Raw genomic sequence first — 110598 nt, forward strand, 5'->3', positions numbered from 1 at the left:
GGGTAAACGGGCGCCTGGGGGTACCAGGCCTTGCGCCAGAGGCCCATCGCCCGGATCTCGCCCGCCTGATCGCGCCAGATCGTCTTGCCGAGGGCTCCCACACCGGGGGATCCGATCCCGAAAACGTATTCGCTCATCCGCAGCGCCCCGGTGTGGTGCTGCACCATGCCGTCGATGAAACGCAGGTCGTAGGTGGCGCCGGCCGGACCGACGTCATGGGCGTGGCCGGCGTGGGCCGGGGCGGCCATCCCCGGCATGTCGTGGTGGTGGCCTTCGTGATTCATGCCACCGGGTTGCTGGGCCAGGGCGGGGGCCACCAGGGCAAGGCTGCTGAACAGCCCGATCAAGGTGGTGGAGAAACGGGGCGGGCGCATGGTGGCTGGATGGGATCTGCTCACCGTATGGTCTCCACTCGGCAGGAGAGTCAAGGCCTGTGGGCGCAGCCGCTCCGTGCCGGCAGGTGCTGGGTCTGGGGCGCACGCTCGGTCCCCTGCGCCACCATGCCGGGTGAGGCCAGCAGCAGGCAGCCGTTCTAGGCGGCGCGATGGTTAGGCACGTCTCACCTTGATCGGAGTGACCACGCTCGATGCCCGCCCACAGCTCGGGCGGACCAGGCCATGAGCAGAGCCTCCCTGAAAGCTCTGCCTTGCCGGAAGCAACGCCAATCACTCATGGACGATCGCTGTGCCCATGCCGGTGATGCCCATCGCTGACGTGCGGGTGCTCGTGCTCGATCGGGGCATGCTCATGCTCATGGGCATGCCAGTAGGCCTGCAGGAGATGGCCTGTGCCCTGGTCAGCCGCAGGATGCCCGTGGCTGTGGTGGGGGTCACCTCCGGATGGGTCGTGGCGGTGACGGTGGGCATGGCGGAGCGTCTGGTGCCGATGCCAGTGGGAATGATCTTCCTTGAGCAGCAGGGCCACGCCGAGCACCATGGCGGCGGCGGCCATCGCCATGGCGCCGGTGAACGGCTCGCGCAGCACCAGCAGGGAGAAGAGAAGACCCACGAAGGGGGCCGTGGAAAACACGAGGGCTTCGCGGGCCGCACCCAGGTGACGCAGCGCCAGCAGATCCAGCCAGATCGAGAGCCCGTACCCGAGCGCGCCGATGACCAACAACCCGACAAGAGCCGGCCAGGCCGGCAGGGACCCGCCGGCAACGAGGGCCAGGAGGAGCATGGGGCCGGAAGCCCCGATGGCCTTGAGCAAGGCGATCTGCAGGGGGTCGCGCAGGCTCAGGCGCTGGCTCAGGTTGTTGTCGATCCCCCAGGCCAGGCAGGCTCCGGCGATCAGCAGGGAGCCCTGCAGGGTGGCTCCGTGCAGGGAGCTCTCGGTGAGCAGCACGGCACCGGAGAGGATCAGCCCGGCCGCGATCAACCCCCTACGGCTGAGGTGTTCGCGGCCGACCAGCACCGCGATCAGCAGCGTGAACGCCGCTTCTAGGTTCAGCAGCAGCGAGGCGGAGCCCGCCGAAAGCAGGGTCAGCCCCTGCACCAGGCAGATCGGACCGACCATCCCGCCCAGCACGGTGAGCCCCAGCAGCGGTGGAAGATCTCGGCGCTGAACGGGGGACTCCTGCTGTTGCTGGCGAACCACCCCCCGCACCATCAGCAGCCCGAAGGCCGCACCGCCGTAGAGCAGCCCCGCGATCATCAGCGGCGAACCTTCACGGCTGAAGACGCTGATCAGCGGAGCGCTGAGACCGAAGAACAGGGCGGCCAGCAGACCGGCGATCAATCCACGCCGTTGTGGGTTCTCCCTGGCCTTCATTGAATGGTCGTGGACCATGGCCTCAAGCCTCTCGCACCACATTCGATCCACTTGCACCGTTCTCATCCACGTGTGCTTTCAGCTGCGAAGGCGCGGGAGCTGGATTGGGGCTACCTGCAGATCGGGCGCAATTTGCGCGGGCTGGAGGCGGAACGGGAGCGCCTCTGGTGGGCGACTCAGACGATTGTTGTGCTTGCCCTGCTGGTGGCGGGACTGGCCAGTTGGTGGTTTTCTGGTCTGGCGATGCGGCCCACGAACTGCGCGCACCTCTGGCCAATCTGCTGGCGGTGGTGGACGCTCACAGGACGCAGCCGCCGGATGACGCCGTCGCCAGGGAGTTGATGCTGACAGCGGTCTACGGGCAGGGACAACGGCTGAGCCGCTTGATCAGTGACCTGCTGTTGTTGGCCCGGCTTGATGGTCCCGAGGTGGCAGCGGCAGTGCAGCCGTGCTCCTTGTCACTGATCGCGCGCGATCTGCTGGAGGAAAGCAGCGAAGCGGCGGCGGCGGCAGGGCTTTCGCTGAGGCTGGTGGTTGGTGATGAAGATCTCCACGTTTTGGGGGTGGAATCAGATCTTTATCGGTTCGTGTCCAACCTGCTCCAGAACGCGATTCAATACACGCCCCCAGGCGGTGAAGTGGTGCTGAGCCTGAGGCGTGAGGGAAACCGTGGGTGGTTTCAGGTGCAGGACAGTGGGATCGGCATCACACCGAATGATCAGCACCGCATCTTTGATCGCTTCTTCCACAGTGATCCAGGGCGCTCACGTCGTCATGGCGGCACCGGCTTGGGGCTCTCGATCGTGACTGCGATCGTTCACCGCCATCGCGGCAAGATCTCCGTCGCTTCCAGGCCGGGATGCGGAAGTGTCTTCACCGTGGTTTTTCCGATCGCTGGTTAACGCAATCGCGCCGACCGCCGTGGTGCTGATAGCAACGAACACAGTTCAGCTGGGTTTTCAGCTTCCACCACCACCAGATCGCCCTGGCCTGGGCGGGATCGGTGGGAAGCGGGTGTGAGCAGGGCGGAAGTGGCTTGTGGCCTCGCATCAAATCCGGGGCAATAAACTCACGCGCAGAGATTGCCGGGTTTTTCAATGAACTCCTGGGTGCAGTTCACCCCGAGTTCTTGTCACATTCTGCTGTCTTTGCCGGTGATGAAGCCGCTGAGCAGGCAGCAGATTCCGATCGCCAGGAAAAGCCAGGCAGAGAAGCCCACCAGCACCTGACCGATTGCCACACCGGCCACGATCACCAGCCAGGGGCAGCAGCGTGGCCATGGGCTGAATGGCAACAACGCAGGCCGATCCGTTGCCGAGCTGCTCGTCATCGATGGAACGGTGGGCTCCGCAGGAATCATTGGCCTGGCTGTGCGGGGCCTGGCTCGCATCCAGTCACAAGGCAGCATCAATCTTCTCTCCAACCTAATGGGCAGCAAGGTCAGACAACACAGCCGTTGCATGGATCAACAACGAGTTGCTCCGGTTCCAAGGGGTCTGTCGCCCTTCCCCCCAGACTGAATCCACAGGCTTCCGGGGTGATGAACCAGGCTTCGATCAATCCGGCCCTGCGGCTGATCACCCTCTGGATCGCCTGGCTGCTGGCGATGCTGTTCCACGTGGACCTGGGCCTGATGCCCCTCTTCCACGGCCAGTCGCCGGAGATCCACAGCCATCTGCCGGTGGGGGCACTGCCCTGGCTGTTCGGGGCGATGCTCGGCTACTTCCTGCTGCCGCTGATCGCGATCGTGCTGATCGCCTACGCCGCCACCGCGGCCGCTCCGGCGCTGCGCTGGCGACCCTGGCGAAGGATCCACTTCTGGTTCAGCGTCGTCTACTCGATCACCAATGGTCCCCACCTCCTCGCCGACCTGCTGGTGCCCGACGCCCGCTTCGATCAGATCGTGTTGATGCTGGCCCTCACCGTTTTCGGGCTGCTGATCAACAGGGAGGCCTGGCGCTGGTGGCGCCAGGCCTGCTGACCATCTCTCAGCCGGGCTGGCGCCAGAGGCCGAGCCATTCGTCGTGGCGCGAATCCACCGAACCGGTGGCCGGCTGCCAGATCTCCGCCACCAGGCCCCCTTGGCGCAACTGGGCCTCGACCAGCTCGGGATCGCTGCCCCAGGGCGGGCCGCCGGGACGGCTGTGGCACCAGAACAGAGCCAGCAGCCAGCCACCCGGTGCCAGCAGCCGGCACACCGTGGCGATGTAGTCGTGCCGTTGGCCGGGATCGATGGCGCAGAAACAGGTGTGCTCCACGATCCCCTTGATACTCCCGGCCATGAGACCCGCTGCTTCGAGGGCCTTCCGGTCGAACAGGTCGGCCTGGAGCCACTGCAGGCTGGTTCTGGCCTCGCCATGGAGCCTGCGGGCCTCGCTCAGGGCCACCTCGCTGAGATCCAGGCCGATGGCTTGGAAGCCGAGTGTCTCCAGCAGGGCGGCCTCATGGCCGCGGCCGCAGCCAGGCACGAGCACCCGGCCAGGCGCCTGGGGCGCCTGGGGGTGGCTGCGCAGGAATCGGCTCAGCGGCGGGGCGGGCTGGCCCAGCTCCCAACCGTCGCCGCCTTCCCGGTAGCGCCGGTTCCAGAAGCTCTCAGCAGCGGCAGGCACGGAGGGGCAGAGCGGCTCAGGATGCATCAGGGTGCCAGGTTCGTTGGCAGCGCATGGAGCGCCTGCACCAGCTCGGGTTGCAGTGCCACCAGGGCTGAGGCCGCCTGGTTGGCGATCGGCAGCTCCAGTTGCAGTGGCAGCACGTCGCTGGGCCTGGGGTCGAGGGCGCCGATGTCGAACTGGGCCGAGGAGAGGGGGATCACTGCCTCCCCCTGCTGCACCAGTTCCTCACTGCGGTTCGGCAGCAGCCAGCTACTGCCGAGGCCATCGCTCAGTTGGAGTGGCTTCTGGTGATCCACCTCCTGCCCGGGTGAGCGGGCCGTCAGGCGCAGGCGCCAGCCGGCTGGATAAGCGGGATCAGGCTGCTCGAACAGGTTCAGGCCCCAGAGATGGCCGGAAGAATCCGTGAGCGTCCAACGCTGGGGATCGGCTCCTGCCTGGGCCTGGAGCGGCAGCAGCAGGGCCAGAACCAGCAGAACAGCTGCGAACAGTGGTTTCAGGAGAGGTCGATGCAATCGCCAAGCCTCGGCAAATGAGCGCGCATGAGCCCCTGGAGATGAAGCAATCATAACGTTTTCTGCCGCATAAACGCTTACGCCGCTAATGATGAATCAGGAAAAGTCGATATCCGCCAGCCTGCTCTCCTCTGATCGGTTGCCGATGCAGCCCTTCCCAGCACCGGTATCCCTTCCCCCACCTCAGTCACCATGCCCTTCGCCCTGAACTTCGTCCACCCGCTGCTGATGTGGGTGCTGCTTGGCCTGATGCTCTACTCCGGTTACCTCGGCTTCAAGGCCAGCTTGATCCGCAAGGTGAGCGCCGAGGAACGCAAAGCCATGCTTCCCCGGCAGTTCGGCCAGCGCCACGCCCAGCTCGGTGCGCTGATCCTCGGCCTCACCCTGCTGGGCGCCGCTGGAGGGATGGCTGTCACCTTCCTCAAGAACGGCAAGTTGTTCATCGGCCCCCATCTGTTCGTCGGTCTGGCCGTTGCCGTGCTGGTGATCGCCACAGCCTCGCTGGGGCCTTCCCTGCAGAAGGGCAAGGACTGGGCCAGGAGCCTGCACGTGGCCATCAACGGAGGCGTGCTGCTGCTGTTCGGCTGGCAGGCCATCAGCGGCATCGCCATCGTTCAGAAGTTGTTGAGTTCAGCGGCATCACCCACACCCCTTGGCACCTGATCCGATGAACTCCACCATTCCTCTCCAACGGCTGGTACAGCTGGCTTGCTCCACCCTGCTGCTGGTGCTGGTCGGCGTTGGACTGTTGACGGCCCGCGTTGGTTCTGCCACGGCAGCAGAGGCCTCGCCGCCGATGGTTTCCCTGCCAGGGGGTTCGGCAGCCCTCTCCAAGGCCGTTGTGGCGATGGAGCAGCTCGATCAGCTGCGCATCTCCCTGGCCTCCACCCTCGAAGGCCGCAGCGAGGAGCCCACCATCGAAACGATGAAGGAGGTCTGCAAACCCGTGGGCCTGCGGGCCATCGCGATCGGCAAGGAGAACGGCTGGCAGGTGCGCCAGGTGGCCACCAAGTTCCGCAACCCCGACCACGCCCCCACCAACCTGCAGGAGCGCCAGGTGATCGATCTGTTCAGCCGACACCCTGAGATCAACGGGCTCTGGGAGCCGGCCGTAGCTGAAGAGGGCGTTGGGCTGAACTATTACCGCCGCATCAATGTGGAGGCGAGCTGCCTGGCCTGCCATGGCACCAAGGCGAATCGTCCAGCCTTTGTGAAAGCCAACTACCCCGACGACAAGGCCTTTGACTTCAAGTTGGGTGACCTGCGTGGCATGTATGCCGTTTACATGCCGGAGTTGAGCGCTGCGCTGGCTGTCAATCCCTGAGTGCAGACAGATAGGCATGGCTCAATCTGATTGAAGTTGGCGAATTCCAGCTGTGGTGGCGTGTCGTCTTCGTCGGTCATCATGTCGACGAAACGCTGGTCGAAGCGAATCTGGGCGAGCGGCAGCAGGCGGCGCATCCGCTGGCCCTCGGCGGAGCGCTCATCGATGGCCAGATAGGCCCGCAACTGGGACTCGATGATGGCGTTGCGGCGCTCATTGGCCAACCGAAACATCAACGTGGGCAAGCCGTTGTAGGTGTGGACCGTGGCCTCCTGAGAGAACAGGATCCGTGCTGTGGATCTGGAAAAACGGCTGAAGACCAGACCGGTGACCAATGCGATCACGAACAACCCCAGCAAGGAATCGACGGTGACGAGCAGATTGCTGTAGAGGCTTGCCGGAAACAGCGCCCCGTAGCCGATCGAGCCCAGGGTATGGACGCTGAAGAAGAAGGCCTCCGCAAAGCTGGTGGTGGGTCCTGCTACCCCGGCGATTCCCTGGGGATCCAGAAAATAGAGGCCGGCGAACAGCAGGTTGAGGAGCAGGTGGCCGGAGGCGACCAGGCCGAAGAACACGGGCCAGGGAACGGCCAGCAACAAGCGGTTGGGGTAGCGCCAGTGCCGGATCCAGTTGGCCGGATTCACGGCGGAAACAATGCCGCGGTGCTTCTCAAGCCGCTCCCGCGGTCGCTGGCCCATGGCAGGCATCCCTGGCGACGCCGTCAACAATCTTAACCCCTTTATGCATGTATCCGCATTAAGCTTGTGGTGAACCCAGTTCCCCGCCCATGGCTCCGCTCAAAGGCGGCGGCCACCGCCACCACCAGGTTCTGATCGTGGGCGGTGGCTCCGGTGGGATCACCGTCGCCAGCCAATTGCTGCGGGCCCGGCCCGGCCTGGGTGTGGCGATCCTGGAGCCATCCAGCGTTCACGAGTACCAGTCGGGCTGGATCCTGGCCGGCGCCGGCCTGCTCCCCTACGAACAGACCCAGCGCTCGGAGGCCGCCGTCATTCCGACAGGCGTCATCTGGATCCACGACAGCGCGACCACGTTTGAGCCCCAGAGCAACCGGGTGATCACCGCAGCCGGTGAAGTGCTCAGCTACGACGTGCTTGTGGTGGCCATGGGGCTCCAGCTCAACTGGAGCCATATCAAGGGCTTACCAGAGGCTCTCGGCCATCACGGCATCATCAGCACCTATTCCCGCGCCCACCTCGCCGCCACCTGGGAGACGATCCGCGGCTTCCAGGGGGGAGAACCGCCCTGTTCACCCATCCCGCCACGCCGATCAAGTGCGGCGGCGCCCCCCAGAAGGTGATGTACCTGGCCGACGACATCTTTCAGGCCACCAGCGGCGTGGGGGTGAACACCCACGTGATCTTCTGCACTGCCCTGGCGCAGCTCTATCCGGTCAAGGCTTACAGCGCCACCGTTGAGCGCGTCGTGGCGCGGCGGGGAATTGAAACCCGCCTGCTGCGCAACCTGATCGAGGTGCGCGCTGAGGAGCAGGTGGCCGTGTTCGACGTGCGGGAGGAAGGCCGTGAACCCATCCGGGAAGAGATCGGCTTCAACCTGCTGCATGTGGTGCCACCGATGGCGGCGCCGGATGTGGTGGCCCACAGCCCCCTGGCGATCGAAGGACCGGGCGGCTGGGTGGAGGTGAACAAGGACACCTGTCAGCACAAACGCCACGCCGATGTGTTTGCCCTCGGCGATGTCAGTTCCCTGCCCACGGCGAAGAGCCTGGCCGCCGTCCGCGGTCAGGCGCCGGTGTTGGTGGCCAACCTGCTGGCGCAGCTCGATGGACGCCCGCTGCTGGCCCACTACGACGGCTACACCGCTTGCCCGCTGATCACCAGCTTTCACGATGTGGTGATGGCGGAGTTCGACTACACGCTCCAGCCGGTCAGCTCCTTCCTGGTGGATCCCACCAAGGAGCGCTGGAGCATGTTCCTGGTGGAAACCCGTGTATTCCCGTGGGTGTATTGGCACCGGGTGCTCAAGGGCCGCCCGCACGAAAGCCGCTTCCTTAAGCCGTTCGCACCGCTGGTGCGCGCTCTGGGCCTGGCGCATAGGCAAAGCTGACCAAGCCCGCAAGCGAGCGGTTCAGACCGCCTGCAGTTGCCGCAACTGCTGCTCCAGCCGCTGCTTGAGGCGACGTTGCACCAGGTTGCAGAGGTCATCCACCAACGGGTCGGCGACCGCATAGATCAACCGCACCCCGTCGCGCTCGCAGCTGACCAGGCCCGCCCGCTGCAACTGGCCCAGTTGGCGGCTGATGTGGGACTGGCTGAACCCGGTTGCCTCGATCAGGGAGGCCACATCCATGGCGCCTCCATGCTTGAGCTGGCAGAGCAACTGCAAGCGGGCCGGCTCGCTCAGCAGCCGGAAGAAGGCGCTGAGTTCATCGAGAAGCTGGGGGCTGGGCAGGGTCTGGGGCTGGGTGCGGCGCATGGGAAGGGCTTATGCCGATGCGCGCATTATGCAGGACAAAGCCAGGGGCTGCAGGCTGGACCGTTGCTGCCGGCTCAGACCATCGCCAGGCCCGCCGCGTCGAAGACGCCCTCGAACAGCACCGAGCTGAGATAGCGCTCACCGGAATCCGGCAGAACCACCACGATCGTCTTGCCGGCGTAGGCCTCTTCCGCGGCCAGTCGCAGGGCCGCCACCGTGGCGGCCCCACAGGAGATGCCAGCCAGGATGCCCTCCTCCCGCATCAATCGCCGGGCCATCTGCACCGCTTCCTCGTTGGAAACAGCCTCCACCCGATCGACCATGGCCAGATCGAGATTCTCCGGCACGAAGCCGGCGCCGATGCCCTGGATCTTGTGGGGGCCGGGCTGAACGGGCAGACCCTGCATCGTCTGGCTGATCACCGGGCTGGTCTTGGGCTCCACCGCAACAGACACCAGCGGTTTGCCCAGGGTTGTCTTGATGTAGCGGCTGACGCCGGTGATCGTGCCGCCGGTTCCCACGCCTGCCACCAGCACGTCCACCTTGCCGTCGGTGTCGTTCCAGATCTCCGGTCCGGTGGTGTCGTGGTGGATCTGGGGGTTGGCCGGGTTGGCGAACTGCTGCAACAGCACGTAGCGCTCCGGGTCGGAGGCGGCGATCTCCTTGGCCCTGCCCACGGCGCCGGTCATGCCGAGGCGACCGTCGGTGAGCTCCAGATGGGCGCCATAGGCCGTGAGCAGCTTGCGCCGCTCCAGGCTCATCGTTTCCGGCATCGTCAGCGTGAGACGAATCCCCCGCGAGGCCGCCACGAAGGCCAGGGCAATGCCCGTGTTGCCGCTGGTGGGCTCGATCAATTCCTTGCCCGCCCCGAGCAACCCGTCTTTCTCGGCCTGCCAGATCATCGCTGCGCCGATCCGGCACTTCACCGAATAGGCGGGGTTGCGCCCCTCGATCTTGGCCAGCACGGTGGCCTTGCTGTCACCGACCACCCTGTTCAGCTTGACCAGAGGAGTGCGGCCGATGCTGAGGCTGCTGTCGGCAAAGATCGTGGTCATCGTGACAAGGGATCGGATGGAAGCTGCGTCCCTCTGGTGACGCCCCCACACCTTCGCATCTGAGGGGCAATCTCCAGCACAATGGGCCTGCGTGGGTTGACCAGTGGCCTGAACACTGGCCCGGACACTGGCCCCGACACTGGCCCCGACACTGGCTTGACAAGCCTGTCAAGCAAGCCCAATACCCTCCGCCCTGACCCTGGCCCCTTAGTTTCTGCTCCATCGGCGATTGAGGACTGAACGGCGCAATGGGTTTCTCTGCGCTCCGTTCCGGTGGACCGGTCATGGTTCCCCTGCTGCTTCTCTCGATCGTGGTTCTCTCGATCGGCGTTGAGCGGTTCCGCTTCTGGAGGCGCTGGGGGCTCGGGACCCACCGCCAGGAACGGCAACTGCTCGATGTTCTGCAGAGCACTGAGGTTGGGGTGCCGCGCCGCAGCCGCGAAGCCCTTGAGCTCGGCCAGCTCGATGCCGCCATGGGCCAGGGGGAAGTCGTGCTGGAAGCGGCCACCTTGATCGGTCCGCTGCTGGGCCTGATCGGCACGGTGAGCGGCCTGATGCGGATCCTTGCCGAACTCGGCCCCCAGCTCACCCTGCCGAGCGGCGGCAGCGTCGTCGGATACGGCCAGGTGCTGGTGAGCACCCTGATGGGCCTGGTCGTCGCCCTGATCGCCGCCACGCTGCTCCGGATCAACCAGGGGCTGCGCCAGTCCCAGCGCCGCCGCCTCGAACTGGCCTGCCTGCGGGGGGAACCGGACGCCCCATGACCTTTCGCATCCTGGCGATCACCAGCCTCTCCCTGGTGGTTCTCACCGCCGTGGCGGTTCTGCCCGCGGCGCTCAGCCTGCCGGAGCCCCGGCTGCGTTCCTCAGCCCCCGGAGGCCTCAAACCCGCCTGGTATGTGGTGCGATCGGGAACGGGCCGCTGGTTTCTCAACGGTGCTCCGATCAGCGCCGGCAGCCTGGCGGTTCAGCTCAACGCCGATTCCAGCCCTGGCGGCGTGCGGTTCCTGCCCTCCAACGCCCTCAGCAGCGCCCAGGTCAGCGCTTCGCTGGCCTGGCTGCGCGGCCGCAGCCGTGCGCCGGTGCAGCTGGAGCTCGTTTCGGGCATCCGTCGATGACACCGCCGCTTGCTTCGCAACGGACCGGGACCGATCCGCTTTCCGCCCCCGAGCAGGGCCTCTGGCTGGCCCTGCTCGGCGCCGCTCTCGGTCTGTTCAGCCTGGCCCTTCTGCTCCTGCCCCAGCAGCTCGCCCAGGCTCCAGCCCATCGGGGCCTGGTGGTGCTGCACCTGGCGGCGGATGGCAGCCTGCGCCTCTGGAACCGTCCGCTCAGCCCCCAGCAATTGCCGGGCCTGCTGCAGCAGGCCGGTCGCCTCAACAGCCAGGTCCGGGTGCGGCTGATCCCCTCCCCCGCCACCCCCTGGGCAATGGTGCAGCGATTCATCCCCCTGCTTGAAGTCAGTGCGCTTCCTTTCGAGATTCAACTTCCCGTCCCGGATCCGGCCTCCTGAGCTCTGGCCGGCGGCCGTGCCCTGGATCCAGGCGGCCCGCCTCTCGCCCTGGCTGCTGCCTGTGGCGATCGCCGTCGCTGCCCATGGCCTCTGGCTGGCTGGAAGCAGCGTGGTGGAGCGTCCACGCCGTCCCACGCCAGTCCCGCGCGCCGCTGACAACAGCCCCGAGCTGGTGCGCTACAGCAGCCAGGCCAGCCAGGCCGGCTCCCTGGCGACAGGCCTCGGCACGCTCACCCTGCCGTTCGAGAGCAGCCTGCCGCTTCCACCGCCCGAACTGCTCGGCAGCGCACCCCCCCCGCCGCCAGCAGCTGCTGGGGACCAGGGCCGTGCTCAGCAGCAGCCGACGCTGCGCTCCCGGCCGGTCGCCCTGGCGCCGCGCCAGGCAGGCACGGGGCTCGCCTGGGGGGTGGATCAGAGCCTGCCGCGCGGACTGCCGGGGGATGCCGCCACGGCCCTGGGACTGGCGGGCCAGCTGGATGCTGGCGCTGAGCCCTCCGGAGAGAGCGGCCCCGGAGAAAAGGACGATGCTTCCAGGCTGGCCCGCAAAGCCCTGGCGGCCAGGCACCTCAGGCTCACTACCGCCAGCGATCGTCCCTACCGGATCCTCTGGGACAGCGGTTCGGCTGCGGCCAGCCGTCCGGAGGATCTGGCCAACCTGCCGGAGGGGGTGGAGGTTCGCAGGCTGCCGCTGGCGGCGGCCCGGGCCATGGGGCTGAGCCAGCCCCATGGGATCTCGGTGGCGTCGCCGGCGGGCCTGCTGCTGCTCTGGGTGAAGGGTGATGAGCTCTGGTTGATCCGCCGCTCCCCGCCGGCAGCGGCGGATCCGGCCTGAGGGAGGCCCCGCGATCAGCGGAGCCTTCAGCCCTCGGTGCGGCGGGAAGCCCTCCAATGGCTCAGGGATTGCCAGAGGAGCAGTGCCACCAGGGCGGGAATCAGGGCCATCAGCGTGAAGCGCTCGATCGGGCCATCCAGGCTGGGAAAGGTGTAGGGCAGGATCTGCTCGATCAGATACAGCCCATAGAGGCCGATCAGGATTCCTCCCTCCTGCCGCGAGATCACCCCACCGGTCCAGAAGATCGGCAGGCAGGCCAGGGTGGTGGCCACCATGATCGGCAGGTCGCGGCTGATCATCACCGGATCCACGCTGAGCCCCCGGTCGCCGGAGAGGAAGGCGCATCCCCCCAGGATCACAAGCTGGTTGAGCAGGTTGCTGCCCACCACGTTGCCGATCGCCAGATCTGTTTTGCCGCGCAGGGCGGCCACGATCGATGTGACCAGCTCGGGCATCGAGGTGCCCGCCGCCACGATCGTCAGTCCGATCAGGGTCTGGCTCACCCCCAGGCTCAGGGCGATCGCCGTGGCTCCCTTCACCAGGATCTGGGACCCCCAGACCAGCAGCCCCAGTCCGGCGGCCAGCTTCACGGCTGCCGGCAGGTAGCCCCCTGCGGCGTCGGAGGCATCGATGTTGCCATCACCATCGGCGGTGCCTGTTTCACGGGCGGTGCGGATTTCCCAGATCGTGTTGATCACCAGGGCGCTGAGCAGGGCCAGGCCCGCCTGCCAGGTGACCCTGCCGGTGGAGGCCATGCCCCAAACCGCCATCGACACCGCCAGCAGGATCGGCACATCACGGCGGATCAGCCGGCTGTTCACACTCAGGGGCAGGATCACGGCGCTGATGCCCAGCACCACCAGCACATTGAAGATGTTGCTGCCCACGATGTTGCCCACGGCGATGTCGTCGGCGCCCTGGATCGTGGAGAGCAGGCTCACGAACAGCTCCGGAGCGCTGGTGCCCATCGCCACCACCGTGAGGCCGATCACCAGCTGAGGGATGCCCAGCAGCAGGGCCAGGGCCACCGACCCCTGCACGAACAGCTCGCCGCCGCCGAACAGCAACAGGATCCCAACGATGATTTCGATGACGCTGAGCACGTAGGTCACCCGTTGAGGGCGCAATTATGACCTGAGGACCGTTTCCAGCCCACGTCGCTGCGTATGGTTGCCCCGCAATGGCGAAGGATCCGTGCGTGGGCATCACCAACCGGATCAGTCTTCAGAACGTCCGCGGTGACGTTTTCGGTGGCGTCACCGCCGCGGTGATCGCCCTGCCGATGGCCTTGGCGTTCGGGGTGGCCTCCGGCGCCGGAGCCGCTTCAGGCCTCTGGGGCGCTGTGCTGGTGGGATTTTTCGCCGCCCTGTTCGGCGGCACCCCCACACTGATTTCCGAGCCCACCGGCCCGATGACGGTTGTGATGACCACCGTCATCGCCACGTTCACGGCGGCCCATCCCGAGGAAGGATTGGCCATGGCCTTCACCGTGGTGGTCCTGGCGGGCCTGTTCCAGATGCTCTTCGGGGTGCTGAAGCTGGGGCGTTACATCACGATGATGCCCTACACAGTGATCTCGGGCTTCATGTCCGGCATCGGCATCATTCTGATCATTCTTCAGGTGGGGCCCTTCCTCGGCCAGGCGATTCCTCCCGGTGGCGTGCTCGGCACCCTGCGCAGCATTCCGATGCTGCTGGCTCAGATCCAGCCGGTGGAAACCTTCCTGGCTGTTCTCACGGTGGCGATCATCTGGTTCACCCCGGCCCGCTTCAAGAAGTTGGTGCCGCCTCAGTTGCTCGCTTTGGTGGTGGGCACGGTGATTTCCCTGGTGGCCTTCGGTGAGGCGGACATTCGCCGCATCGGCGTGATCCCCTCCGGTCTGCCGCCGCTGCAGATGCTCACCTTCTACCCCGGTGAGATTCAGCGAATGGTGTTCTACGGAGCGGTGCTGGGCATGCTCGGTTGCATCGATGCCCTGCTCACCTCGATGGTGGCCGACAGCCTCACCCGCACCGAACACAACTCCAACAAGGAGCTGCTCGGTCAGGGCCTCGGCAACGTGATGTCCGGTCTGTTCGGCGGCATCGCCGGGGCCGGCGCAACCATGGGCACCGTGGTGAACATTCAGGCGGGCGGCCGCAGCGCTCTTTCCGGCCTCACCCGCGCCATCGTGCTGATGGTGGTGATCCTGGGCGCCTCAGGCCTGGCCGCCTCGATCCCGATGGCAGTGCTCGCCGGTATCGCCCTCAAGGTGGGCATCGACATCATCGACTGGGGCTTCCTCAAGCGTGCCCATCTGCTCTCGATCAAGGGCGCCGCGATCATGTACGGGGTGATTCTGCTCACCGTGCTGGTGGATCTGATGGTGGCGGTGGGCATCGGCGTGTTCGTCGCCAATTTCCTCACGATCGAGCGGATGAATGCGCTGGAGTCGAAGGGTGTCAAAGCGATCAGCACCGGCGACGGCGAACTTGACCTCACACCAGAAGAGAAGCTGTTGCTCGATCAGGGCGAAGGCAAGGTGCTGCTGTTCCAACTCACCGGCGCGATGATCTTCGGGGTGGCCAAGGCGATCGCCCGCGAGCACAACGCGATCACCGGATGTCAGAGCATCGTCTTCGATCTGGGCTCGGTCTCCCACCTCGGCGTCACCGCCGCGCTGGCGCTGGAAAACGCCGTGGAGGAAGCGGTGGAAAAGGGCCGCAACGTGTACGTGGTTGGGGCGACCGGCAGCACCCGCAAACGGCTTGACAGCCTCAGGATCTTCCGGCTGCTGGATCCCTCCCACACCGAGATCAGCCGCCTGGAGGCTCTGCAGGCAGCGCTCGTGGAGCTCAGGGCCACCGCCGATTGATAACCGGGGCTTGGGGCTGCCATTGGCAACACCTCTTCATCAACCCCCCGGGGAGCAGCGGCCCCTCCCTAATGTTCGCTTTCCTCCCGGAAACACCAGCGCTCTGATGTCCGTCCCCCCGCCTGAGACGGCCTTCTTCGCAACGGCCGTCGTCGAGACAGCCTTCCTGATCCCGCTGTATCCCCTGCTGGGTGCGTTCTTCTCCCTGCTCTGGGTGCCGGGGCTGATTTCCCGCACCGGTCCGCGGCCATCGGGCTACATCAACCTCCTGTTCAACCTGGTGGCGTTCCTGCACAGCCTCGGGGCCTGGATCGCCTTCAACGGCACCCCGCTCACCCGCAGCTTGCCCTGGCTTGATACCGCCGGCCTCTCGATCCGCTTCGACGCCACGATCAACACGCCGGTGCTGATCGCGATGACGATGATCTGCGGCATCCATGTGCTGGCCCAGGTGTATGCGATCGGCTATCTGGAGATGGACTGGGGCTGGCCCCGATTCTTCGGCTGCCTGAGTGTGTTCGAGGCAGGATTGTGCGCCCTGGTGCTCACCGATTCGCTCTTCTTCGCCTATGTGGTGCTGGAGCTGCTCACCCTCGGCACCTATCTGGTGGTGGGCACCTGGTTCAACCAGTCGCTGGTGGTGAAGGGGGCCCGCGATGCCTTCCTCACCAAGCGCGTCGGCGACCTGATTTTGCTGGCCGGGCTGGTGGCCCTGCTGCCGGTGGCCGGCAGCTGGAACATCAACGAGCTCAACGCCTGGGCCGAGCAGGCCACCCCCAGCCCGCCGCTCACCTTGATCCTGCTGGCCCTGATCGCCGGCCCGATGGGCAAGTGCGCCCAGATTCCGCTGCACCTCTGGCTCGATGAGGCGATGGAAGGCCCCTTCCCCTCCACCGTGCTGCGCAACTCGGTGGTGGTGGTGGGCGGCGCCTGGGTGCTGCTGCGGCTGGAGCCGCTGCTGTCGGTGAGCCCCACCGTGCAGGCCGTGCTGGTGATCGTGGGCGGCACCACCGCGCTGGTGGGTGCCCTGATCGCCCTGGCCCAGGTGGACATCAAGCGGTCCATTTCTTTTCTGGTCAGCAGCTGGCTCGGCCTGCTGTTCCTGGCTGTCGGAGCCGGAGCCGGTGAAACGGCCTGGCAGATGGTGCTGGTTTATCCGCTGCCGATGGCCCTGGTGCTGCTGGCCCTGGGCACGGTGGTGTCGAGCAACGTCACCCAGGACCTAACCCAGCTGGGCGGCCTCTGGTCGCGGCGGCCGCTGATGGGCATCGCTTTTCTGGTGGGTTCCGCCGGCCTGGTGGGTCTGCCGCCCCTGGCCGGTTTCGGGGCCCTGCGGGCGATGACAGCCAGCCTGGCCGACAGCCAGGCGCCGCTGCTGCTCACCGCCGTGGTGCTGATCACCAATGGTCTGATCAGTGCAGCTCTGGTGAGGGTGTTCGGGCTGATCTGGGGCGGCAGGCCCTCGGTGTTCACCAAGCGCTCCGCCGAAGTGCTGTGGCTGATGGTGCTGCCGCCGATGGTGGCCACCGGCCTGGTGCTGCACCTGCCGATCCTGATCCACCGCGCCGGCTACGGCGAGGAATGGGGCCCGATGGCGCTGCCGCTGCTTGCCTCCACCCTGCTGGGGATCACAGCCGGTTCACTGCTTTACCTCTTCTCCACCGAGCATCTGCCCAAGCTCTCCGGCCCCCTGGCCGGGTTGCAGGAGTGGCTGGCCGCCGACCTGCACACCGAAGGCCTTTACCGCCGCACCGTGGTGGGCCTGGTGGCCGCGCTGGCTGCCATGAGCAGCTGGATCGACGGAGCCCTCGTGGATGGCTTCAGCAACCGCAGCGGCGATCTGGCCCTGGAGGGGGCGCGCCGGCTCAGCCTCAGCACCACCGGCCGGGTGCAGGCCTACGCCTTCACCGTGCTGGTGGGGGTGGTGTTGATGGGGCTGTGGATCCTCACCCGCCACACGCCTGCCTTCCTCTCCCTCTGAAGCAGACCACCGAGATCTTCCATGCTGCTCACCCTTCTGCTGCTGCCTCTGGCGGCTGTGCTGCTGCTCTGCCTCGCCCCCCTGCCGGGGCCGTGGCCCCGCCGTGTGGCGGTGTTCGCTCCGGCGGTGCAGTTGCTGCTGCTGCTTTGGCTGGCGGGCCATCCGGTGCCGGAGTTCCGCCAGGCCTGGCTGCCCCAGCTCGGCCTGGAGCTCCACCTCGGCCTTGATGGCCTCTCGCTGCCGCTGGCCGGCCTCACCTCCCTGCTCTCCTTCATGGCGGTGTTCGCCACGCCGATCAGCCAGCCGCGGCGTCGCTTCTTCTACGCCATGGTGCTCGCCACCAATGTGGGCCTCATGGGTGCGTTCCTGGCCTGCAATGGCCTGCTGTTCGTGCTGGCCTACGAGGTCACGCTGATCCCCACCACCTTGCTGGTGGCGGTATGGGGCGGCGAGCGGCGCGCCACCGCCGCGATCCGTTATCTGATGTATGGGGCGGTGTCGGGGATGGCGCTGCTGGCCGGCGTGCTGGCCCTGGCCCTGCTCAACCGCAACGGCTTCAGCTTCGCCTACACCGACATGGCCGAGGCGGTGCTGCCCGAGGGCGCCAGCCGCTGGATCCTCGCCCTGCTGCTGCTCGCCTTCGGCCTCAAGATGCCGATCTTCCCGCTGCACGGCTGGCAGCCGCTCACCTACAGCCAGGCCTCCACGCCCGTGGCCATGCAGCTGGCGGGAGTGGTCTCGAAGCTGGGGGCCTACGGCCTGCTGCGTTTCGGCATCGGCATGCTGGGGGACACCTGGGCCGAATGGTCGCCGGTGATCGCCCTGGTGGGCATGGTGAGCGCCTTGTATGGCGCCCTCAATGCCATCGCCCAGACGGACATGCGCCGCCTGGTGGCCTTCAGTGCGCTTGGCCACATGGGCCTGCTGGTGCTGGCCCTGGCGGCTGCCACGCCGTTGAGCCTGCAAGGGGCCGTGGCCCAGATCCTGGCCCAGGGCATGATCGTGGCCCTGTTGTTCTGTCTGGTCGGCAAGATCGAGGCGAAAACGGGCACCACCGAAATCGCTGCCCTCTCTGGCTTGATGAACCCCACCCGGGGCCTGCCCTTCACCCTGGGCTTGCTGCTGCTGGCGCTGATGGCCGCGGCCGGGGTGCCCGGTCAGGCCGGCTTCCTGGCGGAGATGGTGGTGTTCCAGGGCAGCTGGCCGGTGTTCCCGCTGCCCACGCTCGGCTGCATCCTGGCTTCGGGCCTCACCGCCGTGTATGCCGTGCGCCTGTTCAACCGGGTGGGCTTCGGCCGCCTCGACAACAAGACCGCCGACTACGTGAGCACCACCTGGGTGGAGCGGTTGCCGGCCCTGGCCCTCTCCTTCCTGGTGATTCTGGCGGGGCTGTGGCCCCAGATCCTGCTGGGCTGGAGCGAGGACACCACCAGCAGCCTCGCCCTCTCCCGCCCGCCGATCAACACCCTGGCGGTGCTGTCACCAGCCGCGTCCCTGCCTTCCCTGCACCTGCCCACGCTTCTCCTGCCCTCCTCCCTGGCGCTCCGGCCATGACCGTCACCACCCCCACCACGGCCCTTCCCCCTTCCACCCACCCCTTCGCTGAAGTGGTGGAGCGGCTCGAAGCCGGCGGCTCGATGCTGCCGGACACGCCGGAAAACCTGATGCAGATCATCGGCATCTACAAGGCCTATGCCGTGCCGATGGACTTCTACTGGCGCGATCTGCTCTACATCGCCGAGCGGGTGTTTCTTGATCCCCTGCCGGCCTTCAAGTATTTCCCGAGCCAGGAGTATCTGGATCTGCCCAATTCCTATGCGGGCGATGATTCCAAGCTGCGCATCTGGCGCGGGCCGGCCACGGCCCATCCGGAGTTGCTGGAGTTCATGGAGAAGGGCGAAGCCGGCAAGCTGCCGAAGCTGCTCCATCACCTCTGGCACGACCGCATCAACATGGAGTTCGCCGAGGCCTGCATGGATGCCATGTTCTGGCACCAGGGCATGGGCGGCCGCTTCTACGACTACCTGGAGAGCGACGTTTACAAGGCCAACGCCGAGCGGGCGATTCTTGCCTACTTCAAGGGCAATCCGCTGATGCTGGGCCTGCACAAGCTGTTCCCGGAGATGTTCCTGGAGCAGGTGCGCAAGCTGAGCTACTACGCCAATCTCGGCCTGTTCTGGGAGGTGATGGCGCCGGTGTTCTTCGAGATGAGCGACATCTACGACGAAGGCGGCTTCTCCGGTGTGCCGGCCGCGATGGATTTTCTGGTGAACGGCATCTTCGCGGTGGCCGGCCGGCCGATCTACCACCACGTGTACATCGGTGGCGAATGCATCGAGATCATCCCCAAATCGGAGGGTTTCACCTGGTTGTATGAGGCGGCCCTGCCCTATGTGGAGGCGGTGTTCTATCGCACCGCCCCTTTCCGTGGCACCAAGAGCTACAACGCCCAGGCCGGCCAGGTGCCCTCGGAGCAGGCCGATTTTCACTACGGCATCCTCTACGCCGATGTGTTCCCGGTGGGGTCGGCCGGCATTCCGCCCACCCTGCTGATGCAGGACATGCTCCACTTCCTGCCGCCCTATCTGGTGGAGCTCTACCGCACCCACAAACGCGGCGAAGACGACATCCTCGTGCAACTGGGCATCACCTTCCAGCGCTCCATGTACAACGTGACCTCCGCCGTGATCCAGGCGCTGCGCTGCGCCCTGCTGTTCCCGCTTGATGATCCCGATCCGGAGCACCTCAAGGCCAACCGGGCCTTCTTCGAAGCCCAGATGGATCGCTTCCTCCGCCCCGAGGCCCGCCTCCGGGATGTGCAAACCCAGGACTACCGCTAGAGATTCCCAGCCATGGCCAACATCATCGAAACCGCCAAGGGCGCCGGCCTGTTCTCCACCCTGCTCACGGCGGTGGAGGTGGCCGGCCTCACCGCAGCCCTGGAGAGTCCCGGCCCGTTCACGGTGTTCGCGCCGGTGGATGAGGCCTTCGCCGCCCTGCCGCCCGGCACCGTGCAGACCCTGGTGGACAACCCGCCCCAGCTGGCCCGCATTCTCAAGTTCCACGTGCTCTCCGGTGCCTACAGCCGCAGCGACCTGGTGGATCAGCCCAGCTGGGAGAGCCTGGAGGGGGCTCCGATCCCGATCCGCTGCGCCGAGCCCTTCGAAGTGAAGAACGCCTCCGTCGTGGCCGCCGACATCGTCTGCGACAACGGCATCGTGCATGTGATCAACCGGGTGATGCTGCCGGGCTGAGCCAGGGGCTCCTGGCCAGCACAGGGGCCATCACAGCGGCTATCACAGAGGAGAGGCTCCGTGCAGAAGCCAGAGGCCGTGCAGGCCTTCCCAGGCCAGGTAAGCGCTGATCAGCAGGGCGAGCACGCCCACCACCCATTCGGCCCGGTGCACCAGCCAGCCTTCCACCAGCAGCAGCGGCTCTCGGATGCCGCCGCCGGTGGCGATCCAGGCAAGCGGTGGCAGCAGCAGCAGGGAGCTGGCCACAAGCACGAACACGCCGGTGAGCTCCAGGTCGCGGCTCACACCCGGCTGATTCACCAGCAGCAGGCCCGCTTCCTTGAGATAGAACACCAGATTTTCCGGGGTGAGCAGGGCGCTGGTGGCGCCGATCAGCACCAGCATCGGGGTGCGGAAATCGGGCAGCTGATTGAGCAGCTTCAACGCCATCCCCTCCTGGCCCAGTTCGGCGGCGGGGGTGAGCTGGAAGAGGCCGATTCCGAGCAGGGCCACGGCACCCACCAGATCGATCACCACCTGCCCCTGCTCGCCGTGGTTGAGGGCCAGGGAAAAGCGATCGCCCACCAGCATCAGAGTGAGGATGGCCAGGCCGTTGGCCATCGCCCAGCCGCTCACATAGGCGAAGGCCCGGCGCAGTGGTGAGGGGCCCAGCAGCAGCAGCGCCACCACGGCGATGTGCAGCGGGCTGAAGGCGATCCCGAAGCCGAACAGCGACGACTGGCTGAACAGGGCCCCTGGGCTCAGGTGGGCAACGGGGGCGATCAGATCAGGAGAGAGCAAGGCGACGAGCGGGATGGGGATCAAGAAAGGGAGCTGATCGTTGTCGACGTTAAGAAATTCTCTCCGGGCTCAGAGGTAGAAGCCCACGGTGGTGACCACGCGGGTGCCACCGCTGCGCAGGGCCTGGCGCAGCATCACGGTGGACTGGTTGTGCAACAGGTTCTCCCAGCGGTGGCGTGTCACGAACACCGGCAGCACCACCGTGCAGAAGCGGTTGCGATCCTTGCGGTGCTCCGTTTCGAACTGGCGCACATAGGCGGTGACCGGATCCACCAGGGAGCGGTAGGGAGACGGCAGGATCACCAGAGGTACCTGGGGGAGCTGGCGAGACCATTGCTGGCGGAAGGGCTCGGCGCCGTTGTCGCCCAGATCCACGTGCACCGCCACCAGCTCATCGGCGATGGTGCGGGCATAGCGCAGGGCTTCAAAGCTGCCGCGGTGCAGCTGACCCACCAGCACCAGCACCGGAGCGCCGCCATGCTCGGGAGCCGGCGGCAGAGTGAGGGCCGCCTCGCTGCCGAGACGTAAACGACTGGCCACCTGACGGTAATGGGCCTTGATCACCAGGAACAGGCCCACCACCAGGGGCACCGCCACCACCACCAGCCAGGCCCCGAGCATGAACTTGCTGTAGAGCAGCACACCGCAGACCACCGCCGTGACCAGGCAGCCCAGCCCGTTGATCAGGGCCTTGCCCCGCCAGCCCCTCCCGGCGCTCCGCCCTTTCCACCAGTGCATCACCATCCCTGCCTGGGAGAGGGTGAAGCTGGCGAACACCCCCACGGCGTAGAGCGGAATCAGGCGGCTGACACTTCCCTCGAAGATCAGCAGCAACATCGCCGCGAAGCTGCTCAACAGCACGATGCCGTTGGTGAACACCAGCCGGTCGCCGAGGGAGGCGAGCTGGCGGGGCATGAAGCCATCCTGGGCGAGGAAGGCGGCCAGCCGCGGAAAATCGGCATAGGCGGTGTTGGCGGCCAGCAGCAGGATCAGCAGGGTGGCGAGCTGCAGCACCAGGAGCAGCGGCCCATTGCCGAAGATGCGTTCGCCGAGTTGATAGAGCAGGGTCGGGCCGTTGTCCTGCACCACCAGGCCCAGCTGGCTGGCCAGGGCGCTGATGCCGCTGAACATCAGCGCCAGCACGATCACCATCACGGTGAGCACGCGCCGGGCATTGCGCCACTCCAACGGCTTGAACGCCATCACGCTGTCGCTGATCGCCTCGATGCCGGTGAGGGCCGCGCAGCCCGAGCTGAAGGCCCGCATCAGCAGCACCGGCCCGATCACCGTCAGCGCGGCGCCGTGCTGGTCGCCCAGCAGCCGGGTCTGCTCCGCCACGGGCAGGGGAAGCAGCGCTCCCTGGGACCACTGGATCAGGCCGGCTCCCACCAGGGTGAACACCGCCCCCATGAACAGAAAGGTGGGCAGGCTGAGCAGCCGGGCAGTGGAACGCACCCCGCGCAGATTGGCGAGCATCAGCAGGCCGACGGCCGCCAGGCAAAGCGGTTCGCGCAGTGCGTCGAGCTGGGGGAAATAGGAAGTGAGGGCGGCGATGCCCGCCGCCACACTCACCGCCACGGTGAGCACATAGTCGATCGAGAGGGAGGCGCCGGCGCAGAGCCCGGGGATCACTCCGAGGTTGTCGTGGGACACCCGGTAGGAACCGCCCCCATGGGGATAGGCCCTGATCGTCTGCCGGTAGCTGATCGCCACCACCAGCATCAGGGCCACGATCAGCCCCGTGATCGGCAGGGTGTAGTGCAAGGCGGCGGCCCCCGCCATGCCCAGCACCAGCACGATCTCCTGGGTGGCATAGGCCACCGAGGAGAGGGCGTCGGAGCTGAGGATGGCGAGGGCTTCGGCGTTGGTGAGCCGCTCCTCGGTGTGGGCGCTGGTGGGAAGCGGCGCTCCGATCAGCAGACGTCTGAGGGACTGGGGAAAGGATCCGCCTGGATCGTTGCTCAAGGCCTGCTCAGACGCCTGTGGCCAGCAAGCGTAGGCGGGATGCCCGGCAGGACGCTCAGATCGCCAAAGATCCGGATTCGGCTGTGCGGATCCGCACCACATCCTCCACCGGGATCACGAAGATCTTGCCATCGCCGATTTCACCGGTGCGGGAGGGTCCGGTGATGGCTTCGATCACCGACGCCACTTTGTCGTCTTCGACAACCACCTCCACCTTCACTTTGGAGAGAAACTCCACTGTGAACTCGGTGCCGCGGTAAGTTTCAACCTGACCTTTCTGCCGACCAAAGCCACGCACGTCCGTGATGGTCATGCCGATGATGCCGGCATTCACCAGGGACGTCTTGACGTCGTCGATCTTGGATGGCCGGATGATCGCTTCGATTTTTTTCATTGAGAAAGTGAAGAGGAATTGGGTCGGGGAGCCAGGTGATCAGTGAGCGGCGATGGACCACGGACTGAGACAGGGCTGGTTGGGGCCATAGCCAGACGAAAGGTTGAACCCGATCTGGCCAATGGCAAGAAGCTAACAGAGCAAGGCTAGTTTGTCATCGGTTCATAAGCTTCTTCGCCGTGGAGCATGATGTCCATGCCGGTTTCTTCGTCGTCGGCATCGATTCTCAGCCCACAGGTTGCTTTGACAACCAGGAGAATCACCGCTGTGCCGATACCGACAAAGCCGTAGGTGAGAATGGTGGCCTTGAACTGGGCAAAGAACAAACCAACGTTTCCACTTTCTGTCAGGATCTTTGCAGACAATGGGAAATAGTCTGCGGGAACAAGAACTTTGGCGGCAAGAATGCCAGTGAGCAGGGCGCCGATTGTTCCGCCAACGCCATGCACCATGAAGGTGTCGAGGGAATCATCAAACTGGATCTTCGCCTTGATCTGGATGGCAATGAAACAGGCAACGGCCGTCAGGGCGCCGATCAGCAGGGAGTTTCCGATCGTCACAAAACCGGCCGCAGGGGTGATTCCCACCAGGCCAGCCACGGCGCCGGTGGCCGCTCCAACAGCCGTTGGCTTGCCGCCTTTGAACCATTCGATCAGGCACCAGGTGAGCATGGCAGCCGATGCCGATGCGGAGGTGGTGATGAAGCACAACCCAGCTCCCGCCGCGGCGAAGTAGCTGGCGCCATTGAATCCGAACCAGCCGAACCACAGCAAGCCCGCACCGAGAAGAATGAACGGAACGTTGTGGGGCGGACGCGTGGCATTGGGATAGGCGTTCCGTGGCCCCACGATGGCGGCGGCAACCAGGGCGGCCACTCCGGAGGCGATGTGCACCACCGTGCCGCCGGCGAAGTCGATGGCTCCGATCGTGCCGAGTGGGCCGATGAAGCCACCCCCCCAGACCATGTGAGCCATTGGGGAATAGATCAGAAGACTCCAGAGCAGGGTGAACCAGAACCAGGCCTTGAAGCTGATCCGCTCCACCAGGGCTCCACTGATCAGCGCCGGGGTGATGATCGCGAACATGCCCTGGAAGAGCGCAAAGCTCGTGGCGCTGATGGCAAAGCCATCGGAGAGCGGCGCATCACCCAAGGGGCCTCCGAGCCCATTCATCATAAAGAACTCGAGTCCGCCTATGAATGGACTCTTGAAGCCCACGCCGAACGAGAGGCTGTAGCCGATCACCACCCAGAGGACACCGATCAGCCCCATCATGAAAAAGCTCATCATCATCGTGTTGAGCACATTCTTGGCGCGGGTGAATCCCCCGTAGAAGAATGCCAGTCCCGGTGTCATCAGCAACACCAGGGCGGAGCCCATCAACATCAGCAGGGTGTCGGCGCCGTTGGTTGGAACCTTGGTCAGAGCCGCATGGGCCGACCCCGCCATCAGGGGCAGCATTCCGGCTCCTGCTGCCAGTAGAAACACCCCCAGTCGCCGCAACTCAGGTTGCTGAACCCGCGCGAACAGCCTGATTCGGTGGCGATCGAAAGTGGCCAGGGCAGATTCGCCTCGGCCGGAAACCGAAATCTGAGTATTCATGGGGTTGAACCCAGAATGAACTCAAAGCTTCTGCCGCTCCAGGCTTCCTTCCCGTAGCAAGGGCCACCGAAGGGCAGAGAGTGCCATCGATTCGTGACAGGAGGATCCCAGCCCTCTTAGCGCTGGGACCGATCCCGTTCGAGCAGCCTCTCCAGAGTGAGCTTGAGCAGCAAGGACAGGATCGCCACCGCCCCAAGGATCAGGGCAGCGCCGTAGGCCAGTTCTGTGTGGTACTGCTTGTAGGCATCTTCCACGAAGAGAGGCAGGGTCTGGGTTTCGCCGGCGATGTTGCCGCTCACCACGGCCACCGCCCCGAATTCACCGAGTGCACGGGCCGTGGTGAGAATCAGCCCATAGAGGGCAGCCCAGCGCACCGTGGGAAGGGTCACCTTCCAGAAGATCTGCCAGTCGGTGGCACCGAGGGTCTTGGCCGCTTCCTCCTGCTCCCAGCCCTCTTCCTCCAGCAGCGGGATCACCTCCCGCGCCATGAAAGGCATCGACACGATGATCGTGGCCAGCACCATGGATGGCCAGGAGAACAGGATCTTCCAGCCGGTGCTGTTCACCAGCCCTTCCAGCAAGCCGTGGCTTGGGCTGAACAGCAGCACCAGCATCAGGCCCACCACCACAGGTGAGATTGAGAACGGCAGGTCGATGATGCTGAGCAGCAGGGCCTTGCCGCGAAACTGGTGGCGGGCGATCGCCGTGGCGGCCGCCAGGCCAAACATCGCGTTGGCGGGAACGGCGATCAGGGTGATCAGCAGGGTGAGGCGAATCGCACTGCGCAACTCCTCATTCTGAAGATTCTCCAGGAAGGGGGCCAGCCCCTTGGCGAAGGCCTGCAGCACCACATTGAGTGCCGGCAAGAAGATCACGACTCCCACGTAGAGGCAGGCCACCAGGGGAACCAGGGCCGGCAGCAGCCGGCTGGCGAGCGAGCGGCGGGCGGGCTTCCCCGGCGGCGCGATCGGATCGGAGAGCTCGGTCCGTGGGGGTGAAATGGTGGTCATGGAATGGGTTGCGAGGCAAGAGTTGGGGTCAGGCGGTCAGACCCTGGGGACGTCTTCGGCGTAGCGCAGGCCCCACACCTGCAGGAGATTGATCACCAGCAGGCTGACCAGGGAAAACAGCAGCATCACCGTGCCGATCACCGTGGCCGCCTCGATGTCGTACTCCTCGAGTTTCTGGATGATCAGGGTGGGGGCAATCAGATCCCGGAAGGGAACGTTGCTGGAAATCATCACCACCGAGCCGTATTCACCCACGGCCCGGCTGTAGCCCTGGGCCACGCCGGCCAGGATGGCGGGCATCAACTGGGGAAGCACCACCTTGAAAAAGGTTTGGCCGGCCCTGGCTCCAAGGCACCAGGCGGCCTCCTCCTGTTCGGCTTCGAGGGCACGCAGCACGGGCTCCACGGTGCGCACCACGAAGGGCAGTGAAATGAACACCATCGCCACCAGCACCCCCGGCCAGTTGAACGCCACCTTGAGGCCGAACCAGGCGTAGAGGGGGGCGCCGATCCAGCCATTGGTGCTGTACACAGCCGAAAGAGAAAGACCGGCCACGGCGGTGGGCAAGGCGAAGGGAAGATCGATCAGGGCATCGAGCAGCCGCTGGCCCGGGAAGCGGCTGCGCACCAGGGCCCAGGCGATCAGCAGACCGAACACACCGTTCAGGGAGGCGGCCACCAGGGCCAGCCCGAAGCTCACCTGGTAGGTGGCCAGCGCCTCCGGGGTGGTGGCCAGCTCCCAGAAACGAGCCGGCCCCACCCCAGCCGCCCGCAACAGCAAACCACCCAGGGGCAGGAACAGAACCAGCCCCAGATAGAGCCAGGTGAACCGCCAGGGCCAGGAGGGCAGCTCGAGCCGTGGCAGGTGCCAACGCCGGATCACTGATGACGACATGGAACGCAAAAACCAGCTGTCGGCAGAAGGTAACAGGGTCGGCGTCGGGATTCAACGGTTCTCCGCTTGGCAAACGGGAATCAGCATCTAGGATCGCCGAAATGCCATGGGGCCATGGGAATCCGCGTCAGCAACGTCAACAAGCAGTTCGGCGCCTTCAAGGCAATCGACGCCGTGAGTGTGGATGTGGAGAGTGGCTCCCTGGTGGCCCTGCTGGGCCCCTCCGGTTCGGGCAAGAGCACCCTGCTGCGCATGATCGCCGGCCTGGATCAGGCCGACAGCGGCCGCATCTGGATCAACGGCGAGGAGGCCACGGCCCGCTCCCCCCAGGACCGGGAGGTGGGCTTCGTGTTTCAGCACTTCGCCCTGTTCAAGCACCGCACCGTGCGCCAGAACATCTCCTTCGGGCTGGAACTGCGCCGCTGGAAAAAGGAGCCGATCCGCCAGCGGGTCGATGAGCTGCTGCAGCTGGTGCAACTGCAGGGTTTCGGCCATCGCTACCCTTCACAGCTCTCCGGCGGCCAGCGGCAACGGGTGTCCCTGGCCCGGGCCCTGGCGGTTCAGCCCAAGGTGCTGCTGCTCGATGAGCCGTTCAGTGCCCTCGACGCCAAGGTGCGCAAGGAACTGCGGGCCTGGCTGCGCAACCTCCACGACGAGATGCACGTCACCACGGTGATCGTGACCCACGACCAGGAGGAGGCCATGGAGGTGGCCGACACGATCGTGGTGATGAACGAGGGCCGGATCGAGCAGATCGGCACCCCCGCCGAGATCTACGACCATCCGGCCACCCCCTTCGTGATGCGCTTCGTGGGGGAGGTCAACGTGTTGCCGCGCCATGCCCTGCCCCGGGACGCGCGGGAAGGACTGGAGGCGAAGGCGGCCCTGTTTGTGCGCCCCCACGACGTGGAGGTGCACTCCAAGCCACGGCCGGGAAGCCTGCCGGCGCAGCTGCGGCGGCTCACCCACTTGGGCCGGGATCTGCAGGCCGAACTCTTGCTCGACAGTGGCGAGGTGGTGCTGGCCCAGCTGCCCCGCGACCAAATCGAGCACCGCAACCTGAAGGCGGGAGATGAACTTCACATCATCACCCGCCAGGGCAAGATCTTCGAGGCGGATTACGCCATCTGAGGGCCAGGGTGGATCCGGAGCCTTGAAGCCGGGATCAGATAATCCTCCCGGCTCACCTGCTGCAGGACCCCCTCGGCTTTGAAACGGTTGAGCATCTTGGTCACCGTCACCCGGGAGAGTCCACAGAGTTCGCCCAGCGCCTTGTGGGTGAGGTTCATCTCCTTGAGCGAAAAGCGTGAACCACGACTGCTCACCTGGCCGAAACGGGATCCGAGCCAGGCGAGCAAGGCCAGAAGCCGCTCTTGCGCACCCCGAATCCGGTTGATCAGAAAGATCTCCTCAAGAAAGCGAATCTGTTGGCGAAGGAACTGCTCAACCTCAGCGGCGCTGGGCTGGTGCTGCTCCACCACCACGGTGGTGAGGCACTGGAGCTCGAACGGCTGGAGAACAGAGGTGCTGGAGGCCACCAAGTCGCCGGGTCCCCAGATGGCGAGAGTGAATGTTTCGCCCTCGGCGTTCCAGCTGACGGTGCGGACATAACCCTCCTGAAGGCGCCAATTCATGCCCTCTGGCAGGACCTCACTGGGTGTCAGCGCAAGGTGGAGTGGCGGAGTGAACACCGTGGCGGCCATCGACGGGATTGGGAGCGGGAAGCCGGAGCTGAAGGGCACACCATCGGCGCCACCCGGGCTTCTCGCACAGTAGCGCGTTAATCCCATTGGCAAACCGAGGTTTGCCCAACAGCAAAGGTGCATTCAGATGAAATACATCGAATCAGCCTTGAGGCGTTCCTCGCGCTGATCGAGCAGGTCCTGGAGGCTGGTGCTGGCGAGCAGGTCATGGCGAAGGCTCTCCAGCCTGGCGGCGAGGCTGGAGAGCACGCTGAACTCCGGGCTCTGGCGGCCGATCGTTTCCCGCCGGGAGGGCTCGCCTTCCAGGCAGGCGACCACTTCCGAGATAGGGATTTCGGTCGGGGGCCGCAGGAGTTGATAGCCACCACGCGGGCCGCGGATGCTGCGCAGGATGGAGCCCCGCCTCAGGCTGGTGAGCATCTGCTCGAGGTAGCGGTCGGGAATGTTCTGCCTGGCGGCGATCTCGGCCACCTGCAGAACGCCTCCACTGGCGTGAATCGCCGCCAGTTCGATCAGGGCCACGAGGCCGTATTCGGTTTTTGCGCTGAACGCCAAGGGGCTGCTGACGCCATCCGGTCCAGCGGATTGTGGCAGCGGCGATGGATGTGGTCGCGGCTACACCGCCTCCGCAGAACGGTTACTAGGTTCACACGTGTTTCGATCGGGTTACCGTGGTTAATTTCTCGCTTCGTCATCGCCGCCCTGTCGCCACTGGCCTGGCCCTGGCGGCTGTCATCAGCGCTCCCCTCATCGCCCCCAAGGTCCCTGGCTTGCTTTCCGGATTGGCAGAGGGGCCGGCACTTGCCCAGGCCACCCCGAAGCAACAAGAAATCCTGCTGGTGACCTACGCCGTCACCAAAGCTGCCTTCGACAAGGTGATCCCCCAGTTCAGGGCTGACTGGAAGCGGCGAACCGGCCAGGAAGTGGTGATCAAGACCAGCTACGGCGGTTCCGGCTCCCAGACCCGTGCCGTGATTGATGGGCTGCAGGCCGATGTGGTGGCCCTCGCCCTGGCCGCCGACACCCTCAAGCTCCAGGAAACGGGCCTGATCCGGCCAGGCTGGGAAAAGGAGAATCCCAACAACGCGATCTTCACCAATTCCACCGTGGCCTTCTTCGTGCGCAAGGGCAACCCCAAGAAGATCAACGGTTGGACTGATCTCGACAACAAGAATGTGGAGGTTGTCACCGCCAACCCCAAGACCTCTGGCGGAGCCCGCTGGAACTTCCTGGGCCTCTGGGGTTCAGTGACCGAAACAGGTGGCAATGAGGCGAAGGCCCGTTCCTTCATCACCAATGTGTACCGCAATGTGGAAACCCTTCCCAAGGACGCCCGGGAAGCCACCGATGTGTTCGTGAAGCGCAACCAGGGAGATGTGTTGCTGAACTACGAAAACGAAGCAATCCTGGCCAAGAAGACGGGCGCCTGGACGATTCCCTATGTGGTACCCAAGACGAACATCCTGATCGAGGGACCTGTAGCGGTGGTTGACAAGAACGTGGACAGGAAAGGAACCCGCAAGGTGGCGGAAGCCTTCGCTCGGTACCTGTACAGCGACCAGGCCCAGCGGGCATTCGCCGCAGAAGGGTTCCGGCCGGTGACGCCGAAGATCAAGGCGGAGACCCGAAACAGGTTTGCCCCCCTCACCAAGGTGTTCACCGCCAAGGATTTCGGGGGCTGGAACGCCATCAACAAGAAATTTTTTGGCAACAGTGGGCTCTGGGACCAGATCTTCCGCACGAGCCGCTGAGTGGCGCCCGGGGGTATGGCCATGCAGACAACCGATACGATCCAGGCCGGGCTCCGAGCTGGGGTCCCTGCCCGGGTCGAGCGATTGAACAGATGTGCGAACTGCTCGCCCTGAGCGCCAACACCCCAACCGACATGACCTTCTCCTTCCGGGGGCTGGTGCGACGCGGAGGGGTCACTGGGGCGCATGGCGACGGCTGGGGACTGGCCAGCTTCGATCCGGCCGGAGCGGGCGTGACGATCTACCGGGAGCAGGCCCCCGCCGCCTTCTGCCCGCTGGCCGCGAAGGTGGCCAACCTGGATCTCAAGGCCCACTGCTCGATCGCCCACATCCGCAAGGCCACCCAGGGCAGCGTGGCGATCGAGAACTGTCATCCCTTTCATCGCCACTGGCAGGGCCTTGACTGGGTGTTCGCCCACAACGGCGACCTGCACCACGGTGGGATTCCCTCCTCCGAGCGGTTCGCTCCCCGCGGCAGCACCGACAGCGAGCTGGCGTTCTGCTGGATTCTCGATCGGCTCGCCACCGGCGACGTTGATCGCGATGATCTGTCGGCGCTGTTTGCGGCTCTGGTTGGCTGTGCCGACAACCTGGCGCAGCAGGGAATCTTCAACGGCCTGCTCAGCAATGGCCAGTGGCTCTTTGCCTACGGCGGCACCAGGCTTCACGTTCTGACCCGACGGGCCCCCTTCACCACAGCCTCCCTGGCCGACGACGATCTGAGTGTTGATTTCTCGGCGGTCACCACGCCGACTGATCTGGTGACGATCATCTGCACCGAACCCCTCACCAAGGATGAACCCTGGCGCCCGCTGGCGCCCGGTGAGGCCTTGCTGCTGCGTCACGGCGAGATCGTGCTGCACCATCAGCCGGTGCTGCGCTCAGCGTCGACCTGATCCACATCACCACAGCAGGGTTTGTGGGGTGTTCCACTGGCACCCAACCCTTCACGATCCAGGGCTCAAGCTGCGCGAGGGCCATAGCTTCAGCACCGCCTGGGTGCGGTTGGCCACGCCGAGTTTCTGCATGATCTGGTGGCCGTGGACCCGCACCGTTCCCAGGCCGATCCCCAGTTCCAGGGCGATGTCCCGGTTGCTGAGTCCCCGGGCCATCGCTTCGAGCACCTCCCGTTCCCGGGGCGTCAGCAGCGCCAGCGGCTCCGCATCGGCCCGGTCGCTTCCGTTCGTTTCCCCCTGCTCCTTCTCCCCCGCTCCCCGCAGAGCCATGGTTGCTTCCGCGTCCCACCAGGAGGCACCCCGCAGCAGCGACTGGATCGCCAGTTGCAGGTCGCCCGCCGCCACCCCCTTGCGCACATAACCCTGGGCGCCGGCCCGCATCAGGCGCAGACACCAGCTGGAATCGTCCTGGCTGGTGACCACCAGCACGGGGATGCGGGGATGGTCGGCGTGGATGCGCCGGCAGGTTTCCAGCCCCCCCAGCCCCGGCAGGCCCAGATCCAGCAGGATCACATCGAAGCTGCGGTGGCGCAGCAGCTCGAGTGCCTGCTCTCCATCAGCAACAGCGGTCACCGCCTCGATCAGCGCGAAGCCCAGCAGGGTGACCTCCAGACCCAGCCGAAACAGCTCGTCGTCTTCCACCACCAGAGCGTTCATCCGATCAGCCTGGCTCGGTGGCGGGATCTTGGTGACCCGCCGGCAGCAGCACTTCGATTTCTGCGCCACCAGCCGGCCGGTTGCGCAGAACGATCGTGCCGCCATGGGCGTTGACGATCTGGCGACAGAGGTAGAGCCCCAGACCGTTGCCCGGCCGTTCCTCCGACAGCCTGGTGAACCGCTGAAACAGGTTCGGAATCTCCTGCTCCGGCACCCCTGGGCCGCTGTCGGCGATCCGGAGGCAGTGCCCAGCCCCGCGGCTCTCCAGCACGAGCTGGATCTGGCCGCCCCGCAAGCTGTGGTGAATGGCATTGAGCAGGAGGTTTTCCACCAGCCGCCTCAGCTGGGCTGCGTCGCCATGCAGCCGGTGCGGTCGCCATTGGGCGTCCTGGCCGAAGCTGAGCCGCAGGGTGAGCTGCCGCTCCTCCGCCAGTGCCGAAAGCTCCCGGATCACCTCCTCCACCAGGCCGGTGAATTCAAGCCCCACCGGTTGGATGACAAGACCCTCCGCATCGTTGCGGTAGACCTCCAGCAGGGTCTGGATCTGGGCCAAGGCGCGGCTCTGGCCCCGTTCGATCGTGGCCAGAGCCCTGGCCACCAGGGCCCCATCGCTGCGCTGATGGGCTGTGGCGAGGCTGCGGGTGGTGGCGATCGTTCCGAGGATCGGTGTTTTCAGGTCATGGGCGAGGGTGGCCACGAAATCCCGGCGCAGGTCTTCCACCGCCAGCTGTCCCTCCAGGTCGAGCCGTTGCCGTTGCAGGGCCTGGATGCGCAGGCACTGATGGGCGGTGAGCACCAGGGCGCCGCAGACCAGCAGCCGGTTGGTGAGCACAGCCCCATCGAACAGCAGCGGTCCGGGGATCAGCAGATTGGCCAGGGTGAGGCTGCAGGCCACCGCCGTGGCAGCCCAGAGCTTGCGGGGTTGAGCGGTGGTGCCCAGCCGCAGCAGCGGGATCACATACAGGTAGGCGAGCACCACCTCGGTGGGGGTGAGCACCTCCACCACCGCCACGGCGATGGTCATGATCAGCACGGTGCTGCCCGGCTCGGCCAGGGGGCCTATAGCTCGCGGTAGAGGGCCCCTCGCCCGATTCATACCCACCGGCAGATGCGGACGTCCTGGCGCCCGGCGGAAAGTGACTGAGTTCACCACAGCGGACCCTACCGCCCATGACCGACTGGTTTCAGGTCGTCGTCTTTGTGGCCCTCGTTCTCGCCACGGCACCCGTGCTGGGCAATCACCTCTTTCAGGTGTTCGATGGCCAGCCCCAGCCCCTGTTCGATCGCTGGCTGACGCCCTTGGAAAACGGTGTGCTGCGCCTGGTCGGGGAGCGCGGCCGCCCGGCCGAGCAGGCCTGGGACTACCTGAGGCCCCTGTTGCTCAGCAACCTGCTCTTCGGGCTTCTCGCGCTTGGCTTTCTTCTGCTCCAGCCCCCCTGGCTCAATCCCCAGGGGCTGCCGCCGATGCGCTGGGACACGGCCCTGCACACGGCGATCTCCTTTCTCACCAACACCGACCAGCAGCACTACACGCCGGAGCAGAGCCTCAGTGACCTGAGCCAGCTCGGGGCGTTGCAGTTCCTGTTCTTCACCTCGGCGGCCACGGGCCTGGCGGTGGGCTTCGCCTTCATCCGCGGCCTCTGCGGCCGCCCCCTGGGTAACTTCAACTCCGATCTGCTCCGCGCCATCACCCGGGTGCTGATCCCGCTCAGCTTCCTGTTCGCCCTGGTGCTGCTGGTCAACGGTGCGCCGATGACGCTCGCGGGTCCGGTGACGCTCAAGACCCTGGAGGGTGCCGATCAGATCCTGGTGCGCGGCCCGGTGGCCGGCTACGAGGCGATCAAGCAGATCGGCGAGAACGGTGGTGGCTTCTTCGGTGCCAACTCCGCCCACCCCTTCGAGAACCCCAACCCGTTCACCAACCTGCTGGCGATGGTGGCGATGTTCGCCGTCCCTGCCGCCACGATCGACGCCTTCGGGCGCTTCCTGGGCAATCGCCGTCAGGCCACGTTGCTGCTGGTGCTCGTGACGGTGCTCTTTCTGGCGCTGGCGGCGGTGGCGATCAAAGCCGAGCAGGGGGGCAATCCCCTGCTGGCCGCCTGGCTCAGCGGGCCCAACCTCGAGGGCAAGGAGGTGCGATTCGGCGCCGGCATCACCGCCCTGTTCGCCACGATCACCACCGGCTCGATGACCGGCGCGGTCAACGGCGCCATGGATTCACTGCTGCCTCTGGGGGGGCTGGTGCCGCTGTTCAACCTGTTTCTGCAGGTGATCTTCGGCGGCCAGGGCACCGGTGTGGCCTACCTGCTGGTGTTCCTGATCCTCACGGTGTTTCTCACCGGCCTGATGGTGGGGCGCACCCCCGAGCTGTTCGGCCGCAAGGTGGAGAAGGGGGAGATCGTCTGGAGCAGCCTGATCCTGCTGATCCATCCGCTGTTCGTGCTGGTGCCGGCGGCGATCACCCTCGCCTACGCCCCCAGCCTCTCCGGGATCAGCAACCCTGGGTCCCACGGCATCAGCCAGGTGGTCTACGAGTACGCCTCGGCGTCGGCCAACAACGGCAGCGGTTTCGAGGGTCTGGGTGATGGAACGCTCTGGTGGAACCTCAGCACGATCGTCAGCCTGCTGGGGGGTCGCTACCTGCCGATCGCGGCCCTGCTGCTGCTGGCGGCTGGTTTCGCCCGCAAGACCAAGGTGCCGCCCGGCCCCGGCACCCTCGCCACCGACACCGCTCTGTTCACCGTGGTGACCGGGGTGGTGATCCTGATCCTGGGGGCGCTCACGTTTTTCCCGGTGCTGGCCCTCGGGCCGATCGCCGAAGCCTTTTCGCTGACAGGAGCCCGATGACAACCCTGCAACCGCCGATTTTTCCCCGCATGCCGCGGGGCCGCCGCGACCAGCGGCGCTACACCGAGCGTCCCAGCAGCGACGGCCTGCTGGGCCGGGCCGTGGTGCAGTCGTTCGTGAAGCTCGACCCGCGCCTCACCGCGCGCAATCCGGTGATGTTCGTGGTCTGGTGCGGCACGCTCGTGACCCTGGCCGCCACGCTGGAGCCGCGCCTGTTCGAGCTCAGCCCCGAGGCGCCGGGCCGGGGCTTCAATGCCCTGCTCAGCCTGATCCTGCTGGCCACCCTGCTGTTCGCCAACTTCGCCGAAGCGTTGGCGGAAGGCCGCGGCAAGGCCCAGGCCGATGCCCTGCGCCGCACCCAGGCCAGCACCCAGGCCAGGCGGCTGCTGCCCGATGGCAGCGAAGCGCTGGTGGATTCCAGTGCCCTGCGCCGGGGCGATCAGGTGTGCGTCAGCCAGGGGGAAATGATCCCCGCCGACGGGGAGGTGGTCGATGGGGTGGCGGCGGTGGATGAATCGGCGATCACCGGCGAATCGGCCCCTGTGCTCAAGGAAGCGGGTTCCGATGTGGCCAGTTCCGTCACGGGCGGCACGCGGGTGGTGTCCGACATGCTTCTGATCCGCATCACCGCCGACCCTGGCAAGGGCTTCATCGATCGGATGATCGCTCTGGTGGAGGGGGCCGAGCGCAGCAAGACCCCCAACGAGATCGCCCTGACGGTGCTGCTGGCGGTGCTCACCCAGGTGTTCCTGATCGCCGTGGCCACCCTGCCGCCGGTGGCCGCCTACATCGACAGCCCCACGCCGGTGGTGGTGCTGGTGGCCCTGCTGGTGGCGCTGATTCCCACCACGATCGGCGGCCTGCTCAGTGCCATCGGCATCGCCGGCATGGACCGGGTGGCGCAGTTCAACGTGATCGCCACCTCCGGCCGCGCCGTGGAGGCCTGCGGCGATATCACCACCCTGGTGCTCGACAAGACCGGCACGATCACGCTCGGCAACCGCCTGGCCGAGGAGTTCCTGCCGGTGGGCGGCCACAGCGAGCGGGAGCTGGCCACCACCGCCCATGCCGCCAGCTGGTTTGACAACACGCCGGAGGGCAAGTCGATCGTGCGCCTGGCCGAGAAGCTCGATGCCCTCACAGCCCTGCCGATGGACACGGCCACGGGGCTGGATTTCTCAGCGCGCACGCGCATGAGCGGCACCGATCTGGCCGATGGCAACGAACTGCGCAAGGGGGCCGTCGAGGCGATCAAGGGGTTCGTGCGCTCCCGGGGCGGCACGGTGCCCGCCGACCTCGATGCGGCCTACGAGCGGGTGTCACGGCTGGGGGGCACGCCCCTGGCGGTGTGCTGGAACGCCGAGATCCATGGGGTGATCTACCTCAAGGACATCATCAAGCCCGGCATGCGCGAACGCTTCGACCAGCTGCGGCGCATGGGCATCCGCAGCGTGATGCTCACCGGCGACAACGCCATCACCGCCGGGGTGATCGCTCGCGAGGCCGGCGTCGACGACTTCATCGCCGAGGCCACCCCGGAAGACAAGATCGCCGTGATCCAGGCGGAGCAACGGCTCGGGCGGCTGGTGGCGATGACCGGCGATGGCACCAACGACGCCCCCGCCCTGGCCCAGGCGAACGTGGGGGTGGCGATGAACTCCGGCACCCAGGCCGCCAAGGAGGCGGCCAACATGGTGGATCTCGATTCCGATCCCACCAAGCTGATCGACATCGTGACGATCGGCAAGCAGCTGCTGATCACCCGCGGGGCGCTCACCACCTTCTCGATCGCCAACGACGTGGCCAAGTACTTCGCGATCCTGCCGGCCCTGTTCGGCAAGGCGGGCCTGGCGCCGCTGAACCTGATGGACCTGGCCAGCCCCCAGTCGGCGATCCTCTCGGCGATGGTGTTCAACGCCCTGATCATTCCCGCCCTGGTGCCCCTGGCCCTCAAGGGGGTGGCCTTCCGGCCGTCCACGGCCGATCAGCTGCTGCGGCGCAACCTGCTCGTCTACGGGCTGGGGGGTCTGGTGGTGCCGTTCATCGGCATCAAGCTGATTGATCTGGCCGTCTCCGCCCTGCGACTGGTCTGAGCTGCCGCGCCATTCAGGCCGCTCCGCTCAGGCCGATCCGTGCCTTTGTTCTGACTCCCCGCCCGCCCATCACCCGCCCATCACCCGCCCTTCCCCCGACCCATGGCTTCTTCGTCTGGTCTCCTGAGTAAACCGCTGTTCTGGCTGCCCCTGATGCTGGTCCTGGGCACCGTCCTGGCCGCACCCCTGTTCGGCTCCAGTCCCAGCCCTCTGCAGTCCACCGCTCTGGCCCTGCTGCTCAGCGGCACCGTGGTGCTCTCGGGCTACCTGTTCGTTGTGATCTTTCAACCGGAGCGCTTCTGATGTCCGTTCTGCGAGAGGCCTTCAAGGCCCTGCGGCTCACCGCCGTGCTCTGGCTGCTCACCGTGGTGATCTACACCCTGCCGCTGCTGGCGGTGGGCCAGGGCCTGTTCCCCGCCCAGGCCAACGGCAGCCTGCTGCGCAATGCGGGCGGCCAGGTGATCGGATCCAGCCTGATCGGCCAGCCGTTCGCTTCCGATCGCTACGTCTGGAGCCGTCCGAGCGCCGTCGACTACAGCACCGGCAAGACGGCTCCTACCTCCGCCCCCAGCAACCTTGGCCCCACCAACCCCGATCTGGTCAAACGGATCAGGGAAACGGCCGCCACCTACGCCCAAGCGGGCCTCGCCAGGCCCGCCGCTGATCTGCTCTATGCCTCCGGTTCGGGGCTCGACCCCCACATCACCCCGGAAGCCGCACGTCAGCAGATTCCGCGGCTGGCCGCAGCCCGGTCCCTGCCCAGCGCCCAGCTGGAGCAACTGATCCTGCGACACACCCAGGGGCGTGTGCTGGGCTTGATCGGTGAACCGCGGGTGAACGTGCTCACCCTCAACCATGCCCTCGATCAGCAGCGGCCGTGATCCGGCTGCCCAGGGGCCAGGGGCGGCACAAGCTGTTCATCGGCATGGCCCCCGGCGTGGGCAAAACCTTTCGCATGCTGCAGGAGGCCCAGGAGCTCAGGCGGGAGGGGGTTGATGTGGTGGTCGGGGTGCTCGAAACCCACGGCCGCCGCGATACGGCCCGCCAGGCCGAGGGGCTGGAGCTGGTGCCGCGGCGACGGCTCGTTCACCAGGGGGTGTGCCTGGAGGAGATGGACGTGGCGGAGATCCTGGCCCGCCGCCCCCAGCTGGTGCTGGTGGATGAACTGGCCCACACCAACGTGCCGGGCAGCGAGCGTCCCAAGCGCTGGCAGGACGTGGCGGTGCTGCTGGCCGCCGGCCTCGACGTGTACTCCACGGTCAACATCCAGCACCTGGAGAGCCTCAACGACCAGGTGGCCCAGCTCACCGGTGTGGTGGTGCGCGAGCGACTGCCCGATCGGGTGCTGCAGCAGGCCGAGGAGGTGGTGCTGGTGGATGTCACCCCCGAGACCCTGCAGGAGCGCCTGCGGGATGGCAAGGTCTACGCCGCCGCAAAGGTGGACCAGGCCCTGGCCCACTTCTTCCGGCGCTCCCACCTGGTGGCGCTGCGGGAGCTGGCCCTGCGGGAAGTGGCTGACCGGGTGGAGGAGGACGGCCCGCCGGCCAGGGGGCTGCGCGAGCGGGTGATGGTGTGCCTCTCCACCTATCCCGGATCGAACCGGCTGCTGCGCCGCGCCGCCCGCCTGGCTGGCTTCATGGATGCGCCGCTGCTGGTGCTCACCGTGCTGGATCCCGCCCGCTTTCTGAGCAAGGAGCAGGCGGTGCGGCTGGAGGAATCAATCAAGCTCTGTGAGGATTTCGGCGCCGAGTTCCTGCGCATCGACAGTGATGACGCGCTCGGCACGATCGCGCACATCGCCGGCGAACGCGGCATCACCCAGATCGTGCTGGGCCAGACCCTGCGCTCCCGCCCCCAGGCCTTTCTGCGGCGCACACTCTCCGAGAAGCTCCAGCACCGGCTCAAGGGCCAGGCGGTGGATCTGCACCTGATCTCGATCGATGCGGGCCAGGCCTCGCCGGGCCTGCCGGAGGCGCCGGGGCAGGACGTCGATCATCAGAATTAGCCTGTTGCGGCCTGCCATTCCGCGGCACAACAAGCACGCCGGTTGGCGTGATCCGCCTGACCATGACCCTTGCCAGATCGGCGCTCGGGCCGTCACCCCAGCCGCCGCCAGGGCCCACCACCGTTTCCTTCCGCGCGGCCGCCCGCTACTGGCTGGAGCTGGGGCTGATCAGTTTCGGCGGGCCCGCCGGCCAGGTGGCGCTGATGCACAGCGAGGTGGTGGAACGGCGCCGCTGGCTCTCGGAGCGGCGGTTCCTGCATGCGCTCAACTACGCCATGGTGCTGCCGGGGCCGGAAGCGCAGCAGCTGGCCACCTACATCGGCTGGCTGATGCACGGCATCCCCGGCGGCCTGGTGGCGGGAAGCCTGTTCATCCTGCCCTCGTTGCTGCTGCTGATCCTGCTCTCGGCGATCTACGCCAGCTGGGGCCAGCTGCCGCTGCTGGTGTCGGTGTTCTGGGCGCTCAAGCCTGCCGTGACGGCGATCGTGATCCAGGCGGCCTGGCGGCTGGGCCGTCGCACTCTCCATAACAAGGCGCTGCTGCTGCTGGCGCTGCTGGCCTTTGCCGGCCTCACCCTGTTGCGGCTGCCCTTTCCGCTGATCATCGCTGCGGCGGCCCTGGCCGGTTGGCTCGGCGGCCGCTGGCGCCCCCGGTTGTTCTCTCCCCCCGGCGGCGGCGGCCATGGCAGCGGGCCCCTCGATGCCGGCGCCCAGCCGGAGGTGCCGGAGTTGCCCCCCCTCCATGGCGACACCACCCCAACACCAGAGCACGCCCGCTTCGACCGCCGCCGGCTGGCGCTGATCCTGCTGGCCGGACTGCTGGCGCTGGCGCTGCCGCTGGCGGCGCTCAGCAGCTTCGGCGGCTGGGATGGGCTGCTCGCCACCATGGCCCGCTTCTTCAGCCGGGTGGCCCTGCTCAGTTTCGGTGGTGCCTATGCCGTGCTGCCCTACGTGGCCCAGGGGGCGGTGGAGCAGCACCAGTGGCTGGGCGCCACGCAGATGATCGACGGGCTGGCCCTGGGTGAAACCACGCCGGGGCCGCTGATCATGGTGGTGACCTTCGTGGGCTTCATGGGCGGCTGGAACACCGCCAGCGCCAACCCCCTGCCGCTGGCGGTGCTGGCGGCACTCACGGTCACCTGGTTCACCTTCCTGCCATCGTTCCTGTTCATCCTGGCCGGGGGGCCGCTGGTGGAGGCCAGCCGTGGGGACATCCGCCTCAGTGGGCCACTCACGGCGATCACCGCAGCGGTGGTGGGGGTGATCGCCAACCTGGCGGTGTTCTTCGCCGGCCATGTGCTCTGGCCCCAGGGAATGGGCGGGCGCTTCGATCCGCTGGCGCTGGCCCTGATCGTGCTGGCCGCCTGGCTGCTGATCGCCAGGCGCTGGCCGGTGCTGCGCCTGATCGCCGCCGCCGCCCTGGTGGGGCTGCTCACCAGCCCCCTGCAAAGCTGAAAGGCGCCAGCCTGCCCTGGTCGATGGCCTTACCCAGCCGGGAGCTGATCGCTGAAATCCTGCAACGCAGCGGTGAGCACGGGCTGCTGGTGGCGATCGCCATGGCGCTGGCCCTGGCGATCAGCCTGCCGGCTGGCCTCTGGATCCATGGCCATCGGCGCTGGTCGGCGCCGGTGCTGGCCCTGGCGAACACCATTCAGACCATCCCCAGCCTGGCGGTGTTCGGCCTGCTGATCACCGTGCCGCTGCTGGGTGGAATCGGACCGGTGCCCGCCGTGGTGGCCCTGGTGCTCTATGCGCTGCTGCCGCTGCTGCGGGCCACCGTGACCGGCCTGGACGGGGTGCCCCCCGGCCTGCGGGAGGCGGGCCGTGCCCTCGGCCTGACCGACGCCCAGGTGCTGCGCCATGTGGAGCTGCCCCTGGCCCTGCCGGTGATCGTGGCTGGAATCCGGGTGGCCACGGTGATCAGCGTGGGGGTGGCCACGATCGCGGCGGCCATCGGCGGCGGCGGGCTGGGGGTGTTCATCTTCCGCGGCATCGCCACGGTGAACAACGGCCTGATCCTGGCGGGGGCGATTCCGGCCGCCCTGATGGCGTTGCTGGCCGATGCGGCGATCGGTCGCCTGCAGGGGTGGTCACCGCGGCGGCGCCCGCTGCTGCTGGTTGCCGCGCTCGGGGGCCTGCTGATCACGCTTGCCAGCACGGCGGCCCTGCAACTGGGGCCGTTCACCGCCGGAGCGCCCCGCCAGCAGACGATCACGATCGGCTCGAAGAGTTTCACCGAGCAGATCCTGCTGGGGGAACTGCTGGCCCAGCAGATCGAGCGCCACAGCGCCCTGCGGGTGAAGCGGCAGTTCAGCCTGGGCGGCACCGCCATCTGCCAGGAGGCCGTGCGCAGCGGCCGCATCGATGGCTACGTGGAGTACACCGGCACCGCCTGGACGACGATCCTGCGGCAACCCCCCCTGCGCAACGCCCAGGCGGTGTGGGAGCGGGCCCGGCGCCTCTATCGGCAGCGCTTCGATCTCACCATGTTCCCGTCCCTGGGCTTCGAGAACACCTTTGCGATCCTGGTGCGTCAGGACACGGCGAAGCAGTGGCAGCTGCGCACGATTTCCGATGCCGCACCCCACAGCCCCCGGTGGCGGGCGGGCTTCGGCTATGAGTTCCTCAACCGCCCCGACGGCTACGCCGGCCTGGTCCGCGCCTACGGGCTGCGCTTTGCCGCCAGACCCGCCTCGATGGACCTGGGCCTCACCTACCGCGCCCTGGCTGAGGGCCAGGTCGATCTGATCGCCGGCGATTCCACCAACGGCCTGATCAACAGCCTGGGGCTGCAGCCGCTGCGCGACGACCGCCATTACTTCCCCCCCTACCAGGCGGTGCCGGTGTTCAACGGGGAGAGCCTGCGGCGCCATCCCGCGCTGGCCCCGGCGATCGAGCAGCTCAGTGGCCGCCTCGATGCGGCGACCATGCGGCAGCTCAACGCCGCGGTGGATCTGGAGGGGAAACCGGTGGAGCAGGTGGTGCGGGGCTATCTGGAGCAGCTGGAGCGGAGCACCCCTCCAGGGATCTCGACAGGGAGCTCGACAGGGAGCTTGACCCCGAGCGCCGGAGCCGTCGGCTGAGACCGGCTCAGAGAATCTGGGCGAGGAACTGGCGGCTGCGTTCGTGCTGGGGGTTGGTGAAGAAGATCTCCGGCGGCGCCTCCTCCACGATCCTTCCCTCCGACATCAGCACCACCCGGTGGGCCACCTCCCGCGCGAAGCCCATCTCGTGGGTCACCACCACCATGGTCATGCCATCGGCGGCGAGGGCCTTCATCACCTCCAGCACTTCTCCCACCATCTCGGGGTCGAGGGCGCTGGTGGGCTCATCGAACAGCAGGATGCGGGGCTCCATGCAGAGGGAACGGGCGATCGCCACCCGCTGCTGCTGGCCACCGGAGAGCTGGCCGGGATACTTGGCGGCCTGCTCGGCGATGCCGACCCGCTCCAGCAGCGCCATCGCCTGGCGCTCCACCTCGGCGCGGCGCCGCTTGCGGACCAGCACCGGCGCCAGGCAGAGGTTCTGCAGCACGGTGAGGTGTGGGAAGAGGTTGAACTGCTGAAACACCATGCCGGTTTCGCAGCGGATCGCATCGATGTTGCGCAGGTCGTTGGAGAGGGCGATCCCGTCCACGCTGATCGAGCCGGCCTGGAACTCCTCCAGGGCGTTGAAGGTGCGGATGAAGGTGCTTTTACCGGAACCCGATGGCCCCATGATCACCACCACCTCGCCCTTGCTCACGCTCAGGTCCACCCCCCGCAGGGCATGGAAGCCGTTGGGGTACCACTTCTCGACGCCACGGGCTTCGATCATCAGCTGGCTGGCGGTCATGGCTCAGGCGGGGGTGTTGGAGGGATCGAGGCGGCGTTCGAGGGCCCTGCTGCCGAGCCCCAGGGCGGCACAGCAGCACCAGAACAGCACAGCCAGGGTGAGATACACCTCGGCGTTCTTGCCGAGGAACTCGGGATTGGCCATCACGGTGCGGGCCGTGCCGAGCAGTTCGAGCAGGCCGATCAACGACAGCAGGGTGGTGTCCTGCAGCAGGGAGATGAATTGCCCCACGGTGGCGGGCAGGGCGATGCGCAGGGCCTGGGGCAGCACCACATGCTGCAGGGCCTGTGGCACGCTCAGCCCGAGCGAGCGGGCCGCTTCCTGCTGACCACCCGGCACGGAGGCCAGCCCGGCCCGCACCGCCTCGGCCACGTAGGCGCCACAGAAGAAGGTGAGCACCCAGGCCGCCCGCCAGACCCGATCAGGGGCCAGGCCGCCGGGCAGCAGGAAGCCGAGGATGTTCTGGCCGAGGAACAGCAGGGTGATCAGCGGGGCGCCGCGGATGAATTCGATGTACAGAACCGAGCCCCAGCGCAGCAGGGGCAGTTCGCTGCGCCGTCCCAGGGCCATCAGCACGCCGATCGGAAAGCTGGCCAGGATCGCGAAGCTGGCCATCAGCACCGTGAGCAGCAGCCCGCCCCATTCGGAAGGCGGCACCTGGATCAGCCCCAGTCCGCCACTGATCAGCACCATGCCCAGCAGGTAGAGCAGGGGCCAGATCAGCGGCACCCAGCGCAGCAGCCCGGCCGGCAGCCGGCGGCCCCAGCGCCCCGAGGCCCAGCGCAGGATCAGCAGCAGGGCGGTGATCGCCCACCAGCGCAGCTGCAGTGGGAGGGCGAGCCCCAGGGCGGCGGGCCCCCAGGCGGCAAGGAAGGCCAGCACCGCCACGGCGATCCGGTCGTTGCCGGGCCAGAGCACGCCGCTGCGGTCGGCCCGGGGGTTGGCCCGCAGCAGCCCCCAGCTCAGCCCGGTGGCCATCGCCAGCAGGGCCACCAGCAGCCAGATCCGCCATTGCTGCTCCAGGGGATAGCGGCCCAGGGCAAACAGGGTGGTGTTGGCCTGGATCACCACCCACTGGGCCTGGCCGAAGGCCCAGCGCAGCAGGCCGGCCACCGCCGCGCCGATCAGCACCAGCAGGCCGACACTGATCACCCCGTCGGAGCGGCTGGCGAACAGTTCGCGGCGCAGGGAGGCCAGCAGGGAGTCGGCTGCCTTCATCGTTCGCGGATCTGCACGAGCTGGTTGAGACCATTCATCAGCAGGGAGATGACCAGGTCGATCACCAGGTAGGCGCCGAGCAGCAGCAGGAACACTTCAAGGGCGCGGCCCGTCTGGTTGAGGGTGGTCTCAGCCACGGAATAGAGATCGGCGTAGCCCACCGCCACCGCCAGGGCGGAGTTCTTGGCCAGGGAGATGTACTGGCTGTTCAGGCCCGGAATGATCACCGGCAGGGCCTGGGGCAGCACCACCCTCCGCATGCTGGCTCCCCAGTGCAGCCCCAGTGATGTGGCCGCTTCCCACTGGCCTTTGGGCACCGCCGCGATGCCGCCGCGCACCACCTCGGCCACGAAGGCGCCGGTGTAGGTGATCAGGCCGGTGAGCAGGGCGGCGAACTCCACCGAGAAGCGCCAGGGCGCCTGCCACACCCCATTGACCAGCTCGGGCCCCTGCCAGCGCCAGCCTTCGGCGAACCAGGCCAGGTAGAGCCCTGATTTGGCCAGCACCACGCCCGGCAGCTGCAGCGCTTCGGTGCCGTTGCGGAAGGAGAGGAACACCACGAAATACCAGAACAGCAGCTGCAGCAGCAAAGGGATGTTGCGGATCAGCTCCACGTAGACCCTCCCCAGCCGCCGCACCAGGCCGTTGCCGCTGTAGGCGGCCATGCCGACGGCCGTTCCCAGCAGGGTGGCGCCGACCAGGCCGACCAGGATCGCCCGCAGGCTGTTGACCAGGCCCACCAGCAGGGCCCGCCAGTAGGGCATCGCGGCATCGAAGGGGATCAGGCTTTCGGCCACATCGAAGCTGGCCGGCTGCCCCAGCCAGCGCCAGCTGAGCAGCAGGCCAGCTGCGGTGAGATTGCGCACCAGGTTGCCCAGCAGCAGGGCGATCACCACCAGCACCACCAGACCGACGCCGCCCTGGACAAGCCAGGGAACGACGCGCCTGTCGCGCCACCAGGGAATCGCTCGGGGTTCAGGGGTCAAGGCAGGGGCCCGTTCAGCGGAAGGGGGGTGAATAGATCAGGCCGCCCTTGTTCCACTGGCGGTTCTCGGCCCGCTCCAGCCTGAGGGGAGAACCCGTGCCCACATTGCGCTCGAAGACCTCGCCGTAGTTGCCCACGGCGCCGACCACCTTGACGACGAAATCGGCGGGCAGACCGAGTTGCTTGCCGAAGTCGCCCTCCACGCCGAGGAAGCGGCGCAGATCGGCCTGATTGGGGTTGGCCTTGGCTTCGGCCAGCTTGGCGGCCACGTTCGCCTTGGTGATGCCGAGTTCCTCGGCCTGGAAGAGGGCGAAGACAGTCCAGCGGATCGCATCGGACCAGGCCGGATCACCGTTGACGCTGGCCGGGGTGAGCGGCTCCTTGCTCATCACTTCCGGCAGCAGCACATGGGCAGCGGGATCCGGGAAGCTGCTGCGCTTGGCGGCGAGCTGGGAGCGGTCGCTGGTCACGGCCACGCAACGGCCGCCCAGGTAGGCGGCATAGGTCTGGTCGCCGGTCTGGAACTTGAGCGGCGTGTAGGCGATGCCCTGCTCGCGCATGCGATCGGCCAGGTTGAGCTCGGTGGTGGTGCCGCTCTCCACGCAGATCGGCTTGCCGGCCAGATCCTTGAGGGTCCTGATGCCGCTGGCCACCGGCGCCATCAGGCCCTGGCCGTCAAAGAAGGTGGTGGGACCGAAGGAAATGCCGTTGCCGCCGGCCGAATCGCGGCTGAGGGTCATGGTGGTGTTGCGGGCCAGCATGTCCACCTCGCCACTGGCCAGGGCGGCGAAGCGCTCGGAGGAGTTCAGATCGCGGTACTCCACCTTGGCGGGATCGCCGAACAGGGCTGCCGCCACGGCCCGGCAGGTGTCGGCGTCGAGGCCGCTGTAGCTGCCATCGGGGCCGAGGAAGCTGAAGCCCGGCAGCTTGCCGTCCACCCCGCAGACCAGCTTGCCGCGGCTGCGGATCGTGTTCATCTTCTCGCTCTGCACACCACCACCGCCGCTCTCATCGGCGCAGCCACCGATGGCCAGGGCCAGCAGCAGGGGGGAGGAAGCGAGCAGGCGACGCAGACGAACCATGAACGGTGGCCTCAGGTGGGCGCAGTTTGCCAGTTGGAACCGCCCGGCGCCCGTCACAACGCCCACCGTCGCGATCGTCTTGCTTCGTGACGGGCCCTGCCGACCGATCAGCGGGATTCTTAGCCTGGATGATGGAATCGGAGCATCCGTTGAAGAAGCACCACAAGACCACCCTGCGCGCCCTGTTCGCCCATCCCCTCAGCCATGGGGTGAGGGTGTCGCAGGTGGAGGCCCTGCTGCGCAGCCTGGGGGCCGAGGTTCAGGAGCTGGATGGCCGGCGCCTGCGGCTCCGATTCCCCCAGGGAGGCGAAACCTGGATTCACAGTGGCAGCGGCCTCAAGCAGCCCGACCTTGATGGCGACGCGGTTCTCAGGGTCCGTCACTTTCTAGAGGAAGCCGGGGTGTCGCCTGGGCATGAGGAGGCCGAGCCCGATTCCCCCCGAGGTGATCAGAGCCATCGCCTGGTGCTTCATCTCGACCACAGCCGCACGGATGTGTTTCGGCTCGAGGGCGATGAGGTGGAGCATGCGGCCCTGAAACCCCATGGGCTCTGGGGCTCGGGCGAGAATCTCTCCCACCGCCATGATCGCGACATCGCCGGCCAGCGGGCCCCCCTTGACAGTGACTACCTGGCCCGGATCAGCGAGGCGATGACCGGGGCCGATACCGTGCTGCTGCTGGGCCATGGCACCGGCAGCAGTGATCTGCGCCAGGTTCTTCTCCACTACCTCCACAGCCACCGGCCTGATCTGCTCGATCGGATCGTCGGGGTGGTCACCGTTGATGACGGCGGACTCAGCGACGAGGGGCTGCTGGCGATCGCCCGGGAGCACTTCGGCAACCAGCCGCACCGCAGGCCCCTGCGGGTGCCGGGCCAGGAAGCGCTCCAGGGCTGACCCCGATGCCGGCCCGCCCTGACGGTCTGATCCTGCGCAGCCCCGACGACTGGCATGTGCACCTGCGCGACGGTGATCTGCTGCGCAGTGTGGCGGGCGCGACCGCGAGGCTGTTCGCGCGGGCGATCGTGATGCCCAACCTGGATCCACCGATCACCACGGTGGCGGCGGCCGCGGCCTATCGGCAGCGGATCCTCGCGGCCCTGGGCGATCGGGCCGCGGCCAGCTTCACCCCGCTGATGACGGCCTATCTCACCGACCGGATCGAACCGGCTGAACTGGAGCGGGGCTTCGCCGCCGGTGTGTTCACGGCCGCCAAGCTCTACCCGGCCCACGCCACCACCAATTCAGCCGCCGGGGTGAGCGATCTGGAGCGGATCGCGCCGGTGCTTGCCATCATGGAGCGGATCGGCATGCCGTTGCTGATTCACGGCGAGGTGAGTGATCCGGAGGTCGACATCTTCGATCGCGAAGCGGTGTTCCTGGAGCGCCATCTCGTCGGCCTGCTGGCGCGGTTCCCTGGCCTGAAGATGGTGCTGGAGCACATCACCACGGCCGATGCCGTGGCCTTCGTGCAGGGTGCCGGCGCCAATCTGGCCGCCACGATCACCCCCCACCATCTGCAGATCAACCGCAACGCGATGTTCCAGGGGGGGCTGCGGCCTCACGCCTATTGCCTGCCGGTGGCGAAGCGGGAACTGCACCGGCTGGCTCTGCGCTGGGCCGCCACCTCCGGCAACCCGAAGTTCTTCCTCGGCACCGATTCAGCCCCCCACCCGCGCGGCGCCAAGGAGTCGGCCTGCGGCTGCGCCGGGATCTACAACGCCCCCCATGCGCTGGAGAGCTACGCCCAGGTGTTCGACCAGGAGGGGGCCCTGGAGCGTCTGGAGGGCTTTGCCTCGGAGTTCGGCCCCCGCTTCTACGGCCTGCCGCTCAACACCGGCACGGTGGAGCTGGTGCGGCAGCCGCAGCTGGTGCCGCAGACGATCGGCGTCGGCGCTGAGCAGCTTGTGCCCTTCCAGGCGGGTGAAACCCTGGCCTGGCGCCTAGCGGGCCCGGCCTGACGACTGGCCAGCGCCGAGCAGGGAGGCCTGGCTGTCGCTGAGGCGTCCGGCCGCATGGAGCACGGCGATGATCCGGCTGATGCTGAGCACCGGATGGCAGCGGTAGCCCGAGCGGGCCAGGCGCTCGATCGCATCACCGCCGTGGTCGATCAGCACCACCACATCGCGCACCTTCAGGCCCGAGGATTCGAGCTTGGCGATGCCATCGAGCACGCTGCCCCCGGTGATCAGGATGTCGTCCACCACCACAGCTGTTTCCCCTTCGTTGAAATCCCCCTCGATCAGGCGGCGGGCGCCGTGGGCCTTCACCTCCTTGCGGGGGTAGATCAGCGGGGTGTGCAGCTGCAGGGACAGACCGGTGGCGGTGGGCAGGGATCCATAGGGGATGCCGGCGATGCGCTGGAAGATCAACCCCTCCATCTGGCCGGCGTAGGCATGCAGCACCTGGTGGAAGACGTTGGGATTGGAGATGATCTGGCGCAGATCGATGTAGTAGTTGAAGATGGCACCGGAGGCCTGGACGTAATCACCGAAGAGCAGGCAACCCAGATCGAACAGGGCCAGGATCAGCTCGGCGAGGGGATCGGCCGAAGGCAGCGGTTCGGGCGCTGGTAACCAGAGGGCGCACTGATTTTCACTGCGGTCTTCAAGGCGGTGCCGCATCGCCTCGATCTGCAGGCGCAGCTCGAGGGTGCCCTGTTCCATGCCCTCCTCCACCAGCAGGTGCTGGGGCAGGGGGAGAAGCAGACCATCGGCCGAGGCGGTGAGGCCGGCCTGGAGCAGGGTCTCCAGCCGCTCCTCCTCCTCCCAGAGGCTGCGCAGGATCACAAATCGCTGCGGTGCCGCCTGGCGCACCCGGGCCAGCACGACCGGATCGCTGGTGCCCACTTCGAGCAGCAGTTGCTCGGCCGTTCCCCAGAGCTGGCATTCGCGCACGATCTTCAGGTAGAGCGGATCGCTGGCGTCCGGGTGGTGCTGAAACAGGCGCGAGGCGGCGTTGGAGCTGTGGCAGGACACCACCACGGCCCGGTCGGGGTAGAGCAGGAAGGGGGCGACGATGTCCTGGCCGGGCAGGGGCGAGAGGGTGATCGCATCGACACCCAGCTCGGCGAACACGTAGTGGGCCAGGGCCGAGGAGGTGTTCAGATCGCTGTGCTTCGCATCGAGGATCAGCGGGACATCCAGCGGCACCAGCTCCCGCACCTCATGCAGCAGCTCGATGCCGATCGGGCCGAGCGCCTGGTAGAAGCCGAGGCTGGGCTTGTAGGCGCAGACGTTCTCGACAGTTGCCTCGATCACCGCCTTGATCCAGCGGCGGGCCTGGGCGAGGAAGGAGCCGCTGCCCGGGTGATGCCGGCTCCAGGTCTGCAGCATCTCCGGGTTGGGATCCAGCCCCGTGATCAGCAGCGACTGGCGGCTGGCCATCACCTCGGCGAGTTTGACGAAGAAGCTCATGGGGTCCGCTCGCAGGCCAGCGCCAGGGACTGGCGGCTGGGGACCATCATGGAGAGGAGACACGGCCCCCTGCCGACCTTTGAACCGATCCAACCCCATGGGCCGCTGGCTCGGGATGCTCCTGGTTCTGCTGGTTCCCGCCCTGGGTTGCGCCGCCAGCGACGACGTTGCGCCGGTGACCCTGAAGGCCGTTGTGGGGGGATTGGAGCACCCCTGGGGAATGGCCTGGCTGCCGGACGGGGCCCTGCTGATCACCGAGCGGCCGGGCCGGCTGCGGATCGTGCGCGGCGGAGTGCTCGACCCCACCCCGATCGCCGGCCTGCCGCCCGTGCTGGCCATCGGACAGGGCGGGCTGCTGGATGTGGCTCTCGATCCTGATTTCGAGCGCAATCGCTTTCTCTATCTGAGCTATGCCGCCGGCACGATCGAAGCCAACGGCACCCGGGTGGCGCGGGCCCGGTTCGACGGCCGGGCGCTGAGGGATCTTCAGGTGATCGCGGCCGTGCCCCAGAGCAAGGCAGGCGGCCAGCATTTCGGCTCCCGCCTGCTCTGGCTTCCCGATCGGAGTCTGCTGGTGTCGATCGGGGATGGGGGTAACCCACCGGTGCAACTGGATGGACAACTGATTCGCCTGCAGGCCCAGAACCGCTCCAGCGCCCTGGGCAAGGTGCTGCGGATCCGCTCCGACGGGGCGCCGGCCCCCGGCAATCCCTTCCCCTCCGGCCCTGGCGTCGCTCCGAAGGTGTGGAGCTATGGCCACCGCAATGTGCAAGGGCTCGCCCACGACCCCGGCACCGGCCGGGTCTGGGTGAGCGAGCACGGCTCCCTGGGCGGTGACGAACTGAACCTGGTGGAAGCGGGCGGGAACTACGGCTGGCCCCGGGTCACCCACAGCCGGGAGTACGGCGGGGGGCCGATCGCGCCGGCCCAGTCGGCAGCAGGGCTGATCGATCCCCGCCGGGTCTGGACCCCAGCCATCGCGCCCTCCGGGCTGGCGGTCTACAGCGGCGACCGCTACCAGGGCTGGCGGGGGAATCTGTTTGCCGGCGGACTGGTATCGCGGGACCTGCGCCGGATCAGCCTCGATGCCTCAGGAACGGTGCTGGCGGAACAGGTGATCCCTATCGGCGAAAGGGTGCGCGATGTGCGGCAGGGCCCCGATGGCCTGCTCTACATGCTCACGGATTCAGCGGACAACGGGGAACTGATCCGGCTCGATCCGGTTGCCGGGCGATGAGGGCGCTGCCCGCTGAACACCCAGCCTTGTTCACACTGAAGCCATCCGTGGGCGATCTCGGCAGCAAATGCTGAGCTGGGCAAAACGGAGGGGGCGGGATTCGAACCCGCGGAGGCTTTCACCTCGCTGGTTTTCAAGACCAGAGCCATCAACCACTCGACCACCCCTCCAGGGGAGCATCACGGCCGTGCTGCCGGGATGTCAGCCGATTTTCCCATGCCACTGGCCATCGGGTTCAGGCCTCAGGCCACCACCGGCACCTGATACTGGGCGATGCGGGCGAAGCCGGCTGGATCGAGCGAGGCGCCGCCCACCAGCACCCCGTCGATGTCGCTCTGGGCCATCAGCTGGTCGATGTTCTCGGGCTTGACGGAACCGCCGTACTGCACCACCACTTCGGGGTGGCCCACCCAGCGGCGGATCAGGCCGCAGATCCGGTTGGCCTCCTCGGCGCCGCAGGTCTTGCCGGTGCCGATCGCCCAGATCGGCTCGTAGGCCACCACCAGGTGGTGGGGATCGAGATCCTCGAGGCTCTGCTCCACCTGGCGGCGGATCACCCGCTCGGTTTCGCCCGCTTCGTGCTGGGCGTCGGTTTCACCCACACACACGATCGGGATCAGGCCGGCCGCCTGGGCGCTGCGGGCCCGCAGGTTGATCTGCTCATCGCTCTCGCAGTGGAACTTGCGCGGTTCGCTGTGGCCCACGATCGCGTATGTAACGCCGTGCTCCAGCAGCATCGAGGCGGAGATCTCGCCGGTGTAGGCACCGCCGCCGTCCCAGTGCACGTTCTGACTGGAGAGCTTCACCGGGCTGCCGGCCACCGCCAGGCCGAGGGCCTCGATCGAGGTGAACGGCGGGGCCAGCACCACCACCCGGTCATCCGGCAGGTCGGTGATCAGCGGCAGAAACGCGGCGGCATAGGCCCGTGCTTCGGCGCAGGTCATGTGCATCTTCCAGTTGCCGGCGATCACCGCTTTGTGCACAGGAATCCCTACCGATGGAGCGAGAGCCAACTTAGGTCTCGGCAGGAACCGTGAGGGAGTGGCCGCCCAGCTCCACCCGGTCGCCTGCTGAGAGCTGCAGCCCGCGCCGACGCTCCACCGCCCCGTTCACCCGCACCTCCCCCTGCTGCACCCGGAACTTCGCCTCACCACCGGTGGCCACCACGCCCTGCCACTTGAGGAATTGATCGAGGCGCATGGATCGAATCGCCGCCGGAAGCGCCCCAGCAGCGCTGATAAGGTCTGCCGATGCTCGCACCCTCCTCGGCCGGTTTCCGTGGTCTGCTGCCGCTGCTTCAGCCCCACCGCCGCAGACTGTGGGCTGGTGGGGCCTGCATGCTGGTGTTCGTGGCCTGCTGGCCGCTGCTGGCTGCTCTGGCGGGGCAGTTGATTCCGGCGATCGGTGCCGGTGATTTCAGCAAGGTGCTGCGCGCGATCGGCCTGGCCCTGGCCGTGTTCCTGGTGCAGAAGCTCGCCCAGTTCGGCCAGGACACCCTGCTCGCCTCCCCGGCCCTGCAGGTGAGCCAGGCCCTGCGCAGCCAGCTGTTCGCCCGCCTGCAGCGACTGGAGTTCGGCGCCCTCGAGAAGCTTTCCGCCGGCGATCTCACCTATCGCCTCACCGAAGATGCCGACCGCGTCGGCGAGGTGATCTACAAGATGATCCAGGACACCACTCCCAGCCTGCTGCAGCTGGTGGCGGTGTTCGGCTACATGGTGTTCCTTGACTGGAAGCTGTCGATGGCGACCCTGCTGCTGGCGCCGCTTGTGGCGGTGCTGGTGAGCGCCTTCGGCGCCCGGGTGATGGGGGCGGCGGAGCGCAGCCAGAAGCAGGTGAGCGAACTGGCCGGCCTGCTGGGGGAGGCGATCAGTGGCCTGCCGCTGGTGCGCGCCTATGCCGCCGAACCCTGGTTGCAGGAGCGTTTCGAGCAGGAGATCGACCTGCACCGCCGTGCCCGCTACCGCACCCTCCGGCTGCTGGCGCTGCAGCATCCGGTGGTGGGCTTCATCGAAGCGGCGGGCATTCTCTCGGTGCTGCTGATCGGTGCGGCCCGCATCCAGGCCGGCGAGCTCGACAGCCGCGGCTTCAGCAGCTATGTGGCCGCCCTGCTGATGCTGATCGATCCGATCTCCCATCTCACCACCAACTACAACGAGTTCCAGCAGGGCCAGGCCTCCCTGCGTCGCCTCAGGGAGATCGAGGCGGAGGCGATGGAGATCCCCGACCATCCCGATGCCAGCCCGCTCGGGCCGGTGCGTGGTGAGTTGCGCCTCGATGGCGTCTGGTTCGGCTACGACCCCGGCCAGCCGGTGCTCCGCAACCTCGAGCTCACCGCGAAACCGGGTCAGCTGCTGGCGCTGGTGGGTCCCTCGGGCGCCGGCAAGAGCACCCTGTTCTCCCTGCTGCTGCGGTTCAACACCGCCCAGCGCGGCCAGGTGCTGCTCGATGGCAAGGATCTGGCCGGCCTGCGGGCCCGCGATCTGCGCCGGGCAGTGGCCCTGGTGCCCCAGCAGAGCAGTGTGTTCTCCGGCACGGTGGAAGAGGCGATCCGCTTCGGCCGCCCGGCCAGCCTGGAGCAGGTGCGTGAAGCGGCCCAGCTGGCCAATGCGGCCAGCTTCATCGAAGCGTTGCCCGGTGGCTATGCGGCGCGGATCGAGGAACGGGGCAGCAATTTCTCCGGCGGCCAGCTTCAACGGCTGGCCATCGCCCGCGCCGTGCTGGGCAACCCGGCGGTGCTGTTGCTCGATGAGGCCACCAGTGCCCTCGACGCCGAATCCGAGGAGGCGGTGCAACGGGGGCTGAGCCAGGCGATGGCCGGCCGCACGGTGCTGGTGATCGCCCATCGCCTGGCCACGGTGCAGGGGGCGGATCAGATCCTCGTGCTGGAGGCCGGGCGCATCATCGAGAGGGGCAACCACGACCAGCTGATGGCCCGACCCGGTCGCTACCGAGATCTCTGTGACCGCCAGTTGATCCGGGTCGCGGCCTGAGCGGAGGGGAGCTGCCGGCTCGCCCGTAACGTTGGTTGTCCCAGTGGTTCCCTGCCTTGACCGACGCCGCTTCCCTGCCCCCCGTGCTCACCTTCGAGGGCAGGCGCTACGACCTCAATGCCCTCCCCGATGACCTGAAGGAGCTGGTGCGGGGCATGCAGGTGGCCGATGCCCAGCTGCGCTTCCACGAAGACACCCTCAAGGTGCTCGCCGTCGGTCGCCAGTCGATGGCCTTCCAGCTCAATGAGCGGCTCAAGCAGATCGAAGCCCTTCCTGAAGGCGGCTGAATGCCGCTGTGTCGCCTCAGAGCGCGCCGAGCTGCTCGAAGCGGAAGGTCTGGCGGCTCGCTTCCAGGGTTTCGGTGCCGTTGCTGCCGGCTTCCGTTTCGACCACCCGCTCGCTGAGCACCCAGGGGCCCGCCTCGCCGAGGGGAACGAAGGTGTCGGTGAAGGTGCTCAGGCCCCCTCTGGCCGCCCCGGTGGCCGGATCGCTGTAGGCGCTGGTGTAGCTGCGGCTGAGATAGCCGGCGCCGGTGTCGGTGGTGGCTTTGGTGAAGATCGACACCACCGTGCCGTGGATGTGGCGGTGCACCATCGTCACCACGTCGTTCTTGATCCGATACCGATCACCGCTGTTCTTGCCGCCCACGATCACCTCCACCCCCACGGCGTCGGTGTCGCCGGCGGTGAAGGTGTTCTCGCCGTGGGTCTGCTCGAAGCTGCGCCGCACCCGGTGGATGCACACCTCCCAGAGCTGGGAGGCGATCGCCTTGGTGATCTCGGCGTCGTCGATGCCCTCCACCTTGGCCTTGAGGTCGGCCCCCACCGTGAAGCTGCCCTCCACCCGGCGGTCCCCCTGCTCCCAGACGCAGCGGCCCTGGTAGCCGCCGAAGCCTGGCTCCCAGGTGTAGCGGTTTTCGTAGGCGGCGCGGAACAGGTCGCGCAGGTCGCTGCCGGCGGCGACCGGGGCGGTGCTGAGTGGTGCGGTGCTGGTCGGGGCAGTGCTGGTCAAAACGCTTCTGCGGCAATCTGCGCAGCCTACTCAGCCAGCCCCGGGTGGATGTCCTGCAGTGCCGCCACGGTGAGCTCCTGGTTCTGCAGGGTGGCGATCGCCTCCACCGCCGCGCGGGCCCCGGCCAGGGTGGTCACAGTCGGCACGGCGTAGTCGAGGGCGGCGCGGCGCAGGTACTTGTCGTCAAAGGCGGCCTGCCGGCCGATCGGTGTGTTGATGATCAGCTGGATCAGGCCTGTGCGGATCGCATCCTCGATGTTGGGGCGGCCTTCGTGCACCTTGAGGATCGGCTCCACCTCCAGTCCGCCCGCCCGGAGTGCTTCGGCGGTGCCGGTGGTGGCGATCAGGGCAAAGCCCAGCTGATGCAGGCGCCTGGCCACCGGCAGCAGGGAGGGCTTGTCGCGGTCGTGGGTGGAGAGGAACACCGTGCCACCGGTGGGCAGCCCCTCGCCGGCGGCGATCTCCGCCTTGGCATAGGCCATCCCGAAGCTGGCGGCACTGCCCATCACCTCGCCGGTGGAGCGCATCTCCGGACCGAGCAGGGTGTCAGCGCCGGGAAAGCGCTTGAACGGCAGCACCGCTTCCTTGACGTTCTGCAGCGGCGGTTGGGGCTCGGTGGTGAGCCCCAGCTCCGCGAGGCTGCGGCCGGCCATCAGCAGGCTGGCGATCTTGGCGAGCGGCACACCGGTGGCCTTGGCCACGAATGGCACCGTGCGGGAGGCGCGGGGATTGGCCTCGATGATGAACACCCGCTCTCCTTGCTCGGGGTCGCTCTGCACGGCGAACTGCAGGTTGATCAGTCCCGTCACCTCCAGGGCCAGAGCCAGCTCCCGGGTCCACTGCCGGATCGTGGCCAGGGCTTCGGCGCCCAGCGACACCGCTGGCAGGCAGCAGGCCGAATCGCCGGAGTGAATGCCGGCCGGCTCGATGTGCTCCATCAAGCCGCCGATCACCACCCGCCCCTCCCGATCGCAGAGGGCGTCGACATCCACCTCGATGGCGTTTTCGAGGTACTGGTCGATCAGCACCGGGTGGTCGGGCTCCACCTGCACCGCCTCCACCATGTAGCGGTTGAGCTCCTCTTCATCGAACACCACCTCCATCGCCCGGCCGCCGAGCACGTAGCTGGGGCGCACCACCACGGGATAGCCCACCGCCGCCGCAACCGCCCTGGCTTCGGCCTCGGTCCTCGCCAGGCCGTTGCGCGGCTGGCGGATGTCGAGGCGGCGCAGGATCGCCTCGAACTGCTCGCGGTCTTCGGCCGCATCGATCGATTCGGGGGAGGTGCCCCAGAGACGGGTGCCGGTGGCCAGGCCCTCCGGCGTGGCCAGCCAGCGCCGCAGCGGCAGGGCCAGCTTCAACGGCGTCTGGCCGCCGAACTGCACGATCACCCCTTCGGGCCGCTCGGCCTCGATCACATTGAGCACGTCTTCCAGCGTCAGCGGCTCGAAGTAGAGGCGGTCACTGGTGTCGTAGTCGGTGGAAACGGTTTCCGGATTGCTGTTCACCATCACCGTGGCGAACCCTTCCCCCTGCAGGGCGAAGGAGGCGTGGCAGCAGCAGTAGTCGAACTCGATCCCCTGGCCGATCCGGTTCGGCCCGCCGCCGAGGATCATCACCTTGCGCCGGTTTTCCGGCTGCACCTCGTCCTGCGGTGGCAGCGGCGCCAGGCTGCCGTCGGCGCTGATCCGCTCCAGCGGCCGCTCGTAGGTGGAGTAGTGGTAAGGCGTGGTGGAAGCGAATTCAGCCGCGCAGGTGTCGACGGTCTTGAAGATGGCGTTGACGCCGAGGCCCTGCCGGTGGCGCCGCACCGTGAGCTCGTCTGAGCCGCTGGCCCAGGCGATCTGGCGGTCGGAGAAGCCCAGCTGCTTCAGCTCCAGCAGATCCACCGCCGTGAGCGCATCGAGCGACCGTCCGCGCAGCAGGCGGTCTTCGGCCTCGATCAGGCGCCGCAGCTTGGCGATGAACCAGGGATCGATGGCGCTGAGCTGATGGATCTCGGCGTTGCTGCGGCCCGCCACCATCGCGGCGCGCACCGCGAAGATGCGATCCGGCGAAGGGGTGCGCAGCATCCGCTCCAGGTCGCTCGACTCCAGAGGCTGATCGGGGCGATCGCAGCCCCAGCCGGCATGGCCGGTTTCGAGCGAGCGCAGGGCCTTCTGGAACGATTCCTCGAAGCAGCGGCCGATCGCCATCGCCTCCCCCACCGATTTCATCGAGGTGGTGAGCACGGCCGGGCTGCCGCGGAACTTCTCGAAGGCGAAGCGCGGGATCTTGGTGACCACATAATCGATCGTGGGCTCGAAGCAGGCCGGTGTGGCGCCGGTGATGTCGTTGAGGATCTCGTCGAGGGTGTAGCCCACCGCCAGGCGGGCGGCGATCTTGGCGATCGGGAAGCCGGTGGCCTTGCTGGCCAGCGCCGAGGAGCGGCTCACCCGCGGGTTCATCTCGATCACCACCACATCGCCGTTGGCGGGGTTGATCGCGAACTGGATGTTGCTACCGCCGGTCTCCACGCCGATTTCACGGATGATCGCGATCGACTGGTCGCGCAGCCGCTGGTATTCGCGGTCGGTGAGGGTCTGGGCCGGCGCCACGGTGATCGAATCGCCGGTGTGCACCCCCATCGGGTCGAGGTTCTCGATCGAGCACACGATCACCACGTTGTCGGCCAGATCGCGCATCACCTCCAGCTCGAACTCCTTCCAGCCGATCAGCGAGCGCTCGATCAGGATCTGGCAGACGGGGCTGGCCCCCAGGCCGCTCTTGCAGAAGGCGCGGAATTCCTCGGGGTTGTAGGCGATGCCGCCGCCGGAGCCGCCGAGGGTGAAGGCGGGCCGGATGATGCGGGGGTAGCCGCCCACCTCCTCCCCCACCCGCTCGGCCTCCTCCAGGCTCTTGGCGATCCCGGACGGACACACCGCCACGCCGATCCGCGCCATCGCTTCTTTGAACAGGAGGCGGTCTTCCGCCATCTGGATCGCGGCCAGGTTGGCGCCGATCAGTTCAACGCCGTAGCGCTCCAGGGTGCCGTTTTCGGCCAGCGCCACCGCCAGGTTGAGCGCGGTCTGGCCGCCCATGGTGGGCAGCAGCGCATCGGGGCGCTCGATCGCGATCACCCGCGCCACCAGCTCGGGGGTGAGCGGCTCGATGTAGGTGCGATCCGCCATCTCCGGATCGGTCATGATCGAGGCGGGATTCGAGTTGATCAGAATCACCTCGAATCCCTCGGCCCGCAGGGCTTTGCAGGCCTGGGTGCCGGAATAGTCGAATTCGCAGGCCTGGCCGATCACGATCGGTCCGGAGCCCAGCAGCAGGATGCGGCGCAGATCCGTGCGACGGGGCATGGGTTGGATCGATGGCCAAACGGGCTTAGCCTCTCACGTCTGCCGCAGGCGATCGGCCGATCCGGCTGGCCGACCTCGCTAACATGGAAGATCGACAAGACGTTTGATCGGTTTCATGAGCGAACTCCAGCGCCTGAAGGGTCTCCTCCCTCCGGAGATGCAGAGCTGGGTGTTCGTGGAAGCCGCCGCCTCCGCCGACCCTGCCCTGATCACGATCGAGGAGATCGGCCGCGATGAGGTGGAGATCCAGGTGGATCTGGAAACCTGGGATGGCCTGGCCATCGATCACCGCAACCTGCTCTTCTGGCATGAAGTGGGCCGGGTGCAGAACGATGCCGTTCCCCGCGACGGCTGGGAGATGGCCGCCCTGGCGATTGGTCTGGGCGGTGCGATCGGTGAGCTCTGGGTGCAGGACGGCCTGCTGCTGCTGATGGCCATGGGGCTCTCCGGCTTCGCCGGCTACCGGCTCTACCTCAAGAACAATTCCGAGAAGCGTCTGCAGGACGCGATCGCGGCCGATGAACGGGCCATCTCACTGGCCACCCGCTTCGGCTACACCCTCCCCAACGCTTACAAGAGCCTGGGCGGGGCCCTCAAGGAGCTGGTGGAGCAGACCCGCAAGAAGAAAAAGCGCGCCTTCTACGAAGACCGGCTTGAGGCCCTGCGCAAGAGTGCCGAGAAAGCCAGGGCCGAAATGGCCCAGCAGCAGGGCAGCCGTCAGTCCGTCACCAGTGAAAACGTCTATGGATAGCGATCAGCTCGCCCGCCTTGCCGCCGAGGCCTGCGACGACCGCAAGGCGGTGGACATTCAGATGATCCGGGTGGATGCGGTCTCCTCGCTGGCCGACTGGTTCGTGATCTGCTCCGGCCTCTCCGATGTGCAGGTGCGGGCGATCGCCCGCTCGGTCGAAGACCGGCTCGAACTCGAGGCCGCCAGGCTGCCGCGGGGCAAGGAGGGCCAGCGGGAAGGCCACTGGGTGCTGCTCGACTACGGCGAGCTGATCGTCCATGTGCTCACCGCCCGGGACCGCCAGTACTACGACCTCGAAGCGTTCTGGGGGCACGGGGAGAGGGTTCCCTTCGTAGGCTCGGTGCCTGCTCAGACCGCCGAGACCCTTGCCGCGCGCGCCCATGGATCAGGTCTGCCCGTCATCACCCTGTCCGGTGCCGACGAACCAGCGGCCCCTTGAGGAATACCGCCAGCTCCGTGCCTCCTGGTTCTTCACCTGGCCGTCGGTGGCGCCTGCGGGCCTGATCCGCCCTTTGGCCATCTGCTGGCTGATCAGTTTCCCCCTCTGCCTGCTGATCGCCAGCGGTAGCTGGCCGCTCCGCCACAACATCCCCCGCCTGCTGGTCGCCGCGGCTGTTTCCGCCGTGCTGCCGGCGGTGTTTCTGCTGCTGCGCCAGTGGCTGGGCTGGAACTATGTCCACCGGCGTCTGCGCTCGGAGCGGGTGGAGTACGAGGAATCGGGCTGGTACGACGGCCAGGTGTGGGAGAAGCCGCTGGCCTGGCGCCAGCAGGACCTGCTGGTGGCCCTCCATGAGGTGCGGCCTGTGCTGGCCAGGCTTGAGCTGGTCCTGGCGGTTGCCACCGGTCTGATCCTGCTCGGGACTGGGCTCTGCCAGGCTCTTTGAAAACGGCCCGCCGATGACCCTGTCTTCGAGTTTCAGCCCTCCCCAGCGCCCGGGGGTGCCCCCCCTGCAGGTGCAGTTGTTGCGCAATGGCATCACCGAGTCGGTCCACCGGGTGCATGCGGTGGTCTGTGACCAGCGGGGGCGGGTGCTGATGCGGGCTGGCGACCCGCAGATGCTCAGCTTCGTGCGCTCGGCGCTCAAGCCGTTCCAGGCCCAGATGTTCGTGAGCAGTGGCGCCGCCGACCAGACCGGCAGTGGCGACCGTGGTCTGGCGATTGCCTGCTCCTCCCACGCCGGCACCCCTGGCCAGGCCCGCGAAGCCTTCAAGATCCTCTGGAGTGCCGATCTCGAAGCCGATCTGCTGCAGTGCCCGCCCCCCCGGCCGGGGGCCAGCCCGCTGGAGCACAACTGTTCCGGCAAACATGCCGCCTTCCTCGCCACCTGCCGGCGGATGAACTGGGCGCTGGATTCCTACCTGCAGACCGATCACCCCCTGCAGCAGCAGCTGCTCAAAGGGGTGGGGGCCCTGCTGGGTCTGCCCGGTGCCGAGCTGGTCACCGCCCGCGACGACTGTGGCGCCCCGACCCTGCAGATGCAGCTCGCCCAGATGGCCCTGCTCTTCGCCCACCTGGGCGCCTCGGAGCAGCCGGAGCTGGAGCGGCTGAGTCGGGCGATGCTGGCCCATCCCGACCTGGTGGCCGGCGAGGGCCGCTTCGATACCGAACTGATGCGCCACAGCCACGGGTTGGTGGTCAGCAAGGGGGGTGCTGAAGGCATCCAGTGCCTGGCGCGGATGGGCGAAGGGCTTGGTCTGGCGATCAAGGTGGAGGACGGCGCCAGCCGGGCCAAGCAGGCCGTCGCCCTGCACCTGCTCAAGCAGCTCGACTGGCTCACTCCGCTCACCCTCGATGAACTGGGCCAGCAGTTCCTGGTGCCTGGCCCTGGCCTGGCCCTGGCTGTGAAGGGGGAACTGCGCTTCGACTGATTTCGGCTCGACTGATCTCAGCTCGACAGATCTTGCCGGCGGCTGTGGCGGAGCGAATCCCACAGCGAGACGGCCAGCAGCACCACCCCGATCAGGCCGCTGAGCCATTCGGGCACATGCTGCCCCCAGCGGGTGAGCACCACGCCGAGCAGCATCAGCAGCCCCAGGGCGCCGATGGCGTAATGGGCTCCATGCTCCAGGTAGATCAGCTGGTCGAGGGCCCGCTCGCGGCTGAGCATCACCGTGAGACCGCGCACGAACAGGGCGCCGAGGCCCAGGCCGGCCAGGATCAGGGGCAGCTGATTGGTGATCGCGAAGGCCCCGATCGTGCCATCGAGGCTGAAGGAGGCATCGAGCAGTTCCAGGTACACCAGGCTGGCCAGCCCGCCCGAGGCGACGACCCGCCCCATCGCCTCCTCCTCGCCGCCGAAGGCCTGGGCCAGGGAGGTGCTGATGATCTGCAGCACCAGGCCGATCAGACCACTGATCAGCACATCGGCGCGCTGGGGCACCGGCAGCACCAGCGCCACCGCCAGCAGCACCAGCACCGCCAGGGCCGCCTCCAGGGATTCGATCCGTCCCGCCGCGCTGAGCCTCGACTCGATCCGCTGCCACCAGTGCAGGGTCTTGGCCTCATTGAAGAAGTAGCGCAGAAAGACCATCAGCAGGAACATGCCGCCGAACGCCAGGATGCGTGGCTCAGCAAGCTCCAGCAGCTCCTTGTAGTGCTCCGGATGGTGCAGGGCAGCATCCCAGGCCTCGGCCAGGCCCACCCCCCCGGCCAGGGCCACCAGCGCCAGGGGGCCGAGGAAGCGCACACCGAACACCGGGATCACCAGACCCCAGGTCAGGAAGAAGCGCTGCTGGCCGGGTGTGAGCCGCTCCAGCACCCGGGAGTTCACCACGGCGTTGTCGAAGGAGAGGCTGATCTCCAGCACCACCAGCACCAGGGTGATCCAGGCCGCCTGCCAGCCCCGGCTGAACAGGATGGCGCTCAGACCGGCCAGGCAGCAGAGCAGCGGCCACTGGATGTAGGAGAGGTAACGGCGCATGGACGGAGGGAGGCCATTGCCGGAAGGTACCCCTGGCTTATAGGATCACGGAGGTGAAGCCAAGCGGTGTCACCCCAGTCCCCAGGTCCTCAGGCCTGGTAATCCGCGACGCGGGGTAGAGCAGTCTGGTAGCTCGTCGGGCTCATAACCCGAAGGTCAGGAGTTCAAATCTCCTCCCCGCCACCAAATGACAGAAAGCCCGGAGACCAAACGGTTTCCGGGCTTTTTGCCTGGATGGGGTGCCCGGTCCTTGGATGGCTGGTCGTTGGATGGCTGGTCATGGGATGGCTGGTCCTTGGATGACTGGTTCAGGGTGCCCGCACTGGTTGCTTGGATGGGTGGATCGAATCGGTGGACCTGGATCGCCCGGAGATGACGGCCAGCCAGCAGGATGATCTCTCCGGCTTCGACGCGATCGTGGTCGGCTCCGGTGCCACCGGTGGGGTGGCCGCCATGGTGCTGGCCGATGCGGGGCTGAGCGTGCTGGTGCTGGAGGCCGGCCCTGATCTGGCAGCGGCGCGGGCGATCGGCAGCGAACCGCTCAACATGCTGCGCCGGCTCAGCCGGCTCAGCAGCGGAGCGCAACGGCTCCAGGCCCAGCACCCCGGCTACTGGAAGGCGAATCCCGATCTGTTCGTCGATGAAGGCCAGAATCCCTACACCACCCCGCCCGGTAGACCCTTCCTCTGGAGCCGGGGTCGCCAGGTGGGCGGCAAGAGCCTCACCTGGGGTGGCATCACCCTGCGCCTCTCCGATTTCGAGTTCCAGGCGGGCGAGCGCGACGGCCTCGGACCCAGCTGGCCGATCGGCACTGCCGATCTCGCCCCCTATTACGGACGGCTGGAGCGGTTGCTCGGCGTGCATGGCCAGCGGGATGGTCTGGCCCAGCTGCCGGACGGGGACTATCTGGATCCCTATCCCTTCACCCCGGCGGAGCGGCATCTGCGCCGCTCGATCGCGGCGGAGCTCGACCTGCCGCTGATCCATTCGCGGGGCTTCGCCCTCGGCCGCCGCAGCGCCGATCAGCCCTGGCCGCGCTCCAGCTCCCAGGCCGGCGCCCTGGGCCGCGCCCTGGCCACCGGTCGGGTGACCGTGCGCGCCAACGCCGTGGTCAGCCATGTGGAGCTGGCCGGCGGCGCCGGAAGCGGCCAGGACCGGGCCCGGGCCGTGATCTTCGTGGAGCGGCTCAGCGGCCAGCGGCGGCGGGCGGCGGCGGGTCTGGTGGTGCTCTGCGCCTCCAGTCTGGAATCGGTGCGGATCCTGCTGCACTCCAGCGCCGAGCATCAGACCGGCGGGCTCGAGGATCCCTCCGGCTGCCTGGGCCGCTACCTGATGGATCACATTTCCAGCTGTCGCTTCTTCGCGATCCCGGACCAGCCCGCCCCCAGCCCGCCCGCCGAACTCTCCGCCGCCGGCAGCGCCTTCATCCCCAACACGCTCAACCTGGGGGATGGGGATGGCCTGCCTTTTCAGCGGGGTTACGGGATCTGGGCGGGGGTGCAGCGCTTCGACCCCCCCAACCTGCTCAAGCGCCGTCGCCAGGAGGCGGTCGGCTTTCTGATCGGCCACGGTGAGGTGCTCCCCGAGGCCCACAACCGGCTCACGCTCAACAGCGGGGCCGTGGATGCCTGGGGTCTGCCCACCCCCCACATCGACTGCCGCTGGGGAGAGAACGAGACCCGCCTGGTGGAGCACATGCAGGCGCGGATGGCGGCGGTGGTGGCGGCGGCCGGTGGGCGGATCGCGCCCCTCGAAGACCTGTTTCTGGTTCCGCTGGCTGAACCCCTGCTGCGCCGGGCCGTGGCCCTCTCCGATGGGGCGCCTCCCCCCGGCTATTACATCCACGAGCTGGGTGGTGCCCGCATGGCGGCGGCGCCGGAGCAAGGGGTGCTCGACCGCTGGAACCGCTGCTGGCAGGCCCCCAACCTGCTGGTCACCGATGGGGCCTGCTGGCCCAGCTCCGGCTGGCAGAGCCCGACCCTCACCGAGATGGCGATCACCTGGAGGGCGTGTGAGCGGGCGGCGGCGGACCTTGTGAGCGGCTCCTGACGGGGGAGAACTTCTGGTGTCAATGACCACAACCGGCCAGGCAGGCCCGCCGCACAATCTGCTGGCGACCTTTCACAGGGTCGGGCAAGGGAGAAACCAAAGCGGAGGCGTTGCGTCTCCGCTTTTTTTTGGGCCGGCGTCTGCTCAGCCCTGGTCACGGCGCAGGAACAGGCCGTTCAGATAGTGCTGAGTCACATTGCGGTCGGTGCAGCCGTTCTGGAACAGGAAGCTCGCCAGGGCCGAGCTCACCAGCCGGTATTGGTCCCAGTGGGGATGGCACTGGATGAAATCGCGCATGCCGTTGAAGAGCACCTCGGGAATTTCCGCCTCCAGGCTCACCAGCTCCGCCAGCTCGACCCCCTCCCGTCCGGGACCTTGATCCAAACCGTTGCTCAAGAGCCAGCTCTGCGTTGTGGAGCCCCAAGGAAGCCACACACCAGGGGTCGCCGTCAAAGCGGGGCATCTCAGCCAAACCCACCCGGCCCCGCCTTGAGACAGCCAGGCTCCGGAACCGTTCTGGCCGGAGCCGGTGGATCGGAGCCGGCTGCCAAAGGCCTGGCTTCTGCTTGTCAAGTTCCGGCTGGAGAATCCAGCACAATCCCCAGGAAACGCGCTTTGACGCGGGATCAAGCGGTCTGAGCTGTGGAAAAACCCCCCTTTCGCTGTGGAAAAACCCGGTTGCCTGGGGAAATCAAGCGGCGATCAGCAGGGCTTATCTGTCGCTTGTCTCTTGGGACTCGGCGGCAGGCGAGACGGCTGCGCCGCCGGTTGTGAGGGTGCGGGGACCCAGCGGATGGTCGGCCTGGGGATAGGGAGCGTGGGAGTGGGAGTGGCCGGGGCCATGGCTGTGAGCCGGGCCGTGGTCATGGCTCTGGCTGTGGTCGTGGCTGTGGTCGTGGGCCTGGTGTCCCAGGGGGATCGGGATGCCATCGGGCTGGCAGGCACCGGTGCACTCCCGCTCGCAGAGGGTGCAGCCCTCGATCAACCCCTCGACATGGTGGTGGTGGCTCTGCTGGGGCGCTCCCACTTCGGTCTCGAAGCCGAGCACCTGGGCCCGGTACTTGCAGAGTGAGCAGTTCATCTGGGTGTCGCCCCGCACCACCTCCGCCACCCGCTCCCGGAAGGTGTCGATCACCAGGGGGTGATCGCCCAGGTAGGAGGCTTCGATGAACTCCAGGGCGGGGTGATCGGCCGCCACCCGCTCGGTGTGCTGCCGGATGCGGCTCACCAGCACGCCGGAGAACAGGAAATAGGGGAACACCACCACCCGCCGGAAGCCGAGTCTGACGACATGGCGCAGGCCCGGCTCCACCAGGGGGAAGGTGACGCCGGAATAGAGCGTTTCCCCCCAGCCGAAGCCCATCCCCTCCACCAGCATCCGCGTCACCTTCGAGACATTGGAGTTGGCATCGGGATCGGAGGAACCCCGGCCCACCACCACCAGCACGGCGTCATGCAGGTTGGCCTCCTTCGCCGCGGTGCGCGCCAGGGCTTCGCGGATCCGGGCGGCGGCGGCCTGGATCATCTTGAGGTCGATGCCCAGTTCGCGGCCGTAGTCGATCCGCAGGCCGGTTTCGGCGGCGTAGGTGTTGAGCACCGAGGGGATGTCGTTCTTGGCGTGGCCGGCGGCGAACAGCATTCCCGGCACGGCCAGCACCTGGTTCACCCCTTGCTGCCGCAAGCGTTCAAGGCCGTCGCGGAGGATGGGGCGGGCGAACTCCAGGTAGCCGTACTCCACCGGCAGCTCCGGCAGGCGCAGGCGCAGTCCCTCAGCGAGCTGGGCGAATTCGCTCACCGCCTGGCGGTTGCGACTGCCGTGGCCGCAGATCATCACACCAAGGCGTGGATCGGTGTCTGACCCAGCTGAAGCGAGAGGTGGGGAAAACACCATGGGCAAACCTGTCTGGGGGGACCCTATCGCTCTGTGTCGGGGCTGAGCCTGTTCCGCTCAGGCGCTGTAGGCCTTGCGGGCCGGAATCGGATAGGGGATTCGCCGGTGCCGCATCCGTTTCCAGACCCGCACGAAGGCCCGGATCACCAGCTCGAGTTCGCCGCGGCTGAGCCCGCTGTCGATCAGCTGGCCATCCAGGCGCCGGGCGTCGATCAGGCGCCGCACCATCGCACTGGCCTCGGCCTCGGTGGTGCCTGGAGGCAGCGAGCGCAGGGCGGCCTCGCAGCCATCGGCCAGCATCAGGATGGCGGTTTCCCGTCGTTGCGGCCTCGGCCCCCGGTAGCGGAAGCGCTCTTCCGGCGTGGCGGGATCGCGCTCCCGGGCCTGGTGGAAGAAGTACCCCATCCGCAGGGTGCCCTGATGTTCGGGGATGAAATCGGCCAGAGGGCGGGGCAGGCGGTGCTGCCGGGCCAGCTTGATCCCCTCATCCACGTGGGCCTGCAGGACGGCGGCGCTGCCGAAGGGATCATCGAGCAGATCGTGGGGATTGGCTCCTTCCGACTGGTTCTCGATGAACCACTCCGGTGCGTGCAGCTTGCCGACATCGTGATAGAGGGAGCCGGTGCGGATCAGGTCCACATCGGCGTGGATCGCTCGGGCCCCCTCCTCGGCCAGACCGCAGATCATCAGGGTGTGCTCGAACGTGCCGGGGGCTTCCAGCGAAAGCCGCCGCAACAGGGGGCGCTGCAGATCGGCCAGTTCGAGCAGGCGAGCCTGGGTGATCAGACCGAAGAAGCTCTCCACCAGCGGGCTGAGCAGCAGGCCGGCCATCAGCAGACCGCCCATCAGCACGGCTTCCGCCACCAGCTCCCCGCCGCTCGGCGGCAGGCGGGTGCGGCCATGCATCAGGGCCACCGCCTGGACGGTGAGCCACTGCAGCACCAGGGCACCACTGGGCAGCAGGATCGCGAGCTGCACCAGCTGGGCCCGGCTGCGTTGCCGTCCGGCCAGCACCGCCGCCACCACCGCCACCACCGCTGCCACGATCAGCCGCACCTCGCTGTAGTCGTCGAGGGGCTCCGGCCAGAGCAGGCTGGCCGCCGCCAGCCAGGCCAGGCCGGCGTTGGTGCCCAACCCCTGGGCCAGCAGCAGGGTGGCGGGAACCAGCAGGGCGAGCGGGCTGGCGGTGTTGCCCAGCCAGAGCTTGAACCCCTGCACCACCAGCAGCATGCCCAGCACCATCAGGGCCTGGCGCGGTTCGAGGTTGGTGCGGCGGCGGCGGGTGATCAGCACCACCAGGAGGGCGGCGGCCAGGGCTTCGAGGAAATGGGCCAGCCAGGCCCTCAGCAGGGGTCGCCGGTCGACCATGCCGAAGTAATCGAGAACGTCGTAGGCCTGGGGACTGATCGGTTCCCCCTGCCGGGTGATCAGGTCGCCTTGGTTCACCCGGATGCGGGGAATGCCCTGCTGGTTGAGCAGCTCTTCGATCAACCGCTGGCTGAGGCCGGCATCGTTGCGCAGATTGGTGCGGCCCTGCAGATTCACCGCCAGCAGGCGGCTGCCGAGACGAAGCCCCGGTTCCGGCAGTCCGGCCAGCTGCAGCCTGGCGGCTTTCTCAAGCTGGTGTCTCGCCACACTCCCCACCACCCCCTGGCTGAGCATCCGCTGCTGGGCCTGCCGGAGTTTCTGGTTCCAGGCGACGCGCTGGTCGTTGGTCTGGCCGATCAGCCAGGCCTGCTCGGCCGCCGAAAGATTGAGCGGTGCGACCCGGTCCTGGGCGGTGCCCGCCACCAGCTCCAGTTCCTGGAGCTGGCGCTCCAGCCGCTGCCTCAGCTCCAGATTGGCCTGGGGGTCCACCACCTGAACGGTGGTGCGGGTGCCCAGCTGGGAGCGACGTTGCTCAAGGGCCTCGCTGTCGAGGACGGTGGCGGAGCTGGGGGCCTGGGCACTGAACGGGGCGGGAATGCCGGGCCGCAGGATCGGCTCCACCAGCCAGGGCCAGCTGGAGAGCAGGGCCACCAGACAGCAGGCCAGCAGCACGGCCAGCCAGTCACGCCGTCGCCAGCAGTAGAGGGCCTGGCGCGGCGATTCGCGGCGCAGCCATTGCCTCCAGAGTTGTTTGGCGCGGGCGAAGCGCAGCACCGTTTTCGCATCTGAGCCTCAAAACGCTAGCGAGGCCGCCGGCGCCGACTGGTTCCATGCTGGGGGCAGCTCTGTGGACGCCGAAACGATGGCCCTGTCCCTTGATGGTCGCCGCCTGGCGGCGGAAGTGGAAGAGCGGCTCGCGGCGGTGATCAGCGGCAGGCTGGTCCGGGCGGGCCGCCCCCCCGGGCTGGCGGTGTTGCGGGTGGGCGATGACCCGGCCAGCGGGGTGTACGTGGCCAACAAGGAAAAGGCCTGCCGGCGGGTGGGGATCACCAACCAGGGCGATCACCTGCCGGCGGACACCACGCCGGAGCAGCTGCTCGCTGCGATCGAGCGGCTCAACGCCGACCCCGATGTGGATGGAATCCTGCTGCAGCTCCCCTTGCCGGCCGGCCTTGACGAGGGGCCGTTGCTGGCGGCGATCGACCCGGACAAGGACGCCGACGGCCTCCACAGCCTCAACCTCGGCCGACTGCTCAAGGGGGAGCCCGGCCCGCGCAGCTGCACCCCGGCCGGGGTGATGGCCCTGCTGCGTCGGGCCGGGATTCCCCTGGAGGGCCGCCGGGCCGTGGTGGTGGGGCGCAGCATCCTGGTGGGCAAGCCGATGGCGCTGATGCTCCAGGCGGCCAACGCCACCGTGACAGTGGCCCACTCCCGCAGCCGTGACCTGGCCGCCCTCACCCGCACGGCGGAGCTGCTGGTGGTGGCGGCGGGTCGTCCGCGCCTGATCGGTGCCGAGCACGTGGCCCCTGGCGCCGTGGTGGTGGATGTGGGCATCCACCGCCGCCCCGAGGGGGGTCTCTGCGGAGATGTGCGCTACGAGGAGGTGGAGCCGATCGCGGCGGCGATCACGCCGGTACCCGGTGGTGTCGGACCGATGACGGTGACCATGCTGCTGGTGAACACCGTGGTGGCCTGGTGCGCCCACACCACCCCTGCGGGCGCTCCACTTGACAATCCGTTGGCGGATCTGCTGCCCTGAGCCCACCGGAGCCCATCGGCCTGAGAGAATCCCGCCCAGCGCGCTGGTTCCCATGGCCGTGACGGTGAGCACGACCTTTGATTTCGCCGCCTACCTCGAGGCGGCCCGCCGGCGGGTGGAAGTGGCCCTTGATGGCTCGCTGGCTGCCGAGCGGCCGGAATCGCTGCGGGAGGCGATGCGCTACTCCCTGCTGGCCGGCGGCAAGCGGCTGCGGCCGATCCTCTGCCTGGCGGCCTGCGAGCTGGCCGGGGGCGATTCCTCCCTGGCGATGCCGACGGCAGTGGCCCTGGAGATGGTCCACACCATGTCGCTGATCCATGACGACCTGCCGGCCATGGACAACGACGACCTGCGCCGCGGACGCCCCACCAACCACAAGGTGTTCGGCGAAGCCAATGCCATCCTTGCCGGCGACGCCCTGCTGACGCGTGCCTTCGAGATGGTGGCGTTGCGCAGCCCGGGTGTGGCGGCGGAGCGGCTGATCCAGGTGGTGGGGGAGCTTTCCCTGGCCGCCGGCGCGCCCGGGCTGGTGGGTGGCCAGGTGGTGGACCTGGAATGCGAGGCCAAGCAGGTCGACCTCGATACCCTCGAATACATCCACCTCCACAAGACCGGCGCCCTGCTGCGGGCCTGTGTGCTCAGCGGTGCCCTGATCGCCGGCGCCCCCGACGATCTGCTGGGTGCCTTGCGCACCTACGCTCGCGGCATCGGCCTGGCCTTCCAGATCATCGACGACATCCTTGATCTCACCGCCAGCAGTGAAGTGCTCGGCAAGACCGCCGGCAAGGATCTGGCCGCCGACAAGACCACCTATCCCAAGCTGCTGGGCCTGGCGGAATCCCGCCGCCGCGCCGATGCCCTGGTGAGCGAGGCCAAGGCGGTGCTGCAGCCCTGGCAGGCCCAGGCCCAGCCCCTGCTTGCCCTGGCCGACTACATCACCAGCCGCGACCGATGAACGCCTTGCATCAGTTGCTCGCCAATGGCGTGCTGGCCTGGGCTCTGGCCGCCTGCGGCGTGGCCCAGTTCGGCAAGTTGCTGGTGGAGCTGGTCCGGCACCGCCGCTGGCGGCCGGCGGTGCTGGTGGAAACCGGCGGGATGCCATCGAGCCATTCCGCCCTGGTGACGGGCGCGGCGGCCGGGATCGGCTGGGTCATGGGCTTCGATGATCCGCTGTTCGCCTTCGCCGGCACGATCGCCTTCGTGGTCATGTACGACGCCAGCGGCGTCCGCCAGGCCGCCGGCCTGCAGGCACGCCGGCTGAACAGCCTGCCGCCCCAGCTCTGGCGGGAAGCGAGTGGAGCGGCAGCCGCCACCCAGCCCCAGCCGGAGCCCCAGCCGCAGCCCCTCAAGGAGAGCCTGGGCCACACCCGCCTGGAAGTGCTGGTGGGCAGCCTGATCGGTCCGGCGGTCGCCCTCAGCGGCCTCGCCCTGGCGGGCTCCCCCCTGCAGATCGCCCAGGGCCTGGGCTGGCTGCCGGCAGGGTGAGCGGGCCGGGCTTTGGAGCCGCGGTCTGCCTCACCGCCGGCCAGCAGCAAGCGGTGGAGGCCTTCGCCGCCTGGCTGGGTGACCCGGCCCAGCGGGGTGTCCCCTTCGTGCTGAGCGGCTATGCCGGCACGGGAAAAACCTTCCTCTCGATGGCCTTTCTGGCCAGGGTGGAGGCCGATGGCCTCTGCTGGACGGTGGTGGCTCCCACCCACAAGGCCGTCGGGGTGCTGCGCCACTCCCTCAACCTGGCCGGCCTGCGGCCCACCTGGCATCCATCCACCCTGCACCGGCTGCTGCGTCTCAAGCTGCGCCGCGAAGGGGGGCGGGAGGTGTGTGAAGAAACCGGCCAGACGGCGCTGGCCCTGGAGCATCTCGGCCTGGTGCTGATCGATGAGGCCTCGATGGTGGATGCGGCTCTGCTGCAGATCGCCCTGCAGGGCGCCCATCCCTATGGCACCCGCCTGGTGTTCGTGGGAGATCCGGCCCAGCTGCCTCCGGTCGGGGCCCCCTCCAGCCCCGTGTTCGACCTGCAGCGGGCCTGCTGCTGTTGTCTCACCGAGGTGGTGCGCCACCAGGGCCCGGTGCTGCGCCTGGCCACCGGTCTGCGGGAGCAGCGCCTGCCCTGTCGCCTGCCGCCCCTGCTGGCGCCGGTCCGCGAACCGGAGGGGGAGGTGGTGCTCACGGGCCGCGCCGACTGGCTGAAGGCTGCCCAGGCGGCCCTGCGCCGGGCCGCCGAGTGCGACAACCCCGACCAGGCCCGCATCCTCTGCTACACCAACCGTTCCCTGGAGCAGCTGGTGCCCCTGGCCCGCCGCGCCATCCATGGCGAGCTGGCCGATCAGCTGGCGGTGCTGCCGGGTGAGGTGCTGCTCACCCGGATGGCGGTGATGGCGCCGGCCTGCCCGAGGGGGGAGGAGTGCGGCGAGGAACCCGACCTGGTGCTGGCCTCCAACCGGGAGCTGGTGGTGCGGGATGTGACACCGGAGCGCTGTGACCTGGCCGACTTCGGCGTCAGCGATGGCGCCGTGATCGACACCCAGCTGGTGGAGGTGGAGAGCGGTGATGCCCAGCTGGCCCTGAGGCTGCTGCCACCAGCGGGATCGGCGGGACGCCGTCAGCTGGAGGAGGTGCTGGCCCGGCTGCGCGGCCAGGCCCTCGCGGCCGGCAAGCAGAACGGTCGCTCCCTCTGGCGCCGTTACTTCCTGGTGCGTGATGCCTTCGCCTCGCTCGGCCCGGCGGCGGTGCTCACCGTGCACCGCAGCCAGGGCAGCACGTTCGGTGAGGTGTTCATCGATGCCGATGTGTTCTGGCCCGGCGATCTGCTGCTGCGCCGCCAGCTGGTTTACGTGGCGGTCAGCCGCGCCCGCACGGCGGTGTGGATGGTGGCGGGAGGGGGCAGCGAAGCCGAGCGGCGCCTCTGGCAGGGGGAACTGGCAGGGGAAGCTGATTAGCCCTGGGCCAGGGCCTAAAGGCGGCTGAGCAGCTCGGCCTTCTTGGCGGCGAATTCCTCCTCGGTGAGGATGCCCTTCTGCATAAGCTCCCCGAGCCGCTCGAGGGTGGCGAACACATCGGTGCCATTGGCTGGGGGAGCGGATGCGGGCCTTGCCGCAACGGCTGTTGGCTCTGCAACAGCCGCTCGCCCGCCGACGGACTGGGTCGCCTGGGGGGCCGGTGCTGCCGGGGTGCCCAGCGCAGTGAGGTTGAGGTGGGCGAGGCTGATGTTGCCTTCGCCCGTGCTGAACATCAGCCCGCCTCCGGAGGACTGCTGTTGGGAGGAGATGCCGGCGATCTGGTGGCCACTGGTGTCGTAGACGCTGACGTGGCCGTTGACCTCCACCGCCAGCCGCCCGGCTGCTGGAAAGTAGGCGTAGCGAACGTCGTTCTGGGCGCCGCTGGAGCTGGGTGCTCCCAGTTCGGCGGGCCACCAGGTGTCGCGGGGATCGGGAGTGAACAGCGCGCCGGAACCAAAGCTCATCGGCCGCAGCGGCGCCATGCCGCCGTTCACCTGCATCTGCTGGCCACCGCCGCTGGATTGCTGCTGCAGGCCGGCGCCACCCACCAGCATCTGCTGAGCGCCGCCGCTCTGGCTCTGGGACTGGAAGCTTCCGCGCGGGAAAAGTTCAGGCTGGCTGGAGATCGCTGTGGAGAGGTCTTGACAGAGCCCGTCAACGCGTGCCTTGAGCCCGTGGTTGAACATGTCCCCGAGCATCATCATGCCGCCGTTCATCCATTGGCCGGAGCCGGCGAATTCCGGGTGGTTGAACTGGGCCATGCCGCCACGCCCCTTGAGCAGGGCAAAGGCCATGTGCAGCACGGCGTCCTGGCTGAATCCATACCTCTGGGCCAGGTCGTTGACGACCTCAAGCCCTGCGGCCGTGAGTTTTTCCATTGCGATCTGTGTTTGCGGAGCGATGTCCGTGGCGTGTGTGGGACGCAGTTCCTGCCGGAGATTGTGTCGCCAGGAGTCTTTTCCCAGGAGGTTCCGGTGTGAAGCCGGACAAAGATTTCTGGTCTATTTAAAAAATTTAACACCACAACGGCTTGCTTTCTTTTCAGGTGAATTGCCCATGCGGGCCGCTGGACGTTCTTGTGCGCACCCTTCGTTGGTCGCAAGGAACGCTCTGCCCCAGGAGAGACGGGTGCGGATGACGGACGACCCGATCCTGCGCCGGCAGCTGCAGGCGGCCTCTACTGCCGAAGGGTTCTCAGGCGATGAACTGCTGCGCCTCCGCGTGCGCGGCCAAGCCAACGGAATGGGTCGCAGCCAGGGCTGAACCTGCCCTCACCCTGCTCCACAACGGGGCCTGTCGCCCCTGGCTGCCGGAGGTGAAAGCAATCTGGGCCCGAGGTCGAGGCCGGATCCGTTGCACCCATATCGATGCGCCCGATGGAGACCCCTCGGCCCATGGAGAGATCAGCTGCTCGAAGCCCATGGGCCGCAGGTGTGGGCTCGGCGCCAACGGCCGCGCAATCAACTGTGGCTGTTTCCGGGAGTACTGCCGGTTGATGGAACTAGGCTGGCTGAATGTATCCGTTCAGGAGGGTGGATATAGCGTCAAGTGAAACCGAAGACACTACCTGTAGTTTCTAGTTGCTCCAGCGTTGTGCAATGTCTGCCTTTGGCCGCCCCTGGTGGCTTCTTGATTGAAGTAAAATCACCAGAAAATAGATCAAAGCCCCTGCACCGCAATGGGTCTTGGTTTTCGTCCCACCCTTTGAAAGGATATCCCTGAACAGCGGTCGGAGCCTGCATTGCGCCCTGCCCAGAAACGATTGTCCAGGGCAGGGACAGCGGCAAATAGATTTCGAAATCTGCATCCCGGAAGCAATTCAGCCCAGCAGGCCCTTGACGTGGCTGATGATCCCGTCGGGATCGAGGCCCTGGTGGGGGAACTGCTCCCAGAGGCCGCCGCAGCCCTCCTTGTGGGTGCCCAGGTGGCCGTAGCGGGGGGTGAAGCCCCGCTCCAGCAGCCAGGTGCCGTAGCGGCTGCCGAGGCCGGTGCGGCGGTTGAAGGATTCCACCACCAGCACGAAGGGAGAGGCGCCCGCCCTGGCGATCATCGCTTCATCCACCACATTGAGGGTGGGCTTGTTGATCAGACCCACGTCGAGCCCTTCAGCCCGCAGCCGCTCCACCGCATCAAGGGCGCGATAGAGGCACTCACCGAAGCTCACCACATAGCCGGCGCTGCCCTCCCGCACCAGCTCATCTTTGCCGCTCTCAAAGCTGTAGCCCTCGCCATGCAGTTCATTGCCGGCGGCATCAAGCAGATTGGGCACCTTCGAGCGGGTCGAGAAGATGAAGCGCAGGCCGGGATCAGCGAACACGGCCTTCACGCAGGCCTTCATCTGGGCCGCATCAGCCGGGAAATAGAGGCGGGTGCTGTCGTTCTCCTCCAGTCCGTTGTCTGCAAAGCAGTTGTTGAGACCGAAATGGCAGGTGTTGTCGGCCATGTCGTCGATGCCGGCATGGGAGAAGTGACTGAGCACATTGGCCCCATTCAGCCGCGCCATGGTGACCTCGGAGATGATCATCTCCAGGAAGGCGCTGAAGGTGGCGAAGATCCCCTGGCGGCCGGCCTCCATGCCGAATCCCGCGGCCGCCGAGAAATTTGCCCGCTCCATGATGCCGCCGCTCACGAAGATCTCCGGATGGGCCTTGCGGATCTGGGCCAGACCGCATGAGCCCTCCAGGTCGCTGTCCACCACCAGCACGCTGTCCTTGCGGGTTTCAGGCGTCATGGCGCCCAGGATCTCCACCACCGCATCGCCGAACACGTTGCGATTGGCCTCCAGCCGCTGGCCTGAACCGAGGAAGGTGGCGGGATTGGCGGGTTTGACGATGCCCTTGAGATAGGTGGCGGCACCGTTCTGGCCGCGCTGCTCCAGGTAAGCGATCGCCAGGTCCACCGGGATCACGTCGTGGCCGTGGGTTGTGCCCTCCAGACCCTCGATTCCCACCGCCATCGGCCGCTTGTTGATCACCGCGACGGGGCCGTTCGTGCCCACGGCGCGGCAGAGGCGGCCATACAGATCGTCGAGGTCCTCACCGTCGCCGGTGAGAGTGGCGAGGCCATGGCCAGCGAGGGTGCGCTCCAGGTCGTAGCCGGGCTGGTACTGGGAGGGATGCCCGGCGATCGTCACGTCGTTGTCATCGATCACCAGCTTCACGTTCAGCCCGTGGGCCACCGCGAAGCGGGCCGCCTCGGCGTCATCGCCCTCCTGCTGGGCGCCGTCGGAGCCGAGGCAGAACAGGGTCTTGCCGGGGTGGGCCAGGGCGACGCCGTTCACGAACGGCCAGAGGTGGCCGAGCCGGCCCGAGCTGAACTGCACGCCAGGGGTGAAACCCAGCTCCGGATGGCCCGGCAGCCTGGAGTGGGCGGCGCGGTACTGCAGCAGCGCCTCGGCCGGCAGCTCGCCCCGCAGCACGCTGATCAGATACTGGGTGGCCACCCGGTGGCCGGCCTCATCGAAGAACACCGGCAGGAACCGGTCCGGCTTGCCGCGGAAGAAGGCATCGAGGATCATCACCTCCGGCACCGTGTCGAACGGCCCGCCGCTGTGCCCGCCCACGCCCCGGGCCGCACCAGTGGCCGTGAAGAAGATGATCGCGTCGCGGCAGAGCTGGATGTTGGCCTTCAGCGCCTCGCGCTGGCTGGCGCTCAGGCTGGGCTGATCCGGATCGAGGGCAAGCGGCTGGTAGGCGGCCAGATCGATCGGGAACGCGGTGGAAAGGGTGGCGGTCATGGGTGGAGTTCTGGCCTCAAGGGGCCGTTGAGTGCACTTTGATCCCAACCTCAGCCGCTGCCGGTGTTGGAGGTCACCTGCCGGGGGGAGGATGCTGCGGCAAGTCTCGCCGGTCGGCTGAAGCCATGGGCGTGCCCTCGACCAGCAACCTCGCGACCAGCAACCCGGTCGGCAACGCGGTCGGCAACGGCAGCAGCGGCCGGCTCGGGGCCTCGGTGACGGCCACTGGGGTGAATTTCTGCCTTTATTCGAAACACGCCACCCGGGTCGAGCTGCTGCTCTTCGATCGCGTCGATGCCGCCGATCCCTGCCGGGTCGTGGAGCTTGACCCCATGCGGCAGCGCACTTACCACTACTGGCATTGCCTGCTGGAGGGTCTGGGTCACGGCCAGATCTACGGCTATCGGGTGCATGGCCCCTGGCAGCCCGAGCAGGGTCTGCGCTTCGATGGCCGCAACCTGCTGCTCGACCCCTACGGCCATGCGGTGGTCACCCCACCGGGCTATGAACGCCAGGCGGGCCGCTCCAGCGGCTCCGGTCTGGCCACGGCGATGAAGAGCGTGGTCGCCGATCCCTCCCTCTACGACTGGGAAGGCGATGCCCCCCTGCGCCGCCCGGGCCGCGAGACGGTGGTGTACGAACTGCATGTGCGGGGCTTCACCAGGCACCCCAGCTCCGGGGTGGCAGCGGAGCGAGCCGGCACCTACGCCGGCCTGATCGAGAAGATCCCCTATCTGCAGGAGCTGGGCATCACGGCGGTGGAGCTGCTGCCGGTGTTCCAGTTCGATCGGCTCGATGCCCCTGAGGGCCACACGAACTACTGGGGGTATTCACCGATCTCGCTGTTCGCTCCCCACCACGGCTACAGCTCCCGCAGCGATCCGCTCGGGCCGCTCGATGAGTTCCGCGACATGGTGAAGGCCCTGCATCGAGCCGGCATCGAGGTGATCCTCGACGTGGTCTACAACCACACCGCTGAAGGGGATGGCAGCGGCCCCAGTTTCTGCTTCCGAGGCCTGGCCAATGAGGCCTATTACCTCCTCGATCCCGACGATCGAAGCCGCTATGCCGACTACAGCGGCACCGGCAACAGCTTCAACGCCAACAACCCGGTGGTGCGGCGGCTGATCCGCCACAGCCTGCGCTACTGGGTGCGGCACATGCATGTGGATGGGTTCCGCTTCGATCTCGCCTCGGTGCTGACCCGCGACGAGGAGGGTCGGCCGATGCCGCTTCCCCCCGTGCTCTGGGACATCGAGACCGATCCGCACCTGGCGGGCACGAAGCTGATCGCCGAGGCCTGGGATGCGGCCGGCCTGTATCAGGTGGGCAGCTTCATCGGCGACAGCTGGCAGGAATGGAACGGTCGTTTCCGCGATGACATGCGCCGTTTCCTCAAGGGCGATGCGGGCCAGGTGCGCAAAGCGGCGCTGCGGCTGCTGGGCAGCCCGGACCTCTACGGCAAGGAGGATCGGGAAGCGGAGCAGAGCGTCAATTTCATCACCTGCCACGACGGCTTCACCCTGGCTGATCTGGTGGCCTACAACGGCAAGCACAACGAAGCCAATGGCGAGGACAACCGCGATGGAGCCGACGACAACGCCAGCTGGAACTGCGGCAGCGAGGGGCCGAGCGCTGACCCCGAGGTGCTGGCCCTGCGCCAGCGGCAGATCCGCAACGCCCTGACCCTGCTGCTGCTGGCGGTCGGCACCCCCATGCTCACGATGGGGGATGAGGTGTGCCGAACCCAGCAGGGAAACAACAACCCCTACGGCCAGGACAACGCGATCAGCTGGTTTGACTGGACCCTGCTCGATCGTCACCCGGACATCCTCCGCTTCGTGAAGGAGCTGATCGCCCAGCGGATGCGGCGCGACATCGTTGTTAACCAGCGGCAGGTGAGCCTCAATGATCTGCTGCTGGGCCGGCGGATCGAATGGCATGGGGTGGCGGTGGGCCAGCCCGACTGGGGCGAATGCTCACGGTCGATCGCGGTGAGGATCACCAGTTATGACAACCGCTATCGGCTCCATGTGATCGCCAATGCCTACTGGGAGGCGCTCGATTTCGCCCTGCCGGCCGCCGATGGGGGCAGCAGCTGCTGGCGGCGCTGGATCGACACCAGCCTGCCGAGCCCGCAGGACATCGACGACTGGAGCCTGGCGTCGCCGGTGCCCACCAGCCATTACCGGGTGGCGGCCCGCTCGGTGGTGGTGCTGTTCGTGATTCTCGACGAGGATCCGCTCGCTGAGTTCGATGGCCGCTCTGGCCCCAATGGGCTCTTTTGCTTGCTGAATCCATGAAGTTCAAGGATTACTACGCCTGCCTGGAGGTGGAGCGTGATGCCAGCGGGGAGGAGATCAAGAAGGCCTACCGCCGCCTGGCCCGCCGCACCCACCCGGATGTGGCCAGGGAACCCGGCGCCGAGGAGCGCTTCAAGGAGATCAGCGAGGCCTACCAGACCCTCTCCGATCCGGAGAAGCGCCAGGCCTACGACGAGCTGGGACGCCACCCCAGCGGCGAGGAGTTCAGGCCACCCCAGGAGTGGGAGAGCCGCTTCCGGCGCGGTGGCAGCCAGCAGGCTGGCCAGCAGGAGGTGGATCTGGCCGATCTGTTCGAGCAGATGGGATTCACAGCCCCCGGCGGCTTCGGCCGTCAGGCGGATGGCTTCCCGATCCGCGGCCAGGACATCGAGGTGGCCACGGAGCTGACGCTGGAGCAGGCCGCCCGGGGAAGCGAGGTGGCGTTCACGCTCAGCGTTCCCAGCCGGCTTGCCGATGGCGGCGTGGCGAGGCAGCCCCGGTCCGGCACGATCCGGGTGCCGGCCGGGGTGGTCGATGGCGAACGCCTGCGGGTACCGGGCCGAGGCGGCGCCGGCCATGGGGGTGGCCCAGCCGGCGATCTTTTTCTGGAGATCCGGCTCAAGCCCCATCCCCGTTTCCGGCCCGTCGGCCACGATCTCTACCTGGAGCTGCCGATCGCCCCCTGGGAGGCGGCCCTCGGCACCGAGATCGATCTGCCCACCCTCGATGGCACGGCGCGGCTGACGGTGCGGCCGGGCCTGCGCAACGGCCAGAAGCTGCGGCTGGCGGGCAAGGGCCTGCCGAGGCGCAAGCAGGGGGCCGGCGATCTCTACGGTGTGATTCAGATCGTGATGCCCGATCAGATCGGCGATCGCGAGCGGGAGCTCTACCGCGAGCTTGCCGAGGTGTCCGCGTTCAACCCCCGTCAATCCCTTGAAACGGCAGCAACCGATGGCAGATGATCCGCTGATTCCCGCCGATGACGAGAACCCGGTGGCGCTTGAGGAGTTGCTGGCGGCATCTGGTCTGGTCCATGAGGAGGTGAGCGAACTGATCCAGTTCGGTGTCTTCCAGCTCAGCGGCGGTGCGGGGGGCTGGTGCTTTCACGCCCGCACCGTCAGGCTGGCTTGCCGTGCCGCCCGCCTTCGCGACGACTTCGGCCTCAACGTGCCCGGCATGGCCCTGGCCCTCACCTACCTGGAGCGGATCGAGGCCCTGGAAGGGCGGCTGCGGGAGCTGGAGTGCCAGCTGCCGCTCCACGGGTCGTAATCCACAGGTCGTATCCACAGGTCGTAATCCACAGGTTGTAATCCATGGGACGAAGCCAAACCGGAAGGATGCCCACCCGCCTGCTGCTGGGCGGGCTGCTGGTCCTGCTGCCCCTGGGCCCCGCCGCCCTGGCCCAGCCGGGGAGCACCATTGCCCTGCCGGAGCCCCAGGGCCAGACCCTGCTGCTGCAGAGCGTTGATCGAGCCGACTACGGACCGCTGGCCGAGCAGTTCCTCACCCAGGCCAACCTGGCCTACTGCGGTGTGGCCAGCATGGTGATGGTGCTCAACAGCCTGGCGGTGCCGGCCCCGGCGGTGGCGGGCTATGGCAGCTACCGCTTCTGGACCCAGGAGAACGTGTTCGAGCTCGCCGCCACCCGGGCGGTGATCAGCCCCGAGCTCGTGGCCCGCCAGGGGATGACCCTGCAGGAACTGCGGGCGCTGCTGGCCAGCCATGGGCTGCAGGCCCGCGCCATCCACGGCGACCGGCTGAGCCTGGCCCAGTTGCGGCTGCTGGTGCGCAGCAACCTCGCCCGCGCCGACGACCGCCTGCTGGTGAACTATTTCCGCCCGTCGCTCGGCCAGGCCGGCGGCGGCCACATCTCGCCGCTGGCCGCGTACAACGCCAGCACCGATCGGGTGCTGATCCTGGATGTGGCCCGCTACCGCTACCCGTCGGTGTGGGTGCCCCTGGCCGATCTCTGGCAGGCGATCCGCACTCCCGACAGCACGTCCGGGCGCAGTCGCGGCGTGGTGGTGGTGCGGCGGAACTGATTTTCCGGTGGTCATCGCTACCATCAGCGCCCTGTCGGTCCGCCTCCCCGGGCCGTGTTTTCCTTCATGGACCCCTTCCGGCTGCTCGAACTGCTGATCCTCGGGGCTGTGCTGGCGGGTTTTGCGGGCCTGCTGCTGCACCGCAACCTCTTCTTCAAGGTGATGTGCATGGACGTGACGGGCTCCGCCGTGGTGGCCCTGTTCGTGCTGGTGGGGGCGCGCTCCGGCCTGCGCAGCCCGATCCTGTCTGCGGCGGCTGGCGATCCGGCCTCGGCGGGCCAGGGCGCCTGGGCCGACCCCATCCCCCAGGCTGTGATCCTCACGGCGATCGTGATCGGCCTCTCGATCCAGGCGCTGCTGCTGGTGGTGATCACCCGCCTCTCACGCATTGATCCCAGCCTGGATCTGGCCAGCTTCGACACCGGTGGGAAGCGGTGATGAACAGCCTGACGCTCAGCTTGATGCCGGCGCTGTCCGCCAAGGCCATCGTGATCGGCTGGTTGTTGCTGCCGTTCCTGGCCGCTTTTCTGGCCGCCGTGCTGCCACCGCTGGCCCGTTGGCTGTCGCTGCTCTGTTGCCTGGCCACCGCCGCGATCGCCGTGGCGATTCAGCTCGGCGGCCTGCCCGCCACCGTGGAATTGCTCGGCGCCTACGGGGTGGCGCTGAACACCGATGCGTTCGCGGTGCCGTTCCTGCTGCTCAACGCCCTGGTCTGCAGCGCGGTGGTGCTCGACAGCTGGCGCCGTCCGCTGCCGGGGCCGTTTTTGCTGCTGCTGATGGTGCTGCACGGCGGCCTCTCCACCGCCTTCGTGGTGATCGATCTGATCAGCCTTTACGTGACGCTGGAGGTGGTGGGAATCAGCGCCTTCCTGCTGATCCTGATCAGCCGCTCCGACCGCTCGCTGTGGGTGGCCCTGCGTTATCTGCTGATCGGCAACACGGTGATGACGCTGTTTCTGATCGGCGCGGCCCTGGTGTACCTCGAGCGCGGCAGCTTCCGCTTTGAGGCGGTGGCGAGCACCACCAGCGTGGCCGCTCTGGCGCTGATCCTGGTGGGGTTGCTGATGAAATCGGGCCTGTTCCTCTCGGGCCTGTGGCTGCCCGTCACCCATGCGGAGGCGCCGGCGGAGGTATCGGCGCTGCTCTCGGGCGTGGTGGTCAGCGCCGGCATCGCTCCGCTGCTGCGCCTGAGCGGCGGGGTGCCGGCCCTGGGCCCGGTGATCACCGGGCTCGGCCTGGCCAGCGCCCTGCTCGGTGTGGTGTTCGCCCTGGCTGATGCCGATGCCAAGCGCCTGCTGGCCTGGAGCACGTTGTCGCAGATGGGGCTGGTGGCGCTCTCGCCGCTGGCCGGCGGCTTCTACGCGCTCAGCCACGGCACCGCCAAGGCGGCTCTCTTCCTGGTGGCGCGCCGCTTCCCCAGTCGCGCCCTGCAGGGCTGGCGCGAGCGGCCCCTGCCCGCCGGCGTCTGGTGGCCGCTGGGCATCGGTGCGCTCTCGATCGTGGGCCTGCCCCCCCTGGCGGGCTTTGCGGCCAAGGCGGGCCTTTCCGGAGGGCTTTCCCAGCCCCTGGAGGTGGCGGTGACGCTGCTGAGCATGGGCACGGCGGCGGCCTATGCGCGCTTCTGGGGGGCGCCGCTGCTGCGAAGGCCGGCGTCGGTGGATTGTCCCAGTGCCGGCGCCAGGGGGGAGGCCAGCCCAGAACCTGCTTGGTCGCCTGGCGTGCTGCTGCTGCTGCTGGCACTGCTGCTGATCGGCGCCGCGAGCCTGCCGTGGATCGCTTCGCCGGCCAGCGCCGCTGCCAAGAGTGCCCTGGTGTTGCTCGGTGGCTGGGGGCTTCACCACCTGCTGGAAGGCGAGCGGTGGCGCGAACGGCTGTGGCTGCCCGAACTGGAGGGCTTCTCCGACCTGCTCGGCGGCATCGGTGTGGTGGGTGCGGGCCTGCTCGTGATCCTGAACCGATGAGACGTCTGCTGCCCCTGCTGCTGAGCACCGCCTTCCGGCTGGCGCTGTGGTGCCTGCTCACCAGCGATCTGAGCCGGCTCAACCTGCTGATCGGCCTGGTGGTGGCCTTGCTGCTGCCGCGCGCCCGCTCGCGGCCCCTGCCGGTGCGCCTGCTGCTGAAGGCCGCCGGGCGCGCTCTGCTGGCGATCCCGCAGGCCTACCTCGAAGCCCTGCGGCTGATCGTCGCCCCCGGGGTGGTGGAGCTTGAAACCAGCGAGCCGGCCACCGATCGGGCCCTGCCGCTGCTGGTGTTCCTCGATGTGTTCCGCATCACGCTCACCCCGTTCACGATCGTGCTCGGCCTGGAGGACGGTGGACGCCGCTACCGCATCCACTCCCTGCTCCCCGCGGCAGCACCGGAGGCTTCCGAACCATGACCGTGGTGCTGTGGGGCATGGTGCTGGCGCTGGTGATCCCGATCGCCGTGGCCTGCCGACCGTCGGACGTGTGGGACCGGCTGGCGGCCTTCTCCAGCGTGTCGTCGAAGGTGGCGCTGATCATCCTGGTGGTGTCGGTGCTGCGCGACGACCGCATGCTGGGGCTGGTGGGGGCGATCGTGCTCAGCGCCGGCAATGCCGGCCTGCTGCTGCTCGCCAACCTGCTGCGGGAGGTGGAGCGGTGATGGGTGGCTCCTTCTCCGATCACGCCAGCCTGCTGCTGCTGGGTGCGGGCCTGATTCTCTGGTTCTGGGGCACCTGGCCGCTGCTGGGCAAGCACAGCTACCTGCGCAAGCTGCATGCCCTCTCGGTGGCCGACACGCTGGGCTCCTCGCTGATGCTGCTCGGCCTGCTGCTGCGCATTCCCGGGCAGTGGCCGCTACTCACCCTGGCGCTGGTGGGCCTGATCGTGTGGAACACGATTTTTGGCTATGTGCTGGCGGCCTGCTCGCTGCCAGCCCACCCCAGCTGCCGCACCGAGCAGGAGCACACCCCATGAACGCCCCGTTCGACCTGGCCGGTCAGCTGGATCTGCTTCTGCCGATCACCGCCCTGCTGCCGCTCACCGCCGTGCTGCTGGTGAGCCAGAGCAACCCCTACCAGACCCTGGTGCTGCGCGGCATTCTCGGCTCGGTGGCCACCTTGCTCTACGCCCTGCTGGGGGCGCCGGATGTGGCGATCACCGAAGCCCTGGTGGGCACCCTGCTCTCCACCACGCTCTACGCCGTGGCGTTGCGGTCGTCGATGGCGCTGCGGCTGTCGTTTCCGGAAGGTGCGCCGCCGTCGGCGCAGAGCCAGCAGCTGCTGCGCGCCTGGCTGGAGCCGGCGGGCCTGCGGCTGCGGCTGGTGCCGCCCGCAGAAGCGGCCCTCGGTGCCGCCAACGGTTGCCATGGCCGCCTGGACACGGATCAGCAGCTGCTGGTGGTGAATCCACGGCTGCTGAAGCGCCTGCAGGCCCTGGAGGGCTACCGCTCCTGGCGCGAGAACGGCGGCGCGCTCGACCTCGAGAAAGCCGCCCTATGACCTGGCTCTACCTGGTGGCCGCCACGGCCCTCTGCCTCTCCCCCCTGGCCTCGGCCCTGCCGCCTACGGCGGATCTGCTGCCGCTGATCAACACCCTCGTCGAGCAGACGAACGTGCCGAATCTGGTGTCGGGGGTGATCCTCTACACCCGCCTCTACGACACGGTCACCGAGGTGGTGGTGTTCACCCTGGCCTCGATCGGGGTGCGGTTCCTGCTGGCCGGTGAACCCACCAAGCCCAACGTGCGTGCCCTCGACGATGCCCCCTCGGTGGTGCTCTGCCAGCTGAGCGGCACGATCGCTGCCCTGATCGGCGTGGAGCTGGCCCTGCGCGGCCATCTTTCGCCCGGTGGCGGCTTCGCGGCAGGGGTGGCCGGCGGCACCGCGATCGGCCTGGCCCTGATCAGCGGCTCGGCGGAGCTCTCCGATCGCGTCTACCGCCGCTACCGCGCCGACCTCTGGGAGAAGGGGGCGGTGATCGCCTTCGTGCTGCTGGCTGCGCTCACCCTGGGCGGCCTGCCGCCACCGCCCGGGGAGTTCGGCAGCCTGGCGGGCGGCAGCTGGATCCCGCTGCTGAATGTGCTGGTGGCAATCAAGGTGACGCTGGGCTCCTGGGCGATGGTGCAGCTGTTCGTGCGCCACCGGGGGTTGCTGTGATTAGGAAGTTACAGTCGCGAGTTATTGAATTAATGCGATCTGCAGGATATAGATTACCTTAGAATTAGGATTCGAGGCAGCTTAGATTCACGAACATTTAGGCAAGAATGGAGCATCGTTCATACGAAAAAATCTGACTTCGATTCTCCTTCTTGAAAGATCGTTTTCATTTCTTGCAGGTGAAAGAGCTCCATTTTTGCCTATGAGGCTGGCACCTGAAAGCACCCGATAGGAAACATGATTGTTTGGATTAGACAACAAAGACTCTAGTTCACTCTTTACTGCAAGAGCTCGAAGCAACCCGAGATCTGCGTTGCTGCCAGCAGCATAACCAGATAGAGTTTTCACTTCTTTAATTGTTGATAACTTGCGATCAAGGTTGCTTGATCCCCCCGCAGGAGTCCCATCCGTGTGTCCGATCAATTCTATCGTATCGATTCCATAGCACCGAACAGTCCGCTCAATCAAAGGCAAAGCATACTTGTGAAGAGATTGCTTGAATCCTTCTGTAAGCGTGTAGCTACCTGTAGAGAAACGGTAGTTCTGACTGTCTCCCAAGTTGATTACTGGGGGCTTGGAATTCATAGCTCTAACTAAGGTGGTAACAGCAATAAACAACGAAAAAACAAGTAGAGTATTTGTAAGAAGGTCAGTCATGGGAATCCATACAGATGTATCTCGGTTTTGGCTGGTAGTTCTCCTTAGGCTTGGCATGGATTCAGTTCAGTTATGATCTATCGGCAAAAGAAGGAGGTGGAGGTGGAGGATTTCGTTCGATGCCACTTGCAATCCTAGCGAGCTCCGCCTGAACCTCCGACAACGAAGCAAGCTGAAGTCTGGAAATGGATGAAAGGGATTCAACCGCTTGAAACAGTTCACCTAAGTTTCCGTGAAGCGACTTGATATCTGCTGCTTGCTCATTTGAGAGTGTGCGGGCTATCCCACCAATAAGCTGGATTGCATCGCTCATCTCCCCGGTAAGCTTTACTAACGCCCGGTCGGTTTTTGCACGTGCACTAAGCCAAGTAAGACCTTTTTTCTGCACGTTTTCCATGGAAGCGGTTGCCGAACTCAGAATTTCATTTGACTGAGTACCCAACACAGACAAGAGCTCAGTGCGCTTATCTGCAGATTCAACGGCGTCTAAGAATTTACCTTGACTGTCACTAGTCTTAAGGATAATACCTCCAAGCAACTCCGAGGCATCAACCGATTGTCTTGCAGTTAAAGAGAGATTGTTAGCTGCAGACCGTAATGCCTCAGTATGTTGAAGAAACTTCTCACATGCTTCTGAGAAGTCCTGTGCAAACTTGGTTTGTTCAAACTGTTTGGCTGCCCTGAGATAAAGTTCGCCTGCATATCCCAATTTCTCAGATCCTTCTTTGACTTGAATTACAAACTGTTTTGTCTCATTGATCTGCGTCGAGAGAGAATATACTAATTTCTCAATCCTGCTTGCAATTGCATTCTCAATAGCGCGAGAAACCTTTTCGCTGAACTGAGAAAGATAGTCAGTCAAATAGATTTCCATCCTCTCCATGGATTCCCCTACAAGGGAATACCTTCTACAATCTGTCTGAATCACCTGTTCGAGATACCCAGCTAGAAGTTCAATAGTGTCATTTTTAATGCCAAGGATTCCGTTGGCTGTACCGATTAGCCACAGAAAGCTGCTTAAGGTTACTCCCATAAGACTTGTTGAGAAAGCAGCTGCAAGAGATGGAAAGAGGTTGGCAAGTCCATCCATGAGAGATGTTTGTTCAACTGCACTTTCTGATCCACGAATGAGACTAGAAAGCTCACTCATGTTCCCAATTAGGCCAACAAATGTGCCGATCAAGCCAAGGGTTACAAGAAAGCCTGGTCCACCATGAAGTAGATCATCAACTTGTGAAAATGACCATTTTCTTCCCAAGAGCACTGCTGCTGTTGCACGAGACACTTCGCTTGAGCTGATCGCATAAGAATCAACACTTTCTATCTTGGCTGCTGCAATTCGGTAGCGAGTACTGCAGGAACGAGCTATGCTAAGGCTAGCGTCATTCTCAGTTAGGCAATCGCGAGACTCTCGTAGTGAAGTACCCAAGCATGCACGTAACGCTCGTGTAGAGCGTTTAAGCTTCTCCCCGAGAATGATTAATAGCAGGAAAAGCGATAGCTGTATAAATAGGATGGTCCACCCAACAGGCCCTAGCGTGAAAAGAAAGAAGTTTGTGTTCACTGCAAAATTCCTAGTCTGCTATCAATTCATAGTAAGCGCGAAGTTGAGCTTCTAGTTGAGGAAAATAGGTTTCTCCAGTCTCGTTCACATGAGTAACATAAAAATCTAAAATTCTCTGATCTAGGATATCGGATGCTTTTCGACCAATCTCTGGGTTAGGTGGACGAGCAACAAACCAAGCCAAAGATCTTCCTTCAACGTCATTTGGTTGAATTGGAACGGTTGTAGTGTCATCATAATCATCTTCATAAAAACCTTGATCAATCCCTACAGATGGTGGTGATGATAAAGCCTGCATCTCAGAAGCAGTAAGACATCGTTTTAACCGCTGAGACTCAATCAAGCCTTTGTAAAGAATAGATTGGTGTAACTGACCCCACTCCATATCTTCGTAAAATTCTTGTAGAGATGGTGACAAGTCCTTATTCCCAAAATCCCTGTAAATCTCATTGACTTTCGCTTGGACCTCGGGAGATCGAGAGGTAAACCCAATCCACTCAGAGTTGATTGAATAATCGGTCATTTTGTCCCCTCTTGTTGTTCGGCTTCCCTTCGCATTCGCGCTTGCTGAAGAGCTAATGGGAGTCTTTCCTGATATGCTTGCAGTAGTTGCTGAGTATAAGGAAGAAGACGAGTCTCGTAAGACATCTTCATCTCTTTGCTTCTTGAGAGAGCCCAAAGAAGAATTGTCGCGAGAAGACTTAAGATTATGCTCATAACCATCCAGAAAAGAGAAACGCCGAGTTCTAGTACTCTGCTTGGGTCTAGGAGTTTTGAGAAAAATTGCTGGAATGCTTGAGTAACGATAGTCTGACCTGACCTAATTTCGATCTGCCCAGGCTTGGATTCATTGAATTCCTCAGAGAAGACGTCCGGAAACTCCTTCCGTAGAAATGTAAGTGGCGGAACTGATCCAATTTTTACTCGCCAATCAGACACCTTTGACTGAAGGGCTGATGCCTCCTTAAGATCTTCAGCTTGTTGAAGTTCATATCGCTTACAAACCCCTGGAACTTGATTGACCCCACCGAATCGGTCAAGGATTTGCTGATTAGTTAGGCCTCTCATGGATTCTTGCTGCTTGTATTCCCCAAAAGCTTGTACCCATAGATTCTCCCACGCCTTGGGCTGGAGATCCTTGTCAGTTCCCTTCAGCTGGTCCTTTAGTGCATCACAACTGCTTTGGAAGTTCAAGAGCTTGGGGTTTTTAAGAGTTTGAAGCTGACTTAGTGTTTTCTGCCTTTCTTCTAGTTGTGCTGTTGCTAGTTCACGAGAATATTGTCGGGTTATTCCATCTTTATTGACCAAAATGTCAAATCCGACTCCAGACAGTAATGTTTTTGCGCCAGAAAGCAAGATAAACAGAAGTAGTCCAGTGGTCGCAATAGTCTCTCTTCCCTTGGCTCTATTAGAACCGAGCTTGCCCGCAATGTTTGATAGGACCATCAAGCCAATTGAAAGGCCTAACGCTGCTGGAAATGCGACAAAATTCAGGTAATTCTGGAGGGAAAATTGAATAAATGGAACTGTACTGACGGCATCCCATGCAGTGCTGCCCGCCATTGTGTTTGCGGCTTTGCCGCAAGTGTCGTCAAAACTCTTAGTGCCAAAGCATTTCCCTCGCATGGACTTGGCGCTTGGCCAGAAAAATTCTCTTAGCCTATTTGAAGTGCTTCGATGCCTACGGCCAACGACATCAACTTGTATAGGAGCAACGATTAGCTCGTTATCTCCTCGCTGATAGAGGGCGGGAGAGTCGCTCGCCTGCTTGACAATGTAATCAAGCTCTACTTGGTTTCGAATCCAGCGCACGAGCTGGATAGGGTTTACGGTGATCGAACCTGATGAAGGAGTTCGTTCTCCTGGCGGGCTCTGCATGAATTTTGGTATTTGAAGCTAAGTGTAGCCTTTTTGGGCATTGGTGCAACGTTGAGGCAGTCTTTGACGTGCTTGTGGCGCTCCTTTGCCTTGAGCGGGTATGCTTTTGTTCGAAAAGTCTACTGGGCGAGGTGATTAATCATTCCGGCTAACCGACTGCGGAGTATGTCGCCTTAGACTTTTAGGCAAGGCATAATTACATTCTTATTTTCATAGTTCTGAGTCCATGAGCTGAACTTGGATGCTCCCCAGCCCAGCTTGTTTAAGCACATTTTCATACACTTGCTTAGGCTTCCACCCGCAGCGTGGAGCCGCGATCGCCGGCGATCACTTCGATGCCGCCGCGGATGCGCTCGCGCAGGGCACCCACGTGGCTGATCAGGCCGATCATGCGGCCGCCTTCGCGCAGGCGGTCGAGTTCGTCCATGGCCAGCTGCAGGTTGTCGGGGTCGAGGCTGCCGAAGCCTTCATCGATGAACAGCGCCTCCAGGGGCACGCCGCCGGCATGGGCCTGCACGGTGTCGGCCACGCCCAGGGCCAGGGCCAGCGACGCCTGGAAGGTTTCGCCGCCCGAGAGGCTGCTCACCTCGCGCTCCTCGCCGGTGTAGGCATCGAGCACCCGCAGGCCAAGGCCGGCCTGGCGGCCGCCGTGGCCGCCCTCGTCGGTGAGGCGCAGCTGGTAGCGGCCGGAGGTCATCAGGGTGAGCCGCTGGTTGGCGTAGCGGCAGATGTCGGCGAGGTAGGCGGAGAGCACCCAGCGCTGCAGGGAGATGTAGGGCGCCGCCTTGCCCTGGCAGCGGTAGGCCACGGCACTGAGCAGCTCGGCGTGGGTGCGCTGCTGCGCCAGGCCGGCGGCGCGCTCCCGGTGCAATTGCGTGAGCCGCTGGATTTCGGCCTGGGCGCCGCGCGCTTCGCTGTGGCGCTCCACCGCTGTGGTGCGCCGCTGATCAGCGAGGGATTCCGCTTCCAGGGCGGCGGCGGTGTCGGGCCGCTGCTCGGGTAGATCGGCCAGCTCGGGAGCCGCCAGGGCGCCCTGCAGCTCGATCACCTGCTTCTCATAGGCCTCGATCCGCTGGGCCCAGTGCGCGCGTTTGGTGGCATCCACCAGGGCGGCGGTGGCCTCGGTGGCGGTGGGGAAGGGGGAAGCGGCCCGTTCAGCCGTGAGCCGCTGCGCCGCCTGCTGCTGGCGGGCCACGGCCCGGGCGTGGTCGGCGGCGGCGCCGATCAGGCGGCGCAGGGCGGCTTCCAGCGGCGCGAAGGCCGCCAGCACCGTGGCGGGATCCAGCCCGGCGCCGAGCTCCTGCGCCACGACAGCCACCAGTTCGGCGGCCCGGCCGCTGGCCTCCTGCTGCGCCCTGCTCTCCAGCGCCATCGCCGTGCGGGCAGCTTCGATGGCCTGCTGCAGGTCCTGGCCTTGCTGCTCACGCGCCTTGGTGCCCTGCTCCAGGGTGGTGAGGCGCGCAGCCTGGGCGCTGGCGGCGGCGAGGGCCTCACTGGCGGTGCGGGCGGCGAGCGCGGCGGCGACTGCCTCGCAGCCGGCCCCGGCTTTTTCCAGCACGCCCTGCAGGGCCGCCTCGGCCTGGGCCACGGCCACACCAGCAGCGTGCACGTCCGTGTGGGCGGCGGCGAGCTGCTGCTCCACCGCCTGGATCTGGCCATCGTCCACCGCATCGGCGGTGGGCAGGGCCGGCTGCGGGTGGGCCGTGGCGCCGCACACCGGGCAGGGGGAATCAGCCTCCAGGCCAGCGGCGAGCCGCGCCGCCATGCCCTCGATCTGGCGGCGGCGCAGGTGGTTGAGCGCGGCGTTGTGGGTGTTCAGGCGCTGATCGGCGGCGTTGCGGGCCGCCATCGCCTCCAGCTGCCGCGCCTGGGCCGGAGCGATGGCGGCGGCGGCGGCGGCCTGCGCCGTGGCCTCGCGGGCGGCCCGTTGCAGACCATCGAGTTGGTCGTGGGCGGTGCGGGCCTGGGCGAGCGTGGCGAGCTCCTGCTGCTGCTGCGCCTGCAACTGCTGCAGCCGGGCGCCGGCTTCGGCGGCCTGCGCCTCGGCGGCGGCGGCGCGCTGGCCGGCAGCGGCAGCGGCCTGGCTGGCAGCGCTGGCCTCCTGGGCTTTGTTGGCCAGCTCCCGCACCTCGGCGGCCCGGGCGGCCAGATCGGCGCCGGCACTGCCGAGCGCCTCCGGCGACGGCAACACGTCGAGATCCAGCGCCTGCACCGCAAGCGGCAGGGCCGGGGCCTGCGCCTGGGCCCGCCGGGCGTTGAGCAGGGAGCTGCGGATCTCCTGCTCCAGCTGCGCCAGCGCCTGAGCCGCCTCCTGCTCGGCCACCAGGCTGGGGCGCAGCGCTTCGGCCTGCTCCGCCCGCGCCAGACGCTGGCGGAAATCCAGCACCAGCGGCTGCTTCGCCTCCAGCTCGGCGAGTTGGGCGGCGGCGGCGGCGCGCCGGTCGAAGCGCTCCGCCAGCGCCTCGCGCCCGGATCGGGTGGCGCGGGCCGCCGTGAAGGCCGCATCGGCCTGAGCTCGGGCGGCGGCACTGGCCTCCACCACCGCAGCGATCCGCCCCACCAAAGCTTCAAGGCCAGCCTGATCGGTGGGAACAACAGGTGCTACGGGTGCGGCGAGCGCTGCAGGCTCGCCGAGGGCCCGAGGCGCTGGCACCCCATCAGCCCCATCAGCCTCAGCCAGCCCCGCATACGGCAGCCAGGCGTGGCCGGCCTGGTCGCGTAGCACGGCCTGGGCGTCGTGTTGCTTCTGGACGGCCTGACGCGCTGCTTTGGCCTGGTCGTCGAGCCACCAGCCGGCCCGCTCGTAGAGAACGGTGTCGAAGAGGGTCTTGAGCAGGGCTTCGCGGTCGTCGGCTTTGGCCCGCAGCACTTCGGCGAAGCGGCCCTGGGGCAGCAGGATCACCTGGCGGAACTGGGCGGCGTTGAGGCCCACCAGCTGCTGCACCTCGCGGGTCACCTCGGTGATTCGGGCCGCCACCGGCTGCTCCTCGCCGTTGGCGCCCAGCCGCAGCAGCAACGCCTGCGGGGGCTTGTCGGTGACGCCCTGGCCGCGGGCCTTCGGGGCGCTGTGCGCAGGGCTGCGCTCCACCCGGTAGCGGGCCTCGCCGCAGGAGAACGCCAGGCTCACGCGCGGCACGGCGCCAGGAGCGGCGTGATCGGAGCGCAGCCCCTTGACGCTGCGATCGCCCGATACCTCTCCATAGAGGGCGAAGCAGAGGGCATCGAGCAGGAAGGTCTTGCCGGCGCCGGTGGTGCCGTGGATCAGGAACAACCCCTCGGCGGCGAGCGCGTCGAAGTCGATCGCCACCGGATCGGCGTAGGGCCCGAAGGCCTCGATCACCAGCTGGTGCGGCTTCAACGCTCCCCTCCCCGCAACGCCTGGGCCAGGGCCGCCTCCAGCAGTTCGGCTTCGGCGTCGCTGGGCGGCCGGCCCTGCTGGTCGGCGAAGAAGGCGGTGGCCAGGGCCAGGGGCGAGCTGGCCTGGCGCACCTGACGGTGGCGTTCGTCGCCACTGGCGCGAACCAGCTCCGGCGGCTCGTGGCGCAGCTCGGCGATGTGGGGGAAGCGGGCCCGCAGGCGGGCCATCGCCTGCAGCGGCAGGGTGTCGTCGGTGAGGATCGCCCGCACGCGGGCGGCTTCGGCAGGGGCGTGGGCGGGATCGTGGCAGAGCGCCTCGATCGGGCCGCGCAGGGTGCGCAGCGGCCGGCCCACCTGCAGCGGAATCACCTGCACCGCCGCCGGTTCGGGCGCGCCGGGGGCGGCGGCCAGCTCCACGATCCGCACCGATTTGATGTGGTCCTGCTCGGAGAACGAATAGGGCAGCGGCGTGCCGGAGTAGGCGATGCGCGGGCCGGCCAGCTGCTGGGAGCGGTGCAGATGGCCGAGCGCCACGTAGTCGAAGCCGGCGAAGGCCTCCACGCTGACGCGATCCACGTTGCCCACCGTGAGCTCCCGCTCCGACTCGCAGCTTTCACCGCCGGCCACGAAGGTGTGGGCCACCAGCACGGCGCGATGCCCGGGCCGCCCGCTCAGATCGGCGCGCAGGCGGGCGAGGGCCAGCCGGGTGACCTGCTCATGGCGCAGGCGGCCGGGTTCCCCCGAGAGGGCGGGGCCATCGACCGCCGGCTCCAGGTAGGGCAGCGGGTAGATCGCCACCGGCGCACCGCCGCCCCTGGGGGTGAGCAGCACCGGCTCGTGGGCGCGGCGCACGTCGCCGCGGATGGTGATGTTGAAGGTGGAGAGCAGCGGGTCGTACACCGACACCCGCACGTGGGAGTCGTGGTTGCCGGCGATCGCCACCACGGCGGTGCCGCCGGCGCTGAGCCGGGCCAGGGCGTCGTTGAACAGGGCCACCGCTTCGGCGGGGGGGATGGCGCGGTCGTAGAGGTCGCCGGCGATCAGCACCGCTTCAACCTCATGCTCCCGCGCCAGGGCCACGATCCGTGTGATCGCCGCCGCCTGCTCATCGAGCAGCGAGACGCCGTGGAAGCTGCGGCCCAGATGCCAGTCGGAGGTGTGCAGCAAGCGCATCGGGCCAAGGTAGGCAGGAGGAACGCCGCTGGCTGCCGCTGCGCCTGCCCCGTTCAGGGCGCCAGCCGCTCGATCAGCCAGGCGCTGCCCTCTGCCCCAGCGCCGCTGGTGGCCGCCGGCTGGCTGGGCCGGTAGCGGAAGCGATCGTGCAGGCGGTTCTGCCGTCCCTGCCAGAACTCGAACTCCACCGGCACCACCCGCAGGCCGCCCCAGGCCGGCGGCAGCGGCACCTCATCACCGGCGAAGCGGCGCGCCATCGCTTCCCACTGGGCTTCCAGCAGCGAGCGGGAGCTGATCACGGCGCTCTGCTGCGACACCCAGGCCCCCAGCCGGCTGCCCACCGGGCGCGAGAGGAAATAGGCGAGCGATTCGGCCGTGCTGATCCGCTCAGCCCGGCCGAGCACGATCACCTGCCGCTCCAGCCCATACCAGGGAAACAGCAGACTCACCTGGGGATGGGCGGCGATCTCGGTGGCCTTGCGGCTTTCGTAGTGGGTGAAGAACACGAAACCGCGGGCATCGAAGGCCTTGAGCAGCACGGTGCGGGCACTGGGGCGCGCGCCATCGCTGGTGCCCAGCACCATGGCGTTGGCTTCGCTCAGCTCGGCCGCCACCGCCTGATCGAACCAACGGCGGAACTGCGCCACCGGATCAGCGGCCAGATCAGCGCGCCGCAGGGCCTCGCGGCGGTAGTCGCGGCGCAGCTGGGCGGGATCGGCGGGATCGGCGGGATCGGTGGGGTCGCTCATGGCAGCGGTGCGCAGAGGCGGTTCACGCCTTCGGGCTCCAGCTTCGGGCCGCAGTGGAGCGGGCTGGCAGCCGTCGCTAGCGTTGATCGCATCGATCGCACTGCCAGCAGGATTGGTCATGGCCAGCCTCACGATTCGCAACCTCGACGACGCCACCAAGGCCCGACTGCGGCTTCAGGCGGCGCGCCATGGTTGCTCGATGGAAGAGGAGGCGCGCACGATCCTCAGGCAGGCGGTGGCGGCGTCGCCTGAGGTGCCAGCCGGTCCAGGCCTGGGCAGCCGCATTCAGGCCCATTTCGCCTCATGCGGCGGGGTGGAACTCGATCTGCCGGCTCGCGTGTCGATGGCAGCTGCCGCCCGCTTCGATGGGGAGCAGGCTTGATCGTTCTGGACACCAACGTGATTGCGGAGCTGATGCGGCCCCGCCCCGAACCCCTGGTGCTGGCCTGGGCCGATCGCCTGGAGCCCGCGATGGTGGGTCTTACGGCGATGAATGAGGCGGAGGTCCTGCATGGCATCGCCCGTCTGCCTGAGGGCCGCCCGTTGGTATGGGGAGTTGCTGTGGCAGAGGGAACGCCTGGGCCAGCCGATGAGCACGGCCGATGCGGTGATCGCCGCCATCACCCTGTCCCAGGGCGCCCAACTGGCCACCCGCAACGAGGTGGATTTCGCCGGCATCGGAATCGAGTTGATCAACCCCTGGCCCGCGCCTTGAGAGGAGCTGGAGCCATGGTGCTGTTAAGCAACACAAGTCCCCTTTAGGATGCCTCCAGGCGACACCGCTGCCATTGACCGCTGCTCATGGCCAAGGCCAGGAGGGGTGGGCCGCAGCCCGCAGCGTGCATCACGCCGCCGCCGGCTTGATGACGACTTCTGAGCATGGCTATTCCCTGCTGAGCCAGCCTCAGCCGGATGCGCCTGCCGCGGATGCATGGCTTGCCACCGCATGGCGCGGGGTTGTGGGTGATCCGGGTGGGGGTCATCAAGCAAGCCCAAACGCGTCTCTTGGATCAATCACAAGGCCATGGACCCTTGCCCCGCGCCGTGGTGCTCCAGCCCGCCTCTCCCCAAAACCGCCCTACCCCAGCCAGACTCGCCCCAGCGCCGCCCCACCTGATCCCTCGATGCCCGATCAGGACCAGCTCAACGCCCCCGCCGCAGCCCTGGAGCAGGCCGGCGGCACCGAGCATCACACTGGGTCGCTGACGGCGGGCTGAGCGAACGGAATGGCGATCAAGAAGTCCGATCTTTATTCCTCGCTCTGGGCCTCCTGCGATGAACTGCGCGGCGGCATGGATACCAGCCAGTACAAGGACTATGTGCTGTTCATGCTGTTCATCAAATACGTTTCCGATAAATATGGCAACTCTGACGACTTCGCTCCGCCCGTGGTGATCCCAGATGGCGCCAGCTTCAAAGACATGGTGGCGCTCAAGGGCAAGGCTGACATCGGCGATCGGATCAACACCGAGGTGATCCAGCCGCTGATTGATGCCAACGCACGGCTGGCCCGCAGCGACTTCCCCGATTTCAACGACTCCAACAAACTCGGTGACGGCGCCGACAAGGTGGAGCGCCTCGGCAATCTGATCGCCATCTTCGAAACACCGGCGCTCGATTTCTCCAAAAACCGCGCCGAGAACGACGACATCCTCGGCGATGCCTATGAGTATCTGATGCGGCACTTCGCCAGCCAGAGTGGCAAGAGCAAGGGGCAGTTCTACACGCCCTCGGAAGTGAGCCGCATCATCGCCAAGGTGATCGGCATCGCGCCTGCGAATGCCGTTGCTTCCACCACCGCCTACGACCCCACCTGCGGCTCCGGTTCGCTGTTGCTCAAGGTGGCCGCCGAGGCGGGCAAGCCGATCACCCTCGAAGGCCAGGAGAAGGACGTGACCACGGCGGGCCTGGCCCGCATGAACATGATCCTGCACGATTTCCCCACCGCCAACGTGCTCTCGGGCAACACGCTCTTCGATCCGAAGTTCAAGGACGGCGAGCAGCTGCGCACCTACGACTATGTGGTGGCCAATCCACCCTTCTCCGACAAAACCTGGTCGACGGGGCTGTCGTTGGGCGAGGGCGGCAGCGGTGACCGCTTCCAGCGCTTCAGCTGGGGCGTGCCACCCGCCAAGCAGGGCGACTACGCCTACCTGCTGCACATCCTGCGCTCGATGAAAAGCAGCGGCAAAGCCGCCTGCATCCTTCCGCACGGTGTGCTGTTCCGGGGCAATGCCGAAGCGGTGATTCGCAGACAGCTGGTGCGCTCCGGCATCCTCAAGGCGATCATCGGCCTGCCCGCCAATCTCTTCTACGGCACCGGCATTCCCGCCTGCATCCTGGTGCTCGACAAGGAGAACGCCGGCTCCCGCAAGGGCATCTTCATGATCGATGCCAGCAAGGGCTTCAAGAAAGACGGCCCCAAGAACCGCCTGCGCGAGCAGGACCTGCACCGGATCGTGGACACCTTCAGCCGCCTCGATGAGAGCAACCGGCGCTACGCCCGCCTGGTGCCGCTGGAGGAGATCGCCGATCCCCGCAACGACTACAACCTCAACCTGCCGCGCTACATCGACAGCAGCGAACCCGAAGACCTGCAGGACATCGACGCCCACCTGCGCGGCGGCATCCCCGAACGCGACCTGGAGGCCCTCGGCAGCTACTGGGCGCTGATGCCCGGCCTGCGCGCCGCACTGTTCGCGTCCGCCGGCCGCCCCGGCTACGCCGCGCTGGAGCTGCCGCTGGCCGAGCTCAAATCCGCGATCTTCAGCCACCCTGAGTTCACCGCCTTCACCAGCGAGGCCCGCCAACTGTTCGAGCACTGGCAGGCGGCCAGCGCGGTGCTGCTCAAGGATCTGGGCCCGGGCAGCCACCCGAAGCCCCTGATCGAAACGATTGCCGAGCAGCTGCTCGCCAGCTTCCAGGCCACGCCGCTGCTGGATGCCTACGACGTGTACCAGCACCTGATGGACTACTGGGCTGAAACCCTGCAGGACGATGCCTACCTGATCGCCGAGGCCGGCTGGAAGGAGGGCGCGCAGCCGCGCGAGATCCAGCAGGTGAAGAACAAGGACGGCAAGCTGGTCTGGCCTGAAAAGGAAGATTTCAAGCAGGGCAAACGCCGCTTCAAATCCGATCTGGTGACGGCCGAACTGCTGATTGCGCGTTTTTTCAAGGCCGAGCAAGTCACCATTTCGGATCTTGATGGCCTGTTGGCTTCGCTCCAGCAGGATCTCGATGAAGCCCTGGAGGAGAACAGCGGCGAAGAGGGCCTGCTGGTGGAGGTGATCGAAGGCGAAGGCGACAAGCAGAAGATCACCGCCAAAGCCTTGAAAGCCCGCCTCAAGGAGATTGGCCGCGACGCCGACTACGCCGAAGAACGCGAGGCGCTTATCAACTATGCCGACGTGCTGACCCAGCAGACCGAAACCAAGGCCCAGCTCAAGGCCGCCCAGGACAACCTCAACACCAAGCTGTTGGCCAAGTACCCCACCCTCAGCGAAGACGACATCAAGGCCCTCGTGGTGGACGACAAATGGCTGGCCACCCTCGCCACCGCCGTGCAGGGCGAACTCGACCGTGTGTCGCAGACGCTCACCGGCCGAATCCGCCAGCTGGCCGAGCGCTACGCCACACCACTGCCGCAGCTCACCGACGAAGTGGCCACCCTCGCCCGCCGCGTGGACGAACACCTCAAAACGATGGGAGCGGTATGGAACTGAAGCCGGGCTACAAGCAGACGGAGGTGGGCGTCATCCCGGAAGAGTGGGAGGTCGTTACCGCGACAGAAGCGTGTGAGCTGGTAGTGGACTGCAAAAACAGGACGCCTCCAGTTGTTCCTGATAGTGACTACGCCGTGGTTCGAACGCCAAACGTTAGGAACGGTCAATTCGTTATCGAAGATCTTCGTTTCACTGATGAGGCGTCTTTTCGCGAATGGACGGCTCGAGCAGTTCCTCAGTTCGGAGATATTTTGATAACCCGAGAAGCTCCACTCGGCGAAGTTTGTGCAGTTCCTGAAGCACGCAATGTGTGCCTTGGCCAAAGGATGATGCTTTACCGGCCATCGCCGACGAAAACAGAAACCGGCTATCTCCTCTATTCGCTGATGTCTGTACCCGTGAGAGTCAACCTTCTGAGGAAGATTGGCGGCTCCACCGTCGGACATGCGAAAGTTGACGACATTCGTTATCTTCAGCTTCCGCTCCCACCCCTCCCCGAACAACGCGCCATCGCGACGGCGTTGAGCGATGTGGATGCGCTACTGGGCGCGCTGGACCGGCTCATCGCCAAGAAGCGCGACCTCAAACAGGCCGCCATGCAGCAACTCCTCACCGGCCAAACCCGCCTCCCCGGCTTTCACGGCGAGTGGGAGGTGAAGCGGTTAGGGGAGATGGGATGGACCTACGGAGGATTGACTGGCAAAGGGAAAGCCGACTTCGGCGAAGGATCGGCTTGCTACATTACTTTTTTGAACGTTATGTCGAACGTCGTGATTAAATGCGAAGAGTTCGAGCATGTTCATGTCTCTTCATCGGAGACACAGAACCAGGTGATAAAGGGTGACCTGCTCTTCAACGGCTCGTCTGAAACACCTGAGGAGATTGCTATGTGCTCTGTGTTGCTTCATGATGTTTCCGATCTTTACTTAAACAGCTTCTGCTTTGGTTTTAGATTTCATTGCAATGCGCAGGCTGACGGCTTATTCTTTGCTTACTACTTTAGAAGCAGAGTCGGCCGAGAGTTTGTGAAATCACTTGCTCAAGGCTCGACTCGCTACAACGTGTCCAAGTCTGCTCTTCTCAGCTCAACCCTTCATTTACCGTCGCTCCCCGAACAAACCGCCATCGCCGCCGTGCTAACGGATATGGATGCGGAGCTGGTGGCGTTGGAGCAGCGGCAGGCCAAGACCCGCGCCATCAAGCAAGGCATGATGCAGGAGTTGCTCAGCGGGCGCACGCGGCTGGTTGAGGCTGAAACGCCGGGAGGCGTGAGCCTGGAACCAACGCCACGAGCATGAAGGTGTTCATCAGCAGCGTGCAGAAGGAGTTCGCGGCTGAGCGCGCGGCCCTGCGCGACTTTCTGCGTGGTGATGCCATGCTGCGCCTCTTCTTTGAGCCATTTCTGTTCGAAGAGGTTCCCGCCGCCGACCGTCGTGCCGACGAGGTGTATCTGGATGAACTGGAAAACTGCGAGATTTACATTGGCCTTTTCGGCAACGACTACGGCTTTGAGGATCAGCACGGAGTCTCCCCCACGCAGCGGGAATTTGATCAGGCCACGCAGCAGCACAAGCTTCGGCTGATCTTCGTCAAGGGCAGCACCGACACAGGCAGGCATCCCAGCATGCAGGCGTTGATCGGCCGGGCGGGCGGCGAACTGATCCGCCGCCGGTTCACCTCAGCGGCGGAGCTGGTGGCGGCGGTGTATGCGGCGTTGGTGCAGGTGCTGGAAGACCGTGAATTGATCCGCACCGGGCCGTTTGATGCTGCGCCCTGTTCCAAGGCCACGCTTGCCGACCTGAAGTCCGAAGACATGAGCCGCTTCATCCGCGAAGCCAAGCGGGCGCGCGGTTTCCCTCTGAGTGAAGGCGCGACGCCGGAGGAATTGCTGACGCATTTGAACCTGCTGAATGATGGCCGCCCGACCAATGCTGCGGTGTTGTTGTTCGGCCGCCAGCCGCAGCGTTTCCTCATCGCCTCGGAGCTGAAGTGCGCCCACTTTCACGGCACGGAGGTGGCCAAGCCGATCCCCTCCTATCAGGTTTACAAGGGCACGGTGTTCGCGCTGGTGGATCAGGCGGTCGACTTCGTGATGTCGAAGGTCAACTTGAGCGTGGGCACGCGGGCCGCCGGGCCACAGGCACCCGTCACCTACGAAATCCCACGTGAAGTGGTGGCAGAGGCCATCGTGAATGCCGTGGCACACCGCGATTACACCAGCAACGGCAGCGTGCAGGTGATGCTGTTTGCCGATCGTCTGGAGATCTGGAATCCGGGGGCGTTGCCGGCCTCGCTGACCCTGGAGAAGCTGCGGCAACCGCATGGCTCCGTGCCGGCCAATCCGCTGCTGGCCGAGCCGCTCTACCTCACCCGCTACATCGAACGGATGGGCACCGGCACAGGCGACATGATCCGGCGCTGCCGGCAAGCGGGCTTGCCTGAGCCGGGATTCGCGATCCGCGATGGCTTCGTGGCCACCGTGTGGCGGCTGCCCGTTGCCAAGCCAGAGTCACAGCCAGAGACGCGGCCAGAGTCACAGCCAGAGTCGCGGCCAGAGTCGATGGAGCGGCGTGTGCTGGGTTTGTTGCGTCATGGAGCGCTGTCCAAGGCGGAACTCTCCAGCGGCCTGGGCCAAAAAGAGATTTCCGGCCAGCTCAACAAAGTGATCCGCGCGCTGCTCAGCGAGCAATGCATCGAGTACACGATTCCAGACAAACCGAATAGCCGGCTGCAAAAATACCGGCTGACGGCTAAAGGGCAAACCGCTCAGGCGCCAGATCGCGCCGAATCGAGGCCTGCATGAATCGAGCATCGGTGGATCCCCTGCCAGAAGCGCCCCGCTCAGAACGCCAGACCCAGAACCGCGTCATCGCCCTGTTCACCGACATGGCGAGATCTGACGGGCTGGGCTACGACTTCCTCGGGGATTGGAGCCAGCGGGAGAACAACCGCTGCATCGAAGCGGCTTTGCTGCGCGCCAACCTGCTGGAGCGTGGCTATGGCGAGCTGCAGATCGCCGCCGCCTTGCAGAAACTGATCGCCGCCGCCGACAGCACCGGCATCAGCCTCTACCAGGCCAACCTGCGCACCTACCAGCTGCTGCGCTATGGCGTGTCGGTGCAGATTGCCGCTGGAGCGCCCAGTGAGCAGGTGCATCTGGTGGATTGGCAGCACCCGGAGGCCAACCATTTCGCCCTCGCCGAGGAAGTCACCCTGCGCGGCGGCCATGAGCGGCGGCCCGATCTGGTGATCTATCTCAATGGCATCGCCATCGCTGTGATCGAGCTCAAGCGCAGCTCGGTGGAGATCGCTGACAGCGTGCGTCAGCTGATCAGCAACCAGCAGGACATCTTCAACGCCCCATTCTTCGCCACCGTTCAGCTCCTGCTGGCGGGCAGTGATTCCCAGGGGTTGCGTTACGGCACCGTCACCACCAGGGAAGAGTTCTTCGTGGAGTGGAAGGCGGCCGCCAGCCCAGACCAGGCCGCCGCTGCTCCCAGCCCGGGAGCGTTGCTGGATCGGCCGCTGGCCGAAATGGCCGACAAGGCCCGGCTGCTCGATCTGATCCGCCACTTCATCCTCTTCGACAACGGCATCAAAAAGGTGCCGCGCCCCCATCAGTTCGCCGCCGTGAAATCAGCCCAGGAACGTCTTCGCAGCCGCCAGGGTGGGGTGATCTGGCACACCCAGGGCAGCGGCAAGAGCATCCTGATGGTGCTGCTGGCCAAGTGGCTGCTGGAGAACGATCCAGAGGCCCGCATCCTCGTCGTCACCGACCGCGACGAACTCGACAAGCAGATCGAAGGGGTAATGAAGAATGCCGGTGTGATCGGCGAGAGCTCGCCCTCACCCCGCGTCACCCGGCGCGATGAGCTGGTGGCCAAGCTCGGATCGAGCACGCCCCGGCTGCTCTGCGCCCTGCTGCACAAGTTCGATCCCGCCGACCTCAGCGGGCCGCCACCGCCCATCCGCGGGCGTTTCTACGTGTTCGTGGATGAATGCCACCGCAGCCAGGGGGGTGAGATGAACAGGCAGATGAAGCGCTGGCTGGCCGACGCCCTGTTCATCGGCTTCACCGGTACGCCCTTGCTCAAGAAGGATGCGGCCCGGCTGCGCACCCGGGATCTGTTCGGCACCTACATCCACACCTACAAGTTCCACCAGGCCGTGGCCGACAAGGTGGTGCTCGACCTGCGCTACGAGGCCCGTGACGTGCCGCAGCGGCTCAGCTCACCGCAGGCCATCGAAGCCTATTTCGCCCAGAAAACCAGATCCCTGAACAATTTCCAGAAGGCCCTCATCCGCAAGCGCTGGGCCACGATGAAGGAACTGATGAGCGCCGAGGAACGCAAGGCGCGCATCGCCGCCAGCATCATCCACGACTTCGACACCAAGCCGCGCCTCAACAACGACCGGGGCACGGCGATTCTTGTGGCGGCAAGCATCTACGACGCCTGCCACTACATGCGCATCTTCCAGGGCAAGCCCTTCGGGGCCTATTGCGGCGTGATCACCTCCTTCGAGCCGAACCACAACGCCATCTCCCGTGAACCGGCCAACAGCGATGAGCGCTTCAAGTTCGACACCTACACCCAGCACATCCTCAAAGAGGGCCAGTCCACCAAAGCCTATGAAGACGAAGCCAAGCGGCGCTTCATCGAAGAGCCGGCCAACCTCAAGCTGTTGATCGTGGTGAGCAAACTGCTCACCGGCTTCGATGCCCCCAGCTGCACCTACATCTACCTCGACAACGAACTGCACGACCACAACCTCTTCCAGGCCATCTGCCGCACCAATCGCCTCGACGGCGACGACAAAACCTACGGCCACATCGTTGATTTCAAGAAGCTGTTCGAAGATCTGCAAGAGGCCATCTCCGTGTACAGCTCCGATGAGCTGGATCTGGATCAGGGTGATGGCGGCAGCAACAATGTGGAGTTGAAGGGCTGGCTCAGCGAAGGTAAAAGGCAGCTCGATGCGGCCCGTGAAGAGCTGCTCTACCTCTGTGAGCCCGTGCCGTTGCCGCGGGAGGTGGAGCAGTTTCTCCACTTCTTCTGTGGTGAGATCGACAGCCCCACGGCACTCGCAGAAACGGAGCCTTTACGCGTCGCGTTCTACCAATCCGTGGCCCGCTTTGTGCGCGCCTTCGCCGACATCGCCCAGGCTCTCGCCGAAGCCGGCCACACCGAGGCTCAGATCGCCACCTTGCAGAAGGAGGTTGATTTCTATGCGGAGATCCGCTCCGCCATCAAGAAGCATTCCGGCGAAGAGCTCGACATCAAGCCCTATGAGGCCGACATGCGCCGCCTGCTCAACACCTATGTGCAGGCCGATCCAGCGGAGGATCTCGGCAACCTGCAGACCCTCTCCCTCACGGAGCTGATCATCGAAACCGGCATTCACGATGCCATTGCCCGCAAGCTCAACGCCAAAGGCAAGCTCTCGAACAACGCCATCGCCGAAGGCATCATCAACAACGTCCGGCGCACGATCATTCGCGACCAGCTCACCGACCCGCGCTTTTATGCCGAGATGTCGCGGCTGCTGGAGGATCTCATCCGTCAGAGCCGCTCCGATGCCACGGCCTACGAAGCCTTTCTGATCAAGGCCGAAGATCTGGTGAGGCGCATGGCCAACAGGGAGCCTGTGGGAGGTGTTCCCTCGATGCTCCACGGCAGAGCGGAGGCGATCGTGATCTTCAACAACCTGCCCGCCATCCTTTCGGGCATGGCATCAGCGCCATTGGAGGACAATCCACAGCAGCAGGAGGAGCGCGCGGAGCTGGCGCTTCGCCTCGATCAAGCGATGCGCGATTGCGCCCCAGCAGGCTGGAAGGGCGATACTGCGCGCGAAGCTCAGGTGCAGAACGCCCTGTTCCCCATCCTTGCAAGGGATCGCGCCGCGACGCTGGCCCTGTTCGACCTGATCAAAAACCAGCCCGGCTACGGATGAGCGCACAGCCCCAGAGTGGTGTGCCGGCTCCGTTTGGTGAAACGATCCAGATCGGCGAGATCGACATCCTGGTCACCAGGAAGGCCATCAAGCACGTTCATCTTTCCGTGCATCCACCCGATGGTCGCGTCACCCTCGCGGCCCCCAGCGCCACGCGGTTGGAGGTCGCCCGGGCCTATGCCATCACCCGCCTCGCCTGGATCCGCCAACAGCAAGAGGCCTTCAGGGGTCAGGCCCGCGAACCATCCCGTCAGTTCATCGAACGTGAGAGTCATCTCCTCTGGGGACGGCGCCACCTGCTCTCCGTCGCCTACAGCGAAGCCAAGCCTTCTGTTGTGCTTGATCACAGGCGCATCACCCTCACCGTTCGCCCCGGCAGTGATGCCGCCAAACGCGGCGAGATCATCCATTCGTGGCACAGATCACTGCTTCACGCGCTGCTGCCACCGCTGATCAAAACCTGGGAGCGAAAGCTGAACGTGAACGTCAACGCCTACTTTCTGCAGCGAATGAAAACCAAGTGGGGAAGCTGCAATCCCCGTGCCGGCAACATTCGCCTCAACACGGAACTGGTGAAGAAGCCGAAAGATCTTCTCGAGTATGTCGTTGTGCATGAAATGGCCCATCTGCTGGAGCCAACCCACAGCGAACGCTTCATCGCCATCCTCCAGGAGCACTACCCCACCTGGCGCGAGGCGCGGGCCGAACTGAACGCGCTGCCGCTGGCCGCCGAGTTGTGGCGGGAGTGAGGGCCGCCTTCGTTTCTATGCAGCTCACCCCAGCGTCCGCAGGATGCTCTTCATCATCAACACCAAGTGCAACGGTTGGTGAAGGCCAACAGCCTCACGCTGCAGCCACAAACAGGTGTGGTGAAGGGCATCGGTGAAGTAGAGCCCATGGCGTACGCCGGCCAAGGTGAAACCTAACCGCGCCTCCGCTTTCCTGAGTGCCGAAATGCTGGGGAGTGGGAGGGGATGAGATTGGATGCCATCGCCCCTTTACAACGTAGCTTCGATTGGCCATCGGCGTAGAAGGTAGTGCTCCAATCGTGTATTCAAATGGGGCAAAGGGTTCCCACGAGCGAGGTATGGCAAGGGGACCTGGACTCGTTACAGGGAGGTCTAGGACAATTGGCAAGCTTCATTGTATTGAGGGCAGAAACCGCTGGCCTCGTAATCCATCGCTTTGGGCTACAAGCTTCAACGGGCATTTTCCCAAGTTCGTATGTTATCTCTATCACTCGACTGGCATTCTGAGTTTCGCTTCAGGCTAAGATGTTCCGACTCTGACAGAAGCGATGTACATTCTTTCGTGCCATCAGCCCTTCCCTTGCCCCCTCAGAACAGCAACGCATCGCTGCCTGCCTGAGCAGCCTCAACCATCTGATTCACCGCCGAAACTAAAAGTTCGAAGCCCTCAAGATTCACAAGAAGGGCTTGATGCAACAGCTTTTGCCAACTCTGGAAGAGATGTCAGCATGAATGGCCTGATTCTCTACACCACTGAAGACGGTACCAGCCGCATCCAACGATGCGCCAAAGGCCAGACGGGGTGGCTCCCACAGCGCGAGATGGCGGAACTCTTTGCTGTGAGCTCGGACAACGTAGGCCTGCACCTTAAGAACATCTATGCGGAAGCTGAACTGACCCGCGAGACAACTACCGAGGATTCCTCGGTAGTTCAACCCGAAGGGGCCAGGGAAGTTCAGCGACCGCTCATCCTTTACAACCTCGATGCCATGCCCCCCGCCCGCCCCGGCGTTTACAGCGGCGAAGCCAATCCCTTTGGCTGCCACCTGCCCGCCCAGCTGCAGCAGCAGCTTTTCCCGTTATCGGAAGAAGTGGAAGCATGAGCAAGAAGATCATCATCATCGCTGAACCGAACGGCGCAGGAAAAACGACCTTTGCTCGTTCCTTTCTCCCGCAGGAGGCGCAGTGCCCGCGCTTCATCAATGCAGACCTGATCGCGGCCGGGCTTTCACCCTTCTCCCCTGAGAGTGCAGCGCTCAAGGCGGGGCGGTTGATGCTGGCAGAAATCGCCGACTGCGTCCGCAACGGTGAGAGTTTTGCCTTTGCGACCACGCTTTCCGGTCTGAGTGAACTGGAAAGGGCCTACAAGCCCGCCGTTGATGCCTGGGCCATCTATGACAGTGTCGGCGAAAGCCCGGCGCTGCTCGAATGGGGTGAAAGTAAATGACCATGAGAAACATTCAGGAAGCCAACGATCCCGATCTGCGTGCCTCCGTTGCCGCCATGAAGCGCGCCGCAGAGGCAGCCCGCCAGACGGCCATCCAGACGGGCACGAATCTCGTCATCGTCAAAGACGGCAAGCTCACCCGTATCCCCGCCGAAGCGCTGCGTGAGGCGGCCCGCTAGAAGGGCCGACAACCGACATGACCCCCGCCCGCCCCTTCGCCCTGCGCCTGTTCATGCCCTCCGGCCAGCCTGAGGGCATGCGCATCGTGGAGAAAACGAACTGGAGCGGCATCGGCTTCGTGGAGGAGTTGCTGCTCTGTTGCCCGGTGCTGGGGTTTCGCGCCTTCGAGCAGGCATCGGGTAAGCCGTCAGCCTCCAGCAGCAGGCTTTTTCACCTCAAGGGTCCAGACGCTTCCGGTCAGGGCTTTGAATCACCCGGTGGCTTCACGGTGCTCGCTGGCGCCAAGGCCCGCCGCGACTTCGCCGATTCCACCATGCCCGCCATGGAACCATCCACTTGGTGCCGATGATCGAAACCGAGGTGCAGATGCAGCGGCAGGGTGAGATCCGTTCCTTCCGTGGCCAGCTGCATTGAGACGGCGACCTGGAAGCCCAGCGGCTCGATCAGCCCGATGCTCCGGGGTGATCGTCGTTGATTCATCGGTCTGGATCGACTTCTTCAACGGGGTCAGCACTCCTGAAGTGGAGCATCTGGGTCTGGAGTCTGCGACCTAAGCCGTGGGAGCTCCCATCCAGCCCATTGGCGCGAAGCCGCCCGGGCGCGACTCAGCGCGCCAGCAGGCCGATCGGCCCGAGCACCAGGAAGCCGCCGAACAGGGCCAGCAGCAGGGCCAGCTTGGTGGTCCAGTGGGCCGGCAGGCGCCTGAGCACCAGGTAGGTGCCTCCGCTCACCAGCAGGGAGCCGGCGAAGGCCCCCAGCCACCAGCTCGCCGCTGCCATTCCGGCGGGGGCTTCCTGGCCGTGGAGCATGGCGTGCACGGCGACGGCACCGGCGATCAGGGTGCCGCAGAAGCCAAGGGCCGGGGCAGCTCCGGAGCGGTGGCTGCGCAGCACCAGCACCGCCACGGCTGAAATCGCCAGGGCGGCGATCACCTCAGCGGCAGGCAGGCCGCCGCCCATCGCCCCGAAGATGCCGCCGCCGATGGCGCCGGCCAGGGCCCAGAGCAACAGCTGGCCGGAGATGTAGGAGGCGGCGGCGCCCACCCCGATCAGCAGGAGCAGGTGATCGGTGCCCAGCAGGGGATGCAGGAAGCCGGAGCTGAGGCCGCCATGGGCGATGCCGTGGGCCTGGGCCGGCTGGCCTGCCAGGACGATCGCCAGGGCCGAGAGGCAGAGGATCGGAGCCAGGCTGCGGCTGGCGGAAGTGGGGCTGGAAATCATCGAATGACCCGGTCCACGCCGGGATTGAAGGGAACAGGAAACGGCGAGCGTTCTGACTGAGGAGCGCGGACCCGGAGGGGCGCTCAATCACAGCTGCGGGACAGCGCCGGACTCGGTTCCTGGCTGAACCAGGTTCCCCACCGGACTTTCCTCGTTGCCTTTCGGGAGTGACCACCGAAAACCGATCCCAGCCATTCTGCGCTGAAACCGGCACGCTGCCCGGTTGTGTCGTAATGGTCAGACCACAGCGGCGCTCAGGCCAGTCGCAGTCCCTCGATCCCCTGCCAGGCGAGATAGGCGGCGAGCGCCAGGCTCAGGCCGCCCACCACCAGTTCGCCGCGGGCATAGAGGGCCTGCTTGCCCCGTTGCAGCAACGGCAGCATGCTCTGCCGCGCCAGGGCCACGGCCAGGAATGGCAACAGCAGCAGTAGACTGGCCGCCAGCGTGAAGGCGCCGGCCAGCAGCAGTTCCTGAGCCCGATCCAGGTCGGCGGCGAGCAGGGCCGAGGCCCCCTTGGCCAGCAGGAACAGGTCGTCGGGGCTGATCACTTCGATCGCGGCGCTGACCCCGATCAGCAGCGGCAGGGGCAGGGCGCAGAAGCGATCCAGCTGGCGGATCCAGCCGGCCGGTTCACTGCCTGCCGCCTTGGTGGGCAGCAGATCGCGGATGCCCAGGGCCAGCAGGGCGCCGGCGCCCATCAGATCCAGGCCGGTGCGGTGGCTGCTGCCCTGCTCCATGCTCAGCAGCAGGCCGTGGCCCACGGTGAGCAGCAGCGTCACCATCACGGCGATCGTCGCCATCCAGCTGAGCACGAACAGGCCGCCGCGGCGCAGGGGATTCGGCCCCAGCAGCAGCAGCAGCAGCAGGCCGATGTGGATCGGGCTGAGGCTGATGCCACTGCCATAGGCCAGCAGTTCAGCCCAGAGGCGGGGATCGCTCATGCCGCCGGCCCGCTGGTCGGGGCATTCCAGCGCAGCACCACCCGCCGGTCCCGCTCGTGGCCCAGCACGCTGACCGTGCCGGTGTTCAGGGCCAGCAGGCCGCCTCCCCTGGCGCCGAGACCCAGCCAGCTGCCCCCCAGGGCTCTGAGGATGTGCCCATGGGCGAACAGGGCCACCCGGCCGTTCTCCGCCAGGGCCAGGGCCTGCTCGATCACCTGCTGGCAGCGGTGCTCCACCTGCTCGATGCTCTCTCCGCCCTCGCAGCCGTGGGTCCAGACGGTCCAGCCGGGGACCTCCTGGCGGATCTCCGGGGTGGTCAGGCCCTCGTAGGCGCCGTAATCCCATTCCCGCAGCTCCTCGCAGAGGCTGGCGCTCTGGGCCAGCCCTGCCAGCTCGCAGGTCTGGCGGGCCCGTTGCAGCGGACTGCAGAGCACCGCCGCGAAGCGAAGCTCCGCCAGCAGGGGTGCCAGGGCCCTCGCCTCAGCTTCCCCTTCCGGCAGCAGGGCCAGGTCGGTGTTGCCGGTGTGGCGGCCATCGCGGGCCCAGGCGGTGGCGCCGTGCCGCAGCAACCAGAGTTCCGGGGCTGGATTCGAGGACGTCACGGTGGGTGGGCTGGTTTACCGGTTGGATTGAACCATCACACGGCCGCGGCTGGGGTCAGCGGCCGCACCCGGGCGGCGGCGTCGCGCAGGCGACAGCAGATCTGCGGGCAGCCACTCCAGTGCAGGTGCAGCCAGCTGGCGTGCAGGCCGGGCCGGCTCCAGCCTTCCGGCCGGCTCGGCCAGCCCCAGCCTTCGAGCTGCCAGAGCGGCCCGCCGGGCGGGGCTGTGGCTGCCGCCGGCAGCGGTTCCAGCTCCCAGCGATGAAATTCATGGCCGCAGACGGTTTCGCCCCGCCGCACCACCAGCCCGTCCGCCAGGGCCGTGGCCTGCCGATAGCCCAGCTGCAGGGCGCCGCGCCGCGCTGAGAACGGCAGCAGACCCGCCATCCGATGGGACACCCCGCTGCCATCCTCCAGCTCCTGGCCCAGCAGCAGCAGCCCGCCGCACTCGGCGTAGATCGGCAGGCCTGCCCCGGCGGCGCGGCGCAGGTCCGCCAGGCTGCGTTTGCTGGCGGCCAGGGCGGCGGCATGGAGCTCCGGAAATCCTCCCGGCAGGATCACCCCCTGACTGCCGGCGGGAAGCGGTTCGTCGGCCAGCGGTTGCCACGGCTGCACGCTCACGCCCAGGCCTTCGAGCAGGGCGCTGGCTTCCGGGTAGCGGAAGTGGAAGGCGGCGTCACTGGCGATCGCCAGGGTGACCAGAGCCGTCGGCCCGGGCCCGGGGCGATCGCCAGCCAGGCACCAGCGGATCGGATCGGGGCTGCCCGCCCCTGGCGGCGGCGGCGGCGCCAGCAGGGGCATCAGCGCCTCCAGGTCGAGGTGACGTTCGGCCAGGGCCGCCCACTCCTCCAGGCAGCGGCCCAGGTCTTCGAGTTCATGGGCTGGCAGCAGGCCCAGGTGACGGGAGGGCAGGCTGAGGCTCGGGTGACGCGGCAGCACACCCAGCAGCGGCATGGCGATGGCGGCCAGGGCCTCACTGAGCAGGGCCTGGTGCCGCTCGGTGCTCACCCCGTTCAGCACAACACCGGCCAGCTCCAGGCCGGGTTGATGATCCCGGAAACCCCGCACCAGCGCCGCCACCGAACCGGCCTGGCGGCTGGCCTCCACCACCAGCACCACCGGCAGCCCCAGCAGCTGGGCCAGTTCCGCCGAGCTGCCGGCCAGGCCCGGCCCCCGGCCGTCGAACAGCCCCATCACCCCCTCCACCAGGCAGTGGTCGGCCTGGCTCCCCCACCAGGGGAAGCTGCGCCGCACCCAGCCCTCGCCGCAGAGCAGGGCATCGAGGTTGCGGCAGGGCCTGCCGCTGGTCCGGCTCAGCAGCTGGGGATCGAGATAATCCGGCCCCACCTTGAAGGTCTGGATCGTTTCGCCACGCCGGCGCACCAGGGCGGCAAGGCAGAGGCTGAGCAGGGTCTTGCCGCTGCCGCTGCAGGGTGCCGCAATCAAACAGGCCATGCCGACGCGTCCCTTCCCTGCCCGGTCAGTGCGGCAGCAGCCTGGCCGCCATCGGCGCGGCCGCCGCCAGCAGGGGGCTGGTGGTGTCGTGGCCGCCGGCCAGCAGGCGGGCCATCTCCATCTCCTCGCTTTCGTTGGAGATGCTCACCACCTCCTCGGCCAGCTCCATCGTGGCCACCCCGCCGGCCTCCAGCCGCATGCAGCCGCCCGATTCGGAGCAGAGGATCACGCAGAGCGGCTTGCGGCCTTCCGGGCAACAGATCAGGCGCAGGCCCACCAGGGCGCCGGGATGGCTCTTGGGAACCCCCACCGGCACCGACATCAGCCGGAACTGGACGATCTGGCCGTCGCTGCGCTGGAACTCGGCGCCGATTCCCGCCTCGGTGCCATTGGCCGGGATGCGGTAGCTGTTCTGCAGGTGCCAGCCGAGCCGGTCGGCGATCCAGGCCGCCAGCAGCAGGCCCTGCACCGGGTGATCTCCCTCCACGTCGATGTCGAGCTGCACCACGTGGGTGAGGGCATCGCGGCGGCCGGGCGGATCGAACACCATCGCCAGCGATTCGGTCCAGCTGCGCTGCCGCAACCAGTTGAGGTCGTTCACCGCCTGGTCGCTGGCGATGCGCTCCACCAGCACATCAAGGCAGCGGCGCGGGTCGCCGATCGAGCTGTCCAGCACCAGCCGCCGCGAGGGCAGGGCCAGGGCGGCGAGCAGGTCGGGGGATTCATCCAGGGAGCCGTTCCACCACACCCAGCAGGGCAGGTCGTCCGCCACCAGCGGATTGAGCATGGCGAGCCCCTGCTCGATCGCGCCCTTGCCGCCCCGCAGCACCACCACGTCGCCGCAGGCCGGCGCGCTGCCGCTGCGTTCCTCCGGCAGCGGGCAGTAGGCGGCCACCAGCGTTTCCAGGGGGTGGTCCTCGCGCAGGGTGGGGGCCAGGGTGATCAGCCGCCGGGGTCGATGGGCGCTGATCGCCTGATCAACGAACTGTCCGCGCAGGTCTTCGGCGGTGTGGCTGCCCGGTTGCTGGCCCAGGGCCCAGGCCAGCTCCGGTGCCATCGGAGCCGTGCAGAGCGGCAGGCCGCATTCCGC

At 66.4% G+C, this 110598-nt stretch carries 108 protein-coding genes, 2 tRNA genes, 1 pseudogene and 1 riboswitch (1 of these 112 only partly in view); of the genes and pseudogenes, 63 read left to right on the top strand and 48 right to left on the bottom strand.

What is annotated here, in order from left to right:
• Together KQ307_RS02925 and KQ307_RS02930 are read right to left on the bottom strand one after the other, a co-directional pair.
• A partial coding sequence (locus tag KQ307_RS02925) for a DUF305 domain-containing protein (RefSeq protein WP_259726878.1) occupies positions 1-374 on the bottom strand: 374 nt, incomplete at its 3' end.
• Positions 375-669: 295 nt separating this feature from the next.
• Positions 670-1836, bottom strand: a complete 1167-nt coding sequence (locus tag KQ307_RS02930; RefSeq protein ID WP_311133836.1) for an EamA family transporter — start codon at positions 1834-1836, stop codon at positions 670-672.
• 158 nt (positions 1837-1994) lie between these two features.
• On the opposite strand from KQ307_RS02930, the gene KQ307_RS02935 reads away from it, so the two are divergent.
• Positions 1995-2672 (top strand): cell wall metabolism sensor histidine kinase WalK, encoded by a 678-nt coding sequence (locus tag KQ307_RS02935; RefSeq protein ID WP_259726879.1) that lies wholly within the window; start codon positions 1995-1997, stop codon positions 2670-2672.
• 230 nt (positions 2673-2902) lie between these two features.
• Here the strand turns inward: KQ307_RS02935 and KQ307_RS02940 are convergent, their stop codons facing one another.
• On the bottom strand, positions 2903-3100 hold the full coding sequence (locus KQ307_RS02940) for a hypothetical protein (RefSeq protein WP_259701463.1): 198 nt from the start codon (positions 3098-3100) through the stop codon (positions 2903-2905).
• Positions 3101-3310: 210 nt separating this feature from the next.
• Here KQ307_RS02940 and KQ307_RS02945 point away from each other — a divergent pair, with 210 nt between their 5' ends.
• Complete coding sequence (locus KQ307_RS02945; protein WP_259726880.1) at positions 3311-3751, top strand: hypothetical protein; 441 nt, start codon at positions 3311-3313, stop codon at positions 3749-3751.
• 7 nt (positions 3752-3758) lie between these two features.
• Here the strand turns inward: KQ307_RS02945 and KQ307_RS02950 are convergent, their stop codons facing one another.
• Together KQ307_RS02950 and KQ307_RS02955 are read right to left on the bottom strand one after the other, a co-directional pair.
• Positions 3759-4406 (bottom strand): TPMT family class I SAM-dependent methyltransferase, encoded by a 648-nt coding sequence (locus KQ307_RS02950; RefSeq protein ID WP_259726881.1) that lies wholly within the window; start codon positions 4404-4406, stop codon positions 3759-3761.
• A complete protein-coding gene (locus KQ307_RS02955) occupies positions 4406-4894 on the bottom strand; it encodes a DUF3122 domain-containing protein (protein WP_259726882.1) in 489 nt (162 codons plus the stop codon). The genes KQ307_RS02950 and KQ307_RS02955 overlap by 1 nt, the downstream gene beginning before the upstream one ends.
• Positions 4895-5086: 192 nt before the next feature.
• Between KQ307_RS02955 and KQ307_RS02960 the strand changes: the two genes are divergently transcribed.
• Complete coding sequence (locus tag KQ307_RS02960; protein ID WP_259726883.1) at positions 5087-5557, top strand: DUF4079 domain-containing protein; 471 nt, start codon at positions 5087-5089, stop codon at positions 5555-5557.
• A 4-nt stretch (positions 5558-5561) separates the two neighbouring features.
• A complete protein-coding gene (locus KQ307_RS02965) occupies positions 5562-6218 on the top strand; it encodes a DUF3365 domain-containing protein (RefSeq protein WP_259726884.1) in 657 nt (218 codons plus the stop codon).
• Here the strand turns inward: KQ307_RS02965 and KQ307_RS02970 are convergent.
• Positions 6176-6916, bottom strand: a complete 741-nt coding sequence (locus tag KQ307_RS02970; RefSeq protein ID WP_259726885.1) for an ion channel — start codon at positions 6914-6916, stop codon at positions 6176-6178. The genes KQ307_RS02965 and KQ307_RS02970 overlap by 43 nt on opposite strands.
• 89 nt (positions 6917-7005) lie before the next feature.
• On the opposite strand from KQ307_RS02970, the gene KQ307_RS14760 reads away from it, so the two are divergent.
• Together KQ307_RS14760 and KQ307_RS14765 are read left to right on the top strand one after the other, a co-directional pair.
• On the top strand, positions 7006-7536 hold the full coding sequence (locus tag KQ307_RS14760; RefSeq protein WP_311133837.1) for an FAD-dependent oxidoreductase: 531 nt from the start codon (positions 7006-7008) through the stop codon (positions 7534-7536).
• Positions 7536-8303, top strand: coding sequence for an FAD/NAD(P)-binding oxidoreductase (locus tag KQ307_RS14765; protein WP_311133838.1), 768 nt, complete (start codon positions 7536-7538; stop codon positions 8301-8303). The genes KQ307_RS14760 and KQ307_RS14765 overlap by 1 nt, the downstream gene beginning before the upstream one ends.
• A 21-nt stretch (positions 8304-8324) precedes the next feature.
• Here KQ307_RS14765 and KQ307_RS02980 read toward each other — a convergent pair whose 3' ends face one another.
• On the bottom strand, positions 8325-8672 hold the full coding sequence (locus KQ307_RS02980) for a helix-turn-helix transcriptional regulator (protein ID WP_259702515.1): 348 nt from the start codon (positions 8670-8672) through the stop codon (positions 8325-8327).
• Positions 8673-8746: 74 nt separating this feature from the next.
• The gene (gene cysK, locus KQ307_RS02985) at positions 8747-9727 is read right to left on the bottom strand and encodes a cysteine synthase A (RefSeq protein ID WP_259702514.1); all 981 of its coding nucleotides are present in this window, start codon (positions 9725-9727) and stop codon (positions 8747-8749) included.
• A 284-nt stretch (positions 9728-10011) separates the two neighbouring features.
• Between cysK and KQ307_RS02990 the strand changes: the two genes are divergently transcribed.
• Genes KQ307_RS02990 through KQ307_RS03005 form a run of 4 tightly spaced genes read left to right on the top strand, consistent with a single transcriptional unit; the run spans position 10012 to position 12068 of the window.
• Entirely contained in the window at positions 10012-10491 is a 480-nt protein-coding gene (locus KQ307_RS02990) for a MotA/TolQ/ExbB proton channel family protein (protein ID WP_259702513.1), read from the top strand.
• Positions 10488-10844, top strand: coding sequence for a hypothetical protein (locus tag KQ307_RS02995; RefSeq protein ID WP_259726886.1), 357 nt, complete (start codon positions 10488-10490; stop codon positions 10842-10844). The genes KQ307_RS02990 and KQ307_RS02995 overlap by 4 nt, the downstream gene beginning before the upstream one ends.
• On the top strand, positions 10841-11236 hold the full coding sequence (locus KQ307_RS03000; protein WP_259702511.1) for a hypothetical protein: 396 nt from the start codon (positions 10841-10843) through the stop codon (positions 11234-11236). The genes KQ307_RS02995 and KQ307_RS03000 overlap by 4 nt, the downstream gene beginning before the upstream one ends.
• A gap of 16 nt (positions 11237-11252) precedes the next feature.
• Positions 11253-12068 (top strand): hypothetical protein, encoded by an 816-nt coding sequence (locus KQ307_RS03005; protein WP_259726887.1) that lies wholly within the window; start codon positions 11253-11255, stop codon positions 12066-12068.
• Positions 12069-12094: 26 nt separating this feature from the next.
• Here KQ307_RS03005 and KQ307_RS03010 read toward each other — a convergent pair whose 3' ends face one another.
• Complete coding sequence (locus tag KQ307_RS03010; RefSeq protein WP_259726888.1) at positions 12095-13180, bottom strand: calcium/sodium antiporter; 1086 nt, start codon at positions 13178-13180, stop codon at positions 12095-12097.
• A gap of 68 nt (positions 13181-13248) precedes the next feature.
• Here KQ307_RS03010 and KQ307_RS03015 point away from each other — a divergent pair, with 68 nt between their 5' ends.
• The 5 genes from KQ307_RS03015 (at position 13249) to KQ307_RS03035 (ending at position 20157) form a co-directional block, all read left to right on the top strand.
• Positions 13249-14922 carry a SulP family inorganic anion transporter gene (locus tag KQ307_RS03015; protein WP_399235062.1) on the top strand — a complete coding sequence of 558 codons (1674 nt, stop codon included), beginning with the start codon at positions 13249-13251 and terminating at the stop codon, positions 14920-14922.
• A gap of 106 nt (positions 14923-15028) precedes the next feature.
• Positions 15029-16903 carry an NAD(P)H-quinone oxidoreductase subunit F gene (locus KQ307_RS03020; RefSeq protein ID WP_259726889.1) on the top strand — a complete coding sequence of 625 codons (1875 nt, stop codon included), beginning with the start codon at positions 15029-15031 and terminating at the stop codon, positions 16901-16903.
• A gap of 21 nt (positions 16904-16924) precedes the next feature.
• Positions 16925-18457 (top strand): NADH-quinone oxidoreductase subunit M, encoded by a 1533-nt coding sequence (locus KQ307_RS03025; protein ID WP_259726890.1) that lies wholly within the window; start codon positions 16925-16927, stop codon positions 18455-18457.
• Positions 18454-19743: a CO2 hydration protein gene (locus KQ307_RS03030; protein WP_259726891.1), complete on the top strand. Its 1290-nt coding sequence runs from the start codon at positions 18454-18456 to the stop codon at positions 19741-19743. Before KQ307_RS03025 ends, KQ307_RS03030 begins: the two co-directional genes overlap by 4 nt.
• A 12-nt stretch (positions 19744-19755) precedes the next feature.
• Positions 19756-20157 (top strand): fasciclin domain-containing protein, encoded by a 402-nt coding sequence (locus KQ307_RS03035; RefSeq protein WP_259702506.1) that lies wholly within the window; start codon positions 19756-19758, stop codon positions 20155-20157.
• A gap of 42 nt (positions 20158-20199) precedes the next feature.
• Here the strand turns inward: KQ307_RS03035 and KQ307_RS03040 are convergent, their stop codons facing one another.
• The 6 genes from KQ307_RS03040 to cysT all read right to left on the bottom strand — a co-directional run bounded on the left by KQ307_RS03040 (position 20200) and on the right by cysT (position 26801).
• Entirely contained in the window at positions 20200-20961 is a 762-nt protein-coding gene (locus tag KQ307_RS03040; protein WP_259726892.1) for a GAP family protein, read from the bottom strand.
• 45 nt (positions 20962-21006) lie between these two features.
• Positions 21007-22902 carry an APC family permease gene (locus tag KQ307_RS03045; RefSeq protein ID WP_259726893.1) on the bottom strand — a complete coding sequence of 632 codons (1896 nt, stop codon included), beginning with the start codon at positions 22900-22902 and terminating at the stop codon, positions 21007-21009.
• Between the two features lie 55 nt (positions 22903-22957).
• Entirely contained in the window at positions 22958-23296 is a 339-nt protein-coding gene (locus tag KQ307_RS03050) for a P-II family nitrogen regulator (RefSeq protein WP_259726894.1), read from the bottom strand.
• Positions 23297-23442: 146 nt separating this feature from the next.
• Positions 23443-24897 (bottom strand): ammonium transporter, encoded by a 1455-nt coding sequence (locus tag KQ307_RS03055; protein ID WP_259726895.1) that lies wholly within the window; start codon positions 24895-24897, stop codon positions 23443-23445.
• Between the two features lie 116 nt (positions 24898-25013).
• A complete protein-coding gene (locus tag KQ307_RS03060; RefSeq protein WP_259726896.1) occupies positions 25014-25907 on the bottom strand; it encodes a sulfate ABC transporter permease in 894 nt (297 codons plus the stop codon).
• Between the two features lie 36 nt (positions 25908-25943).
• Positions 25944-26801, bottom strand: a complete 858-nt coding sequence (gene cysT, locus KQ307_RS03065; protein WP_259726897.1) for a sulfate ABC transporter permease subunit CysT — start codon at positions 26799-26801, stop codon at positions 25944-25946.
• A 114-nt stretch (positions 26802-26915) separates the two neighbouring features.
• On the opposite strand from cysT, the gene KQ307_RS03070 reads away from it, so the two are divergent.
• A complete protein-coding gene (locus KQ307_RS03070; RefSeq protein ID WP_259726898.1) occupies positions 26916-27932 on the top strand; it encodes a sulfate/molybdate ABC transporter ATP-binding protein in 1017 nt (338 codons plus the stop codon).
• Here the strand turns inward: KQ307_RS03070 and KQ307_RS03075 are convergent.
• Entirely contained in the window at positions 27920-28435 is a 516-nt protein-coding gene (locus KQ307_RS03075; RefSeq protein ID WP_259726899.1) for a Crp/Fnr family transcriptional regulator, read from the bottom strand. The genes KQ307_RS03070 and KQ307_RS03075 overlap by 13 nt on opposite strands.
• A 192-nt stretch (positions 28436-28627) precedes the next feature.
• The gene (locus tag KQ307_RS03080) at positions 28628-29059 is read right to left on the bottom strand and encodes an Rrf2 family transcriptional regulator (RefSeq protein WP_259726900.1); all 432 of its coding nucleotides are present in this window, start codon (positions 29057-29059) and stop codon (positions 28628-28630) included.
• 116 nt (positions 29060-29175) lie between these two features.
• Between KQ307_RS03080 and KQ307_RS03085 the strand changes: the two genes are divergently transcribed.
• Entirely contained in the window at positions 29176-30255 is a 1080-nt protein-coding gene (locus tag KQ307_RS03085; protein WP_259726901.1) for a sulfate ABC transporter substrate-binding protein, read from the top strand.
• Positions 30256-30347: 92 nt separating this feature from the next.
• Positions 30348-31151 (top strand): class II glutamine amidotransferase, encoded by an 804-nt coding sequence (locus KQ307_RS03090; RefSeq protein ID WP_259726902.1) that lies wholly within the window; start codon positions 30348-30350, stop codon positions 31149-31151.
• Positions 31152-31202: 51 nt separating this feature from the next.
• Here KQ307_RS03090 and KQ307_RS03095 read toward each other — a convergent pair whose 3' ends face one another.
• The gene (locus KQ307_RS03095) at positions 31203-31868 is read right to left on the bottom strand and encodes a response regulator (RefSeq protein ID WP_259726903.1); all 666 of its coding nucleotides are present in this window, start codon (positions 31866-31868) and stop codon (positions 31203-31205) included.
• A 4-nt stretch (positions 31869-31872) separates the two neighbouring features.
• Entirely contained in the window at positions 31873-32892 is a 1020-nt protein-coding gene (locus KQ307_RS03100) for a sensor histidine kinase KdpD (protein ID WP_259726904.1), read from the bottom strand.
• A gap of 146 nt (positions 32893-33038) precedes the next feature.
• On the opposite strand from KQ307_RS03100, the gene kdpA reads away from it, so the two are divergent.
• The 7 genes from kdpA to KQ307_RS03135 all read left to right on the top strand — a co-directional run bounded on the left by kdpA (position 33039) and on the right by KQ307_RS03135 (position 41895).
• Complete coding sequence (gene kdpA, locus KQ307_RS03105) at positions 33039-34715, top strand: potassium-transporting ATPase subunit KdpA (protein ID WP_259726905.1); 1677 nt, start codon at positions 33039-33041, stop codon at positions 34713-34715.
• A complete protein-coding gene (gene kdpB, locus KQ307_RS03110; RefSeq protein WP_259726906.1) occupies positions 34712-36808 on the top strand; it encodes a potassium-transporting ATPase subunit KdpB in 2097 nt (698 codons plus the stop codon). Before kdpA ends, kdpB begins: the two co-directional genes overlap by 4 nt.
• A gap of 102 nt (positions 36809-36910) precedes the next feature.
• A complete protein-coding gene (locus KQ307_RS03115; RefSeq protein ID WP_259702490.1) occupies positions 36911-37111 on the top strand; it encodes a potassium-transporting ATPase subunit F in 201 nt (66 codons plus the stop codon).
• Positions 37111-37689 carry a K(+)-transporting ATPase subunit C gene (gene kdpC / locus KQ307_RS03120; RefSeq protein ID WP_259702489.1) on the top strand — a complete coding sequence of 193 codons (579 nt, stop codon included), beginning with the start codon at positions 37111-37113 and terminating at the stop codon, positions 37687-37689. The genes KQ307_RS03115 and kdpC overlap by 1 nt, the downstream gene beginning before the upstream one ends.
• A complete protein-coding gene (locus tag KQ307_RS03125) occupies positions 37686-38813 on the top strand; it encodes a sensor histidine kinase KdpD (RefSeq protein WP_259726907.1) in 1128 nt (375 codons plus the stop codon). The genes kdpC and KQ307_RS03125 overlap by 4 nt, the downstream gene beginning before the upstream one ends.
• A 62-nt stretch (positions 38814-38875) precedes the next feature.
• Positions 38876-40267 (top strand): chromate efflux transporter, encoded by a 1392-nt coding sequence (gene chrA / locus KQ307_RS03130; protein ID WP_259726908.1) that lies wholly within the window; start codon positions 38876-38878, stop codon positions 40265-40267.
• Positions 40268-40290: 23 nt separating this feature from the next.
• A complete protein-coding gene (locus KQ307_RS03135) occupies positions 40291-41895 on the top strand; it encodes a glycine betaine ABC transporter substrate-binding protein (protein ID WP_259726909.1) in 1605 nt (534 codons plus the stop codon).
• A 7-nt stretch (positions 41896-41902) separates the two neighbouring features.
• Here the strand turns inward: KQ307_RS03135 and KQ307_RS03140 are convergent, their stop codons facing one another.
• Genes KQ307_RS03140 through KQ307_RS03155 form a run of 4 tightly spaced genes read right to left on the bottom strand, consistent with a single transcriptional unit; the run spans position 41903 to position 45931 of the window.
• Positions 41903-42646 carry an amino acid ABC transporter ATP-binding protein gene (locus KQ307_RS03140; RefSeq protein ID WP_311133727.1) on the bottom strand — a complete coding sequence of 248 codons (744 nt, stop codon included), beginning with the start codon at positions 42644-42646 and terminating at the stop codon, positions 41903-41905.
• 3 nt (positions 42647-42649) lie between these two features.
• The gene (locus KQ307_RS03145) at positions 42650-43864 is read right to left on the bottom strand and encodes an amino acid ABC transporter permease (protein WP_259702485.1); all 1215 of its coding nucleotides are present in this window, start codon (positions 43862-43864) and stop codon (positions 42650-42652) included.
• On the bottom strand, positions 43861-44850 hold the full coding sequence (locus KQ307_RS03150) for an ABC transporter permease subunit (RefSeq protein WP_259702484.1): 990 nt from the start codon (positions 44848-44850) through the stop codon (positions 43861-43863). Before KQ307_RS03150 ends, KQ307_RS03145 begins: the two co-directional genes overlap by 4 nt.
• A gap of 13 nt (positions 44851-44863) precedes the next feature.
• Positions 44864-45931 (bottom strand): amino acid ABC transporter substrate-binding protein, encoded by a 1068-nt coding sequence (locus KQ307_RS03155; RefSeq protein WP_259702483.1) that lies wholly within the window; start codon positions 45929-45931, stop codon positions 44864-44866.
• Positions 45932-46062: 131 nt separating this feature from the next.
• Here KQ307_RS03155 and KQ307_RS03160 point away from each other — a divergent pair, with 131 nt between their 5' ends.
• Both KQ307_RS03160 and pyrC read left to right on the top strand, forming a co-directional pair.
• Positions 46063-46827 carry a hypothetical protein gene (locus tag KQ307_RS03160; protein ID WP_259726910.1) on the top strand — a complete coding sequence of 255 codons (765 nt, stop codon included), beginning with the start codon at positions 46063-46065 and terminating at the stop codon, positions 46825-46827.
• Positions 46828-46832: 5 nt separating this feature from the next.
• A complete protein-coding gene (gene pyrC / locus KQ307_RS03165; RefSeq protein ID WP_259726911.1) occupies positions 46833-47891 on the top strand; it encodes a dihydroorotase in 1059 nt (352 codons plus the stop codon).
• On the opposite strand, the gene KQ307_RS03170 is transcribed toward pyrC, so the two are convergent.
• A complete protein-coding gene (locus tag KQ307_RS03170) occupies positions 47874-49346 on the bottom strand; it encodes a bifunctional orotidine-5'-phosphate decarboxylase/orotate phosphoribosyltransferase (RefSeq protein WP_259726912.1) in 1473 nt (490 codons plus the stop codon). The genes pyrC and KQ307_RS03170 overlap by 18 nt on opposite strands.
• 115 nt (positions 49347-49461) lie before the next feature.
• Here KQ307_RS03170 and KQ307_RS03175 point away from each other — a divergent pair, with 115 nt between their 5' ends.
• The gene (locus KQ307_RS03175; RefSeq protein WP_259726913.1) at positions 49462-50583 is read left to right on the top strand and encodes a PQQ-dependent sugar dehydrogenase; all 1122 of its coding nucleotides are present in this window, start codon (positions 49462-49464) and stop codon (positions 50581-50583) included.
• An 85-nt stretch (positions 50584-50668) separates the two neighbouring features.
• Here the strand turns inward: KQ307_RS03175 and KQ307_RS03180 are convergent.
• The 3 genes from KQ307_RS03180 to KQ307_RS03190 form a co-directional block, all read right to left on the bottom strand.
• A tRNA-Ser gene (locus tag KQ307_RS03180) sits at positions 50669-50753 on the bottom strand.
• A gap of 72 nt (positions 50754-50825) precedes the next feature.
• Entirely contained in the window at positions 50826-51566 is a 741-nt protein-coding gene (gene tpiA / locus KQ307_RS03185) for a triose-phosphate isomerase (RefSeq protein WP_259703037.1), read from the bottom strand.
• A gap of 31 nt (positions 51567-51597) precedes the next feature.
• A complete protein-coding gene (locus KQ307_RS03190; protein WP_259703032.1) occupies positions 51598-51783 on the bottom strand; it encodes an RNA-binding S4 domain-containing protein in 186 nt (61 codons plus the stop codon).
• 50 nt (positions 51784-51833) lie between these two features.
• Here KQ307_RS03190 and KQ307_RS03195 point away from each other — a divergent pair, with 50 nt between their 5' ends.
• On the top strand, positions 51834-53573 hold the full coding sequence (locus KQ307_RS03195) for an ABC transporter ATP-binding protein (RefSeq protein ID WP_259726914.1): 1740 nt from the start codon (positions 51834-51836) through the stop codon (positions 53571-53573).
• A gap of 56 nt (positions 53574-53629) precedes the next feature.
• Entirely contained in the window at positions 53630-53860 is a 231-nt protein-coding gene (locus tag KQ307_RS03200; RefSeq protein ID WP_259703030.1) for a DUF6447 family protein, read from the top strand.
• Positions 53861-53876: 16 nt separating this feature from the next.
• Here KQ307_RS03200 and KQ307_RS03205 read toward each other — a convergent pair whose 3' ends face one another.
• Both KQ307_RS03205 and carB read right to left on the bottom strand, forming a co-directional pair.
• Positions 53877-54584: a DUF3386 domain-containing protein gene (locus KQ307_RS03205; RefSeq protein WP_259703029.1), complete on the bottom strand. Its 708-nt coding sequence runs from the start codon at positions 54582-54584 to the stop codon at positions 53877-53879.
• A gap of 26 nt (positions 54585-54610) precedes the next feature.
• Positions 54611-57931: a carbamoyl-phosphate synthase large subunit gene (gene carB, locus KQ307_RS03210; protein WP_259726915.1), complete on the bottom strand. Its 3321-nt coding sequence runs from the start codon at positions 57929-57931 to the stop codon at positions 54611-54613.
• Positions 57932-58046: 115 nt separating this feature from the next.
• On the opposite strand from carB, the gene KQ307_RS03215 reads away from it, so the two are divergent.
• From KQ307_RS03215 to KQ307_RS03230, 4 genes and pseudogenes are all read left to right on the top strand, one after another.
• A complete protein-coding gene (locus tag KQ307_RS03215; RefSeq protein ID WP_259703027.1) occupies positions 58047-58682 on the top strand; it encodes a DUF3318 domain-containing protein in 636 nt (211 codons plus the stop codon).
• Positions 58675-59031: pseudogene (gene rsfS, locus KQ307_RS03220) on the top strand (ribosome silencing factor); the annotation flags it as partial. The gene KQ307_RS03215 and the pseudogene rsfS, both read left to right, overlap by 8 nt.
• A 31-nt stretch (positions 59032-59062) precedes the next feature.
• On the top strand, positions 59063-59566 hold the full coding sequence (locus KQ307_RS03225; RefSeq protein WP_259703026.1) for a CGLD27 family protein: 504 nt from the start codon (positions 59063-59065) through the stop codon (positions 59564-59566).
• Between the two features lie 13 nt (positions 59567-59579).
• Entirely contained in the window at positions 59580-60551 is a 972-nt protein-coding gene (locus KQ307_RS03230; protein ID WP_259703025.1) for an asparaginase, read from the top strand.
• Between the two features lie 17 nt (positions 60552-60568).
• On the opposite strand, the gene KQ307_RS03235 is transcribed toward KQ307_RS03230, so the two are convergent.
• The gene (locus KQ307_RS03235) at positions 60569-61603 is read right to left on the bottom strand and encodes a DUF475 domain-containing protein (RefSeq protein ID WP_259703024.1); all 1035 of its coding nucleotides are present in this window, start codon (positions 61601-61603) and stop codon (positions 60569-60571) included.
• Between the two features lie 109 nt (positions 61604-61712).
• On the opposite strand from KQ307_RS03235, the gene KQ307_RS03240 reads away from it, so the two are divergent.
• Positions 61713-61789, top strand: a tRNA-Met gene (locus KQ307_RS03240).
• A 186-nt stretch (positions 61790-61975) separates the two neighbouring features.
• A complete protein-coding gene (locus KQ307_RS03245; RefSeq protein ID WP_259703036.1) occupies positions 61976-63652 on the top strand; it encodes a GMC oxidoreductase in 1677 nt (558 codons plus the stop codon).
• A 144-nt stretch (positions 63653-63796) separates the two neighbouring features.
• Here KQ307_RS03245 and KQ307_RS03250 read toward each other — a convergent pair whose 3' ends face one another.
• The 3 genes from KQ307_RS03250 to KQ307_RS03260 form a co-directional block, all read right to left on the bottom strand.
• Positions 63797-64036: a DUF2811 domain-containing protein gene (locus KQ307_RS03250; RefSeq protein WP_259703023.1), complete on the bottom strand. Its 240-nt coding sequence runs from the start codon at positions 64034-64036 to the stop codon at positions 63797-63799.
• Positions 64037-64364: 328 nt separating this feature from the next.
• Complete coding sequence (locus KQ307_RS03255; RefSeq protein WP_259726916.1) at positions 64365-65543, bottom strand: CbiX/SirB N-terminal domain-containing protein; 1179 nt, start codon at positions 65541-65543, stop codon at positions 64365-64367.
• Positions 65544-65600: 57 nt separating this feature from the next.
• Positions 65601-67685, bottom strand: a complete 2085-nt coding sequence (locus KQ307_RS03260) for an HDIG domain-containing metalloprotein (protein ID WP_259726917.1) — start codon at positions 67683-67685, stop codon at positions 65601-65603.
• A gap of 88 nt (positions 67686-67773) precedes the next feature.
• On the opposite strand from KQ307_RS03260, the gene folD reads away from it, so the two are divergent.
• The 4 genes from folD to KQ307_RS03280 are packed head-to-tail and all read left to right on the top strand — an operon-like array spanning position 67774 to position 71606.
• Positions 67774-68670, top strand: a complete 897-nt coding sequence (folD, locus tag KQ307_RS03265; protein ID WP_259726918.1) for a bifunctional methylenetetrahydrofolate dehydrogenase/methenyltetrahydrofolate cyclohydrolase FolD — start codon at positions 67774-67776, stop codon at positions 68668-68670.
• Between the two features lie 52 nt (positions 68671-68722).
• Positions 68723-69625: a geranylgeranyl diphosphate synthase CrtE gene (gene crtE / locus KQ307_RS03270; protein ID WP_259703019.1), complete on the top strand. Its 903-nt coding sequence runs from the start codon at positions 68723-68725 to the stop codon at positions 69623-69625.
• A complete protein-coding gene (locus KQ307_RS03275) occupies positions 69622-70155 on the top strand; it encodes a divergent PAP2 family protein (protein ID WP_259726919.1) in 534 nt (177 codons plus the stop codon). Before crtE ends, KQ307_RS03275 begins: the two co-directional genes overlap by 4 nt.
• Positions 70152-71606, top strand: a complete 1455-nt coding sequence (locus KQ307_RS03280) for an ATP-dependent helicase (protein ID WP_259726920.1) — start codon at positions 70152-70154, stop codon at positions 71604-71606. Before KQ307_RS03275 ends, KQ307_RS03280 begins: the two co-directional genes overlap by 4 nt.
• A gap of 14 nt (positions 71607-71620) precedes the next feature.
• Here the strand turns inward: KQ307_RS03280 and KQ307_RS03285 are convergent, their stop codons facing one another.
• Positions 71621-72544 carry an SHOCT domain-containing protein gene (locus tag KQ307_RS03285; protein WP_259726921.1) on the bottom strand — a complete coding sequence of 308 codons (924 nt, stop codon included), beginning with the start codon at positions 72542-72544 and terminating at the stop codon, positions 71621-71623.
• Positions 72545-72800: 256 nt separating this feature from the next.
• On the opposite strand from KQ307_RS03285, the gene KQ307_RS03290 reads away from it, so the two are divergent.
• Positions 72801-72929: a hypothetical protein gene (locus tag KQ307_RS03290; RefSeq protein WP_259726922.1), complete on the top strand. Its 129-nt coding sequence runs from the start codon at positions 72801-72803 to the stop codon at positions 72927-72929.
• A gap of 556 nt (positions 72930-73485) precedes the next feature.
• Here KQ307_RS03290 and KQ307_RS03295 read toward each other — a convergent pair.
• Positions 73486-75402, bottom strand: coding sequence for a transketolase C-terminal domain-containing protein (locus KQ307_RS03295; RefSeq protein ID WP_259726923.1), 1917 nt, complete (start codon positions 75400-75402; stop codon positions 73486-73488).
• 125 nt (positions 75403-75527) lie between these two features.
• Between KQ307_RS03295 and glgX the strand changes: the two genes are divergently transcribed.
• From glgX to KQ307_RS03350, 11 genes are all read left to right on the top strand, one after another.
• Positions 75528-77705, top strand: coding sequence for a glycogen debranching protein GlgX (gene glgX / locus KQ307_RS03300; RefSeq protein WP_259726924.1), 2178 nt, complete (start codon positions 75528-75530; stop codon positions 77703-77705).
• Entirely contained in the window at positions 77702-78667 is a 966-nt protein-coding gene (locus KQ307_RS03305; protein WP_259726925.1) for a DnaJ C-terminal domain-containing protein, read from the top strand. The genes glgX and KQ307_RS03305 overlap by 4 nt, the downstream gene beginning before the upstream one ends.
• The gene (locus KQ307_RS03310) at positions 78657-78974 is read left to right on the top strand and encodes a chaperone modulator CbpM (protein WP_259726926.1); all 318 of its coding nucleotides are present in this window, start codon (positions 78657-78659) and stop codon (positions 78972-78974) included. Before KQ307_RS03305 ends, KQ307_RS03310 begins: the two co-directional genes overlap by 11 nt.
• Positions 78975-79042: 68 nt before the next feature.
• Positions 79043-79747, top strand: a complete 705-nt coding sequence (locus KQ307_RS03315; RefSeq protein ID WP_259726927.1) for a phytochelatin synthase family protein — start codon at positions 79043-79045, stop codon at positions 79745-79747.
• Positions 79748-79813: 66 nt separating this feature from the next.
• Positions 79814-80185, top strand: coding sequence for a cation:proton antiporter subunit C (locus KQ307_RS03320; protein WP_259703035.1), 372 nt, complete (start codon positions 79814-79816; stop codon positions 80183-80185).
• Positions 80185-81708 (top strand): proton-conducting transporter membrane subunit, encoded by a 1524-nt coding sequence (locus KQ307_RS03325; RefSeq protein WP_259726928.1) that lies wholly within the window; start codon positions 80185-80187, stop codon positions 81706-81708. Before KQ307_RS03320 ends, KQ307_RS03325 begins: the two co-directional genes overlap by 1 nt.
• Positions 81705-82124, top strand: a complete 420-nt coding sequence (locus tag KQ307_RS03330) for a Na+/H+ antiporter subunit E (RefSeq protein WP_259703010.1) — start codon at positions 81705-81707, stop codon at positions 82122-82124. The genes KQ307_RS03325 and KQ307_RS03330 overlap by 4 nt, the downstream gene beginning before the upstream one ends.
• Positions 82121-82369, top strand: coding sequence for a hypothetical protein (locus KQ307_RS03335; protein WP_259703009.1), 249 nt, complete (start codon positions 82121-82123; stop codon positions 82367-82369). The genes KQ307_RS03330 and KQ307_RS03335 overlap by 4 nt, the downstream gene beginning before the upstream one ends.
• The gene (locus KQ307_RS03340) at positions 82369-82683 is read left to right on the top strand and encodes a monovalent cation/H(+) antiporter subunit G (protein WP_259726929.1); all 315 of its coding nucleotides are present in this window, start codon (positions 82369-82371) and stop codon (positions 82681-82683) included. Before KQ307_RS03335 ends, KQ307_RS03340 begins: the two co-directional genes overlap by 1 nt.
• Positions 82680-83207, top strand: a complete 528-nt coding sequence (locus tag KQ307_RS03345) for a hydrogenase subunit MbhD domain-containing protein (protein WP_259726930.1) — start codon at positions 82680-82682, stop codon at positions 83205-83207. Before KQ307_RS03340 ends, KQ307_RS03345 begins: the two co-directional genes overlap by 4 nt.
• Positions 83204-83863 carry a Na(+)/H(+) antiporter subunit B gene (locus tag KQ307_RS03350; RefSeq protein ID WP_259703006.1) on the top strand — a complete coding sequence of 220 codons (660 nt, stop codon included), beginning with the start codon at positions 83204-83206 and terminating at the stop codon, positions 83861-83863. Before KQ307_RS03345 ends, KQ307_RS03350 begins: the two co-directional genes overlap by 4 nt.
• An 87-nt stretch (positions 83864-83950) precedes the next feature.
• Here KQ307_RS03350 and KQ307_RS03355 read toward each other — a convergent pair whose 3' ends face one another.
• The 7 genes from KQ307_RS03355 to pdxH form a co-directional block, all read right to left on the bottom strand.
• Positions 83951-84520, bottom strand: a complete 570-nt coding sequence (locus tag KQ307_RS03355) for a hypothetical protein (protein WP_259726931.1) — start codon at positions 84518-84520, stop codon at positions 83951-83953.
• A 70-nt stretch (positions 84521-84590) separates the two neighbouring features.
• The gene (locus KQ307_RS03360) at positions 84591-85805 is read right to left on the bottom strand and encodes a hypothetical protein (RefSeq protein WP_259726932.1); all 1215 of its coding nucleotides are present in this window, start codon (positions 85803-85805) and stop codon (positions 84591-84593) included.
• A 289-nt stretch (positions 85806-86094) separates the two neighbouring features.
• Positions 86095-86607, bottom strand: coding sequence for a hypothetical protein (locus KQ307_RS03365; protein WP_259726933.1), 513 nt, complete (start codon positions 86605-86607; stop codon positions 86095-86097).
• On the bottom strand, positions 86604-87962 hold the full coding sequence (locus KQ307_RS03370) for a hypothetical protein (RefSeq protein WP_259726934.1): 1359 nt from the start codon (positions 87960-87962) through the stop codon (positions 86604-86606). The genes KQ307_RS03365 and KQ307_RS03370 overlap by 4 nt, the downstream gene beginning before the upstream one ends.
• Positions 87963-88248: 286 nt before the next feature.
• Positions 88249-91320, bottom strand: a complete 3072-nt coding sequence (locus KQ307_RS03375) for an SMC family ATPase (protein WP_259726935.1) — start codon at positions 91318-91320, stop codon at positions 88249-88251.
• A complete protein-coding gene (locus tag KQ307_RS03380; protein ID WP_259726936.1) occupies positions 91317-92492 on the bottom strand; it encodes an exonuclease SbcCD subunit D in 1176 nt (391 codons plus the stop codon). Before KQ307_RS03380 ends, KQ307_RS03375 begins: the two co-directional genes overlap by 4 nt.
• 53 nt (positions 92493-92545) lie before the next feature.
• Positions 92546-93241, bottom strand: coding sequence for a pyridoxamine 5'-phosphate oxidase (gene pdxH, locus KQ307_RS03385; RefSeq protein WP_259726977.1), 696 nt, complete (start codon positions 93239-93241; stop codon positions 92546-92548).
• A 118-nt stretch (positions 93242-93359) separates the two neighbouring features.
• Between pdxH and KQ307_RS03390 the strand changes: the two genes are divergently transcribed.
• The gene (locus tag KQ307_RS03390; RefSeq protein ID WP_259726937.1) at positions 93360-93623 is read left to right on the top strand and encodes a FitA-like ribbon-helix-helix domain-containing protein; all 264 of its coding nucleotides are present in this window, start codon (positions 93360-93362) and stop codon (positions 93621-93623) included.
• 129 nt (positions 93624-93752) lie between these two features.
• A complete protein-coding gene (locus KQ307_RS03395; RefSeq protein ID WP_259726938.1) occupies positions 93753-93956 on the top strand; it encodes a hypothetical protein in 204 nt (67 codons plus the stop codon).
• A gap of 43 nt (positions 93957-93999) precedes the next feature.
• Here KQ307_RS03395 and KQ307_RS14865 read toward each other — a convergent pair whose 3' ends face one another.
• Positions 94000-94224: a DUF433 domain-containing protein gene (locus KQ307_RS14865; RefSeq protein ID WP_399235118.1), complete on the bottom strand. Its 225-nt coding sequence runs from the start codon at positions 94222-94224 to the stop codon at positions 94000-94002.
• Positions 94225-94467: 243 nt separating this feature from the next.
• On the opposite strand from KQ307_RS14865, the gene KQ307_RS03400 reads away from it, so the two are divergent.
• From KQ307_RS03400 to KQ307_RS03440, 9 genes are all read left to right on the top strand, one after another.
• Entirely contained in the window at positions 94468-96963 is a 2496-nt protein-coding gene (locus KQ307_RS03400; protein ID WP_259726939.1) for a class I SAM-dependent DNA methyltransferase, read from the top strand.
• Entirely contained in the window at positions 96954-98261 is a 1308-nt protein-coding gene (locus tag KQ307_RS03405; RefSeq protein WP_259726940.1) for a restriction endonuclease subunit S, read from the top strand. The genes KQ307_RS03400 and KQ307_RS03405 overlap by 10 nt, the downstream gene beginning before the upstream one ends.
• Positions 98258-99766 (top strand): DUF4062 domain-containing protein, encoded by a 1509-nt coding sequence (locus KQ307_RS03410; protein WP_259726941.1) that lies wholly within the window; start codon positions 98258-98260, stop codon positions 99764-99766. The genes KQ307_RS03405 and KQ307_RS03410 overlap by 4 nt, the downstream gene beginning before the upstream one ends.
• 11 nt (positions 99767-99777) lie before the next feature.
• Positions 99778-102915, top strand: a complete 3138-nt coding sequence (locus KQ307_RS03415; RefSeq protein ID WP_259726942.1) for a type I restriction endonuclease subunit R — start codon at positions 99778-99780, stop codon at positions 102913-102915.
• Complete coding sequence (locus KQ307_RS03420; RefSeq protein ID WP_259726943.1) at positions 102912-103664, top strand: M48 family metallopeptidase; 753 nt, start codon at positions 102912-102914, stop codon at positions 103662-103664. The genes KQ307_RS03415 and KQ307_RS03420 overlap by 4 nt, the downstream gene beginning before the upstream one ends.
• Positions 103665-104392: 728 nt before the next feature.
• Positions 104393-104767: a hypothetical protein gene (locus KQ307_RS03425; protein WP_259726944.1), complete on the top strand. Its 375-nt coding sequence runs from the start codon at positions 104393-104395 to the stop codon at positions 104765-104767.
• A complete protein-coding gene (locus KQ307_RS03430; RefSeq protein ID WP_259726945.1) occupies positions 104764-105111 on the top strand; it encodes a hypothetical protein in 348 nt (115 codons plus the stop codon). Before KQ307_RS03425 ends, KQ307_RS03430 begins: the two co-directional genes overlap by 4 nt.
• Positions 105112-105113: 2 nt before the next feature.
• Positions 105114-105290 carry a hypothetical protein gene (locus KQ307_RS03435; RefSeq protein WP_259726946.1) on the top strand — a complete coding sequence of 59 codons (177 nt, stop codon included), beginning with the start codon at positions 105114-105116 and terminating at the stop codon, positions 105288-105290.
• Positions 105291-105307: 17 nt separating this feature from the next.
• The gene (locus tag KQ307_RS03440; protein ID WP_259726947.1) at positions 105308-105640 is read left to right on the top strand and encodes a hypothetical protein; all 333 of its coding nucleotides are present in this window, start codon (positions 105308-105310) and stop codon (positions 105638-105640) included.
• 256 nt (positions 105641-105896) lie between these two features.
• Here the strand turns inward: KQ307_RS03440 and KQ307_RS03445 are convergent, their stop codons facing one another.
• The 5 genes from KQ307_RS03445 to KQ307_RS03465 all read right to left on the bottom strand — a co-directional run.
• Complete coding sequence (locus KQ307_RS03445; RefSeq protein ID WP_259701412.1) at positions 105897-106511, bottom strand: HupE/UreJ family protein; 615 nt, start codon at positions 106509-106511, stop codon at positions 105897-105899.
• A gap of 24 nt (positions 106512-106535) precedes the next feature.
• A riboswitch (cobalamin riboswitch) is annotated at positions 106536-106712 on the bottom strand.
• A 53-nt stretch (positions 106713-106765) separates the two neighbouring features.
• The gene (locus KQ307_RS03450; protein ID WP_259726948.1) at positions 106766-107452 is read right to left on the bottom strand and encodes a GAP family protein; all 687 of its coding nucleotides are present in this window, start codon (positions 107450-107452) and stop codon (positions 106766-106768) included.
• Positions 107449-108054, bottom strand: coding sequence for a histidine phosphatase family protein (locus KQ307_RS03455; protein WP_259726949.1), 606 nt, complete (start codon positions 108052-108054; stop codon positions 107449-107451). Before KQ307_RS03455 ends, KQ307_RS03450 begins: the two co-directional genes overlap by 4 nt.
• Positions 108055-108089: 35 nt before the next feature.
• Positions 108090-109508 (bottom strand): cobyrinate a,c-diamide synthase, encoded by a 1419-nt coding sequence (locus tag KQ307_RS03460; protein WP_259726950.1) that lies wholly within the window; start codon positions 109506-109508, stop codon positions 108090-108092.
• Between the two features lie 25 nt (positions 109509-109533).
• On the bottom strand, positions 109534-110598 hold the 3' portion of the coding sequence (locus KQ307_RS03465; protein WP_259701416.1) for a glucose-6-phosphate dehydrogenase assembly protein OpcA. The gene runs 237 nt beyond the window's last position; only the last 1065 of its 1302 coding nucleotides appear in the window; the start codon falls outside the window, past its right edge; its stop codon occupies positions 109534-109536.

This window comes from Synechococcus sp. CS-1326, from assembly GCF_025128115.1.
In the GTDB taxonomy this organism is placed as follows: Bacteria; Cyanobacteriota; Cyanobacteriia; order PCC-6307; family Cyanobiaceae; genus Regnicoccus.

Coding starts and splice junctions, on each gene's coding strand:
- glgX (WP_259726924.1), top strand. CDS start 75,528: ATGGGCGTGCCCTCGACCAGCAACCTCGCGACCAGCAACCCGGTCGGC.
- KQ307_RS03230 (WP_259703025.1), top strand. CDS start 59,580: ATGACCCTGTCTTCGAGTTTCAGCCCTCCCCAGCGCCCGGGGGTGCCC.
- KQ307_RS03340 (WP_259726929.1), top strand. CDS start 82,369: ATGGGTGGCTCCTTCTCCGATCACGCCAGCCTGCTGCTGCTGGGTGCG.
- KQ307_RS14865 (WP_399235118.1), bottom strand. CDS start 94,224: ATGACCCCCACCCGGATCACCCACAACCCCGCGCCATGCGGTGGCAAG.
- KQ307_RS03170 (WP_259726912.1), bottom strand. CDS start 49,346: ATGAGCTTCTTCGTCAAACTCGCCGAGGTGATGGCCAGCCGCCAGTCG.
- KQ307_RS03015 (WP_399235062.1), top strand. CDS start 13,249: ATGGCGAAGGATCCGTGCGTGGGCATCACCAACCGGATCAGTCTTCAG.
- KQ307_RS03020 (WP_259726889.1), top strand. CDS start 15,029: ATGTCCGTCCCCCCGCCTGAGACGGCCTTCTTCGCAACGGCCGTCGTC.
- KQ307_RS02965 (WP_259726884.1), top strand. CDS start 5,562: ATGAACTCCACCATTCCTCTCCAACGGCTGGTACAGCTGGCTTGCTCC.
- KQ307_RS03255 (WP_259726916.1), bottom strand. CDS start 65,543: ATGGTGTTTTCCCCACCTCTCGCTTCAGCTGGGTCAGACACCGATCCA.
- KQ307_RS03090 (WP_259726902.1), top strand. CDS start 30,348: ATGTGCGAACTGCTCGCCCTGAGCGCCAACACCCCAACCGACATGACC.
- KQ307_RS03310 (WP_259726926.1), top strand. CDS start 78,657: ATGGCAGATGATCCGCTGATTCCCGCCGATGACGAGAACCCGGTGGCG.
- cysK (WP_259702514.1), bottom strand. CDS start 9,727: ATGACCACGATCTTTGCCGACAGCAGCCTCAGCATCGGCCGCACTCCT.
- KQ307_RS03275 (WP_259726919.1), top strand. CDS start 69,622: ATGAACGCCTTGCATCAGTTGCTCGCCAATGGCGTGCTGGCCTGGGCT.
- carB (WP_259726915.1), bottom strand. CDS start 57,931: ATGCCCCGTCGCACGGATCTGCGCCGCATCCTGCTGCTGGGCTCCGGA.
- KQ307_RS02960 (WP_259726883.1), top strand. CDS start 5,087: ATGCCCTTCGCCCTGAACTTCGTCCACCCGCTGCTGATGTGGGTGCTG.
- kdpB (WP_259726906.1), top strand. CDS start 34,712: ATGACAACCCTGCAACCGCCGATTTTTCCCCGCATGCCGCGGGGCCGC.
- KQ307_RS03430 (WP_259726945.1), top strand. CDS start 104,764: ATGAGCAAGAAGATCATCATCATCGCTGAACCGAACGGCGCAGGAAAA.
- KQ307_RS03035 (WP_259702506.1), top strand. CDS start 19,756: ATGGCCAACATCATCGAAACCGCCAAGGGCGCCGGCCTGTTCTCCACC.
- KQ307_RS02970 (WP_259726885.1), bottom strand. CDS start 6,916: ATGGGCCAGCGACCGCGGGAGCGGCTTGAGAAGCACCGCGGCATTGTT.
- KQ307_RS02930 (WP_311133836.1), bottom strand. CDS start 1,836: ATGAGAACGGTGCAAGTGGATCGAATGTGGTGCGAGAGGCTTGAGGCC.
- folD (WP_259726918.1), top strand. CDS start 67,774: ATGGCCCTGTCCCTTGATGGTCGCCGCCTGGCGGCGGAAGTGGAAGAG.
- KQ307_RS03160 (WP_259726910.1), top strand. CDS start 46,063: ATGGAATCGGAGCATCCGTTGAAGAAGCACCACAAGACCACCCTGCGC.
- KQ307_RS03285 (WP_259726921.1), bottom strand. CDS start 72,544: ATGGAAAAACTCACGGCCGCAGGGCTTGAGGTCGTCAACGACCTGGCC.
- KQ307_RS03190 (WP_259703032.1), bottom strand. CDS start 51,783: ATGCGCCTCGATCAATTCCTCAAGTGGCAGGGCGTGGTGGCCACCGGT.
- KQ307_RS03325 (WP_259726928.1), top strand. CDS start 80,185: ATGAACAGCCTGACGCTCAGCTTGATGCCGGCGCTGTCCGCCAAGGCC.
- KQ307_RS03395 (WP_259726938.1), top strand. CDS start 93,753: ATGGCATCGCCCGTCTGCCTGAGGGCCGCCCGTTGGTATGGGGAGTTG.
- KQ307_RS03315 (WP_259726927.1), top strand. CDS start 79,043: ATGCCCACCCGCCTGCTGCTGGGCGGGCTGCTGGTCCTGCTGCCCCTG.
- KQ307_RS03380 (WP_259726936.1), bottom strand. CDS start 92,492: ATGCGCTTGCTGCACACCTCCGACTGGCATCTGGGCCGCAGCTTCCAC.
- KQ307_RS14765 (WP_311133838.1), top strand. CDS start 7,536: ATGTACCTGGCCGACGACATCTTTCAGGCCACCAGCGGCGTGGGGGTG.
- KQ307_RS03195 (WP_259726914.1), top strand. CDS start 51,834: ATGCTCGCACCCTCCTCGGCCGGTTTCCGTGGTCTGCTGCCGCTGCTT.
- KQ307_RS03330 (WP_259703010.1), top strand. CDS start 81,705: ATGAGACGTCTGCTGCCCCTGCTGCTGAGCACCGCCTTCCGGCTGGCG.
- KQ307_RS03245 (WP_259703036.1), top strand. CDS start 61,976: ATGACGGCCAGCCAGCAGGATGATCTCTCCGGCTTCGACGCGATCGTG.
- KQ307_RS03135 (WP_259726909.1), top strand. CDS start 40,291: ATGGCCTTACCCAGCCGGGAGCTGATCGCTGAAATCCTGCAACGCAGC.
- KQ307_RS02940 (WP_259701463.1), bottom strand. CDS start 3,100: ATGACGAGCAGCTCGGCAACGGATCGGCCTGCGTTGTTGCCATTCAGC.
- KQ307_RS03320 (WP_259703035.1), top strand. CDS start 79,814: ATGGACCCCTTCCGGCTGCTCGAACTGCTGATCCTCGGGGCTGTGCTG.
- KQ307_RS03335 (WP_259703009.1), top strand. CDS start 82,121: ATGACCGTGGTGCTGTGGGGCATGGTGCTGGCGCTGGTGATCCCGATC.
- chrA (WP_259726908.1), top strand. CDS start 38,876: ATGACCCTTGCCAGATCGGCGCTCGGGCCGTCACCCCAGCCGCCGCCA.
- KQ307_RS03435 (WP_259726946.1), top strand. CDS start 105,114: ATGAGAAACATTCAGGAAGCCAACGATCCCGATCTGCGTGCCTCCGTT.
- KQ307_RS02950 (WP_259726881.1), bottom strand. CDS start 4,406: ATGCATCCTGAGCCGCTCTGCCCCTCCGTGCCTGCCGCTGCTGAGAGC.
- KQ307_RS03420 (WP_259726943.1), top strand. CDS start 102,912: ATGAGCGCACAGCCCCAGAGTGGTGTGCCGGCTCCGTTTGGTGAAACG.
- KQ307_RS03370 (WP_259726934.1), bottom strand. CDS start 87,962: ATGCAGAGCCCGCCAGGAGAACGAACTCCTTCATCAGGTTCGATCACC.
- KQ307_RS03060 (WP_259726896.1), bottom strand. CDS start 25,907: ATGACCACCATTTCACCCCCACGGACCGAGCTCTCCGATCCGATCGCG.
- KQ307_RS03225 (WP_259703026.1), top strand. CDS start 59,063: ATGGATCAGGTCTGCCCGTCATCACCCTGTCCGGTGCCGACGAACCAG.
- KQ307_RS03140 (WP_311133727.1), bottom strand. CDS start 42,646: ATGACCGCCAGCCAGCTGATGATCGAAGCCCGTGGCGTCGAGAAGTGG.
- KQ307_RS03175 (WP_259726913.1), top strand. CDS start 49,462: ATGCTCCTGGTTCTGCTGGTTCCCGCCCTGGGTTGCGCCGCCAGCGAC.
- cysT (WP_259726897.1), bottom strand. CDS start 26,801: ATGTCGTCATCAGTGATCCGGCGTTGGCACCTGCCACGGCTCGAGCTG.
- KQ307_RS03290 (WP_259726922.1), top strand. CDS start 72,801: ATGACGGACGACCCGATCCTGCGCCGGCAGCTGCAGGCGGCCTCTACT.
- KQ307_RS03400 (WP_259726939.1), top strand. CDS start 94,468: ATGGCGATCAAGAAGTCCGATCTTTATTCCTCGCTCTGGGCCTCCTGC.
- KQ307_RS03355 (WP_259726931.1), bottom strand. CDS start 84,520: ATGACTGACCTTCTTACAAATACTCTACTTGTTTTTTCGTTGTTTATT.
- KQ307_RS03450 (WP_259726948.1), bottom strand. CDS start 107,452: ATGAGCGATCCCCGCCTCTGGGCTGAACTGCTGGCCTATGGCAGTGGC.
- KQ307_RS03365 (WP_259726933.1), bottom strand. CDS start 86,607: ATGACCGATTATTCAATCAACTCTGAGTGGATTGGGTTTACCTCTCGA.
- KQ307_RS03050 (WP_259726894.1), bottom strand. CDS start 23,296: ATGAAAAAAATCGAAGCGATCATCCGGCCATCCAAGATCGACGACGTC.
- pdxH (WP_259726977.1), bottom strand. CDS start 93,241: ATGAGCGACCCCACCGATCCCGCCGATCCCGCCGATCCCGCCCAGCTG.
- KQ307_RS03070 (WP_259726898.1), top strand. CDS start 26,916: ATGGGAATCCGCGTCAGCAACGTCAACAAGCAGTTCGGCGCCTTCAAG.
- KQ307_RS03215 (WP_259703027.1), top strand. CDS start 58,047: ATGAGCGAACTCCAGCGCCTGAAGGGTCTCCTCCCTCCGGAGATGCAG.
- KQ307_RS03115 (WP_259702490.1), top strand. CDS start 36,911: ATGGCTTCTTCGTCTGGTCTCCTGAGTAAACCGCTGTTCTGGCTGCCC.
- KQ307_RS03235 (WP_259703024.1), bottom strand. CDS start 61,603: ATGCGCCGTTACCTCTCCTACATCCAGTGGCCGCTGCTCTGCTGCCTG.
- KQ307_RS03410 (WP_259726941.1), top strand. CDS start 98,258: ATGAAGGTGTTCATCAGCAGCGTGCAGAAGGAGTTCGCGGCTGAGCGC.
- KQ307_RS03145 (WP_259702485.1), bottom strand. CDS start 43,864: ATGAAGGCAGCCGACTCCCTGCTGGCCTCCCTGCGCCGCGAACTGTTC.
- KQ307_RS03075 (WP_259726899.1), bottom strand. CDS start 28,435: ATGAATTGGCGCCTTCAGGAGGGTTATGTCCGCACCGTCAGCTGGAAC.
- KQ307_RS03345 (WP_259726930.1), top strand. CDS start 82,680: ATGAACGCCCCGTTCGACCTGGCCGGTCAGCTGGATCTGCTTCTGCCG.
- KQ307_RS14760 (WP_311133837.1), top strand. CDS start 7,006: ATGGCTCCGCTCAAAGGCGGCGGCCACCGCCACCACCAGGTTCTGATC.
- KQ307_RS03295 (WP_259726923.1), bottom strand. CDS start 75,402: ATGACCGCCACCCTTTCCACCGCGTTCCCGATCGATCTGGCCGCCTAC.
- KQ307_RS03055 (WP_259726895.1), bottom strand. CDS start 24,897: ATGAATACTCAGATTTCGGTTTCCGGCCGAGGCGAATCTGCCCTGGCC.
- KQ307_RS03405 (WP_259726940.1), top strand. CDS start 96,954: ATGGAACTGAAGCCGGGCTACAAGCAGACGGAGGTGGGCGTCATCCCG.
- KQ307_RS02995 (WP_259726886.1), top strand. CDS start 10,488: ATGACCTTTCGCATCCTGGCGATCACCAGCCTCTCCCTGGTGGTTCTC.
- KQ307_RS03350 (WP_259703006.1), top strand. CDS start 83,204: ATGACCTGGCTCTACCTGGTGGCCGCCACGGCCCTCTGCCTCTCCCCC.
- crtE (WP_259703019.1), top strand. CDS start 68,723: ATGGCCGTGACGGTGAGCACGACCTTTGATTTCGCCGCCTACCTCGAG.
- KQ307_RS02945 (WP_259726880.1), top strand. CDS start 3,311: ATGAACCAGGCTTCGATCAATCCGGCCCTGCGGCTGATCACCCTCTGG.
- KQ307_RS03305 (WP_259726925.1), top strand. CDS start 77,702: ATGAAGTTCAAGGATTACTACGCCTGCCTGGAGGTGGAGCGTGATGCC.
- KQ307_RS03025 (WP_259726890.1), top strand. CDS start 16,925: ATGCTGCTCACCCTTCTGCTGCTGCCTCTGGCGGCTGTGCTGCTGCTC.
- kdpC (WP_259702489.1), top strand. CDS start 37,111: ATGTCCGTTCTGCGAGAGGCCTTCAAGGCCCTGCGGCTCACCGCCGTG.
- KQ307_RS03390 (WP_259726937.1), top strand. CDS start 93,360: ATGGCCAGCCTCACGATTCGCAACCTCGACGACGCCACCAAGGCCCGA.
- kdpA (WP_259726905.1), top strand. CDS start 33,039: ATGACCGACTGGTTTCAGGTCGTCGTCTTTGTGGCCCTCGTTCTCGCC.
- KQ307_RS03030 (WP_259726891.1), top strand. CDS start 18,454: ATGACCGTCACCACCCCCACCACGGCCCTTCCCCCTTCCACCCACCCC.
- KQ307_RS03445 (WP_259701412.1), bottom strand. CDS start 106,511: ATGATTTCCAGCCCCACTTCCGCCAGCCGCAGCCTGGCTCCGATCCTC.
- pyrC (WP_259726911.1), top strand. CDS start 46,833: ATGCCGGCCCGCCCTGACGGTCTGATCCTGCGCAGCCCCGACGACTGG.
- KQ307_RS02990 (WP_259702513.1), top strand. CDS start 10,012: ATGGTTCCCCTGCTGCTTCTCTCGATCGTGGTTCTCTCGATCGGCGTT.
- KQ307_RS03460 (WP_259726950.1), bottom strand. CDS start 109,508: ATGGCCTGTTTGATTGCGGCACCCTGCAGCGGCAGCGGCAAGACCCTG.
- KQ307_RS03425 (WP_259726944.1), top strand. CDS start 104,393: ATGAATGGCCTGATTCTCTACACCACTGAAGACGGTACCAGCCGCATC.
- KQ307_RS03095 (WP_259726903.1), bottom strand. CDS start 31,868: ATGAACGCTCTGGTGGTGGAAGACGACGAGCTGTTTCGGCTGGGTCTG.
- KQ307_RS03000 (WP_259702511.1), top strand. CDS start 10,841: ATGACACCGCCGCTTGCTTCGCAACGGACCGGGACCGATCCGCTTTCC.
- KQ307_RS03100 (WP_259726904.1), bottom strand. CDS start 32,892: ATGACCATCGCCGTGGCGGTGGTGGAGGTGCTCACCCCCACCGAGGTG.
- KQ307_RS02980 (WP_259702515.1), bottom strand. CDS start 8,672: ATGCGCCGCACCCAGCCCCAGACCCTGCCCAGCCCCCAGCTTCTCGAT.
- KQ307_RS03155 (WP_259702483.1), bottom strand. CDS start 45,931: ATGGTTCGTCTGCGTCGCCTGCTCGCTTCCTCCCCCCTGCTGCTGGCC.
- KQ307_RS03440 (WP_259726947.1), top strand. CDS start 105,308: ATGACCCCCGCCCGCCCCTTCGCCCTGCGCCTGTTCATGCCCTCCGGC.